General features: G+C 62.5%; 76 protein-coding genes, 3 tRNA genes, 19 pseudogenes and 1 riboswitch (2 of these 99 running past the window's edge). Of the genes and pseudogenes, 71 read left to right on the forward strand and 27 right to left on the reverse strand.

Annotation, left to right across the window (positions count from 1 at the left end; genetic code table 11):
- From LDP01_RS17295 to LDP01_RS17375, 16 genes and pseudogenes are all read left to right on the forward strand, one after another.
- Positions 1-158 (forward strand): annotated as a pseudogene (locus tag LDP01_RS17295) (SDR family oxidoreductase); it begins 752 nt to the left of the window's first position.
- 56 nt (positions 159-214) lie between these two features.
- The gene (locus tag LDP01_RS17300) at positions 215-1,168 is read left to right on the forward strand and encodes a biotin--[acetyl-CoA-carboxylase] ligase (RefSeq protein WP_224091988.1); all 954 of its coding nucleotides are present in this window, start codon (positions 215-217) and stop codon (positions 1,166-1,168) included.
- Positions 1,161-1,775: a PH domain-containing protein gene (locus LDP01_RS17305; protein WP_527249091.1), complete on the forward strand. Its 615-nt coding sequence runs from the start codon at positions 1,161-1,163 to the stop codon at positions 1,773-1,775. The genes LDP01_RS17300 and LDP01_RS17305 overlap by 8 nt, the downstream gene beginning before the upstream one ends.
- On the forward strand, positions 1,765-2,943 hold the full coding sequence (locus tag LDP01_RS17310) for an adenylate/guanylate cyclase domain-containing protein (protein ID WP_224091990.1): 1,179 nt from the start codon (positions 1,765-1,767) through the stop codon (positions 2,941-2,943). Before LDP01_RS17305 ends, LDP01_RS17310 begins: the two co-directional genes overlap by 11 nt.
- Before the next feature lie 611 nt (positions 2,944-3,554).
- Entirely contained in the window at positions 3,555-9,674 is a 6,120-nt protein-coding gene (locus tag LDP01_RS17315) for an Ig-like domain-containing protein (RefSeq protein ID WP_224091992.1), read from the forward strand.
- Positions 9,675-9,742: 68 nt separating this feature from the next.
- Entirely contained in the window at positions 9,743-10,714 is a 972-nt protein-coding gene (locus LDP01_RS17320) for an AAA family ATPase (RefSeq protein ID WP_224091994.1), read from the forward strand.
- 106 nt (positions 10,715-10,820) lie between these two features.
- A complete protein-coding gene (locus LDP01_RS17325; RefSeq protein ID WP_224091996.1) occupies positions 10,821-12,038 on the forward strand; it encodes a DUF58 domain-containing protein in 1,218 nt (405 codons plus the stop codon).
- Positions 12,035-14,540 (forward strand): annotated as a pseudogene (locus LDP01_RS17330) (transglutaminase-like domain-containing protein). The gene LDP01_RS17325 and the pseudogene LDP01_RS17330 overlap by 4 nt, the downstream one beginning before the upstream one ends.
- The gene (locus LDP01_RS17335) at positions 14,533-15,918 is read left to right on the forward strand and encodes an RDD family protein (RefSeq protein ID WP_224091998.1); all 1,386 of its coding nucleotides are present in this window, start codon (positions 14,533-14,535) and stop codon (positions 15,916-15,918) included. Before LDP01_RS17330 ends, LDP01_RS17335 begins: the two are co-directional and overlap by 8 nt.
- Positions 15,915-16,916, forward strand: coding sequence for a PP2C family protein-serine/threonine phosphatase (locus tag LDP01_RS17340; protein ID WP_224092000.1), 1,002 nt, complete (start codon positions 15,915-15,917; stop codon positions 16,914-16,916). The genes LDP01_RS17335 and LDP01_RS17340 overlap by 4 nt, the downstream gene beginning before the upstream one ends.
- A complete protein-coding gene (locus LDP01_RS17345; protein WP_224092001.1) occupies positions 16,805-18,466 on the forward strand; it encodes an FHA domain-containing protein in 1,662 nt (553 codons plus the stop codon). The genes LDP01_RS17340 and LDP01_RS17345 overlap by 112 nt, the downstream gene beginning before the upstream one ends.
- Positions 18,463-20,175 carry a serine/threonine-protein kinase gene (locus LDP01_RS17350; protein ID WP_224092003.1) on the forward strand — a complete coding sequence of 571 codons (1,713 nt, stop codon included), beginning with the start codon at positions 18,463-18,465 and terminating at the stop codon, positions 20,173-20,175. The genes LDP01_RS17345 and LDP01_RS17350 overlap by 4 nt, the downstream gene beginning before the upstream one ends.
- A gap of 48 nt (positions 20,176-20,223) precedes the next feature.
- The gene (locus LDP01_RS17355; protein ID WP_224092011.1) at positions 20,224-20,928 is read left to right on the forward strand and encodes a hypothetical protein; all 705 of its coding nucleotides are present in this window, start codon (positions 20,224-20,226) and stop codon (positions 20,926-20,928) included.
- A pseudogene (locus LDP01_RS17360) lies at positions 20,925-25,386 on the forward strand (type VII secretion EssC family protein). The gene LDP01_RS17355 and the pseudogene LDP01_RS17360 overlap by 4 nt, the downstream one beginning before the upstream one ends.
- Before the next feature lie 68 nt (positions 25,387-25,454).
- Positions 25,455-28,574, forward strand: a complete 3,120-nt coding sequence (gene ligA / locus LDP01_RS17365) for an NAD-dependent DNA ligase LigA (RefSeq protein WP_527249076.1) — start codon at positions 25,455-25,457, stop codon at positions 28,572-28,574.
- A 33-nt stretch (positions 28,575-28,607) separates the two neighbouring features.
- Positions 28,608-29,816 carry an AAA family ATPase gene (locus LDP01_RS17375; RefSeq protein ID WP_224092014.1) on the forward strand — a complete coding sequence of 403 codons (1,209 nt, stop codon included), beginning with the start codon at positions 28,608-28,610 and terminating at the stop codon, positions 29,814-29,816.
- 44 nt (positions 29,817-29,860) lie between these two features.
- On the opposite strand, the gene LDP01_RS17380 is transcribed toward LDP01_RS17375, so the two are convergent.
- Genes LDP01_RS17380 through LDP01_RS17395 form a run of 4 tightly spaced genes read right to left on the reverse strand, consistent with a single transcriptional unit; the run spans position 29,861 to position 34,048 of the window.
- Entirely contained in the window at positions 29,861-31,228 is a 1,368-nt protein-coding gene (locus LDP01_RS17380; RefSeq protein WP_224092015.1) for an LLM class flavin-dependent oxidoreductase, read from the reverse strand.
- Positions 31,229-31,278: 50 nt separating this feature from the next.
- Positions 31,279-32,022 (reverse strand): ABC transporter ATP-binding protein, encoded by a 744-nt coding sequence (locus LDP01_RS17385; protein ID WP_224092017.1) that lies wholly within the window; start codon positions 32,020-32,022, stop codon positions 31,279-31,281.
- Positions 31,998-32,927 (reverse strand): ABC transporter permease, encoded by a 930-nt coding sequence (locus tag LDP01_RS17390; RefSeq protein WP_224092019.1) that lies wholly within the window; start codon positions 32,925-32,927, stop codon positions 31,998-32,000. Before LDP01_RS17390 ends, LDP01_RS17385 begins: the two co-directional genes overlap by 25 nt.
- Before the next feature lie 2 nt (positions 32,928-32,929).
- Positions 32,930-34,048, reverse strand: a complete 1,119-nt coding sequence (locus LDP01_RS17395; RefSeq protein WP_224092021.1) for an ABC transporter substrate-binding protein — start codon at positions 34,046-34,048, stop codon at positions 32,930-32,932.
- 518 nt (positions 34,049-34,566) lie between these two features.
- On the opposite strand from LDP01_RS17395, the pseudogene LDP01_RS17400 reads away from it, so the two are divergent.
- Positions 34,567-35,080 (forward strand): annotated as a pseudogene (locus LDP01_RS17400) (GNAT family N-acetyltransferase).
- A 69-nt stretch (positions 35,081-35,149) separates the two neighbouring features.
- Positions 35,150-35,542 carry a RidA family protein gene (locus tag LDP01_RS17405; RefSeq protein ID WP_224092023.1) on the forward strand — a complete coding sequence of 131 codons (393 nt, stop codon included), beginning with the start codon at positions 35,150-35,152 and terminating at the stop codon, positions 35,540-35,542.
- A gap of 13 nt (positions 35,543-35,555) precedes the next feature.
- On the opposite strand, the gene LDP01_RS17410 is transcribed toward LDP01_RS17405, so the two are convergent.
- Positions 35,556-36,215, reverse strand: a complete 660-nt coding sequence (locus LDP01_RS17410; RefSeq protein WP_224092025.1) for a response regulator — start codon at positions 36,213-36,215, stop codon at positions 35,556-35,558.
- A complete protein-coding gene (locus LDP01_RS17415; protein ID WP_224092027.1) occupies positions 36,208-37,983 on the reverse strand; it encodes a sensor histidine kinase in 1,776 nt (591 codons plus the stop codon). Before LDP01_RS17415 ends, LDP01_RS17410 begins: the two co-directional genes overlap by 8 nt.
- Before the next feature lie 198 nt (positions 37,984-38,181).
- Here LDP01_RS17415 and LDP01_RS17420 point away from each other — a divergent pair, with 198 nt between their 5' ends.
- From LDP01_RS17420 to arr, 6 genes and pseudogenes are all read left to right on the forward strand, one after another.
- Entirely contained in the window at positions 38,182-39,636 is a 1,455-nt protein-coding gene (locus tag LDP01_RS17420) for a CitMHS family transporter (RefSeq protein WP_224092029.1), read from the forward strand.
- 156 nt (positions 39,637-39,792) lie between these two features.
- Positions 39,793-40,089 (forward strand): Asp-tRNA(Asn)/Glu-tRNA(Gln) amidotransferase subunit GatC, encoded by a 297-nt coding sequence (gatC, locus tag LDP01_RS17425; protein ID WP_017199363.1) that lies wholly within the window; start codon positions 39,793-39,795, stop codon positions 40,087-40,089.
- Between the two features lie 5 nt (positions 40,090-40,094).
- Positions 40,095-41,665 (forward strand): annotated as a pseudogene (gene gatA / locus LDP01_RS17430) (Asp-tRNA(Asn)/Glu-tRNA(Gln) amidotransferase subunit GatA).
- Positions 41,665-43,173, forward strand: a complete 1,509-nt coding sequence (gene gatB, locus LDP01_RS17435) for an Asp-tRNA(Asn)/Glu-tRNA(Gln) amidotransferase subunit GatB (RefSeq protein ID WP_224092031.1) — start codon at positions 41,665-41,667, stop codon at positions 43,171-43,173. The pseudogene gatA and the gene gatB overlap by 1 nt, the downstream one beginning before the upstream one ends.
- Before the next feature lie 95 nt (positions 43,174-43,268).
- Positions 43,269-43,829: a DUF5666 domain-containing protein gene (locus tag LDP01_RS17440; protein ID WP_224092033.1), complete on the forward strand. Its 561-nt coding sequence runs from the start codon at positions 43,269-43,271 to the stop codon at positions 43,827-43,829.
- Between the two features lie 37 nt (positions 43,830-43,866).
- On the forward strand, positions 43,867-44,277 hold the full coding sequence (gene arr / locus LDP01_RS17445) for an NAD(+)--rifampin ADP-ribosyltransferase (protein WP_224092035.1): 411 nt from the start codon (positions 43,867-43,869) through the stop codon (positions 44,275-44,277).
- A 63-nt stretch (positions 44,278-44,340) separates the two neighbouring features.
- On the opposite strand, the gene LDP01_RS17450 is transcribed toward arr, so the two are convergent.
- On the reverse strand, positions 44,341-45,354 hold the full coding sequence (locus tag LDP01_RS17450; RefSeq protein WP_224092037.1) for a formylglycine-generating enzyme family protein: 1,014 nt from the start codon (positions 45,352-45,354) through the stop codon (positions 44,341-44,343).
- Between the two features lie 212 nt (positions 45,355-45,566).
- Here LDP01_RS17450 and LDP01_RS17455 point away from each other — a divergent pair, with 212 nt between their 5' ends.
- The 6 genes from LDP01_RS17455 to LDP01_RS17480 all read left to right on the forward strand — a co-directional run bounded on the left by LDP01_RS17455 (position 45,567) and on the right by LDP01_RS17480 (position 51,589).
- Complete coding sequence (locus LDP01_RS17455; protein ID WP_224092040.1) at positions 45,567-46,592, forward strand: ABC transporter permease; 1,026 nt, start codon at positions 45,567-45,569, stop codon at positions 46,590-46,592.
- Positions 46,593-46,623: 31 nt separating this feature from the next.
- A complete protein-coding gene (locus LDP01_RS17460) occupies positions 46,624-47,547 on the forward strand; it encodes a carbohydrate ABC transporter permease (RefSeq protein WP_224092042.1) in 924 nt (307 codons plus the stop codon).
- A 69-nt stretch (positions 47,548-47,616) separates the two neighbouring features.
- Positions 47,617-49,275, forward strand: coding sequence for a type 2 periplasmic-binding domain-containing protein (locus tag LDP01_RS17465; protein WP_224092044.1), 1,659 nt, complete (start codon positions 47,617-47,619; stop codon positions 49,273-49,275).
- Positions 49,276-49,322: 47 nt separating this feature from the next.
- Positions 49,323-49,976: a LacI family DNA-binding transcriptional regulator gene (locus tag LDP01_RS17470; RefSeq protein ID WP_224092046.1), complete on the forward strand. Its 654-nt coding sequence runs from the start codon at positions 49,323-49,325 to the stop codon at positions 49,974-49,976.
- Complete coding sequence (locus tag LDP01_RS17475; protein ID WP_224093917.1) at positions 49,879-50,376, forward strand: substrate-binding domain-containing protein; 498 nt, start codon at positions 49,879-49,881, stop codon at positions 50,374-50,376. The genes LDP01_RS17470 and LDP01_RS17475 overlap by 98 nt, the downstream gene beginning before the upstream one ends.
- Before the next feature lie 28 nt (positions 50,377-50,404).
- On the forward strand, positions 50,405-51,589 hold the full coding sequence (locus tag LDP01_RS17480; protein WP_224092055.1) for a Gfo/Idh/MocA family protein: 1,185 nt from the start codon (positions 50,405-50,407) through the stop codon (positions 51,587-51,589).
- Here the strand turns inward: LDP01_RS17480 and LDP01_RS17485 are convergent.
- On the reverse strand, positions 51,586-52,515 hold the full coding sequence (locus LDP01_RS17485; RefSeq protein WP_224092057.1) for a LysR family transcriptional regulator: 930 nt from the start codon (positions 52,513-52,515) through the stop codon (positions 51,586-51,588). The genes LDP01_RS17480 and LDP01_RS17485 overlap by 4 nt on opposite strands.
- A gap of 107 nt (positions 52,516-52,622) precedes the next feature.
- Between LDP01_RS17485 and tdh the strand changes: the two genes are divergently transcribed.
- A complete protein-coding gene (gene tdh, locus LDP01_RS17490; RefSeq protein WP_224092059.1) occupies positions 52,623-53,669 on the forward strand; it encodes an L-threonine 3-dehydrogenase, zinc-binding type in 1,047 nt (348 codons plus the stop codon).
- A 47-nt stretch (positions 53,670-53,716) separates the two neighbouring features.
- Entirely contained in the window at positions 53,717-54,910 is a 1,194-nt protein-coding gene (gene kbl, locus LDP01_RS17495; RefSeq protein ID WP_224092061.1) for a glycine C-acetyltransferase, read from the forward strand.
- Between the two features lie 188 nt (positions 54,911-55,098).
- Here kbl and LDP01_RS17500 read toward each other — a convergent pair.
- Positions 55,099-56,314 (reverse strand): annotated as a pseudogene (locus LDP01_RS17500) (IS3 family transposase).
- Between the two features lie 320 nt (positions 56,315-56,634).
- On the opposite strand from LDP01_RS17500, the pseudogene LDP01_RS17510 reads away from it, so the two are divergent.
- The 13 genes and pseudogenes from LDP01_RS17510 (at position 56,635) to LDP01_RS17570 (ending at position 72,071) form a co-directional block, all read left to right on the forward strand.
- Positions 56,635-57,733, forward strand: a pseudogene (locus tag LDP01_RS17510) (NAD(P)/FAD-dependent oxidoreductase).
- A gap of 11 nt (positions 57,734-57,744) precedes the next feature.
- Positions 57,745-58,983 (forward strand): imidazolonepropionase, encoded by a 1,239-nt coding sequence (gene hutI, locus LDP01_RS17515; protein WP_224092068.1) that lies wholly within the window; start codon positions 57,745-57,747, stop codon positions 58,981-58,983.
- Positions 58,984-59,083: 100 nt separating this feature from the next.
- Entirely contained in the window at positions 59,084-60,598 is a 1,515-nt protein-coding gene (locus tag LDP01_RS17520) for a sensor histidine kinase (RefSeq protein WP_224092070.1), read from the forward strand.
- Positions 60,595-61,278 carry a response regulator gene (locus LDP01_RS17525; protein WP_224092072.1) on the forward strand — a complete coding sequence of 228 codons (684 nt, stop codon included), beginning with the start codon at positions 60,595-60,597 and terminating at the stop codon, positions 61,276-61,278. The genes LDP01_RS17520 and LDP01_RS17525 overlap by 4 nt, the downstream gene beginning before the upstream one ends.
- A 154-nt stretch (positions 61,279-61,432) precedes the next feature.
- Positions 61,433-63,409, forward strand: coding sequence for an APC family permease (locus LDP01_RS17530; protein WP_224092074.1), 1,977 nt, complete (start codon positions 61,433-61,435; stop codon positions 63,407-63,409).
- Positions 63,410-63,427: 18 nt separating this feature from the next.
- Positions 63,428-63,826 carry a hypothetical protein gene (locus LDP01_RS17535; RefSeq protein WP_224092085.1) on the forward strand — a complete coding sequence of 133 codons (399 nt, stop codon included), beginning with the start codon at positions 63,428-63,430 and terminating at the stop codon, positions 63,824-63,826.
- A gap of 117 nt (positions 63,827-63,943) precedes the next feature.
- A pseudogene (locus LDP01_RS17540) lies at positions 63,944-65,903 on the forward strand (amino acid transporter).
- A gap of 115 nt (positions 65,904-66,018) precedes the next feature.
- Positions 66,019-67,356: a TrkH family potassium uptake protein gene (locus tag LDP01_RS17545; protein ID WP_224092087.1), complete on the forward strand. Its 1,338-nt coding sequence runs from the start codon at positions 66,019-66,021 to the stop codon at positions 67,354-67,356.
- A gap of 202 nt (positions 67,357-67,558) precedes the next feature.
- Positions 67,559-68,476, forward strand: a complete 918-nt coding sequence (locus tag LDP01_RS17550) for an SIS domain-containing protein (protein ID WP_224092089.1) — start codon at positions 67,559-67,561, stop codon at positions 68,474-68,476.
- Between the two features lie 8 nt (positions 68,477-68,484).
- Positions 68,485-69,421 (forward strand): annotated as a pseudogene (locus LDP01_RS17555) (ROK family protein).
- Entirely contained in the window at positions 69,418-70,419 is a 1,002-nt protein-coding gene (locus LDP01_RS17560) for a 1-phosphofructokinase family hexose kinase (RefSeq protein WP_224092099.1), read from the forward strand. The pseudogene LDP01_RS17555 and the gene LDP01_RS17560 overlap by 4 nt, the downstream one beginning before the upstream one ends.
- Positions 70,401-71,256 (forward strand): annotated as a pseudogene (locus LDP01_RS17565) (class II fructose-bisphosphate aldolase). The gene LDP01_RS17560 and the pseudogene LDP01_RS17565 overlap by 19 nt, the downstream one beginning before the upstream one ends.
- A gap of 23 nt (positions 71,257-71,279) precedes the next feature.
- The gene (locus LDP01_RS17570) at positions 71,280-72,071 is read left to right on the forward strand and encodes a DeoR/GlpR family DNA-binding transcription regulator (protein ID WP_224092101.1); all 792 of its coding nucleotides are present in this window, start codon (positions 71,280-71,282) and stop codon (positions 72,069-72,071) included.
- A 25-nt stretch (positions 72,072-72,096) separates the two neighbouring features.
- Here the strand turns inward: LDP01_RS17570 and LDP01_RS17575 are convergent, their stop codons facing one another.
- On the reverse strand, positions 72,097-72,753 hold the full coding sequence (locus LDP01_RS17575; RefSeq protein ID WP_263433780.1) for a histidine phosphatase family protein: 657 nt from the start codon (positions 72,751-72,753) through the stop codon (positions 72,097-72,099).
- Between the two features lie 112 nt (positions 72,754-72,865).
- On the opposite strand from LDP01_RS17575, the gene LDP01_RS17580 reads away from it, so the two are divergent.
- Positions 72,866-73,705 carry a CPBP family intramembrane glutamic endopeptidase gene (locus LDP01_RS17580; RefSeq protein WP_224092105.1) on the forward strand — a complete coding sequence of 280 codons (840 nt, stop codon included), beginning with the start codon at positions 72,866-72,868 and terminating at the stop codon, positions 73,703-73,705.
- Between the two features lie 104 nt (positions 73,706-73,809).
- On the opposite strand, the gene LDP01_RS17585 is transcribed toward LDP01_RS17580, so the two are convergent.
- A complete protein-coding gene (locus LDP01_RS17585; RefSeq protein ID WP_216925364.1) occupies positions 73,810-74,448 on the reverse strand; it encodes a VOC family protein in 639 nt (212 codons plus the stop codon).
- A gap of 226 nt (positions 74,449-74,674) precedes the next feature.
- Here LDP01_RS17585 and LDP01_RS17590 point away from each other — a divergent pair.
- Both LDP01_RS17590 and metX read left to right on the forward strand, forming a co-directional pair.
- Positions 74,675-75,993, forward strand: a pseudogene (locus LDP01_RS17590) (bifunctional o-acetylhomoserine/o-acetylserine sulfhydrylase).
- A 151-nt stretch (positions 75,994-76,144) separates the two neighbouring features.
- Positions 76,145-76,259: riboswitch (SAM riboswitch) on the forward strand.
- Between the two features lie 14 nt (positions 76,260-76,273).
- On the forward strand, positions 76,274-77,395 hold the full coding sequence (metX, locus tag LDP01_RS17595; RefSeq protein WP_224092107.1) for a homoserine O-acetyltransferase MetX: 1,122 nt from the start codon (positions 76,274-76,276) through the stop codon (positions 77,393-77,395).
- Between the two features lie 6 nt (positions 77,396-77,401).
- Here the strand turns inward: metX and LDP01_RS17600 are convergent, their stop codons facing one another.
- From LDP01_RS17600 to LDP01_RS17610, 3 genes are read right to left on the reverse strand one after another with little or no spacing between them, the layout of a single operon-like run.
- A complete protein-coding gene (locus LDP01_RS17600; protein WP_224092123.1) occupies positions 77,402-77,803 on the reverse strand; it encodes a hypothetical protein in 402 nt (133 codons plus the stop codon).
- Between the two features lie 43 nt (positions 77,804-77,846).
- Positions 77,847-78,986, reverse strand: a complete 1,140-nt coding sequence (locus LDP01_RS17605) for a winged helix DNA-binding domain-containing protein (RefSeq protein ID WP_224092125.1) — start codon at positions 78,984-78,986, stop codon at positions 77,847-77,849.
- Between the two features lie 29 nt (positions 78,987-79,015).
- On the reverse strand, positions 79,016-79,861 hold the full coding sequence (locus LDP01_RS17610; RefSeq protein WP_224092127.1) for an SGNH/GDSL hydrolase family protein: 846 nt from the start codon (positions 79,859-79,861) through the stop codon (positions 79,016-79,018).
- A 68-nt stretch (positions 79,862-79,929) separates the two neighbouring features.
- Between LDP01_RS17610 and LDP01_RS17615 the strand changes: the two are divergent.
- Positions 79,930-80,581, forward strand: a pseudogene (locus tag LDP01_RS17615) (alpha/beta hydrolase).
- Between the two features lie 67 nt (positions 80,582-80,648).
- Here the strand turns inward: LDP01_RS17615 and LDP01_RS17620 are convergent.
- Complete coding sequence (locus LDP01_RS17620) at positions 80,649-80,876, reverse strand: RNA-binding S4 domain-containing protein (RefSeq protein ID WP_224092129.1); 228 nt, start codon at positions 80,874-80,876, stop codon at positions 80,649-80,651.
- A gap of 23 nt (positions 80,877-80,899) precedes the next feature.
- On the opposite strand from LDP01_RS17620, the gene LDP01_RS17625 reads away from it, so the two are divergent.
- The 10 genes and pseudogenes from LDP01_RS17625 (at position 80,900) to LDP01_RS17670 (ending at position 92,426) form a co-directional block, all read left to right on the forward strand.
- Positions 80,900-81,904 (forward strand): DMT family transporter, encoded by a 1,005-nt coding sequence (locus tag LDP01_RS17625; protein WP_224092131.1) that lies wholly within the window; start codon positions 80,900-80,902, stop codon positions 81,902-81,904.
- 137 nt (positions 81,905-82,041) lie between these two features.
- Positions 82,042-83,427, forward strand: a complete 1,386-nt coding sequence (locus LDP01_RS17630) for a glycine--tRNA ligase (RefSeq protein WP_216925355.1) — start codon at positions 82,042-82,044, stop codon at positions 83,425-83,427.
- Between the two features lie 2 nt (positions 83,428-83,429).
- Entirely contained in the window at positions 83,430-84,392 is a 963-nt protein-coding gene (locus LDP01_RS17635) for a GNAT family N-acetyltransferase (protein WP_224092133.1), read from the forward strand.
- Between the two features lie 213 nt (positions 84,393-84,605).
- Positions 84,606-85,979 (forward strand): FAD-binding oxidoreductase, encoded by a 1,374-nt coding sequence (locus LDP01_RS17640; protein WP_224092136.1) that lies wholly within the window; start codon positions 84,606-84,608, stop codon positions 85,977-85,979.
- 55 nt (positions 85,980-86,034) lie between these two features.
- Positions 86,035-87,508 (forward strand): annotated as a pseudogene (locus tag LDP01_RS17645) (YibE/F family protein).
- Between the two features lie 42 nt (positions 87,509-87,550).
- Positions 87,551-88,734: pseudogene (dusB, locus tag LDP01_RS17650) on the forward strand (tRNA dihydrouridine synthase DusB).
- A gap of 64 nt (positions 88,735-88,798) precedes the next feature.
- Positions 88,799-90,115, forward strand: coding sequence for a deoxyguanosinetriphosphate triphosphohydrolase (locus LDP01_RS17655; protein WP_224092138.1), 1,317 nt, complete (start codon positions 88,799-88,801; stop codon positions 90,113-90,115).
- A 68-nt stretch (positions 90,116-90,183) separates the two neighbouring features.
- Positions 90,184-92,079, forward strand: a complete 1,896-nt coding sequence (gene dnaG / locus LDP01_RS17660; protein WP_224092139.1) for a DNA primase — start codon at positions 90,184-90,186, stop codon at positions 92,077-92,079.
- Positions 92,080-92,165: 86 nt separating this feature from the next.
- A tRNA-Asn gene (locus tag LDP01_RS17665) sits at positions 92,166-92,238 on the forward strand.
- A 115-nt stretch (positions 92,239-92,353) separates the two neighbouring features.
- Positions 92,354-92,426 (forward strand) — tRNA-Asn (locus LDP01_RS17670).
- A 45-nt stretch (positions 92,427-92,471) separates the two neighbouring features.
- Here the strand turns inward: LDP01_RS17670 and LDP01_RS17675 are convergent.
- The 5 genes and pseudogenes from LDP01_RS17675 to LDP01_RS17695 all read right to left on the reverse strand — a co-directional run bounded on the left by LDP01_RS17675 (position 92,472) and on the right by LDP01_RS17695 (position 98,305).
- A pseudogene (locus LDP01_RS17675) lies at positions 92,472-92,880 on the reverse strand (hypothetical protein).
- Between the two features lie 42 nt (positions 92,881-92,922).
- A complete protein-coding gene (locus LDP01_RS17680) occupies positions 92,923-94,206 on the reverse strand; it encodes an alpha/beta hydrolase (protein ID WP_224092152.1) in 1,284 nt (427 codons plus the stop codon).
- Between the two features lie 25 nt (positions 94,207-94,231).
- Positions 94,232-96,730 (reverse strand): MprF family protein, encoded by a 2,499-nt coding sequence (locus tag LDP01_RS17685; RefSeq protein ID WP_224092154.1) that lies wholly within the window; start codon positions 96,728-96,730, stop codon positions 94,232-94,234.
- A 110-nt stretch (positions 96,731-96,840) separates the two neighbouring features.
- Positions 96,841-97,020, reverse strand: a complete 180-nt coding sequence (locus tag LDP01_RS17690; RefSeq protein ID WP_224092156.1) for a YMGG-like glycine zipper-containing protein — start codon at positions 97,018-97,020, stop codon at positions 96,841-96,843.
- Positions 97,021-97,075: 55 nt separating this feature from the next.
- Entirely contained in the window at positions 97,076-98,305 is a 1,230-nt protein-coding gene (locus LDP01_RS17695; RefSeq protein ID WP_224093918.1) for a multidrug effflux MFS transporter, read from the reverse strand.
- Positions 98,306-98,481: 176 nt separating this feature from the next.
- On the opposite strand from LDP01_RS17695, the gene LDP01_RS17700 reads away from it, so the two are divergent.
- From LDP01_RS17700 to LDP01_RS17720, 5 genes and pseudogenes are all read left to right on the forward strand, one after another.
- A complete protein-coding gene (locus LDP01_RS17700) occupies positions 98,482-99,330 on the forward strand; it encodes a phage holin family protein (protein ID WP_224092165.1) in 849 nt (282 codons plus the stop codon).
- 49 nt (positions 99,331-99,379) lie between these two features.
- Positions 99,380-100,004 (forward strand): annotated as a pseudogene (locus tag LDP01_RS17705) (CDP-alcohol phosphatidyltransferase family protein).
- A complete protein-coding gene (locus LDP01_RS17710) occupies positions 100,004-100,909 on the forward strand; it encodes a DMT family transporter (protein ID WP_224092167.1) in 906 nt (301 codons plus the stop codon). Before LDP01_RS17705 ends, LDP01_RS17710 begins: the two are co-directional and overlap by 1 nt.
- A 111-nt stretch (positions 100,910-101,020) precedes the next feature.
- On the forward strand, positions 101,021-102,217 hold the full coding sequence (locus LDP01_RS17715; RefSeq protein WP_224092169.1) for a glycosyltransferase: 1,197 nt from the start codon (positions 101,021-101,023) through the stop codon (positions 102,215-102,217).
- Positions 102,218-102,298: 81 nt separating this feature from the next.
- Positions 102,299-102,372 (forward strand) — tRNA-Ile (locus tag LDP01_RS17720).
- Between the two features lie 65 nt (positions 102,373-102,437).
- Here LDP01_RS17720 and LDP01_RS17725 read toward each other — a convergent pair.
- Positions 102,438-103,280, reverse strand: coding sequence for an AAA domain-containing protein (locus LDP01_RS17725; protein WP_224093919.1), 843 nt, complete (start codon positions 103,278-103,280; stop codon positions 102,438-102,440).
- 10 nt (positions 103,281-103,290) lie between these two features.
- Positions 103,291-105,207: a DEAD/DEAH box helicase gene (locus LDP01_RS17730; protein WP_224092171.1), complete on the reverse strand. Its 1,917-nt coding sequence runs from the start codon at positions 105,205-105,207 to the stop codon at positions 103,291-103,293.
- Positions 105,208-105,420: 213 nt separating this feature from the next.
- Between LDP01_RS17730 and LDP01_RS17735 the strand changes: the two genes are divergently transcribed.
- Entirely contained in the window at positions 105,421-106,611 is a 1,191-nt protein-coding gene (locus LDP01_RS17735; RefSeq protein ID WP_224092173.1) for an acyl-CoA dehydrogenase family protein, read from the forward strand.
- Here the strand turns inward: LDP01_RS17735 and LDP01_RS17740 are convergent.
- A complete protein-coding gene (locus LDP01_RS17740; RefSeq protein ID WP_224092175.1) occupies positions 106,586-107,128 on the reverse strand; it encodes a M23 family metallopeptidase in 543 nt (180 codons plus the stop codon). The two genes, LDP01_RS17735 and LDP01_RS17740, sit on opposite strands and share 26 nt — an antisense overlap.
- 422 nt (positions 107,129-107,550) lie before the next feature.
- On the opposite strand from LDP01_RS17740, the pseudogene rpsB reads away from it, so the two are divergent.
- The 6 genes and pseudogenes from rpsB to LDP01_RS17770 all read left to right on the forward strand — a co-directional run bounded on the left by rpsB (position 107,551) and on the right by LDP01_RS17770 (position 112,429).
- A pseudogene (gene rpsB / locus LDP01_RS17745) lies at positions 107,551-108,394 on the forward strand (30S ribosomal protein S2).
- A gap of 121 nt (positions 108,395-108,515) precedes the next feature.
- A complete protein-coding gene (gene tsf / locus LDP01_RS17750) occupies positions 108,516-109,352 on the forward strand; it encodes a translation elongation factor Ts (protein ID WP_224092177.1) in 837 nt (278 codons plus the stop codon).
- Between the two features lie 121 nt (positions 109,353-109,473).
- Positions 109,474-110,211: a UMP kinase gene (gene pyrH / locus LDP01_RS17755; RefSeq protein ID WP_224092194.1), complete on the forward strand. Its 738-nt coding sequence runs from the start codon at positions 109,474-109,476 to the stop codon at positions 110,209-110,211.
- 117 nt (positions 110,212-110,328) lie between these two features.
- Positions 110,329-110,887, forward strand: a pseudogene (gene frr / locus LDP01_RS17760) (ribosome recycling factor).
- A complete protein-coding gene (locus tag LDP01_RS17765) occupies positions 110,887-111,822 on the forward strand; it encodes a phosphatidate cytidylyltransferase (protein WP_224092196.1) in 936 nt (311 codons plus the stop codon). Before frr ends, LDP01_RS17765 begins: the two are co-directional and overlap by 1 nt.
- 22 nt (positions 111,823-111,844) lie before the next feature.
- Positions 111,845-112,429 carry a DivIVA domain-containing protein gene (locus LDP01_RS17770; RefSeq protein ID WP_224092198.1) on the forward strand — a complete coding sequence of 195 codons (585 nt, stop codon included), beginning with the start codon at positions 111,845-111,847 and terminating at the stop codon, positions 112,427-112,429.
- Positions 112,430-112,442: 13 nt separating this feature from the next.
- Here the strand turns inward: LDP01_RS17770 and LDP01_RS17775 are convergent, their stop codons facing one another.
- The 4 genes and pseudogenes from LDP01_RS17775 to LDP01_RS17790 all read right to left on the reverse strand — a co-directional run.
- Entirely contained in the window at positions 112,443-113,111 is a 669-nt protein-coding gene (locus tag LDP01_RS17775) for a hypothetical protein (RefSeq protein WP_224092200.1), read from the reverse strand.
- Positions 113,112-113,159: 48 nt separating this feature from the next.
- Positions 113,160-114,627: pseudogene (locus tag LDP01_RS17780) on the reverse strand (sodium/solute symporter).
- Positions 114,624-114,986, reverse strand: a complete 363-nt coding sequence (locus LDP01_RS17785; RefSeq protein WP_224092202.1) for a DUF485 domain-containing protein — start codon at positions 114,984-114,986, stop codon at positions 114,624-114,626. Before LDP01_RS17785 ends, LDP01_RS17780 begins: the two are co-directional and overlap by 4 nt.
- Positions 114,983-115,343, reverse strand: the 3' portion of a protein-coding gene (locus tag LDP01_RS17790) for a LytR/AlgR family response regulator transcription factor (RefSeq protein ID WP_224092204.1). Its footprint extends 359 nt past the window's final position; the window shows 361 of its 720 coding nt (coding positions 360-720); its start codon lies beyond the right edge, outside the window; its stop codon occupies positions 114,983-114,985. Before LDP01_RS17790 ends, LDP01_RS17785 begins: the two co-directional genes overlap by 4 nt.

The raw sequence follows: 115,343 nt of genomic DNA on the forward strand, positions 1-115,343 counted from the left end.
ACGCTGTTCTGACTGGCGCCAACCTTGCCGACGGTGTCACGGGTTCGGGGAACTTCTACACTGACGAAGAAGTCCTCAGGGCTGCTGGCGTGAAGGAGTTTGCGCCATACAGCCTCGGCGCGCCTGAAGACCGTCTGGTGCCGGACATCTTCCTCTAAGCGGATTCCCATGTTTCGGGCAGGTTCTGTGCGCCGCAACTGGATAGGATTCAGCTATGGATGCCGAACAGCCTGCCAGCAGCGAACCCCTCGTCCCCAGGCCCGGGGCGGACCGGCCCTCACTGGACCGCGAGGCGCTGGACCGTGAGGCGCTGGACCGCGAGGCATTGCTTGAGCCTGATTTCCTGTCGGCAACCGGCATTTCGCAATTGAATATTGTCGAGTCCACGGGATCCACCAATCAGGACCTCGTCCGCGCCGTAACCGTGGAGCCTAAGAAATGGGCTGATCTCGCCGTCTTGACGGCCGAACACCAGACGGCGGCACGCGGACGGCTGGACAGGCACTGGGAATCTCCGGAGCGCTCTGCCGTTTCAGTGTCAATGGTGCTGCGTCCCGTCACAGCCGAAGGCATGCCCGTGCCGACGCAGAGTTACTCGTGGCTCTCACTGCTCGCCGCCGTTGCCCTGTGCGAAGCCTTGCAGGAAACGGCTGGCGTTACGGCAGAAATCAAGTGGCCCAACGACGTCCTGGTTAATGGACGGAAGATCGCCGGAATCCTGGCCCAAATGACGCCACTGGGTGACGGGTCGGTCCCCGCAGTGATCCTGGGCGTTGGGCTCAACGTCTCGCTGTCACAGGATGAATTGCCGGTACCAACCGCTACATCCTTGGCGTTGGAGGGGGCCACGACGACGGACCGCACCGCGCTGCTGAAGAGCTACCTTTCACGCTTCAGCCGGCTTTACCGCAGCTTCTGCAATTCGGAAGGCGACCCCGCGGCAGGGTTGGCAGGCGGGCCCTCGCTGCATAAGCGCGTTGAGTCGGCAATGGTCACGTTGGGACGCGAGGTGCGCGCGCACCTTCCCGGTGATCATGAAGTGGTGGGCCATGCCTCCCGGTTGGACGAGCACGGCTCGCTCCTTGTGGTGGACCACGGCGGCCGGGAACATGTTGTGACGGCTGGTGATGTGGTCCATTTGCGGGCTACGGAAAGCGGTTATGCGTAAAGAGTTGCTTCCGGGGGAGCAGGTCATCACCATCACGCGGCAACAGGCCCGCTCGCTGTTCTTGCCAACGCTGGCCTTCATAGTGGTTCCTGCCCTGGCAGCCTACGCGTGTGCGTGGATCATCAAAGGAAATCCGCAACGCCTGGCCCCATTCATTACAGTGGAATGGACGCCTTGGCTTGTCGGCGCCTGTGTGGCCGTAGCAGGGTTCGTGCTAGTGGCCTACAGCCTCAAGCGGGTGTTGAAGTGGCGTTCAGTCAGGTTCATCCTGACAAGCCGCCGGATAATTGCCAAGTACGGAATGTTTCGTCGCGGCGACTGGCAGGTGTCGTTGATGGCGGTCCGCAGCGTGGGGGTCCACCAGAACCTGCTGCAGCGGACATTGCACTCAGGGAATATATCCTTGGATACCGGGCCCTCTGGCGAAGCGGTCTTGACAGACGTACCGGAGGTCGGAAAATTCAGGGGCTACATTCTTGACGCCATGGATGAACTGCCCAGTGCTGGAACTTTAGAGGCCAACGGTGGGATTTTTGAGGGTGAAGTCCTGCAGGACGTTGATGGGTTGCCGTGGGAATTGAGAGAAGGTGGAAGAGATGAGCGTTGAGGATCAGCAGTCCGGCGAGGACCTGGACGAGGAGTTCGACGCCGTACCCGAACCTTCAGTGGACGAGGACACGGAACCCGCGCCCGCCCAGGCGCCGGTGACCACCGGCCCGCCGACCGGCGTGATGTCCGCAGAGCGCCTGGCCATCAAAGCGCTTGAGGCGAGGCTGCTTGGGGGCGAACGCAAGCTCCGCCGTCGTGAAGTTGCCGCAGGTGCCGGTGTCTCCATTCTTTCCGCACGGAAGTTGTGGAGGGCTTTGGGCTTCCCCAATTTCGGCGACGACGACGTTGCATTTACTGAGCGTGACCAAGCAGCATTGTCCACCATCCTTGACCTTGTCCGTGCCGGGATCCTCACCGAGGAAGCGGCGATATCCGTCACCCGATCGATCGGCCAGATGACGGACCGCATGGTGGTGTGGCAGATCGAAGCACTGGTTGAGGACATGGTCCAGGAGCAGGGAATTCCGGATGCCGTGGCCCGCAAACAGCTTGTGGGTCAGCTGCCGGCGCTGGTGGATTCCCTGGAAGAGATCCTGGTCTACTCGTACCGCCGCCAACTCAATGCCGGCGTTCAGCGGCTTGCCGTCCGTGCCGAGGCGGGCTTGCAAGCGAGCGAAGAAGGACGCGAAGGGGACGAAGACGATTCCCCCTTGCCTTTGGCCCGTGCCGTAGGGTTCGCCGACCTCGTCTCCTACACAAGCCTCTCGCGGCGCATGAACGAGAAAACCCTCGCCCAAATGGTCCAGCGCTTCGAGAACAAATGCGCCGAGATCATTTCCGTGGGCGGTGGGCGCCTGGTGAAGACCGTGGGCGACGAAGTTCTCTACATTGCCGAGACCCCGGCGGCTGGCGCGGAAATCTCCCTCGCCTTGGCGCAGGCCTTCACGGAAGACGAGATCCTGCCCCAGGCGCGCGTGTCCATGGTGTGGGGTCGCATCCTGTCCCGACTCGGCGACATCTATGGCCCAACCGTGAACCTTGCTGCGCGGCTGACCACCCTTGCCCAGCCGGGGACGGTCCTGGTTGATGCGATGACCGCTGCCGCACTCGGGCAGGACGAACGCTTCGTGCTGGTCCCGCAAAAGTCCGAGAACGTCCGTGGTTTCGGTGAGATCCACCCCGTGATGCTCGCACGTGGCCGCGGCAAGGGCTTGGTGCTGGACTAAACCCTCTCCCACATCCTGCGGGTTCTTGGTGATCGTTCTCTCACGTTGTGCGGGTTTTTGGTGATCGTTCTCTCACGTTGTGCGGGTTTTTGGTGATCGTTCTCTCACGTAGTGCGCTGATCGTGGGATTGTGGCCGCACGATGAGGCCCGACGTCGGCACTTGCCGTGGGTGCCCGGCGTCGAGCTACTGCTGCGCGGCCTTCCCCGAAGAGGACACGATGTGAGCGAGCATCGGGCAGAAGAGGACACGATGTGAGCGAGCATCGGGCAGAAGAGGACACGATGTGAGCGAGCATCGGGCAGAAGCGGGTGGGATGTGAGCGAGCATCGGGTGGATTTCACAATTCGATGGAATAACCTAGAATTCTGAAGAGCGGTCGAGGGGAGTTCTCCCCATCGCCGCGTCCCCGGGGAAGGCCATAGGCTGTCAAAGCCAATGGAGAGTCCAATCTCGGGTTCCCTTGGCTCCTCGTTCGGTGCGTGGGATAGTCTTAGGGACTGAAAATTCCGCCGCCGTATGGGGGTACTGCGGAATGCAAGGCTGCCGGCACATGCCGGTTGGTCTGGACGCCGCCTGGGGGCGGCTGTACAACAAGGGAATTTTGGGGCTGTGACATCTTTCTTCGGCAAGCTGGGGCTGAAAAAGCGTCGAAACAGGAAACTCGTATCTGCAACTGCCGTGACTGCGGCCGGTGCCTTGCTGGTAGCGGGCGCAGTCCTCTATCCGGGGTTCAAGACGGCCGAGGTCGATCTGAACGATGGCGGCGTGTGGGTTGTGAGCAAGACCAAGAACGCCGTGGGACGGTTGAATTATCCCTCCCGGGTTCTTGATGGAGCTGTGACACCGGCCACCACCACCTTCGATGTCCTGCAGCATGACGGCAATGTTTTTGTGGACGATGAGTCCGGCTCCACCATCAACCAGGTCTCTGCGGCGAACCTGAAGCTGGGCGGCGACAAACAACTGCCCTCGTCCTCGCAAGTCAGCTACGGTTCCAGCGTCCTCTCAGTCACGGACCCCGCCCGTGGAAAAGTGTGGGCGCTTTCGCCATCCACCGTGAACGGCTTCGACGAAGAATCCACCGAACCCGTCCTCACCGGCTCGCAGAACATGGTGTCGGCCGTCGGACAGGACAACCGCATTTACACGGCGGACCCGGGCAAGGGCGAAATCACCATCACCACCGTGGACGCCAACGGCGAACGGACTGCCTCGGAAGTAACCAAGGTGGACGAGCTCAAGGGCGCCGGTGACCTGCAGATTGCTGTTGTGGGCGACAAACCAGTGGTGCTCGATGCCGCGTCCGGAAACCTCTTCCTTCCCGGTGGCCGCAAGCTCCAGCTACAGGACGCCCGGGAAGCCAAGCTCCAGCAGAGCAGCGAAGACAGCGGCTACGTGGCCATCGCTACGCGCAAAGCCCTCCTGAAGCAGCCTCTGGACGGGTCCACGGCAGCCACCGTCAATGTGGACGGTGAGGGAGTTCCCGCCGCGCCAGTGCAGGTCAGCAAATGTGTGCACGCAGCGTGGGCAGGGGCCAACAAATATGTCCGCGATTGCGATAACGACGCAGACGATAAGAAAAACGACGTACCCAAGGCCAGTGCCTCGCCCAGCTATGTCTTCCGCGTGAACCGGGACCTCGTGGTCCTCAACGACATCAACTCCGGCAGTGTGTGGCTGGTCAACCAGAACATGCAGCTCGTGAACAACTGGGACGATGTTGTCCCGCCAAAGAACCAATCCGATGACCAGGACCAGGAATCCGCGGACAACAACACCATCAACGTCCTCCCGGACCGTACCAAGCCGAACCGTCCGCCCGAGACCAAACCCGATGAGTTCGGCGTACGTCCCGGCCGTACTTCCGTCCTGGGCGTCCTGGACAACGATTCGGATCCCGACGGCGATGTCCTGACCGCCTCGGTTGGCGCCAACGGCCCCAAGTCGGGTGCGCTGGAGAGCATTTACGGCGGCTCAGCGTTCCAGATCAAGGTCCCTCCCACCGCGAAGCCTGGCACGGAGGTATTCGACTACAACGCCTCGGATGGCCGGGGTTTGTCAGCCGGCGGGAAGGTGACGTTGCACGTCGTCGCTCCGGAAGAGAACAAGCCTCCACTGTTCAAACGTGCCGAGCCCACCACGATGCTCGTGGAGCAAGGCAAATCCGTTAGCCAAAACATCCTTACGGACTGGATGGACCCCGACGGCGATGACCTCGTCCTGCTGGACGCCAAGGCTGACAATGACCAGGACCAGGTCAAGGTCCGCCGGGATGGGTTGCTCACGTACCAGGATTCCGGCGCGGCGCCCGGAAAAAAGAACGTCACCATCACCGTCTGGGATGGCCGCGCCACCATCACAGGCCGGGTGGTGGTGAACGTGCAGCCGCCGGGAGCCCTGGCGCCGGTGGTAAACGCGGACCACGTCACAGCGGTGGTCGGCCAGGACCTGGTCATTTCCCCGTTGAAGAACGACGTCGACCCCAACGGTGGCGCCTTGCGCGTGGCCCATGTTGAGGCTGCAGGCCCGGCAGAGCTGGGCCCCGTCACCGACGGCGGAACCTTTACGTTCCGCAGCAACACCCCCGGCCCCGTGTATTTGAGTTACATCGCCAGCAACGGACCACAAAGCAGCCAGGGCTTGATCCGCGTGGATGTGGAGTCCGGGAAGGACGCCGGGGCCCCGGTTGCCGTCCACGACGTCGCCCTGCTGCCTGTGGGTGGAAGCGTGTTGGTTGATCCGCTGGCCAACGACTCCGATCCTTCCGGCGGGGTCCTCGTCCTCCAGTCGGTTACGGTTCCCGACGGCTCCTCGGCATCGGTCAGTGTGATCGACCATAGCGTCCTTCGCATCACCGACGTCCTCGGGGCCAAGGAACCTTTTGTGTTCAGCTACACCATGTCCAACGGCCGCGCCTCGGCCACCGGAACGGTGGGTGTGGTCCCAGTGCCGGCCCCCGCCGTCGTCGAGGCTCCCCAGCCGAAACCCGACGAGGTGAACGTACGCGTCAACGACGTCGTCACCATTCCTGTCCTGGACAACGACACACATCCGCAGGGCGAAAAGCTCTCTGTTGATCCTGTGTTGGCCCAGCCCGTTGCCGAAGAAGACGGCAAGGCGTTCGTTTCCGAAGACACGCTCCGCTTCATCGCTGGTCCTGTCCCCAAGACGGTGCGCGCCATCTACAACGCCGTGGATCCGCAGGGGCAGAAAAGCGCCGCTGCAGTGACCATCCATATCCTCCCGTTGGAAGGCGCCCAGAATTCGCGGCCACAGCCCAAAAACCTAACGGCGCGCGTAGTGGCGGGCGGCAGCGTCCGCATTCCGGTTCCGTTGGATGGCATAGACCCCGACGGCGACTCGGTCCAGCTCACCGGCATCGACAGCACACCCAGCATGGGAACCGCGACGGCGGGAAGCAACTTCATCGATTTCGTCGGCGCAGGCGACGGCGCAGGTACCGATACGTTCCGATACAAGGTGATTGACCGCCAGGGAGCCGTCAACACGGGAACTGTCACTGTCGGGGTTGCGCCGCGCGGTGAAGACAACCAGAAGCCGGCTCCGGTGGATGACGAAGTCAAGGTCCGTCCGGGGCGGCAGATTGCCGTGGATGCTACTGCCAACGACACTGATCCGGATGGTGACCTGATCCGGATCGTGGCCGATGGTATTGAAGCTGACGCCGGTTTGGATGCCCATGTGAGCAAGACCAGTGGGCGCATCCTTATTACGGCGCCTGCTGCCGAAGGGACGGTCAACGTCCGCTATTCTGTGGCCGACGACCGCGACGCCGTGGGCCAGGCCAGCATCCGGGTGATCGTCAAGAACGATATCCCCCTGCAGGCCCCGATTGCCCGCGATGACCGCGTGACATCGGCCCAGACTCTCGGGAAGACAGCCGTGGACGTCCCCGTCCTGAAGAATGACGAAGACCCTGATGGTGTGGGGGAGAACCTCAAAATAAGTACCGGATTGGAGACGGCCCGGCCTGGGTCTGAGGGCAACGTCATCGTTGACCTCACGGAGCAGCCGCAACTGGTTCCCTACACGGTGGAGGACGTGGACGGACAGAAGTCCACGGCCATCATCTGGGTGCCGGGCATCGGCCAGCAGGTTCCCACCTTGGCCAAGGATGAGGTGGTGGAGTTGGTATCGGGCCAGTCCGTCACCGTAAATTTGGCCGACTGGGTCAAGGTCCGTGATGGACGTTCCCCCCGGCTGACGCAGGCAGACCGCATCAAGCTGATCGGCGCCGATGGCAGCGACCCCATTGCCAACGGTGGTACTGCGATCAAGTACACGGCAGGCGCAGAATACGTGGGCCCTGGATCCATCAGCTTTGAAGTCACGGATGGAACCGGCCCTGACGATCCCAACGGCTTGAAGTCCACGCTCAGCATCCGTACCAAGGTGCTCCCGGACCCCAACAAGAACAATCCGCCCACGCTGCTTGGCAGCCAGGTTGAGGTTCCCAAGGGGGACTCGGCGAGCCTGGACCTGGAGAAGCTGACCTCGGATCCTGATGCCGACGACGTCCAGAACATGAGCTACGAACTGGTGGGCGCGGCACCCGGCGGTTTCCGGGTGAACTTGGATGGCAAGAAGCTCAGGGTTTCAGCGGATGATTCCGTCCGTATCGGACAGGGTGGCACCGTTCAGGTAAAGGCCAAGGACCGCCGTGGACTGGAAGCGCTGGCAACGTACAAGCTTTCGCTCTCAGCATCCAACCGGCCCAAACCTGTTGCCAACGACGACGTGGAACCGGACGCCCAGTCCGGCAAGCCTGTCACGGTGAACGTGCTGGCGAACGATTCGAACCCGTTCCCCGAGACGCCCCTGAAGATCGTCTCGGTTGTCACGGAGACCGGCCAAGGCACGGCTGATGCCGGCGGCGACAGCGTGACCGTCACGCCCGCTCCGGGCTTTACGGGGACGATGGTTGTTGCGTACACGGTGGAGGATAAGACGGGAGAGACGTCGCGTTACGCCACCGCCCGCATCCGGCTCACGGTGAAGGACAAGCCGGCTGCTCCCACGACTCCGCTTTCGCAGAGTGTCGGCGACCAGACAGCCTTGCTGACCTGGAATGCCCCTGCCGACCGTGGTTCGCCCATCACCAAATACACGGTGTACGGCGAAGGTGGCTTCAAACAGGACTGCCCTGCCAACACCTGCACCCTGACGGGCCTGACCAACAACGTGAAGTACCACTTCGCAGTGACGGCCACCAACGCCATCAATGAGTCCGATCGCTCGCCAGTGTCCGCGGAGGTTCGACCCGACGTCAAACCGGACACCCCCGTGGCGCCCACACTCAAGTTCGGGGACAAGCAGTTGTCCGTAGCCTGGGTCCCGCCTGCCAGCAAGGGCTCGCCCATCAAGTCATACGATCTTGAGATCTCCCCGGCTCCTGCGGGCCAGAATCCCCAGATCCAGAACCTCACCGGCGCAACCTATGTCTGGAAAGGCCTGACGAACGGCGTTGCTTACAAGGTCCGTGTCCTGGCCAGGAACGACGCCAAAGAACCCTCGGAGTGGAGTCCCTACTCCGCCGCGGAAACTCCGGCAGGCGTGCCTGCAACGCCGGCCGCACCATCTGTTTCCGGCGCAGGATCGGTGGGCACCCAGAGCCAGTTGAAGGTCAGTTGGGCAGCTCCGAACAACAACGGTGACCCTGTGTCTGCCTACACGCTAACCACCTACCGGGGTGGCGCCGTCGTGGGTTCCCAATCCGTAGCCGCCACATCGCAGAATGTCACCGTGGCAAACGCGGAAGCTGACTACACCTTTACGGTTTCGGCAACCAACAAGGCCGGCGTCAGCGGTGTCAGCCAGCAGTCGGCGGCGATTCGTGCTGCGGGCAAACCCGGCACGGTGGGAAGCGGTTCGGTCACTGCAACCGGCACCAGTGGACAGCTACGGGTGACGTTTACCCCGCTGACCGCCGCGGAACGCAATGGTTCGCAGGACAACGAAATCACCTACCGCTGGCAGACCGCCTACGGTTCGGGCCCGATTGGCCGCGGCGGCGGAGACATCGGCGGCCAGCCAAACGGCGACAACGTGGTGGTCAACATCATTGCCACTTCAGTGAAGAACGGCATGTCCGGTGATGCCAAGGCAATCGGAACGGGGAACCCCTATGGGCCTCCGAACGCGCCGAATGTCAATGGTGGAAAGTCCGCCAAGGGTGATGGCCAGGTGCACTGGACGTGGAACAACCCATCAATGAACGGCCGGCCTTTGGATCACTACGAGGTCAGCCTGGACGGTGGCGGCTGGACGGGCGTAGGCAAGGCAAACAGCTATGACGCCGCGGGCGGCGGCTGGAACAACACACGCAACCTGAAGGTCAGGGCAGTGACTGTCGTGGCCGGTCCTGCAGGCAGTGCCAACTCAACGAGTGGGGACGATCCGACGCCGCCAGTCACTACGGTTCGTGTCAAGCGTGCGGACAACAACAGCTGCCCCGGCAAGCCGGGCGTCCCGGACCGGTACAGCAATGTCAATGGCGACGCCCGTTGCGGCAGCAGCGATGCCAACTGGGTTTCGTACTCTGACGGCTGGATCACCTCTGCGTGCTGGATGAACATCTACGGCTCCAGCGAAACATCCAACCCTGAGTCCTATTACAAGTGGTACCGCATGGAAAACGGACCCCACCCCGGTTGGTACGTCAAGCTGGCCACCATTGATGTCAATGGCCCGGACGTCGGCCGCTGCTGACGCGCGGCACTCCCACCACGCTCTTCCCAACACCCAAACGCCCCGCCCATAAGGAACAGGATCAATCGATGACCATGACAAACGAGCAGGCCGCGTGGTTTGCAGAAACGTTCGAGAAGCTCGTTGCCAACGTGGGCCAGGCCGTTCTGGGCAAGGACCATGTGATCCGCCTCACCTTTACGGCGATGCTGGCTGAAGGCCACGTCCTGTTCGAAGATGCCCCTGGTACTGGCAAGACCTCGCTTGCCCGTGCCTTGGCCGCGACAGTCCAGGGTTCCCACAACCGCATCCAGTTCACTCCCGACCTCCTGCCTTCGGACGTCACGGGTGTGACCATCTATGACCAGAAGACCCAGAAATTCGAGTTCCACAAGGGCCCGGTCTTCAACAACATTGTCCTGGCCGATGAGATCAACCGTGCCTCGCCGAAGACCCAGTCGGCGTTGCTGGAGGTCATGGAAGAATCCCGCGTCACCGTGGATGGCACCACGTACGAGGCAGGCCGTCCGTTCATGGTCCTGGCTACGCAGAACCCGATTGAACAGGCCGGCACGTACCGCCTGCCCGAAGCGCAGCTGGACCGGTTCCTGATCAAGACGTCCATAGGCTACCCGGACCACGCTTCCACCGTGAGGCTCCTGGGAGGGGCCAACTTGAAGGACCGTTCCAAGGACCTCACTCCCATCATCACCACCCAGGCCGTGGCTGACATGGCGGACCTCGCCGCCACCACCCATGTGGACACTGCAGTGCTGGAATACATTTCTCGGCTCTGCGAAGAGACACGCAACGCTTCCGAGACCCGCCTTGGCGTCTCCGTCCGTGGTGCTTTGGCCATGGTTCGCGCGGCGAAGGTTTGGGCCGCCGGGCAGGGACGCAACTTTGTTCTTCCAGACGACATCAAGGAACTTGCCCCCGTGGTCTGGACACACCGTTTGGTGATGGATCCCGAGGCTGAATTCTCCGGTGCGACGCCGGAAGTGGTCCTCGCGCGTGTCCTGGCCGAGGTCGCGGCCCCGCAGCAACGCGCGAGCGCATAGGGCTGTGCGGACGCTTAGCAAAGTAGCCGGTGCCTGGCAGCGCAAACCAGGCATCCAGAAGACTGGCAAACTCCATCCCTCGGCCGTATGGGCTGAAGCTGTGGGAATGGCAGGCGAGTTTGTCGCACCGGCATGGACCAAGGTGCGGGACCTGTGGCTTCGCTTCGCCTGGCCTGTCCTTTCCGTGGTGAGTGTGCTCGGCTGGGTAGTCCTTGCTGCGGCCATTGGACTATGGATCGCCGGGCAGTCCTGGGGTTGGCAGGAGGCGAAGTCTGCCGCGATGGTTGCTTTCCTGCTGTTTGTGTTGGCCGTGGGCTTCATCGTGGGCCGCTCGGCTTATGGCGTGGTCCTGGATCTGGCCCGGACCCGTGTGGCGGTGGGGGACGACGCAGTGGGCAGCATCGCAGTGTCCAACGTTTCGGCCAGGCCGCTGTTGCCTGCCGCATTGGAGTTGCCGGTGGGCGCCGCGACGGCTGTCTTCCATTTGCCCCGCATGAAGCCGGCCCAGGTACATGAGGACCTTTTCACCATTCCGACGGCGCGGCGTGCTGTGATTGTTGTCGGTCCCGTACGCTCCGTGCGTGCAGATCCGCTCCATCTGCTGCGGCGGCGCGTGCTCTGGACTGAGCCGGTGGACCTTTTCGTCCACCCGCGCACCGTACCGTTGGGAGGCTCGGCTGCCGGCTTCATCCGCGACCTTGAAGGCATGCCCACCACGGAACTATCCAGTGCCGATGTGTCCTTCCACGCACTGCGCGACTACGTTCCCGGGGACGACCGCCGTCACATTCACTGGAAGACCACGGCCCGCACCAACAAACTCATGGTCCGGCAGTTCGAGGAAACCCGCCGTGCGCACCTGGCTATTTCCCTGTCCATCAATACGGATGAATACGACTCCGATGGCGAGTTCGAGATGGCGATTTCCGTCGCCGCGTCAATCGGCCGCCAGGCTATCAAAGAGCAGCGTGAGCTGGACGTCCTGACCCAAAAGGGACCGCTCCGCTGTGAAACGGGCCGCAACCTGCTGGACGACATGACCAGGATTGTGGGGACATCCCTGCGGAAGACCGCCGTCGACCTCGCCCGGAACCTCTCGGACACGGTTCCCAACGCATCGGTGGTGTTCCTCGTGGTAGGGAGCCACGTCACGGCTACCCAGCTCCGCACCGCGGCCGCGTCCGTTCCGCCGGGCGTTCGCAGCCTGGCCGTCCGCGTCCAACCCGGAGCGGCGCCGTCGAGGGCCAATATTGCAGACCTGACGGTCCTCACCGTTGGCGACCTCGATGACCTGGCAATCGTGCTGAGAAAGGCGGCAGCATGAGCACCGCACCAAATCTTCGCGCACGCCGCAGGGAAACCAACCGCAGGGACACCAACCGCGGCGCCGGGCGCGCCAGCGCTGGCTCGATATTTGCCGACGCCCGGCCCCTTTGGCATTTTGCGGTGGACTGCAGCGCCCTGGTGGTCCTGCTGTTCCTGGGTGTGCTTGGCTTCAGCCTGAGCTTCGGTGGCGATCCGCATTACATCATCGCCGGGCTGGGCGGCATTTTCCTGGGACTCGGCATAGCGATCCTGAACGCGCACCTTCGCTTGGGACTGCTGATCACCACCGCACTGGGATTCGGTGCCTACATGCTGTTCGGTTCTGCCTTGGCAGTGCCCGACCCAGCCGTCTTCGGGTTCCTGCCGAGCCTGGAATCGCTGCGGACTTTGCTGCTGGGGATCGTCTTTGCATGGAAGGATATGCTGACCGTCGGCGTGCCCGTGGGCACGGCCAACGGCATGCTCATTGTGCCCTTCCTCAGTTCCATGATCACTGCGCTGGCTGCGGGTTTGTTGACGTGGCGCCTGAAGAGTCCATATTGGCCGCTGTTGCCGGTACTGGTCCTTTTCGTTACCGGCGTCGCCTTCAGCACCAGCGCGGGGTTCCTAAATGTGGAGCGCGGCGTTTCCTTGACCATTGTCTCGATCGCCTGGGCGGCGTTCCGACGCGACGCACTCCGGCAGAGCAGCACCAAGACCGTTTCGGCCAACAGGGCGCAGTTCGACGCCGGTGCGGCCCGCCGCGGGAAGCTCCGGCGCCTGGGGACTGCTGCTGCCGTGGTGGTCGCGGCAGTCGGGATCACTGCAGTCGCTTCGCCGCTGGTGACAGCCAGCGACGACCGGAAGGTACTGCGCAACACGATCGTTCCGCCGTTCGATCCCCGCGACTACATCACGCCCCTTGCAAGCTTCCGGAATTTCGTGAAGGACGAGAAAGACCACACGCTGTTCACAGTGAAGGGCCTACCCAAGGATGCACGCGTACGACTCGCGGCGCTGGATGCCTTTAACGGCCTGAACTACACCATGGATCCCAACAGTTCCGGCAACTTCAGCAAGGTGGGTGATGCCCGTTCGCTTAACACGCTGGCCGATACGGGAAGCCCGGTAGCCGGCACCAATTACACGCTGGAAATCAACATCGAGGATTACCAGGGATATTTTGTCCCGGGAGGCCGCCACACCACGGGCATGAGCTTCCTGCAGAGCTCCGGTGCGGCGTCGGGACTGTACTTCAATGCCGGCACCGATACGGCAGTGACCACCAAGGGCCTGGCAAAAGGCGACAACTACACAGTCCAGGTTTCTGATCCGGGAACCCTTGAACATGGCCAGCTGACGCAGTACGACTTCGCCAAGCTCACGTTGCCCGAAGCCCAGGAAGTACCGCCGATCGTCGCCTCGCAGGCGAACGAGCTCTCGGCTGACGCTCCCACGGCCATCGACCGTGTACGGCAGATAGAGGCCCATTTCCAGAAGAGCGGGGCGTTCAGCAACGGCCCTGGTTGCTGACGGCCAGTTGCCCAGTTTGCCTGGCCACAGTGCAGCACGCGTTCGCAGCCTGCTCTCCGCCAAGCAAATGCTGGGTGATGACGAACAGTACGCCGTCGCGATGTCACTCATGCTGCGTCACCTCGGCATCCCTTCGCGCGTTGTCATGGGGTTCTATCCGGATCCCAAGAGCCCGGAAAACGGTGCAGGGGACGTCAAGATCATGGGTAAGGACGTGCACGCGTGGGTGGAAGTGGCCTTCGACCGCGTCGGCTGGGTGTCCTTCGATCCGACTCCGCCCAAGGACAACGTGCCCATCCCGCCGGATCCTGAGAACAAGTCCAAGCCCAAGCCGCAGGTGCTGCAGCCGCCGCCCCCGCCGCAGGAGCCTGCGGACCTCCCGCCGGACTCCACCCCGGATGCCTTGGATGCCGATGAGAAGAAAAACAACCCCTGGCTGTTCTGGGGGCCGCTGCTTGCCGCGATCGGCGTGGCGATGATTCCGCTGGGAATTCTCGCAGTGCCGCTGTTGCTGATACTTCTGCTGAAATCACGACGCCGGAAGGCACGTTTTCGTGATGGCCACCCCGCCCAGCGGGTCGGCGGTGGGTGGAACGAGGTGTTGAGCCTTGCTACTGACATGGGCGCCTCGATTGACCCTAAGTCCACGCGGCGGGAATCGTCTGCCGTCATTGCGGATGCATTCCCGGTGACCGGAACCACCACCACAATGTTGGCGCACAGGGCTGACGCCGCAGTTTTCGGGGCAGGGCAACCCAGCGAGGAGGAAGTCAAGGAGTATTGGGAGATCGTGGATTCCTCGCTTCAGGACATCACAGGAAGCGTTGGTTTCTGGAAGCGGCAGCAGGCCCGGTTCTCGCCGAGGTCTTTGCTTTCCGATGGCCGGGCCGCACTGCGCCGGCGCGAACAGACACCCAGGGTCTCCAGGAAGGGTGCCATCTTCACCAACCGCACCCTGTTCAAGAAGAAGGGCAGCGTTGATGAGTAGTGAAGCTGAGCTGTGCCCGGCCTGCAAACACCCGGTGCGTCCCGGCGCAGCCTTTTGTACTCATTGCGGATCGCCGCTGACCAATCGTGGAGCCCGGAAGGAACGCAACGTCAACCGTGCCCAGGCTGCCGCCCTTGACTTCGCCACCCGGCAAGGCCTGCCCGATCCCGGTAGTATCTCGGTAGTGCCGGCGTCCACAGCACCGATGCAGCCGGGACGTGAAGCTGCTGTAAACGTACATCCGGGGCCAGGGGGAGGGACCACAATGACTGCACAGCTCGAGCTGGTACCGGCATCCGTCGGAAAACGCCTCGGCGCGGCAGTGCTGGACTGGTTGGGACCTGTTGCCGTCCTGACAACCGCGTTCGCACTGGGCATTGCCGGTATCACCCAAACCCGGCGGAACGGCTTTATCGTCTATGACACCGCTCTGCTGGTCCTCTTGGGGAGCATCGGCCTCGGTGTCACCGTCCTGTACATGTTTGTGCTGCTGGGAATCGAAGCCAGGTCTGGAAACACCATTGGTAATCAACTGATGGGAATCCGCAGCTCCGATGCCGACGGCTACGCGCCCGGCGCCGGCGTCGTTTTTGTCCGTGGCATTCTCACGGGCGGGCTCCTCCTGCTGGCGGCAATCCTCGGCGCGGTGCTGTTGGGCGTTGGGTTGCTTGGATTGGTCCTGTGGATCGCCCTCCCTCTTATGGTCCTGGGTGTGGTCTGGGCCGTCCTGGTGGTTGTTTCCAGTGCTTGGGACAGGAACGGCAAGCTGCGTGGATGGCATGACAAAGCCGCGAAGTCCTTGGTGTTCGACGTCCACGCGGGCCGCAACCCGGTTGCCACTGGAGGTATCCAGGGGCCCTACAGCTTCGCGCCCGTGGAGCTACCGCCCGTGCAGCCGGTGGTGTCACCGGTCCCGTCAATGTCGGCTGCCCAGCCCGTGTCCGCACCGCGGCAGGTATCCAATCCGCGGCCAGCTCCTGTTGCCCCCGCACACCCTGACGATGACGTCGAGAAGACGCAGATGCGGCCCGGAACTGCCCGGGCGGAAGCCGTGCTCCGGATCCGTGTTGACGACGGCCAGGACGTCGAACTGGGTGGAACCGTCCTGGTTGGCCGCAACCCAGCACCCCAGCCCGGGGAAGCTGCCGAGCAGTTGTTGAGTGTTTCGGACCCCGGAAGGTCCATCTCCAAGACCCACTTGCATCTCCGGGTTGATGGCGATGGCGTGTGGGTTACGGACCGCAACTCAACCAATGGAAGCGCTGTCACTACGCCCGACGGCCTCCAGACCCGGCTTCATCCGGGGGAAGCAGTTTTCGTCAGACCAGGTTCCACCGTTCACTTCGGGGACCGTTCCTTCCACCTAGGACAAGCATGAACTCACAGCCGGCCAGCCCCGCCGACCCGGATGCCAACGCCGCTGGATCCGCCTTTCAACTCAGCTACGGATACGGGACGGACCGTGGACTGCGTCGCGAACTGAACGAGGACTCGTTCATTGCATCGGATCCGGTCTTCGCGGTGGCCGATGGCATGGGGGGCCATGAGGCAGGCGAAATCGCCAGTGGCGTGTGTGTGCGGACCCTTGGCAGTTCCCCTGTCCTGGCGGCAGGGGTCCGTTCGGCTTCGGCAGCGGACCTGCAGGAGTGCCTGTTAAAGGCCGATGCCAGCATCCGCGAAGCCACGGGAGGGCGCGCGGGCACCACACTCTCCGGCGTCGTGGTGGTGGAACAAATGGGCGTGCCCTATTGGCTGGTCATGAACATTGGGGATTCCCGGACGTATCGCCTTAGCCAGGGTGATTTCGCCCAGGTCAGCGTGGACCATTCAGAAGTCCAGGAACTGGTGGACTCCGGTGACATCACGGCGGAGCAAGCGGCCGTTCATCCGCGCAGGCATGTGGTCACGCGCGCTTTGGGCACTGGCGACGAGACCGAGGCGGACTTCTGGTTGCTGCCCATTCAGGAGGGGGACCGGATCATGGTCTGCTCCGATGGGCTGAACGGCGAACTGGGGGATGACCATCTGTTCCGCATCCTCAGCACCGTGGCCCATCCGCAGGACGCGGTGGATGCCTTGATCCAGGCTGCATTGCGCAGCGGTGGGCGGGACAACGTCACGGTCATTGTGGTGGACGCCAAGAACGTCCTTAACGATGCCGGCATCGCCACCACGGCGCCGCGCCCGGAGACCGAATCCGAGGTGGAGGAGGACACCCTGCCCAGGGCCCTGGGTGACAGGAACGGACCAGGAGGAGGGCGTAGATGGAAAGCAGTAACAAGCCACCCCACGCCCGATACCAGCGTGGTGACTGGTTCGGCGTCATCCGTCAGGGCACTGTGGTGCTGCTCGGCCCCGATACCCCGCCTGCCCTGATCGATTCGGTGTGGGACCTTCTCGCGTCCGCGCCCGAAGCCCATGAGGTCCTCCACGAAGTGACCGAGGCTTTCGGGGTTTCCCTCAGCCGTATTCCGCCCTTTGGCATCATCGATTCCAAGGACGCCCTGCGCGTGTTCCTTCGCGGCGACCTTGAACTCGTTGTGAAGATGTCCGCCGGGGAAGAGGTGCTATCTGGACGGGACGTGACTACCTGGACGGAACGCCGGCTCACCGCGGCTGATTCCTACGTCCTGCGGATAGGCGCGGGAACCCGTTCCTCCTCCGTTCCGGCAGACCTTGGTATCCCGGCAAGACCTGGTGAAACCTCGACGCCGGACGGCAGCCTGCCGCTGGGGGAGGGTGTGGTCCTCCTGGCCTCCCTCGAGGTGGTACTCCAAGCCGGCGCTGTGAATGTTCCGGCGCCCGCTGCGGTTTCCGATGAAACCATGATTGGCTACGACGATGCGGACCTGGGCCTCACCATCGCGCCCGGAATTTCCGAAGGTCATGTGCATACCGAAAGCGCTGAAGAATCCTTGGGCGTGCCCGTCCACACCAGCACCACGGATCCCATAGTTCCTGCGCTGGAGACCACCACCAACTATGACCACCTGTGGGACAAGACGGTGATGCGCAACATCGAAGACGCTGCGGTGCGCGCGGACGAGGAATCCGAGGATCACGATGCTCCGGCGGCCCATGCCCCTGCGCCACAAAATTCGGTATCAGAAACAGCGCCGTCGGCAACACCCACGGCAGTGCCTGCACTGATCGAGTCCGTTCCCTGGCTGCGCAGCCCCGGCGAGGTGCCTGCCTCTGGGGGACGGGCCGAATCGATTGCTCCGCCGCAAGCCCCTCCCGCTTCAGCGCCTCAGGTTCCGGCGGAATGGGAGTCGACGCCGGTGGGTTTGGCGTCGATGCCCGCGCCTGGACCCAGCATGCCAACGAATGGTCCGTTCATGGATGGTGTCCCCGCGGATGACGATGCTGACCATGACGGGCAGACGATCATGAAGAGCAGCATCGCCAGCCCTGACGCCCAGGGTCCTGGGCCCGGGGTTGCACCGAAGGATGCCCGGGCCGGCAACGGTCCCAGCGTTTTAGCGCGGGTGTGCTCCCAAGGTCATGCCAACCCGCCGACCTACGCTCAATGTGCCACGTGTGGTTTCGCGCTGTCCGGTGATTCGCTTCAGGTCCCGCGACCCCGCCTGGGCAGAATGCGCTTATCCACTGGTGAGCTGATCGACCTGGACCAGTCACTCGTCATTGGCAGGCAGCCGTCAGTGTCCCGCGTGCAAGGCGGCACCATGCCGCGGCTGGTGCAGGTGGAGAGCCCCGGAGGGGACATTTCCCGCTCACACGTCGAGGTTCGGTTGGAGGGTTGGCACGTCATGCTGTGCGACCTCAAAGCGACGAACGGAACCGTGCTCATTCGAGAAGGCCAAGCACCCCGCAGACTCGCCCAAAACGAGATGGCCATCCTTTTGGACGGCGACATAGCTGAGTTGGGCGACGACATTTCATTGCGTTTCGAGGAGATTCTTTGAGTTCCAAGAGGCCCCCCGCGCCGCCTCCACCCATTCCCGGTTTCAAGTACATCAGCCTGCTGGGCTCCGGTGGTTTCTCCGACGTATACCTGTACGAGCAGGACAGGCCGCGCCGTAAAGTAGCAGTCAAAGTGCTGCTGTCCGACTTGAAGACCGAAGGGGCACGCCGCCGTTTCGAGTCCGAAGCGAACCTGATGGCACAGTTGTCCTCGCACCCGTACATCGTGACGATTTTCGAGGCGGAAATCACGGAGAGCGGCCATTCCTATTTGGCGATGGAATACTGCTCCCGGCCCAGCCTCGATGTCCGCTACCGCCGTCAGCGCTTCAGCGTCGATGAGGTCCTGGCCGTCGGCATCCAGGTGGCATCCGCCGTCGAGACCGCCCACAGGGCCGGCATCGTGCATCGCGATATTAAGCCCGCCAACATCCTGGTCACCGATTACAACCGTCCCGCCCTCACCGACTTCGGCATTTCCGGGACCATTGGGGCCGATACCGAGGACGACGCCGGAATGTCCATCCCGTGGTCACCGCCGGAGCAATTCCGGGGCGGGGCAGTTGACGGCGTTCCGGTGGACATTTGGGCCCTCGGTGCCACCCTGTACACGCTCCTTGCTGGCCGTTCACCGTTTGTTCTTCCCGGCCAGGACAACTCGCAGCGGGAACTGATCTCCCGCATCACCAACTCGCCCCTGCCCAGGCTCGGCCGTGCCGATGTTCCGGAGTCGCTGGAACTCGTCCTGTCTACATCCATGGCGAAGTCACCGGAATCCCGCTACTCGTCGGCCCACGCTTTTGCCTTGGCGTTGCAGCGGATCCAGACCGAGCTGAATTTGTCCGTGACTCCCTTCGAGGTGCTCGAGGAACCGGGTCACGGAGACGAGCAACACCCGGACGACAACTTCGAGGAAACGCGCGTCCGCAGTATCGCTTCAATCGATCCGGACGCTTCGGGAACCGCTACTACTGGTTCGGCACCCACGTTCCCGGCACGGACCTTCCCGTCCACTGTGCCCGGCGCCACCCAGACTCCTCCCCAGCCAGGCCAGGCTCCTGCCCGGCCAGCCCAAGCTCCTGCCCAGCAAGCCCCAGCGCAATTCCAAGCGCCGGTTTGGGACTACCGGCAGGTTGGGCAACCGGACGTGGCGGAGTCGACGGTACTCCGAGGCTGGCAGCCTTCACGTCCACAGGACGACGTGGGCGCAACAGTCCGGCGTTCCCAGGCGCCTGCAGGGGCATCGCCGGCGTCCCAAGCCGCTGCTCCCGGCGCGGATCATGGCAAGCGCAATCTGTGGCTGGCGGCGACGGGTGCCACGGTTTTGGTGGTCGCTATTGTGGTGGGCGTGGTCCTGGGTGCCCAGGCGCAGCCGAAGGTTGCGCCCACGGAGACGGCGAGTAAGCCGGCGGTCGACGCCTTGGGCGATGGTGGGGTTCCGGACGTGGAAGGCTTGGTCGGCAAACGCAGGCCGGGCAAACCCGACTTCGCAGATTTCGAGTGGAAGAACCCGCAGCCCAAGGAGGGCGACACTTACAAATGGCGCTACAAGACGGTTGTCCTCAGCGAAAGTGAATACAGCAACTCCGAACTGGAACCACGTGCACTGGCCTATGGTACGGAGTCGCCGCTCTGTATTCAGGTGATCATTGTCCGTGTTGACGGCAGTGCCTCGTCCGGGGGCGAGGGTTCTGTCGCCTGCGTGGACTAGAAGCGGCCGCATGACACACATTTACAGCCGACTGAGGAGGCACAGATCATGGGGGATCTAGCAATAGATTTCTGTGGCGAATGGTACGAACCATCCGACGAAGACGTCTTTGACATCGGCAGGGAAGGCGACCTGGAGGTTGACGACAACCCGTACCTGCACCGGCGTTTTTTGCAGATTGCACGGTATGACGGCATGTGGTGGCTCAGCAACGTAGGCAGCATGCTCTCTGCTACGGTCGCGGACGGATCGGGCGGCATGCAGGCCTGGCTGGCTCCCGGTGCCCGGATTCCACTCGTTTTCAGCCACACCAACGTCATCTTCACTGCGGGGCCCACCACGTACGAGTTCGCCGTGCATTTGAAGACGCCGTCCTTCCGGCATGAAGCCAGGGACGAGGACCAAGCGGGGGACACCACTATCGGGCCTGTGGTCTTTACCGACTCGCAGAAAGCCCTGATCGTCGCCCTCGCCGAGCCCATGCTGCGCCGCGATGGCACCGGCTTCAGCGCTATTCCGTCGTCGGCGGAGGCGGCCAAGAGGCTTGGTTGGGCCCTGACCCGCTTCAATCGCAAGCTGGACAACGTCTGCGACAAGTTGGACCGCGTGGGCGTCGTGGGCCTGCGTGGTGGCGCCGGCAAACTCGCCACCAACCGCCGCGCCCGCCTGGTGGAGCACGCCGTGACCTCGCACCTGGTAACAGCCGCGGACCTGTACCTTCTGGAATCCATGTCTGGAGTAGACGAAGCATGAAGTTCCGCTTGACCCTGCGGCGAGACCCCGCGGAAGCGAAGGACCTCGCCGTTACGGTGGATGGTCGCGCCACCGTGGCGGACATCGCCACTGAACTTTGGGTTGCCGACCCCGCGCGCAAGGGCACCGAACCGCCGTCGAACCTGTCCATCAGCGTGGACGAAGCGTTCGTGGGCGGCGGGCTTTCCGGCCATGTCCTCAGGCCCTCGGACAACCTGCTCGAGTCCGGACTGCGGCCTGGCTCCAAGGTTTCGCTCGCGCAGGTGGGCGAGCAGTTCGCGTCGAACGGCAACGGTGGTACCAACGGCCAAAACCGGGGACCAGCCGCGGCGACGTTGCGCGTCATGTCAGGGCCCGACGTCGGACGCGAATTTTCGCTGCCTTTCGGCACCAGCTACATCGGCCGGGACAGGGACGCCGACATCCGTCTCTCGGATCCGCTGACGTCCAAGCGCCACGCACGCATCACAGTTGGCGAGACCGTGGAGATCGTGGACACGAACTCGGCCAACGGACTCCTCATGGAAGGTTTGCCGGTCACACGGGCAACGCTTGAATCCTCCGATACGGTGACCTTGGGCGATACCACCGTTGGGGTTGTGTCACTGTCGCGGAACCATGGCGGCGGCCCATCATCGCCGCTGGTGGACTTCAACCGCTCGCCTCGTGTGCTGCCGAGGTTTGAGTCTCCCAAACGTGTGCCGCCGGCCGGGCCGAAACGGCCTGAACACCAACCATTCCCGTACATCATGTTGATCGCACCGCTTCTGATGGGCGGCGTCCTCTTCGCCTTCACCCAGAACCTGCTCTCGGTGCTTTTCATGGCCATGATGCCGCTGTTCATCGTTGGCCACTATGTGGACCACAAGATGCAGGGCAAACGCCAGGCGAAGGAAGGCCATAAGCAGTTCCAGGCTTCCATGCTTGCGTTCCGGGAGGACATTGACCGGCAACAGAACATTGAACGGGCCGTGCGGCTCCAGGAAGCACCATCGGTCAGCGATACCGTGGATGCGATCTACAAACTCGGCCCCCTCCTGTGGACCAACCGTCCTGAGCATCAGCATTTCCTTGGTGTCCGGTTCGGACTCGGATCTTCGCCGTCGCGGATTCAGTTCGAAGAACCCGGCGCCAACGAAACCGAACCCCGGTACATGAGGGAAATCCAGGAATGCCTGCAGCAGGTCCGTGTCATTGATGGCGTGCCGATCGTGTCCCAGCTGCGCACTTCGGGTTCGTTCGGCGTGGCAGGGGACCGCAACGTGGTGGACGATGTCGCCCGGGGCATGGTGCTTCAGTTGGTGGGCCTCCACTCGCCTGCGGAGGTGGTGCTGACTGCATTGACCTCGGCCCGCTCGCGTGAGCGCTGGGACTGGTTGCAGTGGCTCCCGCACGTTGGTTCCGGTCACAGCCCGCTCTCCGGCGACCATCTGGCCGCCGGCCCTGCTGCTGGTGCCTCGCTGCTCTCGCGCCTGGAGGACCTGGTGGAGCAGCGCGAGGCCCAGGCCAATGAGCCTGGTCCGCAGCCACGCCCCGCGCTCAAGGACGAGCATGAAGAGATTCCCGGTCCCGTGGTACCTGCTGTCCTGGTGGTCGTTGAGGACGATGCACCTGTGGACCGGGGACGGCTGACGCGGCTGGTGGAACGCGGCCCGGACTTCGGGGTGCACGTCATGTGGGTGGCAGCGAATGTGCAGTCCTTGCCTGCCGCTTGCCGGGACTTCCTCTCCGTCGACGGCGATCACGGCACCACTACCGGCCAGGTACGGCTTGGCCGCCACACCTACCCCGTGAGCTGCGAAAGCCTCGACGCCGGTCTCGCCACGCAGCTGGCGCGCATGATGTCGCCGTTGGTGGATGTCGGAAATCCGCTCGAGGACGATTCGGACCTCCCGCGTGCCGTTTCCTATGCCACTTTGATCGGCAAGGAACTCATGGACAACCCGCAGGCCGTTGCCGAACGCTGGCAGGAGAACAATTCAGTCCATGCCACGGCGGTGCCCAACCGCAAGGACAACGGAAGCCTGCGTGCCTTGGTGGGCTCCAAGGGCGTTGAACCGTTCTACCTGGACCTTAAGAACGAAGGACCCCACGCGCTCGTGGGCGGAACCACCGGCGCAGGTAAATCGGAGTTCCTTCAGTCGTGGGTGATGGGAATGGCAGCGGCCTACAGCCCGGACCGCGTCAGCTTCCTGTTCGTGGACTACAAGGGTGGTGCGGCCTTTGCGGACTGCCTGCACCTGCCCCACACCGTGGGGCTCGTCACCGACCTGTCTCCGCACCTGGTACGCAGGGCCCTGACCTCGTTGCGGGCCGAACTTCACTATCGGGAACGCCTGCTGAACCGTAAAAAGGCCAAGGACCTGCTGGCACTGCAGCGTGAAGCAGACCCCGAGGCGCCGCCGTACCTCATCATCATCGTGGACGAATTCGCGGCGCTTGCCACCGAAGTCCCCGAGTTCGTTGACGGCGTGGTGGACGTTGCTGCCCGTGGACGTTCGCTGGGTTTGCACCTGATCCTCGCCACCCAGCGCCCCGCGGGTGTCATCAAGGACAACCTGCGTGCAAACACGAACCTCCGGGTCGCGTTGCGGATGGCTGATGAAGTGGATGCCGTGGACATTCTTGGCGTCCCCACGGCGGCATACTTCGACCCGTCCATTCCAGGGCCGTGGTGCTGCGAAAACCGGCCCGGGCCGCATCCAGGGGTTCCAGACCGGATACGCGGGTGGCTGGACCACCGAGAAGCCGCAGCGCCCCCGGATCGACATCGTGGAGATGGCCTTCGGATCCGGTCCCTCCTGGGAGCCGCCGCCTGCCACAGCTGTGGAGGAAGAACCTGCGGGCCCCAACGACATCGCCAGAATGACAGGCAACATTATCCGGGCCGCGGACTTCCTGGCGATTGAGCCACCACGCAAGCCGTGGTTGAACGAACTCGCCATGACCTACGACTTCTCCAAATTGCCAAACCCGCGCACGGACGAGCGGCTCTTGCTAGGCGTGGCCGATGACCCCGCACACCAGGACCAGCCCACCGTGTTCTATGAACCGGACAAGGACGGCAACATGGCCGTCTACGGTACGGGTGGTTCGGGCAAGTCGGCGGCGCTGCGCGGAATCGCGATCGCCGCCGCCGTCACACCTCGTGGTGGGCCCGTCCACGTGTATGGCATCGACTGTGGTTCTTCAGGTTTGAAGATGCTGGAGGGACTCCCGCACGTGGGGGAGGTCATCAGCGGGGACGATGTGGAGCGGGTTGGCCGCCTTCTGCGGTGGCTCAAGGAGGTTGCCGATGACCGCGCCGCCCGGTTCGCCGAGGTCCGGGCCTCCACCATTGTTGAATACCGGCAGCTCGCAAACCGTCCGGACGAAAAGCGTATCTTCATCCTGGTGGACGGCATGTCCGCCTTCCGTGAAGGCTATGAGTACAGCAACCTGTCCGCGCTGTGGGACATCTTCCTCCAGCTGGCAACGGATGGACGTCCCCTGGGTATCCACCTGGTAGTGAGCGGTGACCGAACCAACTCTGTGCCGGCGTCGCTCCTTGCCTCGATCCAAAAACGCCTGGTCCTGCGTCTTAGCTCCGAAGACGACTACATGACGCTCGATGTGCCCAAGGACGTCCTCAACTCAGCCTCGCCCCCCGGCCGCGGTTTGCTCGATGGCCTGGAAGTCCAACTGGCCGTGCTGGGTGGCAACTCGAACCTGGCGCTGCAGGCCCGCGAAGTGTCCAAACTCAGCCAGGCCATGGTGCGCCAGGGCCTGGAGCAGGCGCCAAAGATACAGCGGCTTCCGGAACTCGTGGATTTGGATATCCTGCCTTCGGGTGCCCCGGACAATCCTGTTATTGGCGTGGACGATGAGACCTTGGGTTCGGCCACCATCGCTGCAAAGGGTTCGCTCCTGCTCGCGGGGCCGCCGGGTGCCGGACGCACAGTTGCGTTGGTCACGTTGGCGTACGCCCTGCGGCGGTCCAACCCGCGGACGGACCTTATCTACATCGGCTCCCGCCGCTCCGCGGTTGCCTCCCTGAACATCTGGAGCAGGTCCCTGGTGGGGCCTGACGAGGTCTCGGACGTGGTGGATGATCTCATCGACAAAGCCACGGACAACCCGGGCACCATGGCCATCTTCATCGAAGGCCTGACGGAGTTCACGGACACGTTGGCGGAATCGGGCGTGGGACGGTTGGTCACGGCTGCCATCAAGGCCGATCAATGGGTTGTTGGCGAATCCGAAACGTCCACGTGGTCCCAGGCATGGTCCTTGGCCCAGCCCTTCAAATCGGGCAGGCGTGGACTGTTGCTCAACCCTGGGGATGTGGAAGGGGATACCCTCCTTAACACCTCGCTGGGCCGGATCAGCAAGGACTTCATCCCTGGCCGCGGGTACATCGTGGGACGTGGAAAGGTACGCAAGCTGCAGGTCGCCATGCCGCCGGAGAACCGTAGCTAGGAACTGGCTGGTACGGGCCCCCGCTCCGCCAGGACAATAATGTCCGCGGCTTGCGGCAAGATAGACCTGTGAGCACACCAGAGAATCCAGATCCGGTCGACACCACAACCCAGGATGCCGCTGCGGCCATCGTCGCAGAAGAGGGAGCACCTCCGTCGGAGAGCCTGCGGGATGAGTATGAGCAACTTGCGGACCTCGTTCGCAAGTACCGGTATGCCTATTACCAAGAGGACGCGCCCACGGTTTCCGACGCCGAGTTCGATGAACTCTACCGTCGCCTGGAAGAAATCGAAGCGCTGCATCCGGAACTCGTTTCCAATGACTCGCCTACGCAGGAAGTCGGCGGCGAAGTCTCTGCCGCCTTTACTGCCGTCGCGCACCTACAGCGGATGTACAGCCTGGACGACGTCTTTTCCCTCGAGGAGCTCGAAGCCTGGGTACGTAAGGCTGAAGCTTCCGTGGCCAAGCTCGGGGACAGCGTCCCGCCCATTGCCTGGCTGACTGAACTGAAAATCGATGGACTCGCCGTCAACCTGCTGTACAGGGACGGAAAATTGGTGCGCGCTGCCACCCGGGGTGACGGCACAACAGGTGAGGACATCACTCATAACGTGCTCACCATCAAGGAGATCCCGCGTCAACTCAGCGGCTCGGGTTATCCTTCGGAAGTTGAAATCCGTGGGGAAGTATTCATTCCTTCCAAGGCGTTCGTTGAGTTCAACGAAGCCTTGGTTGCGGCAGGCAAGGCCCCCCTCGCCAATCCACGCAATGCGGCTGCGGGCTCGCTCCGCCAGAAGGACCCGGCAGAAACAGCAAAGCGTCCACTGAGCATGTTCGTTCACGGCATCGGTGCCCGGGAGGGCCTGAATGCCATGAGCCAATCCGAAACCTATAAGTTGCTGGCTGACTGGGGACTGCCTGTCAGCCCCTATTTCAAGGTTCTGGATTCCTTTGAAGGCGTCCTGAAATTCATCGCCCATTATGGCGAGCACCGGCACGACCTCCTTCATGAAATCGATGGCATCGTGGTCAAAATTGATGACTTCGCCACACAACGCGCCCTCGGCTACACTTCCCGCGTCCCCAGATGGGCAGCCGCTTACAAATACCCGCCGGAGGAAGTCCACACCAAGCTTTTGGACATCCTCGTCAACGTGGGCCGCACGGGGCGCGTCACGCCGTTTGGAATGATGGAGCCGGTGAAGGTCGCGGGTTCCACCGTGGGAATGGCCACTCTGCACAACCAGGACGTGGTCAAGGCCAAAGGCGTCATGATCGGCGACATCGTGATTCTCCGCAAGGCCGGTGACGTGATCCCCGAGATCGTTGGACCCGTGCTGGCGCTGCGAGACCAACAGGACCCGCCCGTGCGCGAATTCGTGATGCCCACCGAGTGCCCGTCCTGCGGTACGCCATTGGCACCGGCAAAAGAAAGCGACGTGGACATCCGTTGCCCCAATGCCAAGTCCTGCCCGTCGCAGCTGCGTGAGCGTGTTTTCCATCTGGCTGGCCGCGGTGCGTTCGATATCGAGGCCCTGGGCTGGGAAGCAGCGATCGCCTTGACGCAGCCGGCAGAGCCGGAGACTCCTCCGTTGACCAGCGAAGCCGTGCTGTTCACTTTGAAGCCTGAGGATCTGGCGAATGTCATGATCCGCCGGGAGAAGAGGTCCAAGGGTGTAGGCACGGGCCAGTATGAGCTTGTTCCGTACTTCTACTCAAGGGGAACGGCCAAGTCGCCTTCAAAGCCAACGGCAACCACGGAAAAACTCTTTGCCGAGCTGGAGAAAGCGAAGAAGCAGCCTCTGTGGCGTGTCCTCGTGGCATTGTCCATTCGCCATGTGGGACCCACAGCCTCCCGTGCCCTTGCGACGGCCTTCGGCAGCATGGACGCGATCCGCAACGCCACTGAAGAGCAGCTTGCGCATGTTGACGGCGTCGGACCTACCATCGCGGCGGCCCTGAAGGAATGGTTCGCCGTGGACTGGCATAACGAGATCGTGGACAGCTGGGCAGCTGCCGGCGTGCGGATGGAAGACGAACGCGATACCAGCGTGCCGCGAACCCTTGAGGGCCTCACCATCGTGGTTACGGGGACCCTGCCAAACTTCAGCCGGGACGAAGCCAAAGAAGCCATCATCATTCGAGGCGGGAAGGCCTCCGGCTCGGTGTCCAAGAACACGAGCTACCTCGTGGCTGGTGAAAGTGCCGGGACCAAGCTGGATAAAGCCGAGCAGCTCGGTGTTCCGATTTTGGATGAGGACGGCTTCCGCGAGTTGTTGGAGAAGGGCCCGGGGAACACCGAGGCCGACGCTGACGCTGCAGCCGAGGGCCGATGCTGCAGAGACAGTGAAAGCAGAAGCAGAATGACCGACGCCATCGAGCTGCTCGCCGTAGCGAAACGCGCTGCTGCTGCGGGCGCGGCTGTCCTGTCCCGGAGAGCTTCCGCGGGCACAGGCGGCGTGGGATTGGGAATATCCAACAAAGGCGATGCCGGCGATTGGGTGACCGAGTTCGACGTCGCAGCAGAGAACGCAGTCCGCGAGGCTATCCTTGCGGCCCGGCCGAACGACGCCATCACGGGGGAGGAGCACGGCACCACCCGGCCCCAGCGAGCCTCGGGTTACCGCTGGTCCATTGATCCGCTTGATGGCACTACCAACTTCATCCGCAACATCGTCTATTACGCCACGTCGGTGGCCGTGGCGGATGCCGACGGCGTCTGGCTGGCGGGAGTAGTTCATGCGCCGGCCCTGGGTCGGGTCTACTCGGCCGCCCGGGGCGGGGGCGCCTGGTTGGAAGTCGCGGGGGAGACTACCCGTTTGGCGGGCCCCGTTCCCGGACGCACCGGCCTCATCCTTGCCACGGGATTCAGTTACGATCCCGATACCCGTGCCAATCAGGCAGAAGGCCTCGCCGAACTGATGAACGGCTTCGCGGATGTTCGGAGGCTGGGGTCCGCGGCGTTGGATCTGTGCCTGGTGGCAGATGGCACCTACGACGCCTTTGGGGAGCGCGGATTGAACGAGCATGATTTCTCTGCCGGCGCCCTGATCGCCGAAGAAGCGGGCTGTTGGGTGCGAAGGCCACGGCTCGCGAGCCCACTCGACGGCGGTCCAACACTTGAGGATCGCCTGGCCGCGTGGACGTGCGCAGGGGCCTTGGAGCTGTCCGGCAAATTTCCCCTGTGACCTTCCTGTACCCATGACCAGCATCCCCTCGCCATGATCAAGACCCTCGCCATCGCCAACTACCGCTCCATCCGCGATCTCGCGATTGAGCTGCATGGCCTGGACGTGGTGACAGGGGCCAACGGCAGTGGCAAATCCTCCCTGTACCGTGCGCTGCGCCTGCTGGCCGAATGCGCCGGTGGCGACTCCGGAAACGTGGTGGGATCGTTGGCCAGGGATGGCGGGCTGGCATCGACGCTGTGGGCCGGTCCTGAATCAATCAGCGAGGCAATGCGGCGGGGCGAAGTTCCGGTCCAAGGTACCGTCCGCCGGGATTCCGTCAACCTGAAACTGGGGTATTCGGGTGACGACTTCGGTTACCTTGTGGACTTGGGCATGCCCGTGTCCAGTGGCGCCGGGTTTGACCAGGAAACAGGCAGGCCCCGCCCTTCGGCCTTTAGCCTGGATCCCGAGGTCAAGCGCGAGCAGATCTTTTCCGGACCGGTAGCAAGGCCAGGTTGCCTGTTGGTGGATCGCAAAGGAAGCCTTGCGAAGCTCCGTGGGCCTGACGGCGAATGGACTGAACTCTCGCGCCGACTGGATACTTTCCAGAGCATGCTGACGGAAGTTTCGGACCAGGACCAGGCTCCTGAAGTACTGCGGGTCCGGGACTCCGTGCGTTCCTGGCGGTTCTACGATCACTTCCGGACAGATGCAGAAGCCCCAGCCCGGCAAGCGCAACTCGGCACCCGCACTCCCGTGCTGCACCACAGCGGGAAGGACCTGGCGGCGGCGCTGCAGACCCTGCGTGAAGTGGGATTTGAACGGCAGCTGGACGCAGCGATCGATCACGCCTTTCCGGGAAGCCGCCTCGAAATAGCCGTAAGCGACGGCCGCTTCAGCGTTGAGTTGCGGCAGCCTGGGATGCTGCGGCCCATGAAAGCGGCCGAACTCTCGGATGGTACGTTACGCTTCCTGCTCCTGACCGCCGCGTTGCTCACTCCGCGGCCTCCGGAATTGATGGTTCTCAACGAACCCGAGACGAGCCTCCACATCGACCTGATGCCGGCACTGGCTGGACTCATCATCCAAGCCAGTGCCAACAGCCAGATCATCGTGGTGACACACTCCGAAGCGCTGCTCAGGGCGCTCCGGGAAAGCGGAGCGGCCCATGAGCACGAGCTTTACAAGGATCTGGGCGAGACCAGGATCAAGGGACTCGGATCGCTGGAAGGCCCGTTGTGGAGTTGGCCCAAACGCTGACCTCGAACCACAGCGCCAGGCACGCGGCCGGGGCCAGCCAGTCATCAGAAGGCCGAACCGATGGATGTGAGCTGCTGCGCCGCGGAGCCGGAGAAGCGGTTCCCAGGGCGTGCCAGCCCGTAGTGTCCGCGCAGCGTCGACGCCGTGTATTCGGTGCGGAACAGGCCACGCTGCTGAAGGATCGGCACTACCTGGTCCACGAAGACCTCCAGCCCGGACGGCAGGACGGGCGGCATGATGTTGAAGCCATCGGCGGCGCCTGCCTGGAACCCGTCCTGGATGGCATCGGCCACTTGCTCCGGCGTCCCTGAGAAGGTGCGGTGCCCGCGTCCGCCGCCCAAACGGCCGATCAGTTGCCGGACCGTAAGCTGTTCACGGCGGGCAAGCTCCACGATCAGCGTGTACCGGCTCTTGGCTCCCTCAATCTCGTCCTCGGAGGGGAGGTCCGCAGGCAATTGCTGGTCCAGCGGAAGGTCCGCGGGGGCCACCCGCAGGGTCCTTGCCAGCTGTTCGCGGGCGTATTCAGGCTTGATCAGCTCGTCGAGTTCACGCTCAAGCTTCAGCGCTTCTGCCTCCGTGGAACCAATGACCGGGACGATGCCGGGCAGGATCTTGATGCCCTCGGGATCGCGCCCCACGGCCAGGGTGCGGGCCTTCAAATCGGCGTAGAAAGCCTGCGCATCCTCCACTGTCTGGTGGGCTGTGAACACGGCCTCGGCGTACTGGGCGGCGAGCTTCTTACCGTCTTCGGAGGACCCCGCCTGCACGATCAGCGGGTGGCCCTGCGGGGAACGGGGGACGTTCAGGGGACCACGTACGCGGAAATGCTTGCCTTCGTGCTCGATGGTGCGGATCTTGGTGTCATCACCCCAGACTCCCTCAGCCTTGTCGGCCAGCACGGCGTCGTCTTCCCAGCTGTCCCACAGCTTCTGGGCTACTTCGATGAATTCGGCCGCCCGCTCGTAACGGACGGCATGCGCAGGCTGGTCATCGACGCCGAAGTTTCGCGCAGCGTCCGGCCCCGCCGTCGTGACGACGTTCCAACCGGCGCGACCACCGCTGACCCAGTCCACCGACGCGAAGCGCCGTGCCAGGTTGAAGGGGTCGTTGTAGGTGGTGGAGGCTGTGGCGATCAGGCCGATGTTCCGGGTTGCCGCCGCGATGGCGGTCAGCAGCACCGTGGGTTCCAGCTTGCCGGCAGGGCGACGGCCCACCTCGCCGAAGAGGACGGGGGAGTCCGCGAAGAAGATGGAGTCGAGTTTTCCGCGTTCCGCCGTGCGGGCCAGATGCTGGTAGTGCTCCACCTTGGTGGAGGCGAAAGGATCACTTTCCGGCAGGCGCCAGGAGGCCTCATGGTGGCCAGTGCTCATCAGGAAGGCGTTGAGGTGGAGTTGGCGTTGTGGGGCGGGCATGGGTTTCTCCTTGATTCTGGTGAGGGGTTATTTCTGGTGTGGGTTGGGTTTCAGGCACCAACGTGGACGCCGAGGGCAGCGAGCAGCTCGCCCCTCAGCGATGAATGCCCGACGCCGGTTCCGGCCTGGCGCTCGAGGGCCACACGGCCGTCTTGAAGGACGATCACGCGGTCGGCCAAGGTGATGGCCTCGTCGACGTCGTGGGTGACGAGCAGGACGGCGGGGCGATGCGCGGCAACCAGTTCCTTCAAGAGCGCGTGCATCTTCAGGCGGGTCAGGGCGTCGAGGGCACCGAAGGGTTCATCGGCAAGAAGCAGCCGGGGCTCCCGCACCAGCGACCTCGCCAAGGCAACGCGCTGTTGCTCACCTCCGGACAGCTCGTGCGGCCAGGCTTTTTCGCGGCCGGCGAGTCCCACCTCGGCGAGTGCACGGCGTCCGCGGGCATCGGCGTCGTCATCCCTGAGGCCCAACGTGACGTTGCCCAGGACGGTGTCCCAGGGAAGGAGCCTCGAGTCCTGGAACACCACTGACACCTGGTCCGGGACCTTGACGATCCCACTCCCGCGGACGTCGCGGTCCAGGCCGGCAAGGGCACGGAGCAGCGTGCTCTTACCGCAGCCGCTGGGGCCGAGCAGGGCGACGAATTCGCCCGGAGCGATGTCCAGGTCCACGCCGTTGAGCACGCCCTTGGGACCGAAGCTTCGGATGAGGTTGCGCACGGAGACCTCGTGGGAAGGTGCCGTGCGCGGCCCGACTCCCTGCGAGGCACTCAGCCCGCCAACGTGCGTTGCCATGACAATGCCTTTCGTTCCAGGAGCCGGACGGCTGCGTCGGAAAGCAGGCCCAGGACGCCGTAGACGGCAAGGCCCAGGACGATGATGTTGGTTTGGCCGTACGTGCGGGCGAGCTCCATCATGTAGCCGATGCCGCTGGTGGAATTGATCTGCTCCACCACCACCAAGGACACCCAAGCGCCAGTGACGGCGAAGCGGAGCCCCAGGAAGAATCCGGGCAGCGCCCCGGGGAGCACCACGCGGCGGATGAACCCGGACCGGGTTAGCCCAACTGTCTGTGCCAACTCGACATATCGCAGGTCGATTCCGCGCAGTCCGGCGTGCGTTTGCAGGTAGATCGGCACGAACACCCCCAACGTGATGGTGAGGACCTTCATGGTTTCATCGATGCCGAACCAAAGGATCAGCAAGGGGATCAGGGCCAGGCCGGGGATGGCGCGCTTGATTTGCACAGGACCATCGATCAAGGCCTCACCCACCCGGCTCAGTCCAGCCAGGAGAGCCAGGACGGCTCCCACCACAATCCCGAACAACAGCCCGAAGCCTGCACGCTGGGCAGAGATTGCAAGGTTCTCCTGGAGTCGGCCGTCCGCGATCAGCTCGCCCGCCGTAGACACCACGGTCCACGGCTCGGACAGGATCCGGGGATCCAGGAGGCCTGTAGCGGACGAAACCACCCAGAGCAGGATCAGGGCGGCGGGGCCCACCAAACCGGCCAGGCGGCGTCTTGGTCCAGGACCCAGGCGGCGGCTGCCGGGCCTGACATCGGGGCGGCCTGTCAATGCCGGGTCGAGGTGAGGTTCGACGACGGCGCCCGGTTGGGTGCCGACGTCGCGCGTCTGCGGGGGAGCCGTGCGGGCTCGCGCGGTAGCGGCATTCGCGTGCTGGGCAGCAGTTGTTGTCATGGCTAGGCGCCCCCTGTCGCAGCGTAGGCCGTGCCGGCTATAGCTTCGAAGCGCAGGTCGTACAGCTTTGCAGCGTCCAATTTGGGCTTCTTCTGCTCGCGTGCCAGCAGGTCGATGGTTTGCTGGTGGCGGGCAATGGCCTCCGTCCACGAGGCAGGGAGATCGCGCTCGCCGGCGGCATCGATCAGGTACTGGCCGTCCTCGCGGGAGAGCCCCTGGTTCTTGACGTAGTAGCCCTCAAGCCATTCCCTGGGGTGGTCTTGGATCCACCGCTGTGCCTGTCCCCAGAGCTTCACATACTCCGCAAGTGCGGCAGCCTTGGCCGGATCCTCCAAGACCTTTGCCGGCGCGTACAGATGACCGGGATCGTCGCGGAGGCCGTGCCGGAGAGTGGTTCCGCCGTCCGCGCCGTACTTGGCCAGGTATCGCTTGATTTGGACGCCTCCCAGTGGGGCAGCATCAACCTGCTTGCTGGACAGGGCGGTGGAATACGTGTCCCCGGTGCTGGGCAGTTCCACGAGCTTGACGTCTTTTTGTTCCAAGCCTGCCTTTTCCAGAATGCGCAGGACGAGCGCGCCCTGCGCCTGGCCGGGACTGTAGGCGATCTTCTTGCCACGAAGGCCCTGGAGTTCCGTAATCCCGGCGCCCGGGGCCACACCCAATTCATAAAGTGGGTGGTTCACGGCGTCTTTGCGAAAAACGCCCGCAATGATCCGGACATCCAGGCCGGTCCACGTGGCATGGATGGGAGGTATGTCGGCCACGGAACCGACATCCAGCGCGTTGGCCCGGAACGCTTCGGTGGTGGCCGGGCCGCCGGATATGTTGGCAAACTTCACCGGGAAGCTGAGCTTCTTGTCCAGGCCGGAGAGTTCCAAGGCGACCTGTACCGTGGGGTCGCCCACCACCAGCGTGGTCCCTTCCGGGACGGAGGTGGCCAGCGGTGCCGTGACCTGCGCGGCCTGTGTGGCGTCGCCACCAGCCGTGGCCGAACCGCCGCAGGCAGTCAATAGGCCGAGGGCGGGGAGGGCGATGAAGGCGCCGAGGACTTGGCGGCGGTTGGGTGCAGTGCGTTGATGATTTGTGTTGATCCGTGTTCGAACGCGGGGGGACGCGGACATGTAAAGCCTTTCAGGTGCGGGTGGGTCGCCGCAGCCCGGAGCCAAGGGCTCAAACGGGCGGCGGTGGTGCGGATCGCTTATTTCTGAAGGCAGGACGGACAGCAGGTGCGAGCCTGCGTCGCGCTGAAATGGGCCTGGGGCATCGTTCCTCCTGTTCTGTATTTCTTAGGGATCGGTATTTCCTGGTGATCGGTATTCCCCAGTGATCTCCAATCCGCAGCTTGTTTAGCGCGGTGAAGGGCAATGTGCGGTTGCCGTGTGGCAACTCAAGCACGGTCCCCGCACCCTTCGCCAGCTCTTCGACACGTGCCCGCAACAGCGGGAAACCGGGCTTCACGGCACGCCACAGGACGCAATCCAGGGCCATGGAAAGCAACACAAAAGGGTGCCCAAGGACTGGCAAGGGGACAACGTGACGCAACAATCCGCCGTCGGAAATTCTGCGGCTGACTGATAGTTCGGTCACGGAAAGGGCTGTTTGGCGTATTGTGCGGTGACCGCGCCACTACCATTGATAAGTGCATTCGTCGATTACTGTCCGCCCAGCCCTGCCCGAAGACTATGACGACGTTGCCCGCATCACGCAGGATTCATACGTCACCGCGGGGTACTACGGCAGCGCGGACCACCCGTACCTGCAGCAACTCCAGGACGTGGCAGCGCGCGCGGAGCACGCCGAAATCTTCGTCGCGGAACGCAATGGCCAGGTGATCGGTTCCGTCACGGCAGCACCGGCCGGTGGCGGATTCTCTGACATCGGTCTGGAAGACGAACTGGAACTGCGCACCCTGGTGGTAGATCCCGCTGTACAGCGTTCCGGTGCCGGACGGGCTTTGGTGCAGGGCCGTCGTCGAGCAAGCCAAAGCGATGGACGGCATCGGTGCTGTCTCCCTCACTACGGGAGCCACGTGGGAGAGCGCCAATGCCCTCTACGCCCGGACCGGTTTTGCCCGCGCTCCGCACCGCGACTGGTTCGTGCCCGGCACCGACATAAAGCTGTTCGTTTACAGGCTGGACCTCCCGCAGCCCTAAAGTTTCCTTTCGTAAACCCCGCCGGGTTTGTACAACCGGAACGGGCACAGCGATCAGGAAAGGCGCGGCATGCGCAAGACATATGGCACGGGTTCCGTCTGGGAACAGACCCTGGGGTACTCCCGCGCGGTCCAGGTGGACAACACACTCTTCATTTCTGCTACGGCGGCTTCCGGCGTCGTTGATGGGCAGGATGCAATCGTCGGCGATGACTTCTACTCGCAGACCAAATACATCCTTGAGAAGCTCGGAGCGGTCCTGGAAGAAGCGGGGTTCTCCTACGAGGACGTCGTTCAGTCCAAGCTGTACCTGACGGACATCAGCAAGTGGGAAGACGCCGGCCGCGCCCACGGCGAGGTTTTCGGCGAGATTCGTCCCACCCTGGCACTGGTGCACGTGCTGCCCTTCCTGGATTCCAGGATGCTGGTGGAAATCGAGCTCGTCGCGCAGAAGTCCGCGTAAGGCGCCGCTTGGGTTAGCCCGGGATGCCGTAGCGGTGTTCCGGGCGGCCCGTGCTTCCGTAGCGTAATTGGATTTCGACGGCGCCATCGTCGGCAAGCGAGGACAGGTACCTCTGCGCCGTCGCCCGGGAAACGCCCACCCGGTCTGCGACTTCAGCGGCTGAGTACTGTTCGCCGGGAAGCAGCGATTCCAGGACTGCCGCTTCGGTTGCCGAGCGTGGTTTTTGAGCGGGCGTCACGTCACCTGGGATCAGTGCCCGTTTGGCACGTTCAATCGTGGTCTGGTCAACGCCCGTTTGCTGTCCAAGGATCCGGCGATACCGTGCATAGGACCTCAGCTGCTGGGACAAGGATTCCGCGGTGAAGGGCTTTAGCAGGTACCCCAGGGCGCCGCGCCGCATGGCAACCCTGATGGACGGGGCATCAGAGGCCGCTGTCAGCATGATGGCATCGATGTCCAGCTGGCCCAGCAAATCAAGACCTGAACCGTCCGGCAGGTACACGTCCAGCAACACCAGGTCAGGACGCAGGCTGTGGATCGCCTGCAAAGCCTGCGACGCGGAACCGGCCGGAGCGAGCGCCATGAATCCGGCTACTGAGTCCACGTAAGCCGCGTGCAGCCTGGCAACGTGGAAGTCATCGTCCACAATGAGCACCCTCAAATCCTCAGCCACTGCTGTCCTCCTGCATTGTCCTGTCAGCTTCCCTTCCAGCCCCCGTGCCGGTTGGGGCTTCAGCGCCGACGTCGGCCGATCGTCCCATCACGCCAGGAATTGTGGCCATGAAGACAGCTCCAGGGCCGCCTTTCCTGCCGGCCTCCAGGACGCGGACGTCCCCACCCCTGCGCCGGGCCAACTGCCGAACCAAAGCCAAGCCCAAACCTTGTCCGGCCCCCTGACGCACCGGTTGTTCCGACGTCGTGAATCCTTCAGCGAAGACTTCCTCAGGTTCCAGGTTTCCCAAACCGTCTCCGGAATCGCCCACGACGATATGCAGGGTTCCGTTGTCCTGGCCGGCATCGTCAAGCAACTCAACTTCCACCCAACGCTCCGAAGCGGAACCGGCGACGGCGGCACTCACGGCGTTGTCGATCAGGTTGCCGAGCACTGTGGTGACGTCCTGCGGATCGGCCACGTGTCCCCGGACCAACGTTTCCGGTCCGATCCTCAGCGCCACTCCGCGTTCGGAGGCCTCCACGCTCTTGGCGCCGACAAAAGCCTGCAAATACGTGTCCTGAAGGAGTTCCGCCTGCTCCACAGGGAACTTGAGGGGGCCGGTGGCGGAGATCCTTGCCAGGTATTCCTTGGCCTGCTCGTGTTGGCCGATGCTCATGAAGCCGGCAATGGTGTGGAGTTGGTTGGCGAATTCGTGGCGCTGGGCACGCAGGGCGGTGGACATGGTTCCCACGGCGTCCAGCTGGCGGGTCAATTGCTGCAGTTCGGTGCGGTCGCGGAGCATGACCACCCAGCCGAGGTCTTCCTTGCGGTGCCAGGCTTTTCGGGCGCTGGCCACCAGGACCCGTCCACCGGCTACCAGTTCCACGGCTTCGGCGTCACGGGCTGCCGGCTGGGTGAGCTGCTTGAGTTGAGCGGGAACGTTGGCTGTAGCCCAGTCCTGGCCGGTGGCGTCGGGCAGGTCCAGGAGCCTGGCGGCAGCGGCGTTGAACACGGAGATGCGTCCATCGGCCGCGATGCCGATCACGCCCTCGTCCACGCCCTGGAGTACTGCCACTTGATCGTGGACCAGGGTGCTGATCTCCTCTGGTTCCAAGCCCAACGTGAGGCGCTGCAAGCGGCGCCGGAGCAGGAATGAAGCCAGGACGCCAGCCAGGAGTGCGCCGCCGGCGGTCAGGGCAATGGGCACAATGTCCTGTGCCAGGCTCTTGCTGAGGGACTCCATGGAGTAGCCCACACTGACTTCGCCCACGATTGATCCAGCCGTGCCTGCGCCCTCAGTACCTGTGCCCTCAGTACCTTGGCCGTCAGCCGAGGGTGCGTACACCGGCACCTTGGCGCCCGCTGATGGACCCAGAGTGCCCGTGTTGCGGGTGGTGATTTCCCGGCCTGCCAACGCTACTGAGGGGTCTGTGCTGACGCGTTCACCGAGCCGCGCAATGTCCGGGTGGGCCAACCGGAGTCCGGTTTCGTCCGTGATGACTACGAAGAGGGCCCCGGTGCGGACCCGGGCCGCTTCCGCTGCTGCCTGCAAGGGGCCGGCCGCCAGAACGCTGGCTGGCGGGGTTCCTTCTTCTTTGCTGATGGCCTGGACGTCTTCCCTGATGTCGGGATCCGCCGCAACTGTGCGGGCGAGGGTGAGTGCCTGGTTTTCGGCTTCGTCGCCGATCCGTTCGTAAACCAGCCAAGCGTGGACGGCACCGCTCAGCAGCACTACAAGCAGAACTACCCCCAGTTGGAGGAGGAGCGTCTGGGTGGAGAAACGCATACTGACCCTGCTAAAGCGCGGCACCGTTACTCCTTTCCTCCAGCTCCATTGAAGCACTGAGCACAATGCGCAAAACGCTCGCAATGATCAGTATTCCCGACAATTCCCGGAAACCCCAGCCCGTGACGGGCGCCACTATAACGTCTGTAGTGCGCATCACATCGAAGTGGTGCCCTTCACAGTAGTAAGGAGCCGGCCGTGCTGGTTTTGCTTGGATTCGCAATGATTGCGGTATTCATGGTCCTGATCATGACCAAAAAATTGACGCCCGTCTTGGCGCTGATCATCGTCCCCACCATGTTCGGTCTCTTCGCGGGGGCCGGCTTGGGCATCGGTCCCATGGTCATGGACTCGATGAAGTCCATGACCTCCACGGCCGCGCTCCTCATGTTCGCCATCATCTACTTCGGCCTGATGATCGACGTCGGGCTCTTCGACCCCCTGGTCAAGTTCATCCTGCGCAAGCTTGGCAACGACCCCGCCAAGGTAGTCCTCGGTACGGCGATCCTCGCTGCGGCAGTCTCCCTGGACGGCGACGGCTCAACCACCTTCATCCTCACCACCGCCGCCATGCTGCCGGTCTACCTGCGCCTGAAGATGAGCCCCGTGGTCCTCACCTGCGTGGCCGGCCTCGCGAACGGCACCATGAACATCCTGCCGTGGGGTGGGCCCACAGCCCGCGCCGCTACAGCACTGAAGCTGGACGTCAACGACGTCTTCGTCCCCATGGTCCCGTCCCTCATCGTTGGCCTCATCGTCGTGCTCGTCTTCTCCTGGCTGCTTGGTCTGCAGGAACGTAACCGCCTCCGCACCACCGCCCCCGAAATCTGGGGCGACGTCGCCGATCCTTCCGACGCGTTCGACGGCGGCAAGGGCCGCGGCGGCTTTGGCCGCGCCGGCTCAACCACAACCGCGCCCAAGCCGGTAACCGGCGGAGGCGCCGGCGTCGCAGTTCTTGAACGTACTGAAGAGCTGGTGGACGATCAGGACACCGCCATGGCTGATACCGCGCTGGATCCCAACCGCACCACGCTGCGTCCCAAACTGTTCTGGTTCAACCTTGGACTCACGGTCGCCGTCATGGTCACTTTGGTAGCGAACATCGTCCCGCTCCCGTTCGTCTTCATGGTGGGCTCGGCCATCGCACTGCTGGTCAACTTCCCCAAGGTCAAGGACCAGGGTGCCCAGCTGATCGCACACGCGCCGTCGATCGTCGCCGTCGTCAGCATGGTCATGGCCGCTGCAGTCCTCACCGGTGTCCTCAACGGCACCGGCATGGTCAAGGCAATGTCCGAATGGCTCGTCCAGATCATCCCTGCGGACATGGGTCCCTTCATGGCAGTCATCACCGGCGTGCTGAGCATCCCCATGACCTTCTTCATGAGCAACGACGCCTTCTACTTCGGCGTACTTCCGGTCCTCAGTGAAACCGCAGCCCACTATGGTGTCGGAGCAGCGGACATGGCCCGCGCTTCCATCACCGGCCAGCCCTTCCACCTCCAGAGCCCGCTGGTCCCCGCCATCCTGCTCTTGGTGTCGCTGGCCAAGGTAGACCTGGGCGACCACCACAAGAAGGTCCTCTGGCGCACGGCAGTCATCTCGATCGTCATGCTGGCTGTCGGAGTCCTGACCGGAGCAATCGGCATCGGCTAAACAACCCCATCAAGCAACGCGGAGTCACTTACGGCCCATCCAGGCACCTTGGATGGGCCGTAAGTGACCCCGCGTTGTTGTGCTTCGGCGTACGGCGGCTCACCCAAGCCAAGTAGACTGGTTCGGAAAACCATTTGAACTTTGCAGGGGAGATCCATGGCTGCGATCAACCGTGACGACGTCGCGCATCTTGCGCGTCTCGCTCACATTGAAATGAGTGCCGAAGAGCTGGACAGGATGGCGGTCGAGCTTGCCGTCATCGTGGATTCGGTGAAGTCCGTCAGCGAAGCCGCCGGGGAAGATGTCCCGGCCACGTCCCACCCGATTCCGCTGACCAACGTGTTCCGCGAGGACGTCGTGGGCCACACGTTTACGGCTGAGCAGGCGTTGTCCGGCGCTCCGGATGCTTACGAGAACCGTTTCAAGGTCCCGGCAATCCTGGATGAGGACTAATTACCATGACTGAGCTGAAGAACGAACTCATTCGCCACTCCGCTGCCGATCTTGCTGCGAAGCTTGCCGCCCGCGAGGTTTCCGCTGTTGAAGTGACGCAGGCGCACCTTGACCGTATTGCTGACGTGGACGGCCAGATTAACGCGTTCCTGCATGTTAATACCGAGGAAGCCCTGGCTGTTGCGGCCGAGGTTGACGCTGCGCGCGCCGCTGGTGGCGCCGCTGCCGGGGAGCTTCATGCCCTGGCCGGTGTGCCGATCGCTGTGAAGGACTTGATCGTGACGATTGGCCAGCCGACGACGGCTGGTTCGAAGATCCTTGAGGGCTGGCACAGCCCGTACGACGCCACGGTGATCAAGAAGCTCCGTGCTGCGAAGATGCCGATTCTTGGCAAGACCAACCTTGACGAGTTCGCCATGGGTTCCTCCACGGAGCATTCGGCGTACGGGCCCACCCGGAACCCGTGGGACCTGGACCGCATTCCTGGTGGTTCGGGCGGTGGCTCGGCTGCCGCCGTCGCCGCTTTTGAAGCGCCGCTGGCGCTGGGCACTGACACCGGTGGATCCATCCGCCAGCCCGGTGCTGTCACCGGAACCGTCGGCGTCAAGCCGACATATGGTGCAGTTTCCCGTTACGGCGCGATTGCCATGGCGTCCTCGCTGGACCAGATTGGCCCGGTGTCCCGCACGGTGCTGGACGCGGCTCTGTTGCAGGAAGTTATCGGCGGCCATGATCCGTTCGATTCCACGTCCCTGACCGATCCGTTCGACAACCTGGCTGCTGCTGCCCGCGTAGGCAATGTTGCCGGCATGAAGATCGGCATCATCAAGGAACTGCACGGCGAGGGCTACCAGGGGCCGGCGTCGAGAACCGCTTCAACGAGTCCCTTCAGCTGCTCAAGGATGCCGGCGCGGAAATCGTTGAGGTTTCCTGCCCCAACCTGAAGTACGCCCTGGGCGCTTACTACCTCATCATGCCGTCCGAGGCGTCCAGCAACCTGGCCAAGTTCGACGGCGTTCGGTATGGCTTGCGTGCCCTGCCCAAGGACGGCCCCCTGACGATCGAGCGCGTCATGGGTGCAACCCGTGCCGCTGGCTTTGGTGATGAGGTCAAGCGCCGCATCATCCTGGGCACCTATGCCCTGAGCGCTGGTTATTACGACGCCTACTACGGTTCGGCGCAGAAGGTCCGCACGCTCATTCAGCGCGACTTCGACGCCGCGTTCTCGAAGGCGGATGTCCTCATTTCGCCTACGGCTCCCACCACAGCGTTCAAACTGGGGGAGAAGGCGAACGATCCCCTGGCCATGTACCTGAACGATGTCGCCACCATTCCGGCCAATATGGCTGGGATCCCGGGCTTGTCGCTGCCCGGCGGCCTGGCTGACGAGGACGGTCTGCCCGTCGGCGTACAGCTGCTGGCCCCTGCCCGCCAGGACGCCCGCCTGTACCGTGTGGGTGCTGTGCTTGAGTCCATTCTGGAAGAAAAGTGGGGCGGCCCGCTTCTTGCCCAGGCTCCCGAATTGAAGACACCCGCTCTCGGGGCCGCTTCCAACTCCGCCGGAGGTTCAAACTAATGTCCGTCGACGCAACCCTGAGCTTCGAAGAGGCCATGGAGAAGTACGATCCTGTTCTGGGTTTCGAGGTCCATGTGGAGCTCAACACCAAGACCAAGATGTTCTCCTCCGCCCCGAACGTCTTCGGCGATGAGCCGAACACCAACGTCAACGAGGTGGATCTCGGCATGCCCGGCGTCCTCCCTGTGGTGAACAAGACCGCTGTGGAGTCCTCCATCAAGATCGGCCTTGCCCTGAACTGCAAGATCGCCGAGTACTGCCGTTTCGCCCGGAAGAACTACTTCTACCCGGACACCCCGAAGAACTTCCAGACCTCGCAGTACGACGAGCCGATCGCGTACGACGGCTACCTCGACATCGAGCTCGAAGACGGCACCGTCTTCCGCGTCGAGATCGAGCGTGCCCACATGGAAGAGGACGCCGGAAAGCTCACCCACATGGGTGGCTCCGCAGGTCGCATCCAGGGCGCCGACTACTCGCTGGTGGACTACAACCGCTCGGGTGTGCCGCTCGTTGAGATCGTCACCAAGCCCATCCAGGGTGCGGGAAGCCGTGCCCCTGAACTGGCCAAGGCCTACGTTGCCGCGGTCCGCGAAATCGTGAAGAACCTTGGTGTTTCGGACGCCAGGATGGAACGCGGCAACGTCCGCTGCGACGCCAACGTTTCCCTGCGCCCGCACGGCCAGGAACGCTTCGGCATCCGTTCGGAGACGAAGAACGTAAACTCGCTGCGCGCCGTCGAGCACGCCGTTCGTTACGAGATCCAGCGCCACGCTGCCGTCCTGGACTCCGGCCAGCCGGTGATCCAGGAGACGCGCCACTGGCACGAGGACACGCGTTCGACGACGTCGGGCCGCGCCAAGTCCGACGCCGACGACTACCGCTACTTCCCTGAGCCGGACCTGGTTCCCGTCGTCGCCTCCCGTGAGTGGGTGGAGGAGCTTCGCGCCACCCTTCCGGAGCCGCCGGCCGAGCGCCGCAAGCGGCTCAAGGAAGAATGGGGCTACTCGGATCTGGAGTTCCGCGATGTGGTCAACGCCGGAGTCATGGACTCGATCGAGGAAACTATCGCGGCCGGTGCCAGCGCAGATGTTGCCCGGAAGTGGTGGATGGGTGAGATCGTTGGCCGCGCCAAGGTTGCCGACGTCGATCCTTCCGCTCTCGGTGTCACGCCGCAGGTCATCGTTGAGCTGAACAAGCTGGTCGAGGACGGCAAGATCAACAACAAGATGGCCACCCAGGTCCTGGACGGCGTACTTGCAGGCGAGGGTACACCCGCCGAGATCGTTGAAAAGCGCGGCCTTGCGGTGGTTTCCGACGACGGTCCCCTTCTGGAAGCCATCGATGCCGCACTGGCAGCACAGCCTGACGTCGCGGAGAAGATCCGTGGTGGCAAGGTCCAGGCCATCGGTGCGATCGTGGGCGGTGTCATGAAGGCCACTCGTGGCCAGGCCGACGCCGGCCGTGTACGCGAACTGATCCTGGAAAAGCTCGGCGTACAGGCCTAAGTACCCAAGTAGCTGGCAGTTGTCGTTGTTTTGAAGGCTCAGAACAACCGCAACTGCCAGCTACTTTTTTGTCCGGCCAGGAGCAGAATGGATGCATGGCCACCATTACACCGGGCCTTCGCAAGGCCTTTATCGCCAGCGGCATTGCCGTCGCCCTGACCGGCGGCGCGGCAGCCGCAGTGTGGGCAGGCACCCAACCCAGCCCATCGCCGTCGAGCGCTACCGCATCACCAAGTCCCACCACGACTGACGGCGCCAAGCGCCCTGAAGGGCGAGCCCATGGGATCCATGGCGAGCACGTTGTGAAAGAGCCGGACGGCACATTCCGCACTGTGGTCACACAGACAGGCAAGATCGAGTCCGTGAACAGCACCTCGATCACGGTGAAGAGCGATGATGGCTTCACGCAGAGCTACGCGATCACTTCAGATACGCGCATCTCACGGATGCCCACTAAACTTTCGGAGCTCCGGAACGGCAAGGGCAAGCCTACGCTGCCTTCAGCTGCCGCATCGGACCTTAAAGCCGGAGACACCGTCAGGATAGCCGGGTCCAAAGACGGCGACACCGTGACGGCGCAGCGCATTGTAGCCGGTGAGCTTCCGGCAGCCCTCAAAGGCCACGGCCCCAAGGGGCGCGGACATCAGGGACTATGACCAGTCGCCCCTCGCGTTCTGCGTTTAGGGTGTAACTGTGAATCAACCGCTGGACGAGGGTCCGTTCTTTCATGGCACGAAGGCCGACCTTCGGGAAGGTGATCTCCTGAGCGCTGGCTTCAGGTCGAATTACCGTCCCGAGGTCGTGATGAACCACATCTACTTCACAGCTCTGCGGGATGGCGCGGGACTGGCTGCCGAACTCGCGGCCGGGGACACGGAGCCGCGCGTTTACGTCGTCGAGCCGACCGGCGCATTCGAGGACGATCCCAACGTGACCGACAAGAAATTCCCAGGCAATCCCACCCGGTCATACCGCAGCGCGGCCCCGCTCAGGGTCCTCGGCGAAGTCACCGATTGGACGCGACTGGAGCCCGGGGCGCTGCGGGCGTGGAAAGAACGCCTGGCAGCAATTCTGGCTGACGAGCGCGGCGAAATCATCAACTGACTGAGATCTCTGCCGGATCCAGGGACCCTCGCCGGACCGGGGACCCTCGCCGGACCGGGGGCTTTAGAGCGCTACGGTCCTGAATCCGAGGTTGGCGCTGGCGGAGTCAGGCGTGTTGGAACTCCGTGCGGCCAGCCGGTAACGGTTGCAGTAGGAGTCGTGGCATAGGTATGAGCCGCCGCGCATGACCCTTCCGCGGCCAATTGTTGGGCCCTGCGGGTCCTTTACGGTTCCGGCGCTCAGGCACGTCTTGTAGTACTTGGGCAGGAACCAATCGTTGCACCATTCCCAGACGTTGCCGCTGGTCTGGTAGAGCCCATAGCCGTTGGGGGCGAAGGACCTGGCCGGCGCTGTAGTGAGGTAGCCGTCCTCGACGTCGTTACGCACGGGGAACTCGCCCTGCCAGATGTTGCAGTTGTGCCGGGCGCTGCCTTCGACGCTGTCATTGTGAAGTTCGTTGCCCCATGGATAGCGCTGCCCGGCCGCGCCGCCCCGGGCTGCATACTCCCATTCCGCTTCGGTGGGCAGTCGTCGGCCAGCCCATGCGCAGTAGGCCAAGGCGTCGTTGAAGGACACGTGCGTCACAGGATGGTCAGGGATGTCCTTCCAGTGCGAGAGGGGTCCGGCCGGGTGGGCCCAGTCGGCGCCACGGACATTGAGCCACCAAGGGACGTTGTTGACTCTGTTCAGGATGTCGTGCGGCTCGGCCTTGACTGCAAGATGGAACACGGCAGAGGTCCCGAACTCTTCAGACTCCGTGCGGTGCCCTGTGGCATCCACGAACGCCGCAAACTCCGTGTTTGTGACCGCGGTGGCGCTGATGGTGAATTCGGATACGGACACCTCGTGGACTGGAGTCTCGCCGTCTCCGTCGTACCCTTCACCGAAAGGATCGCCCATGGCGAAGGTCCCGGACGGGATCTGGACGTCGCCATGACCCGCTGCCGCGGCGTCGTGGCCCGAACGTACGACGCCGGTCGTCGGGTTCCGGTGTCCGCCCGCCGCGCGTAGTGGGAGCGTCAGTCCGGGTGTGGTGTGTTCCCGGGCGCCGGCGCCCGGGCTGCAGCAATCTGCCATGTCAGCCTTCCCTCTGCGGTTCTCCATCAATCTTAGTGGGGTGGGCCACACCGCCAAGAATGATCAAAACTGATTTCTATCCTTAGTTTCAATCATGATCTTGCAAACATGTTGGTCGTCGTTTATCGTTTGTTAAACGGTTAACGGGAGTGTTTTGAATCACACTCTTCAATCAACACTGATAACCCTTGCCCCAGCACTGAGGAGACAGCATGAACTCGACGACGCAACAAGCTCCGGCTTTGCCGGAAGCGCGCCGCGTCCCGGAGCCATTGCCGGGAAAATCCGGCACGGGGAGGCGCAAGGGCAACAGGGCACCTCAACAAAGCTTCCGTTCAAGGCTGAGGCGCGACAAGCAGATGCTCCTGATGATGCTCCCGGGCATCGCTTTCCTGCTGCTGTTCTTCTACATCCCCATCCTGGGCAACGTCATCGCGTTCCAGGACTACCAGCCCTACCTCGGCATCGGGGACAGCCTCTTTGTTGGCTGGCAGAACTTCGTGGACCTGTTCGGCAATCCCGACTTCATCCATGCCTTCTGGAACACGCTCTACCTGGCGGCCTGGCAGTTGGTTTTCCTTTTCCCGGTGCCGTTGGTGCTTGCACTGATTGTTGACTCCCTGATCAGCACGCGGATCCGCAGGATTTTCCAGAGCATTGCCTACCTGCCCCACTTCCTGTCCTGGGTCCTGGTGATCGCATTCTTCCAGCAGATGTTGGGCGGTGCGGGCTTCGTCAATAACCTGCTCCGCGATATGGGCATGGATCCGATTCCGTTCATGACCAATCCAGAAACCTTCCCCCTGATGGTGGTTGTCCAGATGATCTGGAAGGACGCCGGCTGGGCCATGATCATTTTCCTCGCCGCCCTGGCAAGCATCGATGCCTCCTTGTATGAAGCAGCGGCCGCTGACGGCGCGGGACGTTGGCGCCGGATGTGGCACATCACCCTGCCTGGGCTAAGGCCGGTGATCGTGCTCCTCCTGATCCTGCGCATTGGCGACATTCTCTCTGTCGGTTTTGAGCAGTTCATCCTCCAACGCGATGCCGTGGGTGCCGGGGCGGCGGAAGTGCTGGACACCTTTACCTACTACACGGGCGTGGTCGGTGGCGGCTGGAGTTCAGGTGCCGCAGCGGGCCTGGCGAAGGGTGTGGTCAGTGCCCTGCTGATCTACGGCGCCAACAAACTTGCCCACCGCTTCGGCGAAGACGGAATTTTTGCAAAGCAAGCACGCTGAGCCCACGCGGCTGCTGCACAAGGAGAACCCTATGGCAACAACATTTTTCACGAGGAAACCGCGGGAATTGACCTACAGCCCTAAACGACCCGTCTGGAAGGAACGCCCTTCTCCTCTGTACCAAACGGTAAAGGCCGTGGTCCTCGTCCTTTTCAGCCTTTCCATCCTGACCCCTATCCTCCTGGTGGTGTCCACGTCCCTGGCGGACACCGAACAACTCGTACAGGCCGGTGGATTCGTGCTCTGGCCGGAACGTCCCACCTTGGAGGCTTACGCCACGATCTTCAAAGGCCCCATGGTCCTGCAATCCCTGGGGGTGAGCATGCTCATCACCGCCGTGGGCACCATCCTGGCGCTGTTCGTCACCATCACCATGGCATACGCCACCAGCCGGTCAGTCCTCTTCGGCCGCCCCGTGGTGCTTGCGGTGTTGTTCACGCTGTTGTTCGCGCCGGGCCTCATCCCGTCCTTCCTCATGATTCGACAGCTGGGGCTGCTGGATTCCCTGTGGTCGCTGATCCTCCCGGGCATATTTGGCGCCTTCAACTTCGTGGTGATGCGCTCGTTCTTCATGAACATCCCGGGCGAATTGATCGAAAGCGCCAGGATCGATGGCGCCAACGACTGGCAGATCCTCTGGCGGATCGTCATGCCACTGTCCAAGGCCGTCATCGCCGTCGTCGGCTTGTTCTATGCCGTTGGATTCTGGAACTCGTTCTTCAACGCACTGCTCTACATCAATGACCACAGTAAATGGCCCATCCAGTTGCTGCTCCGCAACTTCGTAGTACAGGGCAGCGGGGCGGCAGACCAGCTCGGAATTACCACCACACCGCCTCCGCAATCCATCCAGATGGCCGTAGTAGTGGTGGCCCTGGTTCCCATCCTGATGGTTTACCCGTTCCTTCAAAAGCACTTCGCCAAGGGCGTCATCACCGGCGCCGTGAAGGGTTAGCCGTTCCCGCGGCACGCCTGCAACAAGCACAGCATCAACTACCAGCAAACAACCAGAAAGGCTTATGCCATGACGAGCACTACCTCACAGGCTGGATTCAGCCGCCGCGGTTTCCTTGGCCTCGCGGGCCTGGCCGTGACCGCCGTCGGCTTGTCCGCCTGCGGTGGTGGCGGAGCCGCAGGCACTGGAGGCGCCGCAGCCTCCGCTTCGGTCAAGCTGCCCACCTACAAGGAATTCACCGGCGTGACTCCAGACCTTGCCGGCAACGCCAAAGGCCTGCAAGCCGGATACTTCAAGCTGCCCACCGCCGTGCAGTCCGTGAAGGCTCCGCCGCTTAAGGGCAAGGTGACCGGTCTGACGGAAACCTTCGACACCATGAGTCCCGGTCTGAAGGACAACCCCTTCTGGCAACGGCTCAACTCCAAGCTCGGCGGCGATCTGGAACTGCAGATTGCCGAGGACATCGGAGACGGCTATCCGGCCAAGTTTGCCACCGTCCTGGCCAGCAATGAGCTGCCGGACATGATGTGGGTGCCACCGAACCAGGGAATTCCCAACGTTGGCCCCATGCTCGAGGCGAAGTTCCAGGACCTGACGCCCTACCTCTCCGGTGACGCAGTGCTTGAGTACCCCAACCTGGCGGCGCTCAAGCCCGATTCCTGGAAGACCGCCGTCGTGAACGGCAAGATTTGGGGAGCGCCCATCCCGAGCACCCCGTTCGGCCAGGTTTACCTGGGCAACCACGACGTATGGGCGCAAGTAGGTGGTTTTGAGGCCGCGAGCGCGGACGAGTTCCTGGACAAGGCAAAGGAACTGACGCGTCCAGGCGATCAGAAGTATGCCCTTGAGCCGGCCTATATCAATGCCTTGCACATGGTTACCGAGTGGTTTGGCGCTCCGAACAGCTGGGCCGTCAACAAGGACCGTACGCTCACGCATTTGTACGAAACGGACGAGTACATGGCCGGCGTTGAATTCACGGCCAGGATGTTCGCAGCCGGTGTTTTCTACCCGGATTCCAAGGCCACGGACATTCGCTCCCGGGTTGCCAATGGCAGTGTTGCGGCACAGGTGGTGGTGGGTCCCCATGACCTCCGTAGCTACCGGGCACTGAACAAGACCGCAAAGTTCGACATCCTTATTCCGTTCAGCGCCGACGGGAAGGTCAAGCCAACCTACGACATGGGCTATGGGACGGTGGGTTTCACGCCGTTCAAGAAGGCCGGGGAAGGCAAGATCCGTGAACTCCTTGCCCTCATCAATTACCTGTCGGCACCGTTCGGCACGGTGGAGTACATGCAGAAGAACTTCGGCGAGCTCGGCCAGGACTACACACTGGACGGCTCGGGCAACCCTGTGCGTACGGAGACTGGAACCACCAATGCCCCCGGTCTGGTTTCAGCATTGAACATCATGTCCAGCCCGGAGAACGTCATTTTCAATCCGGGATTCGACGACGACACCCGCTATGTCAGCCAGCAGGAAGAAAAATTGCTGGAGCTCGCATGGCGCAACCCCACCAATGGTTCCTACTCGGATACGAACGCCAAGGTGGGGGCGAAGATCACCAAACAGCTCCGCGACAAGGTGGTGGACATCATCACCGGACGGGCCAGGATCGATGAACTCAAGGATGCGGTCAAGCGCTGGAAGAGCGAAGGTGGTGACAAGATGCGCGACGAATACCAGGCCGCGTTGGATCCCGCTGCTCCCGTATTCAGGAGTTAGCCTCAAAAAACAAGACGGCATCAGAAACGAACAAGCAGGGGGAACTCATGGCAAAAGCGGGTAACACAGGTGTCCGGCCCACCATCCGTATGGTGGCCGAACTCGCGGGCGTTTCCACGGCCACGGTTTCCTATGTGTTGTCGGGTCGCCGCGGTGATGCGGGACCCGGAGTTTCGGACCCGACGGCGGAGAAGGTCAAGGCTGTTGCGGAGCGCCTGGGCTACCGCCCCAACCAGGCTGCCCGGGCTATCCGGACAGGGCGGACGAACACCGTCATCCTGTCATTGACGATGCTCTCCGATCCTTGGTCGTTATCCGTCATCGAGGCCGTGCAAAAGGCGGCAGCTCCCTTGGGAATCACACCGATGATCCTCGGCGACGCCGACTGGGTGAAGGTCCTTGGCACTCATAACGCCGATGCCGTCTTCGTGGATGCAGTCCGTCCCGACCAGCGGGATGCCTTGCGGAAGCTCGCGGAGCACGGGACCACGCTGGTGGTTTTCGACGAAGGGCTTGAACCCGATGGCTTTGACGTCATCAGGTCCATTGCGGGGCCCGGGTTGCCGCATGGCCGTGGAGCACCTCCTCCACGGCCATCGAAGGATCGCCTGCCTCACCCCGGCCACGGCCGCCGGCGCCCCTGGCGGCACCCGCTACCGGGCCTACGCAGATGCCTTGGCGGAAGTGGGCATCCCGGATAACGAGGATTACGTGGGCCTCTTCGATGGCACATCTGCCGGTGCGTATGCTGCGACAACGCGGCTGCTCAGCCTGCCGGACCGGCCTACCGCCATCTACGCCACCACGGACTTCGCCGCCGTCGCAGCCATCAATGCGGCTCAACGGATCGGGCTCGCCGTTGGCGTGGACGTGGACATCATCGGTGTGGGCAACACGGTGGAGGGGGAGCGCATGTCGCCGTCGCTCAGCACGGTGGGCCCCGTGGATTTCTTCGGCAAGCTTGCCAGGCTTCTTTTGCAGAGGGCAACGTCACCCGCTGCGCCTGACGCCAGGCGTGAGCCTGCGGTCCTGGACTTCCCATGGCACCTGTTCGTGCGCGAATCGGCACCCCACCGCAGCTCCGCAACCAGACTTTATTAGACGAACCAGCAGAAGGAAATTGCACCTCATGGAAAAGGATTTGAAGGTCGGCATCGTGGGTTTCGGTCTGCGCTCCGGGTTGTGGAGACACGCCCACAAGCCGGGCAAGGGCTCTGAAGTCACCATCGTCTGCGACGTGAGCGAGAGGGGACGGGCGGATGCCGCGGCGGCCATTCCCCCGGCCCGCATCACCAGCGACCTCGAAGAAGTGCTCGCCAGCGACCTGGACGCCGTCCTGGTGTTAACGCCCGATAACCAGCATGCCGCCGTCGCGGTCCGTACGCTTAAGGCCGGCATTGCGACCTTCTGCGAAAAGCCGCTGGATATCACTTTGGAGTCAGCGGACCTGATCCTGAAGACGGCGTATGAGACCGGAACGCGCCTCTACGTTGGGCACAACATGCGGCACATGCCGGTTGTAGTACAGATGCGCCACATCATACAGGAGGGCAGGATCGGTGAGGTCAAGGCCGTCTGGTGCCGGCACTTTGTTGGCGATGGTGGGGACTACTACTTCAAGGACTGGCATGCCCAGCGCGCCAATGTCACCTCGTTGCTCCTCCAAAAGGGCGCGCACGATATCGACGTGATCCACTGGCTTGCCGGCGGGTACACCAAGCGGGTCTCCGCCGTCGGCGATCTTGCGGTCTATGGCAACGTCAGCAGGCGCAGCAACAACTCCGGAAAGCGCATGGGCGAATGGTTCTCCGTGGAAAACTGGCCCCCCACGGAGCAGAAGGATCTGGCGGAGGTGATCGACGTCGAGGACATTTCCATGATGAACATGGTCCTGGACAACGGGGGGCTGGCCTCCTACCAGCAGTGCCACTTCACACCCGATTACTGGCGCAATTACACGATCATCGGCACCAAAGGCAGAATCGAGAACTTTGGCGACGGGCCAGGGCAGACCATCAACGTCTGGACCAGCCGGACTTCCGGCTACGCTCCACCGGACGAGGTGCACACGATCCAGGACGGTGACGGAGGCCATGGGGGCGCAGACCCGCGCCTGATTGAGGAATTCCTGCGCTTCGCCTCCCAGGGCGGCCCCACACAAACCAGCCCGGTGGCCGCACGGCAAGCAGTGGCGGCTGGCATCCTCGCCACCGAATCGCTGCGCGGCGACGGCTGCGCGCGGGAAGTCCCTGCCCTGCCTGCCGGGCTCGTGGCATACTTCGACGCCGGCCAACCCGCCCTGGTCCGCGACTAGCCAGCGGGGCTGGATAGCTCGATAAGTTCGGTCATGACGGTTTGAAGTGACTCGCAAACCGTCATGACCGATTTCCGTTTCAGCGTTTCCGGGCGTGCGAGAATGTCGATCTTGCGCACCGAGTTCACGCCGGAAAGGGGCCTCAGCACAACACCGGCATCCAGGACGCGCCGTGCCGTGAACCTTGGCAGGAGTCCGATTGCACCACCAGCCGCAACAAGCGCGGCAACAGTTGAGTAGTCGTTGATGCGGTGCAGCACTTCGGCGGGCCGTCCACTCACGGCAACGACGGCGGCGAGCACGTCCGCGGGGGAGTAGCCGTCGCGGCTGGTCACCCAGGTTTCACCCACGACGTCGGACGGCTTCAGTTCGCGCCGGGACGCCAGCGGGTGGTCCGCGGGCAGGGCGACGTCCAGGGGCTCGTCCGCCAGCGGGATCACGGCCACTTTGTCTTCGGGCCACGGTGGGCTGTTGTCCATCCTGTGTGCCAGGACGAGGTCGTAGCGTGCAACCAGCCCCGGGAAATCCTCCTGCGCCACATCCTCATCCGAGAGTCGAAGCCTTGGCGACCTTCCGCCGTCGGACGCCAAAAGCGCTGCCAACGGCGCAAACAGCGCCTGTCCCGCGCTGTGGAAGGCGCTGACGCTCACAGGCGCGTCGGGAGCGTCGTGATAGGCGCCGATCGCTGCCCGCGCATCCGCCATGGCGTTCACGACGGCGGCCCCGGCCTCGGCGAGGACCTTTCCGGCGTCGGTCAGCACCAGGGCGCGGCCTTCCTTGCGCGTCAGTGGAACGTCCACCGATTTCTGCAGGAGTGCGAGCTGTTGCGAAACGGCCGATGGGGTGACCATAAGAGTCTCAGCCACAGCTTTTACACTCCCGAGGTCACCGAGTTCACGGAGCATCTGCAACTGATGTATTTCCATTAGTAAATCCTAAATCGTTGATTGAGAAGAATCTAGTTGTGCTAAATCGTTGGCGGCGCTCTAATGGAGTCAGCAGCAGCGAAGCAGCCCCAGCAGTGAGGAATCCCATGAAGGCTCTCTACAAATCCGGACCACACGCAGGGTTCGAACTCGTTGACCGCCCCGAGCCCGAAACGGGACCCAGCGACGTCAAGATCCGTGTCATGACCACGGGCATCTGCGGTACCGACCTCCACATCCAGAGCTGGGATGCCTGGGCTCAAAGCATCATCGAAACGCCGCTCATCGCGGGCCACGAGTTCTACGGTGAAGTGGTGGAAGTCGGCGAGGACGTCCGTGACGTCAAAGTAGGGGACCGCGTCTCCGGCGAAGGCCACGTCGTCTGCGGAATCTGCCGCAACTGCCGTGCAGGGCGCCGCCAGATGTGCATCCACACCGTCTCCGTTGGAGTGCAACGCGATGGTGCTTTCGCCGAATATGTGGTCATTCCGGAGACCAACGTCTGGGTCCACCACGACGAATCCGTCACGCCGGAACTCGGCGCCATCTTTGACCCCTTCGGCAATGCCGTCCACACCGCGCTTAGCTTCCCCTTGGTGGGCGAAGACGTCCTCATTACCGGTGCGGGACCCATCGGGCTGATGGCCATCGCCGTCGCCCGCCACGCAGGCGCCCGCAAGATCGCCATCACTGACGTATCCGCTCCGCGCTTGGAACTGGCCCGTCAAATGGGTGTTGACCTCGCCGTCGACGTTTCCAGGATGCGCGTCCGCGATGCACAGCGGGAGCTGGGTATGCGCGAAGGATTCGATATCGGCCTGGAAATGTCCGGACACCCCACCGCCCTGCCTGAGATGATCGACAACATGAACCACGGCGGGCGGATCGCCATGCTGGGACTTCCCAGCCAGTCCATCGACATCGACTGGGGCAAGGTGGTCACCCACATGCTCACGCTCAAGGGCATATACGGCCGCGAGATGTTCGAGACCTGGTACGCGATGAGCGCCATGCTTTCTTCCAACCCCGTGTTGCACCGGAACATCTCCGCAGTCGTCACCGACAAGCTGTCTGCGGCGGACTGGGAAAAGGGCTTCGAGATCGCCCGCGCCGGCACCGGCGGCAAAGTGGTCCTCGACTGGACCGAACTGTAACCCCGCTGCCGCCACCGAACCCTTCCCGACGTATTCAGGAGCACCCCATGTACTCAGCCATCAAAGACCAACTCCAGGGCGAACTCGACGAGATCCGCAGCGCAGGCCTCTTCAAGACCGAACGCCACATCGATTCCCCGCAGGCCAGCCACATCGCCGCAGGCCAACTCGGCCAGCCAGCCAACACCGTGCTGAACTTCTGCGCCAACAACTACCTTGGCCTTGCCGACCACCCTGACATCATCGCCGCAGCCAAGTCCGCGATGGACGAGCGCGGCTTTGGCATGGCCTCTGTGCGCTTCATTTGCGGCACCCAGGATCTTCACCTGGAACTCGAGGCGCGTGTCTCGGCGTTTTTGGGCACCGAGGACACGATTCTGTTCTCCAGCTGCTTCGATGCCAACGGCGGCGTGTTTGAGTCACTCTTCGGCCCTGAAGACGCGATCATCTCGGACTCCCTCAACCACGCATCCATCATCGACGGCATTCGGCTGAGCAAGGCCAAGCGCTTCCGCTATGCCAACCAGGACATGGCTGACCTTGAGGCCAAGCTCGTTGAGGCCGAGGGGTCCCGTCGGAAGATCATCGTCACCGATGGTGTGTTCTCCATGGACGGCTACCTCGCGCCGCTTGAAGCCATCTGTGACCTCGCCGAAAAGCACGATGCCCTTGTCATGGTGGACGATTCCCATGCCGTCGGGTTTATGGGCCCCACGGGTGCCGGCACTCCCGAACACGCTGGTGTTTCGGATCGCGTGGACATTTTCACGGGTACCTTCGGCAAGGCCCTCGGTGGCGCCTCCGGCGGTTATGTTTCCGGACGTGGCGAGATCGTAGCGATGCTGCGCCAGAAGGCGCGCCCCTACCTGTTCTCCAACTCCCTGGCACCCGCCATCGTGGCCGCCACCATCAAGGCGATCGAGCTCGTGCAGGAATCCGGTGAACTCCGCACCCGCCTGTTCGAAAACGCTGCCCTCTTCCGCCGCCGCATGAGCGAGGAAGGCTTCGAGCTGCTCGACGGCGAACACGCCATCATTCCCGTCATGTTCGGGGATGCCGTCGTGGCCGCAAAGGTGGCCGACGAGATGCTCGGTCACGGTGTGTTCGTCACCGCCTTCAGCTACCCGGTGGTGCCGAAGGGAGCGGCCCGCATCCGCGTCCAGCTTTCCGCCGCACACAGCGCGGACGACGTCGAAGCTTGCGTTCAGGCGTTCGTGAAGAGTCGCGCAGCGGTTGCGTAAGCTGCCCTGCCCCCGATGTTCTCTCACATCCTGCCCCTTTTGACCGGATCTTCTCTCACATCCTGCCCCTTTTGACCGGATCCGCTCTCACATCCTGCCCCTTTTGACCGGATCCGCTCTCACATCCTGCGGGCTCCCGGCGGATGTTGCGCTCGTCAAGTTTTTGAGACAGTTCTCGTTGTTGTTGGTTAGGCGGCCAGGGGTCCCTGAACGGTGGTTTGGTAAGCGGTGTGGGCTGTTACGGGTGGTGCGCCGCCGGCCCGGCGGTTGGGTCGGCGGCGGTTGTACCAGCCCTCGATGTAGTCCATCACGGCGGTCCGGGCGGCGAGCCTGGAACCGAAGCGGTGGTGGTGGTAGAACTCGGTTTTGAGGTGGGAGAAGAAGTTCTCGGCGACCGCGTTGTCCCAGCACACCCCTACCTTGCCCATGGACTGAGTGACCGCGTTCGTGCCGCACCATTGCTGGAATTCCTCAGAGGTGTACTGGGCGCCGCGGTCGGAGTGGAAGACCACAGAATCCTCGGCGAAGCGCCCGTGGTTCCGGGCCATCTGCAGGGCCGCGGTGCACAGGCTCGCACGCATGTGTCCGGCCATGGACCAGCCAATGACCATGCCGGAGAACAGATCGATGACGGTGGCCAGGTAGAGCCAGCCTTCGCCGGTGCGCAGGTAGGTGATATCGCCGACCAGACGGGTCCCGGGCACGGTGGAGGTGAAGTCGCGTTTGCCGTCGGTGTCGAGCATGTGGTTCTCGATGTGGGCGGTCTTGGCCTGCGGGTCCTGGACCGTGGTCTGTTTCCAGGCCCGAGTTCGGATGGCACGCAGACCGGTCTCGCGCATGATGGCTCCGACGGTTGGGGCGGAGACCTTGGTCCCGGCCGCGTTCAGCAACAAGGCCAACTGGTCCCGTCCGGCACGGCCTTCCTCCTTCGTATAGAGGTCGGTGACCGCGGTGACCAGATCCTCATGCCGCACGGCACGTGGTGAGGGCCCGGCGGGGTTGCGCCACCGATAGAACGAGGCCCGTGAGACCTTCAATGCCCGGCACAGCCACACCACTGAATGGTTGGCCTTCTCCGCTTCGATGAACTCGTAGAAATCCTCTACTTTTGCTTCGCGGCAAAGAAGGCGCTGACTTTTCCCAGGAACTCGACCTCGGCCTTCAACCTGGCGTTCTCGGCCAAGGCCTTTTGGTGTTCTTCCCAGGCAACCGGGGCCCCCTGTCCTCGGACGGGACAGGGGCATTTGGTTGACGTTCCCGATGTCGGTGAAGCCAGTTCCCCAGCGTGCTTTCCTTCACCCCGATCTCCTCGGCGACCTGCTTCACCGAACGGTTCGTGGACAGCACCAGCCGCACCGCTTCCTCACGGAAAGCGGCATCATATTTTCTTCTGGGCGTGGTCATCTGAAACGAATCTCCCATCAAGCTGTCTCAGAAAACCATACGGCCGCATGTTCTCTCACTTTCTTGAGGCAAGGGAGAGAGCATCGGGCCGTTGGGGGGTGGATGGGAGAGAGCATCGGGCCGGTGTGGGGTGGATGTGAGAGAAGATCGGGCCGTTTGGGGGGTGGATGTGAGAGAACATCGGGCCGTTTGGGGGGTGGATGTGAGAGAACATCGGGCCGTTTGGGGGGTGGATGTGAGAGAAGATCGGGCCGTTTGGGGGTTGGATGTGAGAGCGCATCGATCTGGGCACCCGTCATGCCTTCTGACAGGATGGAGCCATGGCTTCGAATTATGACGTGGTAATCGTTGGCGGCGGCATTGCGGGGCTTTCCCTGGCGTCCGCGCTTGCAGGGAAGTGCACGGTTGCACTGGTGGAGGCGGAGCAGTCGTTGGCCTTCCATACTTCTTCGAGGTCGGCCCGCCAGTTGATCCCAAGCTACGGTCCGCCCGTGGTGCAGGAGTTGACTGTCCGGACCTTGGAAATGATGAGGGCGCGCGACGCCGAACTTCCTGAGCCCGTCCTTACCCCGCGCGGCTTCATGCTGGTGGGCGATGAGGAAACTGTCCAGGCAGAGGCCAGCGGCAACATGCACACAATCACCCACGCAGAAGCCATGCAGCTCTGCCCGGTCCTGAAACCGGACTCGTTCACGGCGGCAGGATTGGACAATGGCTCGTTTGGTTGCGATGCACCCGCCTTGTTGGAAGATCACCGGACGAGGGCCGAGGGCCGCCGGGGCCGACATCATCACCGGTGCGCGCGTTCACTCGGCCCAGCGGCTCGGAAGCGGCTGGCAGGTGGGTGCCGGAACGGAAGGTTTCCAGTCCGCCGTCGTGGTTAACGCCGCAGGTGCGTGGGCGGATGAGTTGGCCGTTATCAGCGGCGTGGAGAAGTTGGGACTGCAGCCGTATCGGAGGACTGCGGCGATTGTTAACGTCGAGCAATCGTTGACGCGGCAAACGCCAATGGTGGCTGCGGCCGATCACTCGTTCTACTTCCGCGCCGAGGGTGACCAGGTGCTCATCTCTCCGTCGGAAACCGTGCCCAGCGGGGCCGAAGACGCCAAACCCTATGCCGGCGATGTGGACAAACTCATCAGCAGGCTCAACTCAGTGACGTCCTTGGGCATCCGTTCAGTGGACCGGGCGTGGACGGGGTTGCGCACGGAAGCTGCGGACGGAATCCCCGTGGTTGGTTTCGACGCCGAAGCGAAGGGCTTCTTCTGGCTGGCAGGGCAGGGCGGCTATGGATTCCAGACGTCCTCGGCCATCGCTGAACTTGCCGCAGACCTCATCCTGGGAAACGTAGAGGCCGACAGTCCGGAATCCCGGACAGCTGAGCAGCTTGCGGCCGTCCGCTGGTCCATCCGGCGCTGAACAATAGGGACATGAGCGGAATCAGCAGTCCAGGACAAAACAGCACTCTCATCACCAACATCGGCGAGCTGATGACCCAGGACCTGGAGCATCGTGTCCTCAAGGACGCCGCGATCGTGTTCGAAGGCGAGCGCATTGCCTGGATCGGGCCCAGCAAGGATGCTCCCGTGGCCGATACAAAGATCGACGCCGAAGGCCGCGCCGTCCTGCCCGGCTGGGTCGACTCGCACTCCCACCTCGTTTTCGCCGGTGACCGCACAGCCGAGTTTGAGGCCCGGATGGCCGGGCAGAGCTATAGCGCCGGCGGGATTGCCGTCACCACGGGTGCCACGCGCAGCGTCAGCGACGAAGACCTCGCCCGCCTGGTGCAGGAGCGGGTGGAGGAAGCCGTCTCGCAGGGAACTACTTACCTTGAGAGCAAGACCGGCTACGGCTTGGACGTGGAGAACGAGGCCCGGAGTGCACGCATCGCCGCGGCCCTGGTAGACGAGGTCACCTATCTCGGCGCGCACCTGGTGCCGGCCGGGTCCGATCCGGAGGAGTACACGGACCTGGTCTGCGGTGAAATGCTCGACGCCGTCCGGCCGCACGTGCGCTGGGCGGACGTGTTCTGCGAGCGCGGTGCCTTCACGGAGGAGCAGTCGCGCCGGGTCCTGACGGCTGCCCGGGATGCCGGGTTGGGACTGCGCGTGCATGGCAACCAGCTGGGCGAGGGGCCAGGTGTGGCGTTGGCCGTGGAGTTCGCGGCCGCCAGCGTGGACCACGTGAACTATCTTTCGGACAAGGACGTTGACGCGCTCGCGGGAACCTGGGCGGGTTGGGACCCGGCCACGGGCAGTGGAGTCCGTGGAACCGTCGCAACGTGCTTGCCTGCCTGTGACTTGTCCACGCGACAGCCGCTCGCGCCAGGCCGGGAACTGATTGATGCGGGCGTCCAGATCGCCCTGGCCGCCAACTGCAACCCTGGCACCTCCTACACGAGTTCCATTGCCTTCTGTGTGACCACGGCGGTCCTGCAGATGCACCTCAGCGTCCATGAAGCGGTCCGGGCGGCGACGTACGGCGGCGCGCTGGCGTTGGGTCGGGAGTCAGGGAACGACGTCGACGGCGAACGGGCGGTGGGTTCGCTCGCCGTCGGTCATCGCGCGGACCTTCACATGCTGAAGGCGCCGTCGGCAACGCACTTGGCGTACCGGCCAGGGATTCCCTTGACGCATTCTGTGTGGCGGGCGGGCGTTCGCGCCGTCTAAGGCAGGTTGTAAGCAAGGTAGGGCGGCGTTCCGGTGGGGACGTCGCCCTTTCTGCTTCAGCATTCAGCCAGAACGCTGGCACAGCTGACAGACTGTGGACATGGCAACGGGAATTGTTCGGATACGTTCAGGAGGGCTGGGCCGGGCCAGGACCACGGCGGGGTTTGTTTTGGCGGTACTCATCCCCGTTCTGGCCACGGCGGTGATGTCCTTTGCCCCGGATCTGAACTTTGCCACCCATGTACTGGTGCATTTGACCGGAGTGATGGCGGTGGCGTTCATCGGTGGTCTCTGGCCTGCCGTGCTGGCCGCGATTCTGGACTCGTTGTTGCTGAATTATTTCGAGACCGAACCGGTCGGAACTTTCAGAATCAATGACCCGCAGATTCTGTTTGCCTTGTTCGTGTTTTTGGGGGCGGGGATTGCTGTGTCCTTGGTCGTAGGCCTCTCGGCCAAGCGGGCCCAGGAGGCTATTCATGCCCGTGCCGAGGCAGGGACACTGTTGGAGTTGGCGAGGGACGCCCTGATCGAGAACGACACCATTGCGGCATTTCTGGATAAGGTCCGGGAGACCTTCCAGGTCCGCTCGGTGGGCTTGTTTACCAGGACCCCCGGAACAGGCGAGGGCTGGGAACTCCAGGCCCAGTCGGGTGAACCGCAGCCAAAGCCTCCGGGCTCGGCTGAATCAGGCGGCGGTGCTTGCGAGATGGCAGATACCGGGACGGCCCTTGTGGTTTCCGGCAGGACCCTCACCGCCGGAGAGCGGCGGCTGCTGGCGGCACACGCGACCCACCTGCTTTTACTCCGGCAACGTCATGCACTCCAGCTCCGGCTGAAGGCGACCACGAAAATGGCTGAGGGCAACAGCATACGGACGTCCATTCTGAATGCCGTCAGCCACGACTTGCGGACGCCATTGGCCGGAATCAAGCTGGCCGTGACCGCCTTGCAGCGCCAGAAGGGACGGCTTGCCGAAGACGTACAGGACGAGATGCTCCATACCATCGACTCCTATGCGGACCGTCTTGACTCCTTGGTGGGCAATCTGTTGGACATGTCGCGGATCTCCAGCGGATCCACCGCCCCGCTCACATCTTCGGTGACCTGGCGTGATGCCATCGAAGATGCGCTGCGGGGTCTGCCGGCAGGAGCGATCCGGATCGATCTGGCTCCTGACACGCCAGCCATTGATGCCGACCTCGGCATGCTGGAACGCGTCATTGCCAATATCGTCGAGAATGCCCTGAAATACGCGGCGGGCTCGGATATCGCCATCGTGGGACCTGCCAATGGACCAGCCAATAGGCCAGGGGTTGCCACGATTGAAGGACGCCCCTGTGGAGAACTGAGGATTGTGGACCACGGCCAGGGGGTGGCCGCCGCGGATGTGATCGCGATGTTTGAGCCGTTCCAGCGGCTGGACGACGCGCCGGCGGGCCTGGGAATAGGACTCGGACTGGCCGTTGCGAAAGGATTTACCGAAGCGATGGGCGGCCAACTAAGGGCGGAACCGACACCAGGAGGGGGACTGACCGTTGTCATCCGCCTTCCTCTTTCCACCGGGGACGGAAACCCACATCACGCACCCGGCACCCCGGAACGAAGGGAGCCATGAGGACTGTACTCGTCGTAGACGACGAACCCCAACTGCTGCGCGCTTTGCAGGTAAATCTGCGTGCTGAGGGATATCAAGTGCTGACGGCACTGGACGGCACCGCTGCTCTGCAGCAGGCCACGGCCAACCACCCGGACCTCATCGTTCTGGATCTTGGACTTCCGGACATTAATGGCGTTGACGTCATCACTGCGATCCGCCGTTCCAGCAGTACCCCGATCATTGTCCTGTCTGCCCGGCAAGGGTCCGTGGACAAAGTCCGCGCTTTGGATGCCGGCGCGGATGACTACGTCACGAAACCGTTTGGCCTGGATGAGCTACTGGCACGGTTGCGCGTCGCCGAACGCCGTCTGGGCACGTCCGACGGCGGCGAACAAGTTGTGATTGTCGACGTCGGGGACTTCGCAGTGGACCTCGAAAAGAAGAAAGTGACACGCGATGGCTCACCAGTACGGCTGACCCCGCGGGAATGGGCCATCCTGCAACTGCTGGTCTGCAACCCGGGACGGCTCATCACCCAGCAGCAGATGCTTGCCAGGATCTGGGGGCCGGGTTACGACGGAGAAACGCATTACCTCCGCGTCTATATGGGACAGCTGCGACGCAAACTTGAAGCCGACCCTGCCCGTCCCAGGCATCTGCTCACCGAGGCCGGAATGGGTTACCGCTTCGAGCCATAACCGGCAGCGACGGGCAAGTCTTCAAGGGACAGCCGGGGCGTTCCGGAGGGGTGTAAATGATTCGTAAATAGAAATGCCTTTCCCGTTTCAATGCCTTCTGTCGGTGTTAGCTTCGGCTGTGACCGCGGTGCATTGACCGCGCGGAAGGGAAACCATGACCACGTTGAGCAGGCCCCCGGCTGACCCGTCGGCGCCCAAGCCGGGCGGCAAAGCCGCGCTGAAAAACTGGTTGTTGTTCGGGCTCCAGGACAGCAAAGGCACGCACCAGGGTCCCGGCGGACTAACTGCGGCCAATGAGAAGAAGCATCCGTGGTGGCAGGTCATGTGCCTGACCGGCGTCGATTACTTCTCCACCTTGGGTTACCAGCCGGCAATCGCGGCGCTGGCCGCCGGTGTGATCTCACCATTGGCTACCATGGTGCTCATCGTCGTCACCCTGTTCGGCGCCCTGCCCGTCTACCGCCGCGTGGCCCGGGAAAGTCATCGCGGCGAAGGCTCCATTGCCATGCTTGAACGCCTCCTGCCACGCTGGGGCGGCAAGCTCTTCGTCCTCATCCTGCTCGGATTCGCCGCCACCGACTTCATGATCACCATGACCCTCTCCGCCGCAGACGCAAGTGCACACCTGATTCAGAACCCTGTGGCCCCAGGTTGGTTGCAGGGCCAGAACATCCTCGTCACGCTCTTCCTTCTGGCTCTGCTGGCTGCCGTCTTCCTCCGCGGTTTCAAGGAAGCCATCGGAGTGGCCGTCGTCCTCGTCGTCCTTTACCTGGGCCTGAATGCCGTGGTCGTGGCCGTAACCCTCGCCCAGGTGTTCACGCACCCGGTCGCCATGGGCGGCTGGTGGAACGCGCTCTGGACCTCGCACGGGGACCCGGTCATGGTGGTGGGAATCGCCCTGCTCGTCTTTCCCAAACTTGCCCTCGGCCTGTCAGGCTTCGAAACAGGCGTCGCCGTCATGCCCCAGGTCCGCGGAGACGACACCGACACAGAGGAAAACCCCGAAGGCCGCATCCGCGGAACCCGCAAAATGCTCACCACCGCAGCTGTCATCATGAGCGGATTCCTGGTCACCACCAGTTTCATCACCGTCGTACTGATCCCGGAACAGGAATTCCAACCCGGCGGACAAGCCAACGGCCGCGCCCTGGCCTTCCTCGCCCACGAGTACCTCGGCGTGGGATTCGGCAGCATCTATGACATCAGCACCATCGCGATCCTATGGTTCGCCGGAGCCTCCGCCATGGCCGGACTGCTGAACCTCGTCCCGCGATACCTGCCCCGATACGGCATGGCCCCAGGCTGGGCCAAAGCCGTCCGCCCCCTGGTGCTCGTCTTCACCCTCGTCGGTTTCCTCATTACCTTCCTCTTTGAAGCCGACGTCGATGCCCAGGGCGGCGCCTACGCCACCGGCGTGCTTGTGCTCATGACCTCGGCAGCTGTTGCCGTCACGCTCTCTGCACGCCGGCGCAGGCAGCGAAAACGCACCATGGGCTTTGGCATCATCTCCCTGGTGTTCACATACACCACGATCGCCAATATCTTCGAACGGCCCGAGGGCATCAGGATCGCCGGAGTCTTCATTCTGGGCATCATCGTGATTTCCCTGCTCTCGCGCATCCGCCGCTCCTTCGAACTCCACGCCACACGCGTCCATCTGGACCGCCAGGCCCTGGAATTCATGTCCGACACCCTCGAAGGCCCCATCGCAATCATCGCCCACGAACCGCTGCGGCTCACCGCCGAAGCGTACCGGGACAAGCTCACTTCAGCGATCGAGGTCAGCCACCTGCCGCTGGAACAGCAAGCCATCTTCCTCGAAGTGATCGTCGACGATTCATCTGACTTCGAAACGGAACTACAAGTACACGGCGTGACGCGGCACGGGTACCGGATCCTGGAGGTCCACGGCCCCGTGGTACCTAACACGATCGCGTCCGTCCTGCTCCATATCCGGGACGTCACCGGGCTCATGCCACATATCTACTTCCGGTGGACCGAAGGAAATCCTTTCACCAATCTCCTGCGCTTCCTGTTCCTGGGCGAGGGCGAAATCGCTCCCGTCACAAGGGAAGTGCTGCGTGAGGCAGTGCCCGATGTCACCCAACGCCCGTGGGTCCACGTCGGCTGACCAAGGAGGTGTTCCCGCATGGGCCCGCATCAAGGCGATACCGACGGCGGAGTGAGGTTCGCTGCACCGCCGGACTCAGTGGAGGGTTACGGAGGACGCGGTGTAGACGGCGCAGCGTATCGCCCTCCGGGGGGCTACCTCTTCAGGGACAATGCCGGCGATACCTGGTGGATCATTTTCCAGGTATCCTCTGACCCGGCTTCTCACGGACCCAACGTTCGTGGAGACGTCCTCGGCTGCAGCGAATCCTACGAGGAGCTTGTTCACGTACGGGTGCTGGCCGCCGACGTGCTCCGTGTGGACGCTGATGCCGCCTTCCGCCAAAAGTTACCCTCCAGCTATGAGGAGGCTGCAAATGTTGCCGCGGGCATCCCGCGTGCTGGAACACAATTCCGGCGTGAAGGGGGCGGGGCGTAAAGGAACCGTAAAGGATCCCCGATTTTCCTGTTTCCACGTTTTCTCCGGTGCTACGCTCCCCGGGATCACGTCGGCAGACAGGAAGACGAGGCAGTGACAACATCGGCCCGGAAGGACATTCCGGACAGCATCCCAAACCCTGAACGCAAACGGCAATCAGGAAATCCGCTGGTGCGATGGTTGTTGGAACACCGTGTCCATCAGCCCGTCGGTCCTGAATCCGTTGAGGACCATGCCACCCAACAAAGCTGGTGGAAGGTCATGTGCCTGACGGGTGTCGACTACTTCTCAACGTTGTCCTACCTACCCGGCATAGCAGCCCTGGCAGCGGGTGCGCTTTCGCCGCTGGCGACCCTGTTAATCGTTGCTCTGACATTGCTGGGCATGCTGCCGATGTACCGAAGGGTGGCAAAGGAAAGTCCCCACGGACAGGGATCCGTGGCCATGCTGGAGAACCTGCTGCCTTTCTGGCGCGGCAAGATTTTCGTACTCGTCCTTCTCGGCTTTGTTGCGACATCGTGGATCATCACCATCACACTGTCCGCGGCCGACGCAACAGTACACCTTCTGGAGAACCCGTTCGTTCCGCCTTTCCTTGAAGGCCAAGCAGTCGCCGTGACGGTGGTTCTCCTGCTGATCCTGGGCGGGGTGTTCCTGATGGGCTTCAGCGAGGGCCGTGGCCGTGGCGATCCCGCTCGTAGCCGTGTTTTTGGGACTGAACGCCATCATCATCGGCGTTGGGATCGTGGACATCGCAGCTTCTCCGGCTCTGTTGTCCTCCTGGTCCGAAGCACTGACTGCCGCGTCCGGTGGAGGCTTGGGTGGGCTGGTCCTGCCTGCCCTTGTCGCCTTCCCACTCCTCGTACTGGGCCTTTCAGGATTCGAGACCGGCGTCAGCATGATGCCACTGGTCTCGGCGAATACGACACCCGGGGAACGGCTCGCCGTCCGTATCAGGAACACCCGCAAACTCCTTACGACCGCTGCTGTCATCATGAGCGTCTATCTGATCGGCAGCAGCTTCGTCACGACCGTTCTGATACCCGCAGAAGCTTTCCGGGAAGGCGGGGCAGCAAATGGCCGTGCCTTGGCCTACCTGGCACACCAAAGGCTCGGTGAAGGATTCGGATCGGTATACGACATCAGCAGTATCCTCATCCTCTGGTTTGCCGGGGCATCGGCCATGGCGGGACTGGTCAACATCGTCCCGCGCTATCTTCCGTCCTATGGCATGGCGCCGGATTGGACCCGGGCAGTGCGCCCCGTCGTCCTCGTCTACACAGCCGTAAGCATCCTGATCACCATCGGCTTCAAAGCAGACGTGAACGCCCAGGCAGGAGCTTATGCCACGGGGATCCTCGCCATGATGGTTTCCGGATCGGCTGCTGTGACGATCTCCGCCCTTCGCCGAAAACGACGGCGGGCCGCCAGCGGCTTCGTAGTCCTGACTCTCATTTTGCTTTACGCCCTGATAGCGAACGTCATTGAGAAACCTGACGGACTCACCATCTCCGGCTTCTTCATCCTGGGCATCATCGTGGTGTCCCTCGTTTCCAGGGTCAGCCGGACGACCGAGTTGCGGGTGGATCGAATCCAATTCGACGAGAATGCGCGTCGTTTCATCGCAGATTCCCTCGACTATGACGGCCGGCTCAACCTCATTGCCAATCGCCCTCAAGCACGGGACGCTGCCGAATACGCGGCCAAGGAAACCGACCAGCGCGAATTGAACCCGGTACCTGGCTCCGCCGACGTCATCTTCCTCGAAATCGACGTTAGTGACCCGTCCAGCTTCAGCGATACCCTCACCGTTACCGGCGTCGAAGTTGCCGGTCACCGCGTCCTGCGCGCCCAAAGCCCCGCCGCGCCGAACGCGATCGCTGCGATCCTCCTGGCTCTCCGCAACGCCACAGGCGTTCGTCCCCACGCCTATTTCGAATGGTCCGAAGGCAACCCCCTGGCACACCTGATGCGCTACCTGCTGCTGGGCCGCGGCGACACCGCTCCTGTGGTCCGGGAAATCATCCGCGAAAACGAACCCGACCCCGACCTTCGGCCAGGCATCCATGTCGGCTAACCCCAAGCCGTCGGCTAAACCAAAGCCGACCCGGACCCCTGGACCACCGCGAGCCGGGAATGGCAACGCACGCCTGCGGTGGAAGCACCGGGACCCACAGACGCGGCGTGAAAACGTGTTTGGGCGTGCCCTTTCGCACCCAGTCCGCTCAGTACCCCTCGCCTTCCTGGCGGTCATCCTCCTCGGCGCAGCCCTGCTGATGCTGCCCGTTTCCCGCAACGGCACTGATCCAGCCTCGCTCATGACGGCCCTGTTCACCGCCGTGTCCGCGACGTGTGTCACGGGCCTGATTACCGTTGACACGGCAACCTATTGGACCCCTTTCGGGCATGTCGTGATTCTGGCATTGATCCAGGTTGGCGGGTTCGGCATTATGACCCTCGCGACCCTGCTGGCCCTGCTCGTGCGCAAAAGCATCGGCTTGCGCGGCCAGCTTGTTGTGCAGTCGGAAACGCACACCCTCAACCTCGGGGATGTCCGCTCGGTGCTGTTCCGGGTTGCCCGTATCATGGTCGTTTTTGAGGCGGTAACGGCTGCAGTCCTGGCTGTCCGGTTCTGGTTCGCCTACGACTCCAACCCAGCTGTTGCGCTATGGCATGGCGTCTTCCACGCAGTGTCTGCCTTCAACAACGCCGGGTTCGCGCTCTACAGCGACAACCTGATCAGTTTCCGCGAAGACCCTTACATCCTGGTCCCCATCTGCCTGGCCATCATTTCAGGTGGTCTCGGCTTCCCCGTCCTCATCCATTTGCTCAACGGCGGGGGACTGCGGGTCCGTAACTGGACGGTTCATTTGCGCCTTACAGTCTTCGGTACGATCTTCTTGCTCATTGCCGGCTTCGTTTTGTTCGCCGCGTTCGAATGGAACCGGGCCGAAACGCTGGGGCCGCTGGCCCTCCCGGGGAAGATCGTCGGTTCCTTCGCAGGAAGTGTCTTCCCGCGCACCGCGGGATTCAACAGCATCGACTACGGGGTGGCCTCACCGGAGACGCTGATGGTCAGCGACATTCTGATGTTCATCGGAGGGGGAAGCGCTGGAACTGCGGGTGGAATCAAGATCACCACTTTCCTCCTCCTGGCGTTCGCCATCTGGAATGAAGTCCGGGGCCGGGGCGATGTGACCATAGCCCACCGGTCCATTAGCCCTGCCTCGGTTCGGCAGGCCCTTTCGGTAGCCCTGCTCGGCATTGGTGCGGTCATTACCGGAACCATGCTGCTGCTCATGTTTACCGACTACAGCCTGGAGAAGGTCCTGTTCGAGTCCATCTCGGCGTTCGCCACGGTTGGCATGAGCACAGGAATCACGTACAACCTTCCTCCATCGGCTGAGTGGGTACTCATGGTTCTGATGTTTACGGGCCGTATCGGGACCGTCACGGTCGCTTCCGCACTGGCCCTGTCCTCACGCCCCCGCCTGTTCAACCTGCCCGAAGAACGGCCCATCATCGGCTAATACGGACAGGCCGGGCCTTCCCTGCTCCGCTTCACTGTTTCATTCACTGATTCCGCTCGCCGGACCGCACGAGCGTTCTGACTACTGGCGCGCCCAATTGCCTGATCCACTCCAGTAGATGATCCTTGTGAGATCGAAATTGATCGTTTAGTGTTTCTATAGATCATAAAACGTCACTGGATGAGCAGGAGCGAAACACACGATGAGCGAGAACACACTGGGCGCCTTCATGGAAGAAGAGCTGGTATCACAGCCCGATGTCTGGCAGCGGGCTATCGACCAGGCCGGTGCTGAGAAGTTGCTTCCCGCCGACGGTCAGCGGATCGCCGTCATCGGCTGTGGCACCTCCTGGTTCATGGCCCAGAGCTATGCTGCCGCCCGTGAATCCGCGGGCAAAGGCGTGACGGATGCCTTTGCGGCGTCGGAGGCTTTCCTGAACAGCAACAGTGCGGATCGCCAGTACGACGCCGTTGTGGCCATTACGCGGTCCGGCACCACCACTGAGGTGCTGGAGATCCTGACGGGGCTGAAGGGCATCGTCCCCACTGTCGCCATCATTGGCGATACGGCGTCTCCAATCGTTCACCTGGCCGATACCGTGATTGGACTCCCGTACGCAGATGAGCGATCGGTGGTGCAGACCCGCTTCGCAACCTCGGCACTGGTGTACTTGCTCGCCAGCCTTGGCATTGACCTGAAGCAAGCTATCGAAGACGCAAGGGACGCAGTGACAGGTCCCGTGCCGCAGGAACTCCTGGATGCTGAGCAATTCACCTTCCTCGGTACCGGATGGACGGTTGGCCTGGCCCACGAGGCAGGACTTAAGATGCGCGAAGCCGTGCAGGGCTGGACCGAGTCCTACCCGGCCATGGAATACCGCCATGGTCCCATCTCCATCGCTGCGCCAGGACGCGTGACCTGGCTGTTTGGCGCACAGCCTGAAGGCCTTGACAAGGACATGGCCGCTACCGGCGCCCTTTACATCCACACGGACAAGCACCCGCTGGCTGAACTGGCCCGCGTCCACAAGGTGACCCTGGAACGTGCGCGCGTCCGTGGGCTGAACCCGGACCTGCCCCGTAACCTGACGCGCTCCGTCATTCTCGACCCCTCCGCCTAGGCCCCGTCATGGTTCTTGGGCAGGCAGAATCAGCGGTCCTGGCCTTCGACGTTGGCGGTACAGACGTCAAGGCCGGACTCGTGGATGCCTTCGGAAACGTCCTGGGCATGCGCCGGGTACCCACGCCCCTTGATCCAGCGCACCCAGGGGAAGCGGTGCTGGACAGGCTCGCAGGGCTCGCTGAGGAGCTCGCATCCGAGTTTCCGCACATCCCGGCCAAAGCAGCGGGCGTCATCGTCCCTGGCATCGTGGATTCCGTAGGAGGAATCGGGATCTACTCCGCGAACCTCGGGTGGCGTAACTTCCCGTTCACTGCTGAGGCCGAGAAGAGGCTGGGGCTTCCCGTGGCGTTCGATCACGATGTCCGCTCCGCCGCTGCTGTGGAACACGCCTTTGGCGGATCCAAAGAGTTCAACGACGTCGTGGTCATGGTGGTGGGCACAGGAATCGCCGCGGCAGTCTTCTCCGGTGGTGTGGCCGTCACAGCCGGTGGTTTCGCCGGCGAACTCGGCCACGCCCAGGTACCGGACCCCGACGCCGGAACTGAAGCAACAGGGGCCACCATCCTTGAGGCCGTGGGTTCGGCAGGCGCCATCGCCAAACGGTACAGCAGGAAGTCGGGGAATGCCGTGGACGGTGCCCGCGACGTCCTGCTCCGGTCCCAAAAGGGAGATGCCGTGGCTGCCCGTGTGTGGGCAGATGCCGTGGACGCCCTGGCCTTCACGATCTGCCAGTGCGTGAACATCATCGGCACAGAAGCGGTAGTGATCGGGGGAGGGCCTGGCCGAAGCAGGCGAGGACCTTCTCGAACCGCTCCGTGCCCGGGTTGACCAAATCCTGGACTTCCAACGACGCCCACGCCTCATCCAGGCCCAGCTTGGCCAGGACGCCGGACTCCTTGGAGCGGCATTGAACGCACGGGCGCTCCTGGATGGTGCGCGATGACCGCTCCGGACGCGGCCCGCAACGGCACGTCCCCAAATGCCGCAACCCGGATTGTCACTGTGACCCCCAATCCGGCCATCGACATGACCTACACAGTCCACGGAATCACCGAAGGCGCCAGCCACAGGGTTCCCACACCCATCAGCCGTGCCGGGGGCAAAGGGCTCAACGTTGCCAGGGTCGTTCACCAAGTAGGCCATCCCGTGCTGGCCATCGCTCCTACCGGAGGAGCCGCGGGCCAGACCCTGGCCGCTGAACTTTGGACGAGCGGGGTGCCGCATACGCTGGTGTCTGTCGCCGCCGAGACACGCCGCAGCATCGCGCTCGTGGACACCCTCGCCGGCGAAACCTCCATTTTCAACGAGGAGGGCCAGGCACTCCTGCCGGACGATTGGCGCTCGCTGACCGCCGCCGTCGTGAAAGCCCTGCGCGGCGATGACGGAGAAGGTCCGGCCGCTGTGCTGGTGGGGTCCGGCAGCCTGCCACCGGATGCGCCTGCCGATTTCTACCCGTCCCTGGTGAAGCTGGCACACGACGCCGGCATCCCGGCCATCATTGACACCTCGGGACCCGGAATCATCACCGCAGCCCAGGCGGGTGCCGATGTCCTGAAACCCAATCACCACGAGCTCGCGGAAGCCACGGGGGAGTTGAGCGTGGAAGCCGCCGCGCTCTCGCTGATTGCCATGGGCGCCCGGACGGTCCTTGTCAGCGCCGGTGCGGAGGGAATGCTCGCCTTCGACCACGCATCACCCGGCGGGTACTGGAGTGCCCGCCTCCCCGGGCCCCTAAGCGGCAACCCCACAGGGGCGGGCGACGCCGGTGTGGCGGCCGCCGCCGTCGCCCTCGCCGAAGGCATTACGGAACCCCGCGAGATTCTGCTCCGGGCGACAGCCTGGTCCGCCGCGGCAGTGCTCATGCCTGCAGCAGGCGAGATGTCGCCCAGGTACCAGGAACTTGAAGGACAACTCATCGTGACATGGAAGGAGACCCGGTGACCCTTGTCAGCACGCGGGAATTGATGGACAAGGCCGCGGCCAACGGAACGGGCCAAGGCGCGTTCAACGTCATCCATGTGGAAACGGCGGAGGGACTGGTGGCGGGTGCCGAGACAGCGGGAGTTCCACTGATCCTGCAGATTTCGGAGAACTGCGCCAAATACCACGGCGGACTGGAACCGATCGCGGTGGCGGCTTTGGCGATCGCCCGCGAAGCATCAGTGCCCGTCGCCGTTCACCTGGACCATGCCGAATCCGAGGACCTCGCCATCGCGGCCGTGGACCTGGGCTTTGGCTCCGTGATGTTCGACGGCGCGCACTTGCCCTACGAATGGAACGTCGAAGTCACACAACGGGTAGCCCGCTACGCCCACGAGCGGGGAGTTTACGTGGAGGCCGAACTCGGCAAAGTGGGAGGCAAGGACGGCGCCCATGCACCTGGTGTCCGGACCGACCCCGCGGAGGCGCAGGCGTTTGTTGAAGCAACGGGTGTAGATGCGCTCGCCGTCGCCGTTGGCTCCTCCCACGCCATGACCGAACGCAGCGCCGCATTGGACCTGCACCTAATCACGCGGCTGAAGTCTGCTGTCGGAAAACCACTGGTCCTGCACGGCTCTTCAGGCGTCACAGACGACATGCTCGTAGCCGCAATCGGCGCAGGTATGACTAAGATCAACGTATCCACACATTTGAACGGGTTCTTCACCCGTGCCGTCCGTGAGTACCTCGATGCCAACCCTGCAGTGGTGGATTCCCGGAAGTACATCAAGGCCGGGCCGGGACGCACTGGCGCTGGAATCCGCACGTATGCTCACGCTGTTCGCCAAAGCGAAATAGCCAGACCCCGCGAAAGGCTCGTCATGACCCGCACCGATCGGCTGACCGCCATCCTTGACCTCCTGGCCGAATCCGGCCATGTGGAAGTCGAGGACATCGTGACGCGGCTTGGCGTGTCACCGGCCACGGCACGCCGGGACCTGGACAGCCTTGCGAAACAACGCCTGCTGAGCCGTACCCGCGGTGGCGCCACCACCGGATCCGTAGCGTACGATCTCCCGGGCCGCTATAACCGTGACGACCACGCCCTGGCCAAGCAGGAGATCGCCCAGGCGGCATCGGCCCTGATCCGCCCCGGAGCCGTGATCGGCTTGAGCGGGGGAACCACCAACACGGCGCTGGCGCAGCTGTTGTCCACCCGTGAGGACCTCAACGCACCGTCCAACAGGCCAACCCTCACGGTGGTGACCAACGCGATCAACATTGCCTCGCAGCTCGCCGTTCGTCCGAACATCAAGATCATGGTTACCGGGGGCATCCTGAATCCGCGCTCCTACGAGCTCGTGGGGCCATACACCGACGTGATCATGCAGAAGGTTGCCCTGGACATTGCGTTCATCGGGGTCAACGGTGTTGACCCGGACCTCGGCCCCACGATCACCGATGAAGGCGAAGCAATGGTGAACACCGTCATGGCGCGCCGGGCCACCGAATCCTACGTGGTGGCTGACTCCTCGAAAGTAGGCCGCCGCTCCTTTGCGGCCATGGCCGGGTATGACTTCCGGCACCTCATCACGGACGCCGGGATCAGCGCTGAAGATAAGGCCGCGTTTGAAGCCAAGGGCACGGAAGTTATCGTCGCACCTGCCAACTAACCGGTCCTGCAACCAACCGTTCCCGCTAGAAACGCATTCTCGGCGCGTGAAGCACTGAATCGTCAACATCCCTTGGCACCCACTGGCTGAACGGTTTGTCCAGGCTGTACTGTCCGTCGTCGGTCCTTACCAACGTTCGGAGTTCGGCATTGTCCGGGTTGTTCAGCGATTCGAAATACTCAACAGTCCAGTGGAACCAGCGCATGCAGAACAGCCTCATGGTCAGTCCGTGGGTGACCATGAGGGTATTTGGGGCATACGTCGGCTTTTCCCAATGGCGGTAAAGGGTCTCCATGAATGAGGACACGCGGTCGTAGACGTCCGAGCCTGACTCGCCTTCACGGAACCTGTAGAAGAAGTGGCCGTAAAGGTTGCGCAACTCTTTCTGGTCCTCGATTTCCCCGGCAATCTGAAAATTGGCCCAGTCCTGCTCACGCAGCCTCGGTTCTTCGATGACGCGCTCGATCAGCGGTCCCAGGTCCAACGCCTCAAGAGTCTGGTATGCCCGCAAATAGGGGGACACATAAACGCAGACCTGCTCGCCGTCGAGCTTCTGCCGGAGGGCCTCACCAGCTATCCTCGCCTGTTCAATTCCACGTTTGGTCAGCGGAATGCGGTAGTCCGGCACACGGTTGTAGATTGACGTGTCGGCATTGGCGGCGGACTGGCCGTGCCGGATCATGAAGATTCTCCCTGGGGCACTCATCCCACCAAGCATAGGGTCTGCCTACGGATGGAGCGGGAACGTGCACAGTTCACGGCAAAGTGGCAGGAACTGCAGGCAAGATAGGTACATGCTCCTTGCTTCCCGCCGCCGCCTGCGCGCCGAAGTACTCATCGTACTGGGCCTGTCTTTGGGCCAATCAGCTGTGTATTCCGTGGTGCAGCTCCTGGACAAGATGACGCGGGCGCCGCTGTCCGAGGCAACCTCCACTCTTAACAGGTCCCAAAGCACCCGCGAGTACTTCGACCTCACGTATCAACTACTGGACATTGTCTTCGCTTTGGTGCCGGTGGTCCTAGTGTTCTATTTCCTGTCATCGCATGCCCAGGGTGGGCGGGAAGGCGCAAGTGGCCTTGCCCGGCTGGGGTTCAACTTCGCACGCCCCGGCAAGGACCTTTTACACGGATTGGGACTCGCAGCAGTCATTGGCATCCCGTCACTTGGCTTGTACGCGGCCGGCCGTGCCCTGGGAATCACCACCGCCATTGTGCCCAGCGGCCTGGAGGCTTACTGGTGGACAGTGCCTGTGTTGATTCTCTCCGCGATTCGCCACGCGATCGTTGAGGAAGTGATCGTCGTGGGATACCTCATGGACCGTTTCGGAAAATTCGGTTGGAGCACGCCGCTGGCCATTGTCGTGAGCGCGGCCCTTCGCGGCAGCTACCACTTGTATCAAGGCTTCGGGCCGTTCATCGGCAACTTCGCCATGGGCTTGGTCTTCGCCTGGATCTATACCAAGACGAAGCGGGTGATGCCTTTGGTCATTGCGCATGCGCTGCTGGACATCGTCGCGTTCGTTGGCTTCAGCCTCTTCGGCAAGGCGATAGGGCCTGGGCTAGACAGCCTTGAAGGCAGGGGACCCTTAACCAGGGCACCGTTAAAGAGAAATTCGGCCGCCATCGGTGGGTGACGTCGTTGGCACCCGCTGATGGCGGCCGAAGCTTGACCGGACACACTGGACCTGTGACCCAACATGCTGGACTGGAGGGGACCAGGCCCCAGGGAAGGTGTGCGTCAGATAGTGACGGCGCCGGATGCGGTTTCGAAAGTGACGGACATGATGCCAGGCGTACCGTGCGGGGCCATCCACTGGACAGCGACGTCCTCAAGCGGCTTCTCTACGGGCTCGCCCAGCCATTCGGTAACGCGTTCCGCCGAGCCTGCAATGGTGAGGCTGGACATCTTGACGTCACTCTCATAGACCTTGGACGGGTGCAGTGAGGGATCGCCCTCCCACTTGAGCAGGTAAGGCACCTGGGGATCGGCGATCAAGCCGAGAATGCCGATCTGCTGCCATACGAGTTCGCGGCCATCCGGGAACTTGCGGTTGCCCGGAACTGCGGACCGGCCGAGGCGTTCCTCGAAGGGGGCGAGGTCGTCAACGGCGACGCACCAGCCCATCCAACCGCCGCCAGCCGCCGAGCGTGCGCGGACTGCCTGGCCAAAGGGTGCCTTGTCGGAAGCAGGGTGGTCCAGGACCTCTACGACTTCCAGGTATTTGTTATCCGCCAAGGGAATGATCATGTTCCGGGTACCGAAGCGCGGGTGCACTCCGCCCCGGACTGCGTCCACTCCCAGAGCTGCGGAAATTCGTTCGGTGGTGGCCAAAAGGCCATCTCGTTCACAAGCGTAAGAGACGTGATCCATGCGCATGGCTTCATCTTGGCACTTTGTGATCGGGGTCTCAGCTAAGGGAAGCCTTACTAACATGGGATGTTATTGTGCGCCGTCGGAACGCTTCACGCCGGGTCGCGTAAAGACTGAAAAATACTGCCTTCGTCACAAAGCTGTCCAAGTACCCGGGCGCTTCCTAGACTGGCCCCAGCCCACGCCTACAGCGATCAACGGCAAACCCGCGCGCCACGAAGAGGAGAACCCAATGTCCCAAGGATGGTCTTTCGAAACCCGCCAGATCCACGCAGGGCAGGAGCCTGACTCTGCCACGGGAGCGCGGTCGCTTCCGATCTACCAGACCACGTCCTTCGTTTTCCCGAGCGCAGAGAGCGCAGCCAACCGCTTTGCACTGGCCGAGCTCGCCCCGATCTACACGCGTATCGGCAACCCAACACAAGATGCCGTGGAGCAGCGGATCGCCAGCCTCGAAGGCGGGCTGGGCGCGTTGCTCCTTAGCTCAGGGCAGGCCGCGGAAACCTTCGCTATCCTGAACATTGCCGAGGCCGGAGACCATGTCGTCGCGAGCCCCAGCCTCTACGGTGGCACTTACAACCTGCTGGCGCACACTCTGAAGAAGTTCGGCATCTCCGTGACGTTCGTGCAGGATCCGGACAACCTGGACCAGTGGCGGGACGCCGTGCAGCCCAACACCAAGCTGTTCTTCGGCGAGGTTGTGTCCAATCCGCGCCAGGACGTGCTGGACATCGAGGGTGTTTCACGCGCCGCGCACGAGGCTGGCGTGCCGCTCATCGTGGATAACACGCTCTCAACCCCCTACCTCATCCGTCCCATCGAGTGGGGTGCGGACATCGTGGTGCACTCGGCTACCAAGTATCTGGGCGGCCACGGCGCGGCGATCGCCGGCGTGATCGTGGACTCCGGAAACTTTGATTTCGGCAAGGACCCGGAGCGCTTCCCCGGATTCAATACTCCGGACCCCAGCTACAACGGACTCGTTTACGCCCGGGACCTTGGCAAGGATGGCGCGCTCGGAGCCAACCTCTCCTACATTCTCAAGGCGCGCGTGCAGTTGCTGCGCGATCTGGGTTCGGCGGTTTCCCCGTTCAACGCCTTCCTCATCGCCCAGGGGCCCTGGAAACCCTGAGCCTGCGCGTCGAGCGTCACGTCTCGAACGCCACCAAAGTGGCTGAATGGCTGGAAGCCCATGACGACGTCGAATCGGTTGCCTTTGCGGGCCTGCCGTCCAGCCCTTGGTACGACCGCGGCCGTAAGTACGGGCCAAGGGGTACCGGTGCAGTGGTGGCATTCAACATCAAGGGTGGCGTCGAGGCCGGCAAGCGATTCGTGGACGGCCTGGAGTTGCACTCCCATGTTGCCAACATCGGTGACGTCCGCTCGCTGGTTATCCACCCGGCGTCGACTACCCACAGCCAGCTCACGGTCGAACAGCAGCTGGTTGCGGGCGTGAATCCAGGCCTTGTCCGCCTCTCCGTGGGAATAGAGCACGTGGACGACATTATTGCTGATCTTGAGGCCGGTTTCCGGGCTGCCAAAGGCGCTTAATCGCGCTGCTGGGGGAGCGGCCGCCCGCCGTCGAAAATTCGCCGGGCGGCCCTTCGCGGTGCGTGTTCCTGAACGAAGCGGCGCCAAACCGTCACACAGCTGTCACATTCTTCGCCAAGACAGCGGTATTTTTCCTAGACTCTACGTATTAGGTCATGAGTGCCAGCGACAGCCCCGGCTTGCTGGCCGGCAACCCTCCTCCGCGGTGGGGTGCCCCGGGTGAAGACCTGGCCTGTCGCACGCAAGGCGGCAGGCAAGCGCGAGGTTAGGTGTCAAAGGAATGACCATTACTGCTACAGCACCCCCCAAACCGGGCAAAGAAGACGGGACGGTCAAGTACGCCGGCGTAGGTTCACTGGAACTTGAAGCCGGCGGTTTTCTCCCGGATGTTGTGCTTGCCTACGAAACCTGGGGGCAGTTGAATGCGGATGCGTCCAACGCAGTCCTGGTTCAGCACGCACTGACGGGCAGCACGCATGTGGCCCGCGGTGCTACTGATGAGGAAGGCTGGTGGGAGCAACTCGTTGGTCCCGGCGCGACGATCGACACCAACCGGTTCTTCGTTATCTCCATCAACATTGTCGGCGGCTGTTACGGCAGCACGGGCCCATCGTCAGAGGCGCCGGACGGACGGCCCTGGGGATCCCGCTTCCCACTGATCACCTTGCGCGACAGCACGGTGGCTGAAGCCCGGCTCGCGGATGCCTTGGGGATCAAGGCATGGCACGCAGTCCTTGGCGGTTCCATGGGTGGGGCGCGGGCACTTGAGTGGGCGGTCACCTTCCCTGAGCGTGTTCAGCGGTGCGCGGTTATTTCTGTGGGCGCCTACAGCACAGCCGAGCAAATTGCTTTCGCCCAGTCGCAGACGCTCGCCATCCGCCAGGACCCGAACTTCAACAACGGCGATTACTACGGTGGACCAACTCCTGAGGCAGGCCTTGCCCTGGCCCGACGGATAGCGCACATCACGTACCGGTCAGCGCTGGAGCTTGATGTCCGCTTCGGCCGGGAAGCCCAGCACCAGGAGACGCCCCTGGCCGCTGCGGTCCTGGGGGAGCGTGGCCGCTACCAAGTGGAAAGCTACCTCGACCACCAAGGCACCAAGCTGGTGCGCCGGTTCGATGCGAACAGTTACATCGCCATCACCGAGGCGCTGATGTCCCACGACATCAGACGGGGCCGGGGCACCTTGAAGGAAGCCTTGGCTGCCGCCACTGCTGAATTCTTTGTGGCAGCCGTCGATTCCGACCGCCTCTATTTTCCGGCCCAGTCAGTGGAACTGGCGCAAAACCTGCCAGGCAATGTGCCCGTCCACGTGATCGAGGCCCCCATCGGCCACGATGGCTTCCTGACCGAAATCGGCCAACTATCGAAGCAGCTTCGCGAGGCCTTCTTCGCCTAAGCCGGCTCAGCCGTTCATGATGTCGCCGCGCTGCTTCATGTAATCCTCCATGGCAATTTCGCCGTTGCTGAACTTGAGGTCCAGTTCGGCCAGCTTGCGCGCGCGGAAGCCTTGCTGCTCAGAGCCGCGGTGGCTCGGAAACGTAGGTGAAGAAGCGTTCGACGCCGGTCCTGGCGGCGGTGGGGCATCGGCAGGGCGGATGGTGGTGGGCTGCGTGGGATAGCCCGGATAATTCGGCTGCGGGTAACCCGGTCCCGGAAGATTCTGCGGGGGATAGCCGGGGCCCGGATAATTCGGGCCCGGGAAATTGCGGTCCTGGAGCCGCCGCGCCCGGGACTTGTTGTACATGCGTATCCCCATGGGAATCAGCCACGAGCAGACGATGATCCAGAAGATCAGATTGTTCACGGTGCAGGCCTCCTAGGTCTTAACCCAGCTTAGTCCCGCAGTTTCACACCAGCTTTGTCTCCATGCCCAGGAACCTCCCGTAGCGTTCCACTTCTGCCTCCAAAGCTTGTTGTTCGGCTGTTGTGAGTGGCCTGTTCATTCTGATGTCGAGTTCGCAGATCCCACCCGAGAAGCTGTGGCGCCACCATCCGGTCAACCTGCCATCGAGCAACACCACGTGAATTGGAGCATCGCCCTCGGGGAAATAGGGCGCCCTGCCGCCGAGGTAGTGCCTCGATTGTGAATAGCCCATCACGTACTCGTCGTAGCACTGGATGAGATCGACACGGGGAAGTCCTGGCCCATCGTCACCTGGTGGGGGAGTCGCTGCAAGTGCCTCCACATCTTCTGCTGGCAAGTAGAAGTCCAAGCCGTCGACCGCCACGGTTGCCAAGGCGCCCGGAACGGACTCTTCAGCTACCTGCAAGCCAAGCCGTACATCCTTGATGGTCAGTCCGGACCACGCGGCACAGTCCTTGATGGTGGCAGGTCCCCGGCTGCTGAAGTACCGCAGGGCCAGCTGGCCCAAGGCCCATTCGCGGTCGCCGTCCTCCATCAGGGACGTATTGCCGTCGGGCACACGTTCCTCGAACAAGGCGTATGTCTGTTTCAGTGCACCCCCTGCAGAACGGACCGGGCTGCCGCTCACCAGGATTTTGCTGATCTCGGCGTGCATGAGGTGGTAAACGAAGCCAAGGCCTTTGCCGGGGAGCCCCGCCTTTTCCAGTATTCCGGCTAGTTCTTCGCGTGTTTTGTGGGCTCCACCGGCCACCGCTTCGGCAAGGATGTGCCCACTGCGGGCGGCTGCGTGCTCATCAACTCCCGCCTGCCGGTACATGCCCTTGTTGCCTTGATGAAGGCGATCTGCAGACAAACCCATCAACCAGCCGAGGTCGTCACGGTGCACAAAATGCCACGTCGGCCGCAGGATATGCGTCCGGAGGATCCTGCCGTCAGCCACCGCCTGCTCCACCTCATCGGCAGTGCTCCCGACCGCCCTTTGGGCGAGGCTCCACCTGGCATACGGAAATTCCTGCGACTGCACCGCCAGGAGGTTGCGCAGAACATCATCAACGTTTTCGCCGTAGGGAGCCCGCAGCTGCTGACGGCGCAGGCGCAGGGGGACAACATTGTTAGGCTGCATCGAATCCTCCCGGCCGCAGTCCCATCAGCTCAGCCGCGCGGCAGCATGGTGCCGTTGGGGCCGAAGACCGGTCCCGGCGTCGGGCGTTTGGGGGTAATGCCGTCACCGGAGGATCGATGCCGCAACCTGCGGATAACCCACGGAACAAAGTACTCGCGGGCCCACACCAGATCCGAGGATCGGGCCTCGCGCCAGGTGCGGACCGGCAGGGGCTTGGGCACCAGGGGCTCAAGGGTGTGCTGGACGTTCAGCGCTTCAAGGACCATCATCGCGATGGTGTGGTGTCCCAGAGGTGAGAAGTGCAGGCGGTCTTCGTCCCACATCCGCGGATCGGCCAACTGCCTCAGGGACCACATGTCCGCGATGATGGCGTCGTGCCGTGCAGCTACAGTCCTCAGGTTTTCGTTGTAGATGGCCACCTTGCCACGGATGCGGCCCAACACCGAGGACGCGGTGTCCGGTCCGTTGAACAACACCACAGTCGCCCCACCGGAGGCCAGTTCCTGAACAGCAGCATCCAGCTTCTCCGCCAAGAGGTCCGGGTCGCCACCGGGCCGGATGAGGTCATTGCCGCCCGCTGAAATCGAGACAAGGTCCGGCTGAAGTTCCAGGCAAGGACCAATTTGTTCATCCACGATCTGCTGCAGCAGCCGCCCACGGATAGCAAGGTTGGCATAAGCGAAATCCTCATGACCGCGGCCCAGTTCCTCCGCTACACGGTCAGCCCATCCCCGGAAGCCGCCGGGGTTCCGGGGCTCGGGATCGCCGATGCCTTCCGTGAACGAATCCCCCAGTGCCACGTAACGGCTCCAAGGGTGTGTTTGAACCGGTTCGCCCGGCTTCACCAATGAATTGACGTCACTCACGCTTTCCATCCTGCCTTGAATCTGCGAACCTACGCCACCGTAGGTTGTTACTCATCAGTAACTGCAAGAATAGACCCATGACTGAAGCCGTTGCATTCCCCGCGCCCGTTGTCCTGTGGTCCCATGACGAAGCTGAACGGGAGGGCAAGCCGCTTCTGGTGCTGCTGCACGGCTATGGCTCCAATGAGGACGATCTCTTCAGCCTCGCGGGCCCTGCTTCCCGAAGGGTTTGTGGTGGCTTCCCTGCGCGCGCCGATGCCCATGGGCCCCGGCTTCACCTGGTTCCCGCTCACTGCGTCAATCGACTATTCCCTGGAAGCAGTAAAGCTTGCCGCCGAGTATGCCCTTGAATGGTTGGATACGGTCAAAGCCAATCATTCTTCAGTGACGCTGCTCGGCTTCTCCATGGGCATGGCCATGGCGACCACCATGCTCCGGTACCGTCCCGCGGACTTCGCTGCCGTCGTCGGGCTTTCGGGTTTCGTGGTGGACGCCGGCGATGACCCCGCCTTCCGCGATGCCGAACTGGACGGCACCTTGCCGATGTTCTGGGGCCGCGACCAGCAGGACCCCGTCATTACTCCGGACAAGATCGAATACACCATGGGGTGGGTGCGCAAGCACGTGGACCTCACCAAGGTGCTCTACACAGGCATGTGGCATGGCATTAATCAGCAGGAAATCGGCCACGTAGGCGAATTCCTGACGCACAAAGTCCTCGCATCTTAACGCAACGCGGGGTCACTTACGGCCCATAAATGGCCTCACCATGGGCCTTAAGTGACCCCGCGTTGCTTCAGGCGGAGATAATCCTTACGGTCTGGCCGTTGACGGTGACGGTGTCGCCGGCGTGCAGCTGGCGGCCCCGGCGTTCGTCGATCTCGTCGTTGACCTTCACCAAGCCATTCTTAATGAGCTCGGTGGCCTCCACGCCGTCCTCCACCAGGTTGGCCAGCTTCAGCAGCTGACCGAGGCGGATCATGTCGTCGCGGATGGGGACCTCTTCGATTTCCGGGTTGCTCATAAAGCAATGATGCCTGACGTAGTGTGGTGTCAGTGCCGCAGTCTTCCCGTCGTTCCACCCTTCCGCTCGCCGTTGGCCTCCCTGTTGCAGTAGCAACTGGGCTGGTCATTCCGCTTCAAGGAAGGATCAACGGGGCTCTCGGGGCCCGGCTGGACGATGGCATCGCCGCAGCCGTGGTGAGCTTCACCACAGGCCTCGTCCTCATTGCGGCCATTTCCCTCGCCACACCCAAAGGCAGGGCAGGCCTTCGGCGCATCGTCCCGGCGGTCCGCAGCCGTAGCTTTCCCCGCTTCTACGTCATGGCCGGTGGGATCGGTGCACTCTTCGTCATCGCGCAAACATTCACTGTGGGCCTGCTGGGGGTTGCGCTGTTCACTGTGGCGGTGGTCACCGGGCAGACCCTGAGCGGCCTCCTTGTGGACCGAATGGGAATAGGTCCCGGCGGCAAACGGTCCATTACCGGAGTGCGGATCCTGGGCAGTGTGCTGACGGTAGCCGCCGTTGCCTGGGCAGTTTCCCCTCGGTTCGGGGGCAATACCGACATCGCCTCCCTGGTGTTGCCCGTACTGTTGCCACTGGCTGCAGGGTTTCTCATGAGTTTCCAGCAAGCCATGAACGGAACCGCCACTGTTCACTACGGGACGCCTGTCGCCGCCACGCTGGTCAACTTCATCGCCGGTGCCGTCATCCTCTGGATTGCCTGGCTTATCAAGCTTTCCGTGGCAGGCGCGGGCAACCCGCTTCCGGGTGAATGGTGGTTCTACCTGGGCGGCCCCATGGGCTGCCTTTTCATTGGGCTTGCGGCGTTCCTGGTCCGAAGCCTTGGCGTGCTGGTCACCGGTCTGGGCATGATCGCCGGGCAGTTGGTGGGTTCTTTAGTGCTCGACGTCGTGATCCCCAGTCCCGGTGCGGTGGTCGCCTTGCCCACGGTGTTGGGTACGGTATTGACGCTCGCGGCGATCGTCGTGGCCACGCTGCCCTGGCCCAGGGGAGCATTCGCACGAAAGGTCCCGGGCAAAGGCCGGTAGGCTAGGACACGCAGCTTTTCTGCACAGTTATTATCCGCACCAATTCCCCAGCCCACCCCGCCGGACAACCTCGTTCGGAATCCGGGGCAACCACCGCGGACCGCACCCAGCGGCCCTGTAGAACAAATGGAGTACCCATGGCAGCAAAATCCGTCCTTGACCAGGTCATTTCCCTCTCCAAGCGGAGGGGCTTTGTCTTCCAGGCCGGTGAAATCTATGGTGGTTCCCGTTCGGCGTGGGATTACGGACCCCTGGGTGCGGAACTGAAGGAAAACATCAAGCGCCAGTGGTGGCAGAGCATGGTCCGCGGCCGCGAAGACGTCGTAGGCCTGGACTCCTCGGTCATCCTGCCCCGCCAGGTCTGGGAAGCCTCCGGCCACGTCGAGGTGTTCTCGGACCCCCTGGTGGAATGCCTCTCGTGCCACAAGCGCTACCGTGCCGACCACCTTGAGGAAGAGTACGAGGAAAAGAAGGGCCGCCCCGCCGAGAACGGCTTGAAGGACATTGCCTGTGCCAACTGTGGCACCCGCGGCCAATGGACGGAGCCGCAGGAATTTTCCGGCCTCCTGAAGACCTTCCTTGGCCCGGTGGCCAACGATGAGGGCATGCACTACCTGCGTCCGGAAACGGCCCAGGGCATCTTCGTGAACTTCAACAATGTCCTCACCACGTCCCGGAAGAAGCCACCGTTCGGCATTGGCCAGATCGGCAAGTCCTTCCGCAACGAGATCACGCCGGGCAACTTCATCTTCCGTACCCGCGAGTTCGAACAGATGGAGATGGAATTCTTCGTCGAGCCCGGCACGGATGAGGAATGGCACCAGTACTGGATGAAGGAGCGCATGTCCTGGTACACCAGCCTGGGCATCCGTGAAGAAAACCTCCGCTTCTTTGAGCACCCGCTTGAGAAGCTGAGCCACTACTCCAAGGGCACCACGGACATCGAGTACCGCTTCGGTTTCCAAGGCTCCGAGTGGGGCGAGCTCGAGGGTATCGCGAACCGCACGGACTTCGACCTCTCCACGCACGCCAAGGCTTCCGGGACGGACCTGAGCTACTTCAACCAGGCCACCAATGAGCGCTACACCCCATACGTGATCGAGCCGGCTGCCGGGTTGACCCGTTCCTTCATGGCGTTCCTGATTGACGCCTACACCGAAGACGAGGCACCCAACGCCAAGGGCGGCGTCGACGTCCGTACGGTCCTGAAGCTGGACCCGCGGCTTGCCCCGGTCAAGGCCGCTGTCCTGCCCCTGAGCCGCAACGAGGACCTGTCCCCGAAGGCAAAGGCGCTGGGCACCCAGCTGCGCAAGAACTGGAACATCGACTTCGACGACGCCGGCGCCATCGGCCGCCGTTACCGTCGCCAGGACGAGATCGGTACTCCGTTCTGCATCACCGTGGACTTCGATACCCTCGAAGACCAGGCCGTGACCATCCGTGAGCGCGACACCATGAGCCAGGAACGCGTGTCCCTGGACAAGGTTGAGGCTTACCTGGCAGCACGACTGATCGGCGCCTAACCGTGGCCTTGGAATACCGCGAGTGGAAGGAAGGCGACGACCTCGCCCTCCTGGAAATCTGGGGCGGCCCGGAGACCCTCCCTGCAGAACAGTTCCGTGCTGCTTTGGCGCCTTCGAGCAACCAGCCTTGGCGCCGCTGCATCGTTGCCGAAGACGTCGTTGACGGCGTTCGCATCCCCGTTGCGGCCGGCGTGGTTCACGAAGCGTCCCTGCACCCGGAACGTCTCTGGGCTTACATCGAGGTTGCCAAGGACCATCGCCGGAACGGCGTCGGTGCCACCCTGCTGACCATGCTGCGCCGCGAAGCCGGGAACTCGCCGTCGGGCGTTTCCAGGCTCCGCAGCAAAGTTGAACCGGGCACCCCGGGGGCCGCTTTCGCCGAGGCCGCAGGCCTGGGACCCATCCAGCGTTCCCAGTTGGTAGTAGTGGAGCCTGAGCCGCTGAAGCTCCCGCGGTTCGGCGACGGTTCCGAGGAAGCTGCCTCGGAGCGCGTGGAGGACCTCGCCACCGGATCCGTGGAACTCAGCGAAGTGGTGGGCCGCTACTACTCAGCTGTCCATCACTGGGACAGCCCCGGCGAGCTCAGCATTGCTACGGTGCAGCGGCTCTTCCTGCACGATCTCACCGGAGCGCACGGAGCCATTGTGCTTCGTGCTCCGAAGGCAAGCGCCTTTGGCGGGGGAGTGCCGGCCAGCCGAAAAGGCAAGATCCAGGCCTTCGCCATCAGCTACGCCCAGGGGAACTCCGAGGAGCCCTCGGATGTCTTCCTGGGTCACGATCCCAAGCTGTCCGCCGACGACGCCGAAGCTGCCGTACGGGATCTTCTGGCGCTTATTGCGTACCAGCACCCCGTGCTGTTGGAAGTGGACGAATCCATGACGGCGCTGCGCAGCGTTCTGGCACCTTTGCTGGAGTCGGGCAAGGCCCACGTTCGTGGCGCTGACACACTGATCGTGAGCGACTGACCACGTACTTGCATGTCCGGATCCCGCCCTGCCCATCGCCGATGGGCAGGGCGGGATCCTCGCTTTAAGCTCAGCCCGCATTCGTGGTGGAAAAGCCTTGACGCGGCCATGGCGCAGGAGTAGGAAGGCGACGTAAGCCACGCGCCGGCACACTCGGAGGGAAGCGGCGTCTGTGGAACAGCTCCGGTCTCCTCTGAATCGGCGGTAACAACAATGAACGGAACGGCCTTGGACGGGCTGCGGGATCAGCTGCGCGGACAGCTCATCACTCCCGAAGACCCTGAATATGATTCGGCACGGGCAGTCTTTAACGCCATGGTCGACAAACGTCCGGCGGGCATCGTCCGGGTGGCCCAGGTGGCGGATGTGATTGCGGGGGTGAACTTCGCACGGGAGAATTCCATGCCCCTGGCCATTCGGGGCGGCGGACACAGTGCTCCTGGATTTGGAACAGCGGATGACGCCCTGGTGCTGGACTTCGTCAACCGAACAGGAGTGCGGGTTGATCCGGAGACCGCAACTGCGCGGGCCGAAGGCGGAACCACGTGGGCTGATTTCAACCACGCAACGCACGCGTTCGGGCTGGCGACTACCGGTGGGATCGTCGGATCCACGGGAGTTGCGGGACTGACCCTGGGCGGCGGAATAGGCTACCTTGCCCGAAAGTACGGTCTCTCCTGCGACAACCTCGTTTCAGCCGATGTGGTCACGGCTGATGGAAAGTTCCTGGTGGCCAGCGAGGACCAGAACGAGGACCTGTTCTGGGCGCTCCGGGGCGGTGGCGGCAACTTCGGCGTCGTGACCTCCTTCGAGTTCAAACTCCATCCTGTTGATATGGTCCATGCCGGAGTCATCCTCTACGGCGCAGAACATACTGACACAGTCGCCCGGTTCTACCGCGATTACATCGCGAACGCGCCCGAAGAGTTCGGCGCTTTCCTGGGATTCCATCAGGGCCCGCCAGTCCCGTTCCTACCCGAAGAGTGGCACGGCAAGCCCGTCTGTGTGGTGGTCGGGATGTGGACGGGGGACTTGGGAGAAGGCGAAGCGCGGTGGCAGCCCTTCTTGGACGCAGCCCCTGTTGCGGGCTCACTGGTAGCTCCCATGCCGTACCCAGCCCTGAACGTTGCCTTCGACGCGCTCAACCAGAAAGGAATGCAGGGCTACTGGAAGGCGAACTTCCTCCCCGAGCTCAACGACGGCGCTATCCAAGCCCATGCCGAACATGGTGCGACGGTCACCAGCGTCAATACGGCTGTCCACATCTACCCCATCGACGGCGCCGTCTCACGCGTTGGCGTCCATGACACAGCCTTTGCGCACCGTGACATGAAGTTTGCGCCCGTCATTGCCGCCCAATGGATGGAACCCACGGATAACGAAGCCAACATCGCCTGGGCGCGAGGGTATGCGGCGGCCCTTGCACCGCACTCGGCGCTGGGCGGGTACATCAACTTCATGGACGCTGAAGACCAGAACCGGGTCACTGACAATTACGGCCCCAATTGGGATCGTCTGGTGCAGGTCAAGAGCAAGTACGATCCCGGCAACCTTTTCCACGTGAACCAGAACATCAAGCCCGCCTGAGGGAAGGGTTTGCGTTTGACCCGGCTAGGCTTGAAACCATGAGGTTTTGCAGCTGATGGGTCACGGGCACTCCCACGGTCACGGTCATTCTGAAAGTTCCGAGCCAACTCCGCAGGCGATTGCCTCCCGGAAGCGCGCCAACTGGCTCCTGGCTGCGGTGCTGGTTCCACTTGGAGTGCTCACTGTCATTGCCATGATGGTCATGTGGCCCTCGGGCAGCCGGGAGGGAATCTCCTTCGCGAGTCCCTACCAGGCTGCCCCGGGGGTGACTTTCGATACCGGAAAGATCCAGAGCGTGGTGCAGGAAAGCTGCACACAAACCGGCCAAACCGGTGCAGGCCAAACCGATCCAGGCCAGTCCGGCGGATCCGACTGCACTTTCGCCTTCACGCAGCCGGACAAGGGCGGGGAAGCCGTCAAGGTGGTGATCAACCCCGACGTCGCTAAATCCCATGGCGTGAATGTGGGGGACTCGATCCGCTATCTGAACCTTTCCGGTGTCCAGGGCGCGGCGCAGGCCAACGGCTCGCCGTCGTACGTTTTTGTGGATTTCGTGCGGAGCCTGCCGATTGCCCTGCTGGCTGTGCTCTATGCGGTGGTGGTGATCGCTGTGGCGCGCTGGCGTGGCTTCCGGGCACTCCTTGGCCTGGTTGGCGCTTATGCCGTGCTGGTCAGCTTTATCCTGCCGGGGCTTGTGGAGGGGAAGCCGCCACTCATGCTGGCTTTGGTGGGTTCAACGGTGATCATGATCGGGGTCCTGTACTTCGCCCATGGTTTCTCGGCGAGGACGTCCACGGCCCTGCTCGGAACCATCTTCGGGTTGGGCATTACGGCGCTGTTGGCGGCGTGGGCCACGGATGCTGCCAACCTTGCAGGCGTCGGTGACCATGACGCTGCAACGCTGATAAATATGTCGGACAAGATTTCAATCTCCGGCATCATCTTGTGCGGCCTGATCATCTCAGGGCCTCGGCGTCCTCAACGACGTCACCATTACCCAGTCATCTGCCGTGTGGGAACTTTACGAACTGGCCCCGAACACCAGTGCCCGGAAGCTGTTCTCCTCGGCCATGCGGATTGGCCGGGACCACATCGCCTCGACCGTTTACACGATTGCCTTCGCGTACGCTGGTGCCGCCCTTCCGATCCTGATCATCGTGATGCTTTACGACCGCCCACTTGCCGAGGCCCTGACCAGTGCGGAGTTGTCCGAGGAAGTCATCCGGACATTGGTCGGCTCCATCGGACTGGTGCTCGCCATCCCGGTTACCACGCTGATAGCTGTCCTGGTGGTCAAGGCCACAGGCGTGAAGGGTGCCGTCCCTGCGCCCGCACTGTCCGTGAATCCGGAGGACGTGGACGATACCGGTACGCTCGCTGCTGCGGCCGCCGTCGTGGGTTCCGGCAGGGCCGAAACGCTCGACGGCGGCCGGTCTTCCCGCGCGGCCGGCAAGCCTGCCCGCCCGGGGAGCCGCCGTGCCCAGCGTGAGGCGGAGCGCCGGGGCGACGGGGAAAAACCGATTCCGTAGGGCGCAAAGGGTCGATTTGCCCTGATTTGCAACAATGGATGGGTGACTGTAGTAGCAACGCCCCCTGCCCCAAAGCTTGAGCTTCCGCCTTTGCAGCTCGGTGGGATCACCGTGGACACTCCCGTGATCCTTGCCCCCATGGCGGGCATCACCAACTCGGCCTTCCGCAGGCTCTGCCGTGAATACGGTGGTGGCCTGTACGTGGCCGAGATGGTTACCTCGCGTGCGCTGGTGGAACGGACCCCGGAATCGTTGCGCATCATCTCCCACGATGAGGACGAGAAAGTGCGTTCCGTGCAGCTCTATGGTGTTGACCCCGTAACGGTCGGTGCGGCTGTCCGCATGCTCGTCGAGGAAGACCGGGCTGACCACATTGACCTCAACTTCGGCTGCCCGGTGCCCAAGGTCACCCGCCGCGGTGGTGGTTCCGCGCTGCCATGGAAGATCGATCTGTTCACGTCGATCGTGCAGACGGCGGTGAAGGAAGCCTCCAAGGGTGGCATCCCGCTCACCATCAAGATGCGCAAGGGCATTGACGAGGACCACCTGACGTACCTCGACGCCGGACGCATCGCCCGCGATGCGGGAGTGGCCGCCGTCGCCCTTCACGGCCGCACCGCCGCCCAGTTCTATTCCGGCCAGGCTGACTGGTCGGCCATCGCCCGCCTTCGTGAGGCGCTGCCTGACATTCCGGTGCTGGGAAACGGTGACATCTGGTCCGCAGAGGACGCTGTCCGTATGGTCCGGGAAACGGGTGTGGACGGCGTGGTGGTAGGCCGTGGTTGCCAAGGACGCCCGTGGCTGTTCGGTGACCTGCAGGCGGCGTTCGAAGGCAGCGATCAGCGGCACCGTCCGGGGCTGCGGGAGGTCGCCGAAGGCGTCTACCGTCACGCAGAGCTCATGGTGGAGACCTTCGGCAACGATGAGTACAAGGCACTGCGGGAAATCCGTAAGCACATGGCCTGGTACTTCAAGGGTTACGTAGTTGGCGGGGAGCTTCGCGCCAAGCTGGCCACCGTTCCCACCCTTGAGGTCCTGCGCGGACTCCTTGATGAACTGGACATGGATTTGCCGTATCCGGGCGTCGATTCCGAGGGGCCCCGCGCGGCCGTGCCGGATCACCGAAGAAGCCTGCGCTGCCCAAGGATTGGCTCATGAGCCGTCAGCTGAACGCGGAACAGAGTGCCGAAATCTCCGCAGCAGAGCTGGACGTGTCAGGAGGCTAGCTTCACACGTGTAAGACTGGCTCAAGAGGCACCACACAACGGCGCTTGAAGGAGGCAGATACCCATGGGAACCGAAGCGATGCTTGGACGCACCGGAACGCCGCACGACTACGTGCAGGCAATTCCGGGCTACACCGAAGCGGATTCTGCGCGGTGGGTGGAAGAGCCGCGAAAGACCAACTACCGCTCCGACTTTGAACGCGACAGGGCACGGGTCCTGCATTCCTCGGCCCTGCGGCGGCTCGGCGCGAAAACGCAGGTTGTTGCTCCGGACACGGACGATTTCGTTCGCACCAGGCTGACGCACAGCCTGGAGGTTGCCCAGGTAGGCCGCGAACTTGGCCGTTCACTGGGCTGCGACCCGGACGTTGTGGATACCGCATGCCTGAGCCATGACCTTGGCCATCCACCCTTCGGCCACAATGGTGAGTCAGCACTGAACGAAGTAGCACATACTATTGGCGGCTTCGAAGGCAACGCGCAGACGCTGAGGTTGTTGACGCGCCTGGAACCGAAAGTCCTTGCCGAGGACGGCAGGCCCGCCGGGCTCAACCTGACCCGCGCCAGCCTGGATGCTGCGTCCAAGTACCCGTGGTCCGCCGTCGACGCCCCCGTCATCCATGGCCACCGCACCAGCAAGTTTGGCGCGTATGAGGACGATCTTCCCGTGTTCGAATGGCTGCGTGAGGGCGCTCCGGGTAACCGCTCCTGCATTGAGGCCCAGGTGATGGACCTCGCGGACGATATTTCCTACTCGGTCCACGACGTTGAGGACGCAATCGTCGCAGGCCACTTCCAACTGAAGTGGATGGAGAATCCGGACCACCGTGCCCGCGTTGTGGGCTACACCAAGCAGTGGTACCTCCCACACAATGATCCTGCTGACATCGATGCTGCCCTTGCCCGGCTGGAAGCCACCAAAGTGTGGGTCCGCGAGGCTGACGGGAGCCGGAAATCCATGGCCGCCCTGAAGGACATGACCAGCCAGCTCATCGGCCGGTTCTGCCAAAGCGCCATGGAAACCACCAGGGACCATTTCGGCCCTGCCAACCTGACCCGCTATGGCGCCGAGCTGATGGTCCCGGAGGACACCGTGACCGAAATCGCGGTCCTGAAGGGCCTGGCCACCACGTTCGTCATTTCCACGGACCACCGCCAGCCCGTCTACGAACGCCAGCGTGAAGTCCTGCACGCGCTCGTGGGCGTTCTGAATGCCACGGGCGACCGCCACCTCGAGCCGATGTTCGCTGCTGACTGGCGTGACGCTGCCGATGACGGGGCCCGGCTGCGGGTAGTGATTGACCAGGTGGCGTCATTGACGGATGGTTCCGCGCTGGCCATGTACGAGCGCCTGGTGGGGAGCCTGCCGTCGCTCTGGTAGCACTATCAGCCTGTTGCTCCGCCAGCCTTCAGCCAGGGCCGTCAAGGCGGAGCGGCTAGGATGGTCACGTGGCTGGCTTGATCAAACGTGAAGATATCGACGAAGTACGCCAGCGCACGGATATCAAGGAAGTCGTTGACGGTTACGTCACCCTGAAGAGTGCTGGCCTGGGCAGTTTCAAGGGCCTGTGCCCCTTCCACGATGAACGCTCACCATCCTTCACTGTGCGCCCCCAAGTGGGCAGATATCACTGCTTCGGTTGCGGCGAAGACGGGGATGCCATCTCCTTCGTCCAGAAAATGGACCACAGCTCCTTCCACGAGGCAGTGGAAAAGCTGGCCGCCAGAATTGGCTACGAGCTTCGGTACGAGGACGGTGGCAGTGGTCCGAGCCGCGAAGAAGTGGGCAAGCGCCAGCGTCTCCTGGATGCCCATAAGATCGCCGATGAGTTCTTCCGTGCCCAACTGCTGACCCCCGGAGCGGCCGAGGGCCGCAACTTCCTCGCTGGCAGGGGCTTTGACCGTGCGGCAGCAGAGCACTTCGGCGTGGGCTATGCGCCCCAGGGCTGGGACTCGCTCCTTAAGCACCTGCGTGGCCGCGGGTTTACCGATGCTGAACTCAAACTTACGGGCATGTTTTCTGAAGGAAACCGGGGCATCTATGATCGCTTCCGTGGCAGGCTCATTTGGCCCATCCGGGACATCGCCGGCGACACCATCGGGTTCGGCGCCCGGAAGCTCTACGAGGACGATCAGGGTCCAAAGTACCTGAACACGCCTGAAACCACCCTCTACAAAAAGTCCCAGGTCCTCTACGGGATCGACATCGCCAAACGCAACATCGCCAAGGACCGGCAGCTGGTGGTGGTTGAGGGGTACACCGACGTCATGGCCTGCCACCTTGCAGGAGTCACGACGGCGGTCGCCACCTGCGGCACGGCGTTCGGCACCGAACACATCAAGATCGCCCGGCGCCTGCTTTCGGACGACGGCACCGGGGGAGAGGTTGTCTTTACCTTCGACGGAGACGCCGCCGGCCAGAAGGCGGCCCTCCGCGCCTTCGAGGAAGACCAACGGTTCGTCGCGCAAACGTACGTTGCGGTGGAACCCACTGGCGCTGATCCGTGTGATCTTCGTCAGCTCAAGGGCGACGCCGCAGTACGTGAACTCATCGATAGCAGGAAGCCGCTCTTCGAGTTCGCGATCCGTGCCTCGCTCCGCAGGCACAACCTGGACACGGTAGAAGGCCGGGTCGCAGCGCTGCGGGAAGCGGCGCCCGTTGTGGCACAAATCCGCGACTCCGGCATCCGCCCCGCCTACATACGCGAACTCGCTGGCTGGTTGGGGATGCCGATTGAGGAAGTCACCCGCTACGTTGGGGCGGCAGCCAAGCGCGCGGCATCCGGCGCGAGTCCGTCCGGTGCTGCGGAACAACCCACGACGACGGCAGCATCGTCGAACGGTCAGGCGTCGAACGGTCAGGTCTTCAATCGTCCCGACCCGCGGGACCCCGTGGCAGGGATGGAGCGCCAAGCGCTGGAAGTCGTCCTCCAAGAGCCCTCAGTCCTGGGCGACGGGGCATGGGAGCGCTTTGAGGCGTCCCATTTTGCTACTCCTGCATACGCGGCGGTGCATGCAGCTGTGCGTGCCACAGGATTGGCCCACGCGGCTGATCCGGTGGCATGGGTGGAGCGCATCCGGCAGGAAGTCCCGGAGCCTCTTCGGCCCTTGGTTTCGGAGTTGGCTGTAACTCCCTTGCCGGCCAGTACCCCGGAGGCCATGCAACGGTATTGCCGGGACATTTTGGCGAGGCTTTTCGAACTGCAGATCACCCGCATTAAAGCGGACAAGATGGGCCAGCTGCAGCGCCTTGACGCAGCTGCATTTCCCGAGGAATTCCAGCGGCTGAACCGCGAACTGATGGTGTTGGAAATGCAGCGTCGAGCCCTGCGTTCAGACTCCTGAGGGTCCCTGCCGAGGGCCGTCGGAAGCGGTCTGGAGGCTCGATTTCGTTTTCCGGCGGGGCCCTGTTAAGCTAGTAACCGCTTCATTCCTCCGTAGCTCAATTGGCAGAGCATTCGACTGTTAATCGAAGGGTTACTGGTTCAAGTCCAGTCGGAGGAGCGCACAATACCCCCGTTCCGGAGTTTCGGAACGGGGGTATTTTTATACCCCCAGGGGGTATCTTCGTCCGATTCGCATTCGCCTAAAACCTTTGCTAAAGTCATAACCGCTTCATTCCTCCGTAGCTCAATTGGCAGAGCATTCGACTGTTAATCGAAGGGTTACTGGTTCAAGTCCAGTCGGAGGAGCGCAAGGACCCCGCACCGGTTTCGTACTGGTGCGGGGTCCACTTTTTACACGAAATCCATCTCCACCTGGAGGAACCGTGCGGCTTCGGCCACGGCTGCCAGGAAGGCTTCCTGTTCGGTAGGGGGTGTCCGCGGTTCGCGCGGATGCCACTCATGGGGAGCGGAGTAGACGCGGGTGAAACCTCCGCCCGGGGGCGCATAGAAGATTCCAAACCGCTGGACCGGCCACTCGGGTGAGGTCTCGGGGGCAACCAGCAACGCGGCGTCGGCTTCGGGGTTGTACCACTGGGCGATTGGCCGGCGCCTGTCATCCGTGAAAAGGGCCTGCCGCATAGAGGGCAGCAGACTGGGGACTGGTCACGGAGCACAGCCGGTCCCACCACAGCGGCAGGATGCGTTCATCCCGACGCTGCCAAGGTGCCGGAAGCGGCTGCAGCTCTTGCCAATGTGGCACATCTCAACTTTATCGCCGGGGACGGGCCGGCAACAGGGCTGCCTAGGGGGACAAGCCGAGTCTCGGATACAGCACCTCAAAGCCCTTTGTCAGGCCGGCGTTCAATGCGATGCCTACATGCCCGCCGTTTGGCACCTCGTAATAGGTAACCGTCATTCCGGAAGCTTTTGCAGCTGCCGAGACAGCCTTCGCAGCTGCAACATAGGTCACATCATCCGAGCCGACGGTGAAAACGGCAGTGGTGTCTGGACATTGCTTGCCCTTCATGATGTTGATGGGCTTCTGGGCGTCATAGGCTGCCTGGTTGCCGCCAAAGATCTCTGCCAGGTTGCCTGCAGGGTCCTCCGCCCCGGGAAACTCCTCGCCGGAGATATCCACCACATTGCCCCACATCTTCGGGTATTTGAGCGCAAAGGAGATGGCGCACTGCCCGCCGTTGGAGTATCCGGCGATGGTCCAATGATCGCGGTCCGGGAGGATGTTCAGGTTCGCCTTGGCCCAGTTCACCACGTCAACGTTGATGTACTTCTCCACGTTTCCGTACTTGGCCGTATCCAGGCATAGAGTGTCGTCCTGATCCGGTCCGATCTGGTCGGCCACGATCGCGATGGGCGCCAAGCCATTGTTCTTCGCAGCAAATTCGTCCAACGCGGCCGAAACGTACTGGGGGTCAGGCAGGCCCGGCTGGCCCATCATGAGGACAAACAAGGGCAAACGGGGTGGGTTCTCCGTCAGGGCAGCAGGCGGCAGGTAGATCCCGGCAGGGCGGGCATTGAAACCCGAGGCGGTGGGTGGAATGACCTGCGTTCCCACTTCGCCTTTTGCTGGCATGTTGGTTGGCGGTTTCCAGTTCTGCCACAGGGGCCCGGAAGGGACAGGAGCATCCGGGTCCGGCTTGCTCAGTTGGATGGCTTCCTCAGTGGAAATCCCCAGCGCTGACCCCAGGGTCCTGTTGAGCCCGAACTCCATGTTGACGCCCAGCGCAGTGACCAGGAGGAACACGGGAATCGATATCGCCGCCACGGCCTTCCGCCACCGGGGACTGTGGCGAAAACTAACCGCGGCCAGGCCAAGTGCAGCGAAGCCTGTGATCACCCAGAACCACACCCGGGGTGTCAGGCCCACGTGGAAGACGTCCAGGACATCCTCCACGATCCAGACCGTCAACCAACCCAGCGCTGCTGTCACCACAATGCCAACGACCGCTGTGACGACCCAGTGCGAAGACGGCCTGAGGAACAGCAACAGGAAAAGCCCGACGCCGATAATCACCGCTATCGTCATGACCACAGGGCCGCTGATCTCGATTTCCAGGAGGCCCTTCATGACTGCCGCGTCCGTCCGGCGGCAGTCATGCGGCGGGTTCCCGGGCAACCATTTGGCGTAGCAAACCGGCGCTCTGTGCGGGGGACAACCCCGGCAAATACGCCGACCCAACGGCAAGGCCTATGGACGGCAGGGCCAGCGGATCCCGGTAATACATGTACAGAGTGCGGTGCTCGGGCTGGAACCGCGATTTGAAAGCTGCCAGGGACTTGAAGCCGTACATGGGCTCCAGTGCATTGCCCAGCATTGCCAGGACCCGGTCCAAGGCACTGTGGTCACCGTCGTCCGTCGCTGCCCCCGTGTTGGCCAGCGGGGAGCCTGACAGCGAGATGCGCGGAACGTCGTCCTTGAAGTGCGTAACAGCGGAGGCGATCAGGAATTCCATGACCCCTTTGAAACCAGTGGTTCGGCGGCGCATGAAGTCCAAGGTCCAACCCGACACCACGCCGTCGGTAAAGACCGGCAGCCAGCTTGTGACCCCATGGACCAGGCCGTCGTCGTCCACCGCGACGCAACACATGACTTCGGGATCCTTCAGTTCATCGAGTCCGCCCAGCGTGAACCCCATCTCGGGGAGGGCCTTGTCCGCCACCCACTCTTCGGAGATTTCGGCAAGTTGTGCCCGGATCCCCGGAGGCATCTCCGCGTAGTGGTACCAGTGGTCCTTGATGGACAGCTTCTCCGCCCTGTTCAGCGCGGTCCGGACGTTCTGCCATTCCTTGCCTTTGAACGTCATGGCCTGGACGTTCAGCAGGGTTTCTTCCGCCACCTCCAGTTTGCGGAAGCCGCGGGGGAGGAGAGCTTCGTCAAGCTCCGCCGTGGCCGAGTAGAAGCACGGTGTGAGGCCCAGTGCTGCGCAATGTGCCAGAAAGCCTGTGGCAGCCTCGGTGTGGTGTTGGCGGGCTCCGAACGGACCCGCCACCGTCAGTGCCACCCCGTTGTGCACCTGGTAGGCGAGGCCAGCCCTCCTGTCCGGTGTGAACCAGTACTGGTTGTTGTCCCACAGGGCCATCCAGGACAAGGTGCCCCCGCCGTCATGAAGCAGTTCACGGGTGTGTCCCAGATCCGCAGCAGGGTCTTTCGCCAGCGCCCGGAACCGCTGGAAATTGTTCAGGACCATCAAAAGGATGCACAGCCAGATGACGTCCCCGCCCAGTCCGTAAAGAACTGTGCTCAGCAGTCCCTGGGGCAGTTCAACGACGAACGGAACGGGGAAGGGGACCAGGATATGGGTCAATTGGCCTGCGAGGTCCCATAGGGATGAGCGGCTGGGGTTGCCCTCCAGGAACCAGAAGACCACATAGAGGGCCGCCGCCACAGCAGCCATGATGAGGGTTGTCCTGCCCAGGACGCGATATCCGGCGTCGCTGGATTCCACCTGGAATTTGTGGCGGTTGACCACCAGCAGGACCGCGATGATCAGCGGCGCCAGGATAGCCGGAACGGCATACAGCAGGAGGTAGCCGATGTCGTCATTGCCGAGAGTCACTTCCGGATCCGTCACGTACTGCAGGATTGCCACGCTCGTCACGAACGCCAGATACAGCTGGATGACCAGGGTCAGCCTGTACGCAAGGCGGCGACCACGGCGCAGCCCCTCAGCACAGACAAGCAGCAACAGCACCGGGATCACTGTGAGGATGGTGGCACCGAAACTCTGCACGCCCACAACACTTTGCAGCGTGACGCAGCTCTTGTCGTTGTCGCATGCTTCGTTGACTTTGTCCACGCTGGGACTTGCCTGCAGCATCACCTCGGAAACCACAGAAAGCGGGCCGACCTCCAACGTGCCCGTTAGCTGCGTCAGCAAGGGACCCAAGGCGAACACACCCACCACAGTGCCCACAAGGAACCGGGTCTCACGAAGACTCGAAGAATGAAGGGAGCCCGCACGCCGCCGCAGCACCAGGGCTTGGACGGCCCAACCGGCCAGAATGCCGATGACAGCGCCGGCAAGGGCCTGGAGTGTTTGTGCGACGCCTACAAACAACGCGAACATGAGCGTGGCGGCCAGCAACCATGTCCGGAGGCGACGACGCCACAGCGCCTCCAGCGCCGCCGTCGAACATCCCAACGCAGCGGCGGCACCACCGTAAGCGCCCACAACGTACTCGCCACCCAGGAAACTCAGCCATTGGTCGCTGTTGTCCGTTCCAAAAGCAACCAGCCCCATCAGCACCAGGGCGCTCAGAGCGGAACCAAAGATGAATGCTGCCAGCGCCAGCCATGGCCCCATGGTGCGCTCGGCGATACCCACGCCCACCAGGATCAGAACCGTGCATGCCAGATAGTCCAGCAAGGATGAGGCAAAGAAAGATGATGTGAAGATGGACCATCCCGGTCCCGGATCCAGCGCCAAACCCAGCCCGACTTGTTCCAGGAGTGACTCGTTGGGACCGGCGACAAGGCTGCCCGTAACTGCGCCGACAACCCAAAGGAACAGCACGAGTCCCAGGGTCAGGGGCAGCCGCCGTATGGCCGCCAGGCCGTAAACAGTGCCCCTGTATCCATCAGCCGCACTCATGTGATGTCCCCTTCACCGGCGAAGCAGGGGAAACCCCCGGCTGGCCACCATTCTGCCCTGCCAGGCGCCCTAAGGGGAGGGCTTATACGGGCCGATAGACCCGGTTACGGTCAGTCCCTGTTCCAGGGGCCCGGGTTCACCCGGTACAGCAGGGCCGCTCCAATGACGGCGCCAAGTATCGCCCCGAACAGTGCACTCCCGGCCATACGGCCCAACAGCGCCCCGACGACGGCGCCAAGCACGGCCCCGAGGAAAAGGCCCCTACCGTTGCGGTGCGGTTTCTTGGTCATGGTCACTGCCTTTGGTCGGGTCAAGGTGAAATGCCGAATTAGTGGATTGAGATACCTAATGAATTGACGGGACCGTCCGCGGCCGGACCACCAGCCACAGTGCGGCAATGGCTCCGGTGATGCAAACAGCCTGGACCGCGCCCATGGGTACCGCTGAATCGACACCGAGCCAGCCGACAACAGGGGGAACGATGCCCGCCATCATGAATTGCGCTGCCCCCAGGAGCGACGCCGCCGTCCCCGCCTGGGCTCCATGGTTCGCCAGGGACAGGACCTGGACGCAGGGGAACAGGAAGCCTGTGGCGCAAATGTAGAACCACAGCGGAATCAGGATGCCCCACAGACCCACGTGGAGGAGATCGAGCACGATAATCAGGGCCGCCATAAGCAGCATGAATACCGTGGCTCCGGCCACGATCCACTGTGGCGCGACGCGTCGGATCAACCTCGAACTGATCTGTACGCCCGCCACGATGCCCAGCGAATTGACCCCGAAGAGGAGGCCGTATTCCTGGGGAGAGAATTCATAGACGTTCTGGAACAGGAAGGTGGAGGCGGAGAGGTAAGCAAACAAACCACCGAAGTTCAGGCTGCCAACCATCAACATGCCCACGAATATCCGGTCCGTCAGCACCGTTTTGTACCGCTGCCGCACCGTGACTGTGGATTTCCCGCGCCTTTCCGCAGGGAGGGTTTCGCGAATAAAGAAGATCGCGGCCACAATCACCAACGTGCCATAGCAGGCCAGGAAGTAGAAGATGCCGGGCCACGGGAACACCAGCAGCAATTGGGAACCGATGATGGGGGCCAGGATCGGAGCCAGCCCGTTGACCAAAGACATCCGGGAGAACATGCGGACCATCGAATAGCCATGGAACAGGTCCCGGACCATGGCCATGGCGACAACGCCGCCGCCCGCGGCGCCGATACCCATGAGCACACGGAAAAGGGACAGGAACCCGATGTCCGTAGCCAATGCAGCGCCCAATGACGATCCAATATGCAGGGCAGTGGCGAGGATCAAGGGCAGGCGACGGCCAAACTTGTCGCTGAAGGGACCAACCACCAACTGTCCAAGGCCAAACCCAACCGTGGTGCCGGTCAGCGTCAGTTGGATCGCCGTGGCTGATACGCCAAAACTCTCCTCCAGCGCAGGGAACGCAGGAAGGTAGAGATCCACCGTGAAGGGCCCCAGAGCGGTCAGGGCACCGAGAAGGACAATGTAGACAAGCTTTTCGCGTCGGCTCAGGGAATCGCCCGGAGCAATTGGATTGGTCACGATCATCAATCCTATGGCCGTCACATCATATTTATGCAGCTGCGTCAGGCGCGCCGCGGTGTCATCGGCGAAAGTTGAGCCGGAAACTGAATGATAGTTTTGAGGACAGGTGCCCGCGGCGATCTTTTTCCGGCCGCGTTCGCCCGACACGATGCCCAGAGGAAGCAGTTAGGCGGAACCCAATGAGTGGACGTCACACCGGCCGGACCAGCACGAGACCAGCCATCCGTACTTTGCCGAAGACCCTCAAGCTCGTTGCCCGTTTGGCTCCCAGGCAACTCAACGATGAGATCGCCCTTGCCAAGGTCGAACTCAAGCGAAAGGCCACCCAGGTTGGGGTGGCCGGCGCGTTCTTTGGGGTAGCCCTTGTCTTCATGTCGCTCCTGGTGATCGCCTTGGTGGTGGCCGCGATTCTCGGTTTGGCTACCATCATGCCGGGCTGGCTTGCGGCGTTGATCGTTGCAGCGGTCTTTCTCGTGATCGTCGCGCTCGGAGCGTTGATCGGTGTCTCCAAGTTCAAGAAGGCCATGCCTCTGATCCCTGAAGACACCATCCGTGGACTCAAGCACGATCTTGGAATTGCGAAGGAGGGCTCGGCCTTCGACGAATCGATCCTCGATCCCAATTCGCCCGCTGCCAAGGCGGAGAAGGCTGCCAAGGAAGCTGCCGCCGAAAAGGCGAAGGCAGAAAAGGCTGCAAAGGAAGCTGCCAAGGAAGCGGACGCAGCCAAGGCGCCCACGGAGGCAGAACTCCGCCTGCGCCTGAACAAACGGCGCGAACACCTTACCGGCGTGCGCGATGAGCTTGGCGAGCAGTTGGACGTCAAGAAGCAGAGCCAGGCTTTGCTTGGGGCAGCCACCGTGAAACTCCAGGAGGGAAAGGACTTTGCTTCGGCCAAGTTCGCTGACCTTGGGGAGGCCGTCCCCGAGGACCTCGCCGGGCGCCTTGCGTCCCGGTGGAAGGACCTCGTGGCTTTCGCCGCCGCGGCTGCAGTCTTCGTGGTTGCCCTGCGGAAGCTGCTGAAGAAGTAGCAGCCTGACGCGGTACCGCACACACTGGAGGAGAGGAAAGGGGGACACCATGAGGTTCATCGGTGCTGGTTCGCATCCGGACCGTCCCCAGGTGGACCACGACCTCGTCTTTACCGTTCCCAATGTGCTCACCGTACTGCGCTTCATGGGCGTCCCGCTCTTTGTGTGGTTGGTCCTGTGGCAGAAGGAATATGGCTTCGCTGTGCTCGTGCTGGTCATCGTGGGCAGCACGGACTGGGTGGATGGCTATATCGCCCGCCGCTATGACCAAACCTCCAAGTTGGGCAGGATCCTGGACCCCCTGGCGGACCGGGCCGCGCTCATAGCCGTTGCCGTCACTTTGGCGATCGCCGGCGTCGTGCAGTGGTGGTACCTGGCCGCGCTGGTGGTGCCTGACGCCATTCTGGCCATTGCCTCGCTGATTTACTTCCGCAGCCATCCAGACCTTCCCGTCAGCATCATCGGCAAGATCCGCACCGGGCTGCTGCTGGTGGGCACGCCGTTGCTGGTACTTTCCAAATTGCCGATTCCCTACACCGACGCCTACTTCGCGGCCGCTTGGGTCTTCCTTGGCCTCGGCCCTGCTGGGCCACTGGATTGCGGCCTACAACTACTACTGGGCCATCCTGCGCAAAGGCAAAGAACTGCGGGCCAACGACGGCGGACACGGCTGATGGTGTGGCTGGCGGTTTTCCTTGCCGTACTTGGCGCCTTTTTCCTTGCCATCGGTGCACAACGCCAGGGAAGCGCAGTAAAAGCCGATACCGGCGGGCTTGCCCTGAGTTCCAACGGGTTCCTGCGGCTTCTGCGAAACCCACGATGGATGCTTGGGCTCTTGCTGTTGTGCCTAGGCATGGTGATGAATGCAATCGCCCTTGTATCGGCACCCCTTACGGTGGTGCAGCCGATTGGTGCGATCGCACTGGTTATTACCACCGTGGTCAATGCCAAGGACCAGGGCCTGAGTATCAACCGCGCCACCGTGGTTGCCATTACCGCCTGCGTCACCGGATCGGCCTTGTTCGTACTCCTGGCAGTTAATGTCACGCAGGAAAACCACCATGTTAACGCTGAAGACGAACTGACAATCGTGCTGCTCCTGGCCCTGGCCGTGGGCCTTTTCGGCACTCTTGCGGTGCTGTTCAAACACCGCATGAGCGCCTTCATATACATCTTGGGAGCGGGTGTACTGTTTGGCTTCGTGGCCGTCCTGACCCGGATCATCGGCAAGCACCTCCTGGACCCCAATGGCCTGTTCCTGCTCAATGTGCAGTGGTACACCCTCATTGCCATCGCCGCCGCCGGCGGCCTTGGTTCCTGGTTCGTCCAGAGCGCGTATTCAGGTGGCCCTCCGGATCTGGTTATTGCCGGACTGACCGTGGTGGACCCCATGGTGGGCATCGCCATCGGCATCGTTATCCTTGGTGAGCTTCGTCCCGATGTCCATGCCGTGATGGCAATCAGCATGGCCGCCGCAGCTTCCCTTGCTATCGTGGGAGTTATTGCCTTGAGCCGGCACCATCCGGAAGTCACCAAGCGTAAGAAGGACGCGAAGGCGGCTGCAAGCCGGAAGGCCTAGGCAAAGTTTGATCCTTGCGCCACCGCTTCCCAGCGGTCCGGCAACCCGGCGACACCGCAGCATTGACCCGTTCAAGGCTGTTCCGCACCGTGACCATCAGGAGTTCTCCACGTGACCATTCCCGACACCAACAAACCCCTTACCATCCTGATCGCGGCGGACACTTACCCGCCGCACGTAAACGGTGCTGCGCAGTTCGGCTACCGCCTGGCCAAGGGAATGACGGCGCGCGGACACAACGTGCACGTGTTGGCTTGCCGACCGGACACGGGCAAGAGCTACACCGAGTTCCGTGACGAGGCAACCGTCCACCGCCTGCGCTCCCATGGGGTGTTCACCCACGAATACTTCCGCATCTGCTTCCCCTGGGAAATCAAGAAGGAAATCAGTCTCCTGTTCGACAAAGTCCAACCGGACGTGGTGCACATCCAAAGCCACTACATGATTGGCGAACACGTACTCTACGAGGCCGTGAAGCGTGGCATCAGGATTATTGCCACAAACCACTTCATGCCTGAAAACCTGAACCCGTTCCTTCCGTTCCCGCAGTGGTTCAAGGACATCGTGGGGCGCATCTCCTGGAAGGACATGGGCAAGGTGATGGGCCAGGCGGACGTCGTCACGACACCCACACCCCTTGCCGCCAAGGCCATGCACCAGCACGCGTTCCTCCGTAAAGTCCTGCCCCTGTCCAACGGCATTGATTCCGCAGCGTACGAGCTTCAGCCTGGCGAGACGATCGAGCCCCATGCCAACCCCACTGTCCTTTTCGCCGGACGGCTTGCGGAAGAGAAGCACGTCAATGTGCTGATCGACGCCATTGCCAAGACCCCGCGCGAACTCAACGTCCACCTCGAGGTCGTGGGTGGCGGCGAAGTCCGCCCGGCCTTGGAGGCACAGGTGGCCAGGCTTGGCTTGGGGGATCGGGTGAAGTTCCTTGGACTGGCAAGCGATGAAGAGCTGCGCGAGGCCTACATCAAGGCCGATATTTTCTGCATGCCCGGCACTGCGGAACTTCAGTCGTTGGTGACGCTCGAAGCCATGTCCGCCTCCACGCCCGTGCTGTTGGCAAATGCCATGGCACTGCCGCACCTGGTCCGCGACGGCGAAAACGGATACTTGTTCACGCCCAACGACAGCACGGAGCTCGCCGCGAAGATCACCAAGCTGGTGGAGCTTCCTGAAGACCAACTTAAAGCCATGGGCAAGGTCAGCCGCGAGATGGTGGAGCCGCACAGCATCAACGGCACCCTTCAGACATTCGAGGACCTCTACCGCGGTGCTTCCTACGAGGACATGGTGGTGTGACAAAAGCACTCTCAAGTAGCTATTAGTATTGCTAGAGTGCATTTGCCCCAACTGTTGCTTTTTAGCGGCCTGGGGCGTCACGGGGCTATAGCTCAGCTGGTTAGAGCGCGGGACTCATAATCCTAAGGTCCTCGGTTCAAGTCCGAGTAGCCCTACCTTTGCACGGGAGCCGTGGCTGGCGTTTCATACGTCTGCCACGGCTCTTTTGCGCTTCGGCTGTTCATCCCACTGCCGCTGATAATTCCGAGCGAATGCGGGCTTCCTCCCCGCTTCCCGTCGTAGGCAAACGCAGGAGACGAATCCCATGGGCATGGCAGATGGCATCTTTGAGTTCATCCCGGACGTGTTGAGCGGAATTGTCTTCGTGGAATGCGAAACCGTCAACTTCAATGGCCAGGACCGGCAGGTTGGTGACGCGGTTATAGACCACGAAGTCCAGGCTCGCCCGGTTCTGGACAAAAGAAGCCTGTTGGGATGTGAGCATCGCAGGATCGCGAAGCAAATTCTTCAGCAGGACCTGTGGGGCCACAGCCAAGTCGGAGAACTCCTCTTCCTCGAGGACCTCCGACAAGACAGTCCAGACAATATTCTCCGAAGCGAACGTGGAGCCGTTTCGGAGTCGGCCGGCCAAGGGTCGTAGCAACGCTGAATACTCTCGGTACAGGAGGTCGAAGACGGACAGGACGCTGCTGTCGAAAACACCATCCTCCGGATTTCGGTAACGAATAAACTGCACGAGGTCTCGAAGGTGCCGGCTTTTTGGCAGCATCTCATTGTTCGTTACAAGTATGAACCGCTTCACTGCCCGGGAGACGGCGACATTGACGAGGTGCGGGTCATCGACGAAGCTGACGCCCTGGTGTCCGCTGCTTGTCTCGTCCAGGACTGTGCTCATGATGATCACGTCCTTCTGCCGTCCTTGGAACTTGTGGACTGTGTCGGCGTGGATGCTACTGAGCAGGGCTTTAGCTACTTTGTCCACTTGCCGTCGATACGGGGTCACCATTCCGATCTGGTCATTGCTGATACCTGAGCAGTATCGCCCGAGGACCTCCTTGGCAATGACGTCCGCCTCACGCTGGTTGGTCCGACCCCCCTCTGCTGTGCTGGCGCATGTGGTTACCCTCCACCGTCCGGACTACCACCAACGGCTGACCGCCCGGCCCGCTGGACGTGTAGGGGACCAGCCTCCCGCCGTAGAACTTCCTGTTGCAAAAGTCGATGATCGCCGGATCGCAGCGGTAATGCTCCCGAAGCATAGTGCGGGGAAGGTCATCGCCGAACTGCTCGATGATTGAGGACAGAATGTTGTGCTTCCTGTAGTCCACGCTGGTGGACGGGGCTCGCATGGAGTTCCTTGAAGCCTTCTCATCGGCGATGTGCTGAAGTTGCTGAAGGTCCCCGACCACGATGACGTTCCGGGCGCGGGAGAGTGCCAGTCCAGCGGCGAGCAGATCGACTTGGGAGGCCTCGTCAATGATCAGATAATCGAGGAGCTGGCCGGTGGGAACATTTCGTCGCAGGGAGTGGCACGTGCTCAGAATTACCGGATAGTCAGCGGTGAAGCCTGCAAAGTTTGACTTGTAGGTGGCCTCTGAATGGATCCGCCTGCGGGTTCGGCTGTAGCGGCGGTGGAGAGATGCTTCAAGGGTCTGTCTGGAAGCCCGCCGGTGGTCTTCCTCAAGACGCCCGTAGTCCTTGTTTGCCAGCAGCCGCTCCGCTTGATCGATACGCTGTTCAAGCTCCCGTATCTTGCTGTCGTAATAGGCTCGCTGAAGCCGCACCACGACATCGGTGTCGTGGGGATCGATTCGTCCGAGTGGTCCATATCGGAGGCGAAGTCCAAGACGCTGGAAAAGTTTACGGAGTGGCCCCGATCCGACGGGCGTGATTGCGGTCCCGGCCAGGAATTCCAGGATCCGACCGGATGGGCCACGCAGTAGCGGGACGCCTTCCAGGGCGGGCACCTCACGGGCGTCTGCCCGCAGAAGGAAATGACGCCTCTCGAGTTGGTACGCGTCCAGCTCCTGCTTCAATATGGCCAGCTGTCTTGCGGTCCCTTGCAGGGTCTGCAATTGACTGTCGAGTTCGGCCACATACTCTGACGGCGGCGCCTCGCCGGATGGCCTGCCGACCAATTGATCGACCCTGGCGTTCCTGGATTCCTGCTTGGCGAAGAATTCGGTACTTTTCTCTTTCCGGCCGAGGTCCGCCACGAGGTATCCGTAGCCTTCCTCGGCGAGTTTGTCCCGGACATTTTCCACGGCGGCGTTGTTGAAGGAGACGATTCCAACCGTCTGCCCCGGAACTGTCACGATGTTGGCCACAAGGTTCAGTATCGTTTGGGTCTTTCCCGTACCGGGTGGGCCGTCGATCGCCGATATTCGATGGCCGAGTCCTCTCAGGAGAGCCTCTCGTTGGCTGATGTTTGACGAGAAAGGCAGTATCGGGTGCTGTTGAACCAATTCCGGGGAAACCAGGGGCTGGCGCTGGAGCAGCACATCCAGCGCGCTTCCTTTGGGGACGCTCCTAAAGTTCTCGTACTGCCCGCGCAGCGGATCGTCTGCGCTCAGCTTCGATGCAACATCCCGCCAATAATCAAGCACGACCTGGGCTTGTATTTCTTCCTCGGATGGCCGGGAGATTGCTATCTCACTGTCACCACAAGCTTGAAAGCAGGGCCCTGGGCCGCCCATATGAAAAACGCGCCACCATGGCCCCTGAGGGGAATCGAAACGGAGGACCTCTGTGACAGCTTGGAGAACCTTGCCACGCACGATGACGGTGTCGTGGGGGCTGAGGAATATGGGTGCGGGATTTCGAAGAATAATGACGTTGTCCGCCGAGTATTTGTATGTCTTCCCGGAACTGAAGGTTACATACGTGAACGCACCCGCGGTGCGGTACTCCACCAGTTCCGCGGTCTTGTCATCAAAGCCGTTCCGGCTACGATTGCGGACCAAAATGGCTTCGCTCCGTGGATTGATCATCTGCACTTCCCCCAAATTTGTGTGCGGCGTTGCACTAGCGACGTTACAGAAGTGTCCCGTGCGATCAGATGATTTGGAATCGGGAGAGGTGACTCCGGCATTGCGGTAAACCATGAAGCTGCGGTATGTTACTCATCAGTAACTTACTACTCGCCGGTAACTTCCGGGGCCGTGACGTGGTGGCAGGTGACCACCACCCTTGAAGGAGCGCACATGTCCAACGCTGCATTTGACGCCAACAACCTCCCCTATGCTGATGGTGACTTTTACGCCTTTGAGCAATTGCTGACGGGCAAGGAGCAGGATCGTCTGGCCGAGGTCCGTCAGTTCCTGACACGCGAGGTCAAGCCCATCGCCGTGGACTGCTGGAACCGCGCCGAATTCCCCATGGACCTCATTCCCAAGCTCGCCGAACTCGATCTGGTCAGCCCGGTGCGCCGGCAGGGGTACTCCAATCTGTTTGCGGGCATCCTCCACGCTGAAGTGACCCGTGCCGATGCATCGATCGCGACGTTCATGGGAGTGCATGATGGGCTATTCACGGGCTCTATCGAGGCCCTGGCTTCCCAGGAGCAGAAGGATGCCTGGCTTCCGGACATTTACTCCCTGAAGAAGATCGGCGCTTTCGGCCTGACTGAGCCTCTGGGTGGTTCAGATGTGGCTGGCGGTACCCGGACCACGGCGCGGCGCGAGGGGGACCACTGGATCCTCGACGGGGCCAAACGCTGGATCGGCAACGCCACGTTCTCCGATTGGGTAGTCATCTACGCCAAGGATGTGGAAGACAACCAGGTCAAGGCATTCCTCGTGGACACCTCGCTTCCCGGATACTCGGCACGCAAGATCGAGAACAAGATCTCCCTGCGTACTGTTCAGAACGCGGACATCGTCCTGGACAACGTGGTGGTTCCGGACTTCTTCAAGTTGGCCAATGCCAACAGCTTCCGCGATACCAACAAAGTCCTCAAGGTCACCCGCCTTGCCGTCGCCTGGCAAGCCGTGGGGCTTCAGCTCGCTGCCTTCGATGTGGCCCGAGCCTATGCAGTGGAGCGCCAGCAATTTGGCAGGCCCTTGGCAGCCTTCCAGCTGGTGCAGAACCAGTTGGTACAGATCCTGGGCAATGCGGTGGCGTCAATGGGCATGATGGTGCGGTTGGCGCAGCTCGAGGATGCGGGGGTTGCAAAGGACGAGCAGTCAGCATTGGCGAAGGCATTCACTACCGCACGCATGCGCGAAAGTGTTGCCCTTGGCCGCGGCATCCTGGGCGGCAACGGCATCGTCACGGATTATGAAATGGCCAAGATATTCTCCGACGCCGAGGCCATCTACTCCTATGAAGGCACCCATGAGATCAACACCCTGGTGACCGGACGCGCCATCACCGGCGTGTCCGCGATCGTCTAGGTGGTCCTTTGTCGGTGAGGACCTGGTCCAAGGGCAGCAGGATGGAAGGCCGCAGGTCTTCCACGAATCCCAAAGGGTTCACGTAGTCCTCGCCGCGGCGGACGCCCCAATGAAGGCAGGGGGTTCCGCTGCAGTGCCCCAGCGCCAGGGAGCCAATGGACTGGCCCTTGCGAACGTGATCTCCAGGCTTCAGGTCACTCGTCATGGGTTCAAAGCTGCTCCGGAGTCCGTCGCCATGATCGATCGTGAGGACCGGACGGTCAACCACGACGCCGGCAAAGGTCACCACGCCGTCGGCAGGCGAGGCGACCAAAGCGCCGTCGAGCGCTGGCCCCAGGTCAACCCCGCGGTGCCCGCTGAGCCACGGTTTGTCTGGCGGATCGAACGTCCGAACGACTCCGGGTTTGGGGGAGAGGGGCCAGCTCCACCGCTCGCCTATGGGTGCGGATGCGCCGGGGCCTCCAACCACAGTCGCGGCGAGGACGAGCAGGGAAATGGAAAGCTTCAAAATGGCCATGTAGCAAGGCTTTCCGCTCGCGCCCTGCCGTGCCATCCCTGGACTGTCCTATGTGGACAATGTCCCCGACAACATCCGGGTTCGGGAGGTCAAACGAGTGGTGCCGCTGTAGTACACTTGGTGGAGCAGTTTGCTGTGCCCTCAAGCTAATTCAGGAACATGTCTCATTCAGATATGTGAGGGTCCAGAGCTGACTACGCGTATCCAGCCCTCCACCAGCGAAGCCGCTTGGCTTTAGGCTGCGGAGGATTGTGCCTCTTGCGGTCCGGTTGAGCCTTTGCGGCTCCATTCCGGATGAGAAGCGCAATGGATGCCAGGAGCCGCGCCCGTCCGGGCAAAGGCTAAACAACCGTCAACTATTGGCAGGGTAAGAGCAGCCCCATGGGCTCTCTCATGAATGACCTGCCGGAAGGAGCGTCGGCATGCCCGTCGTAACTATGCGCCAGCTGCTTGACAGCGGCGTCCACTTTGGACACCAGACCCGTCGTTGGAACCCGAAGATGAAGCGCTTCATCTTCACGGAGCGCAACGGCATCTACATCATCGACCTCCAGCAGTCGCTGTCCTACATCGACCGCGCCTACGAGTTCGTCAAGGCTACTGTCGCCCACGGCGGCACCGTCCTGTTCGTCGGCACCAAGAAGCAGGCTCAGGAAGCAATTGCCGAGCAGGCTACCCGCGTTGGCCAGCCGTACGTCAACCAGCGTTGGTTGGGCGGTATGCTCACCAACTTCCAGACCGTCGCCAAGCGTATCCAGCGCATGAAGGAACTCGAAGAGATCAACTTCGAGGACGTCGCCGGCTCCGGTTACACCAAGAAGGAGCTCCTGCTCCTCAAGCGCGAACTCACCAAGCTTGAGTCCAACCTCGGTGGTATCCGCAACCTGACCAAGGGCCCCGTCTGTTCTGTGGGTTGTTGACACCAAGAAGGAACACCTTGCTGTCGACGAAGCCAAGAAGCTGAACATCCCGGTTGTTGCCATCCTGGACACCAACTGCGATCCCGACGAAGTTGACTTCCCGATCCCGGGCAACGACGACGCCATCCGCTCCGTCAACCTGCTCACCCGCGTTGTTGCCGACGCCGTTGCTGAGGGCCTCATCGCCCGCAACCAGCGCGCCACCGGCACCACCGAGGCTCCGGAAGAGCCGCTGGCCGAGTGGGAGCGCGAGCTCCTCGAAGGCAGCAAGACTGAAGAAGCTCCGGCCGCCGAGGCTGCCGAGGCTCCTGAAGCTGCAGCCGGCGAAGCCGAAGCAGCCAATTAAATCTGGACCTTCCCTGAGGCCGGAAACGGCATCGGGGGCATCTGACAGGATGGCGGCCCACATGGTGGGCTGCCGTCCTGTCAGTCCGTAAACACACAACTTTCTAGACAGAGGGGTTCACATGGCGAACTACACTGCTGCTGACATCAAGGCCCTGCGCGAGCGCACCGGCGCCGGCATGATGGACGTCAAGAAGGCTCTTGACGAGGCCAACGGTGACGCCGAGAAGGCCATCGAGATCATCCGCATCAAGGGCCTCAAGGGTGCTACCAAGCGCGAAGGCCGCTCCACCGCAGAGGGCCTGGTTGCTGCCAAGGTTACCGACGGCGTGGGCGTAATGATCGAGGTCAACTGCGAGACCGACTTCGTCGCCAAGGCTGACAAGTTCATCCAGCTGGCTGACAAGGTCCTCAACGTTGCAGTCGAGTCCGGCGCTGCCGACCTCGAAACCCTGCTCGCCACCGAGGTCGACGGCAAGCCGCTGTCCGAGATCGTCATCGAAGAGGGCGCTGTCCTCGGCGAAAAGGTTGTTGTCCGCCGTATTTCCCGCGTTGAGGGCACCACGGTTGACGCTTACCTGCACAAGACCTCCAAGGACCTTCCTGCACAGGTCGGCGTCCTGTTCGCTGTTGACGGCGAAGGCGAAGCCGCTGCCACCGCAGCACACGACATCGCCGTCCACGTGGCAGCCATGGCTCCGAACTACCTGACCCGCGAAGACGTCCCGGCCGAACTGGTCGAGTCCGAGCGCCGCATTGCTGAAGAGACCGCCAAGGCTGAAGGCAAGCCGGAAGCTGCACTCGCCAAGATCGTCGAAGGCCGCGTGACGGGCTTCTACAAGGGTGAGGTCCTGGTTGACCAGGCATTCGCCAAGGATTCCAAGAAGACCGTTGCACAGGTCCTCGAAGAAGCCGGCGTCAAGGCAACCGCAGTATCCCGTTTCCGCGTCGGAAACTAGTAATTCATGAAAAGGGGTGGTCACTTCGGTGGCCGCCCCTTTTTCATGCACCCGTCCGGGTAGTATCTGCGCGGACCCACAGCACGATAATCTAGCCAGAGTCCACCAACGGGAAGGCACCATGGAAACCGTCAATACTGCAATCCAGCCCGAGAAGACCCGCCGCCGTGTACTTCTGAAACTTTCCGGCGAGGTCATCGGCGGAGGCAAGCTCGGCGTCGATCCTGAAACCGTCCGCGCTATTGCCAAGCAGATCGCTGCTGCCGTCGCTGACGTTGAAGTAGCCATTGTGGTTGGCGGTGGAAACTTCTTCCGCGGAGCCGAACTCTCCCAGAGCGGCATGGACCGGTCCCGTGCGGACTACATGGGCATGCTTGGCACGGTCATGAACTGCCTGGCGCTGCAGGACTTCCTGGAGCAAGCAGGCGTGGAAACCCGTGTCCAAAGCGCCATCACCATGGGCCAGGTGGCAGAGGCGTACATTCCGCGCAGGGCCATCCGCCACATGGAAAAGGGCCGCGTGGTCATCTTCGGTGCAGGAGCCGGCCTGCCGTACTTCTCCACGGACACGGTAGCTGCGCAGCGCGCCCTCGAAGTCCACGCCGACGTCGTACTGATGGCCAAGAGTGGTGTGGATGGCGTCTACACGGCAGATCCCAAGAAGGATTCATCCGCCGAAAAGCTTGATGTCCTCAGCTATGACGACGCCCTGCGCCGGGACATCCGTGTCATGGACCAGACAGCGATGACCATGTGCAAAGACAACAACCTGTCCATGGTGGTCTTTGGCATGGAGGGCGAGGGCAACGTTACCCGCGCCATCCTGGGTGAAACGCTGGGAACCCTGGTTACTCCCTAGCAGCGGCTAGGATATTTCTAGGACCGTCCGCCCCTCGTGGCGGATCTTTACTGTGCATTCCTGTAACGTGCATTGCCGCCCGCAGTTGGGCAGCGACTATTTTCTGAGGAGAAACCCGTGATCGAAGAGACCTTGCTCGAAGCCGGCGAGAAGATGGACAAGGCGGTTGAGGTTGCCAAGGAAGATTTCGCCTCGATCCGTACGGGCCCGGGCAAACCCAGGGCTCTACAACAAGGTGATCGTGGAGTACTACGGCACTCCCACTCCGCTGCAGCAGCTCGCATCCTTCGCAGTTCCGGACGCACGGACCATCCTCATCACGCCGTACGACAAGACGGCTCTGCGTGACATCGAGAAAGCCTTGAGCGATTCCGAAGTTGGCGCCAACCCCTCCAACGACGGCAACATCATCCGTGTCACCATCCCGGAGCTCACCAAGGAGCGCCGCAAGGAGTACGTCAAGATCGTCAAGGGCAAGGGTGAAGACGCCAAGGTCTCCATCCGCAGCATCCGCCGCAAGGCCAAGGACGCAATTGACAAGTTCGTCAAGGATGGCGACGCCGGCGAGGACGAAGGTTCGCGCGGCGAGAAGGAACTCGACGCCATCACCAAGCAGCACGTCGACAGCATCGACGAACTGCTCAAGCGCAAGGAAGCCGAGCTGCTCGAGGTCTAATGAACCAGGCAGAGCCGGCACCCGCTGGGAGGGTCCCGACACGCGATACGAGCAAACGCGTCAGGCGTTTGCGAGGTAACCCGACGCCGAAGGCAGGCCGCAATCTTCCGGCCGCCATCGGCGTCGGGCTAGCCATGCTTTTCGCCGTTCTTGGGGGATTGCTTTTCCTTCCGCTTGGCTTCGTCCTGCTCACCACGTCGTTTGCGGTGCTGGGCGTTTGGGAAGTCTTCAGGGCCCTTGAGGCCCAGGGAACCAGGATGCCGATCATCCCTGTGATGATCGGAACGCTGGTGATGCCGGTTTCCGCCTACTTCGGCGGTTTGGAAGGCTTGCTGTTCACCATGACCGCAAGCTGCGTCGCGGTTCTGCTGTGGCGCTCCATCGAGAGTGCTGCAGGCGCTCCCCGAAGCGTTTTCGCGGGTGTCTTCACTCTCGCCTGGATACCGTTCCTGATCAGCTTCGCGGCGCTCCCACTGCATGCAAGCGGTGGCGCGACTCCAGTCGGCCTATGGCCGGACGGGATTCCAGAGGGAGCCTGGCAGATTGCCACCATGCTGCTTCTGGTCGTTTCGAACGACACGTTCGGTTACATCGTTGGCGCTTCCTTCGGGAGGCACCCCATGGCACCGAAGATCAGTCCCAAAAAGTCGTGGGAAGGATTTGCGGGTTCTGTCGCGGGCGCCATGATCATTGGCGTTCTCGCGTGTGTCCTCATTTTGGACAAACCGTGGTGGGTTGGCCTGGTGCTGGCTACCGGCATGGTTGCTGCTTCGACGGCGGGAGACCTCGCCGAGTCCATGGTCAAGCGCGAACTGGGCGTGAAGGACATGAGCAGCATCCTCCCTGGCCACGGCGGCGTCATGGACCGTTTGGACTCGATCGTCTTCGCGGCTCCTGTAGCCTATGTTCTGTTCGCGCTGCTGAGCGGCGTCTGACAACCCCGATGAAGGAAAATTAGTGGTTTTGGATATTCGTCGCCAGATTCCCGCAACGTTCGATCGCGTTGAGCGCAGCAAGTACGGCTACAACGCCAAGCAAGTGGATGCGTTCCTTAGCCGCGCCAGGACTTCTTTCGAGAACCCTGTGGGTGCCGCCGATCAAGTGTCCAGCGCGGACGTGCGCGATGTAGCTTTTGACCCGGTCAAGGGTGGTTATGACGCCAACAGCGTCGATGCTGCCTTGGACCGGCTTGAGGACGCCTTCGCACGCCGGGAACGCGACGACCTCATCAGCCAGCAGGGCGAGGAAGCCTGGCTGCGCCAGATCGGTAAACTTTCCGGCATCCTTCGCGGACGGCTGCACCGGCCCGACGGCGAACGGTTCCGCCGCCCGGCCAAGAAGAAAGTCCGCAGCTACAACGTCCAGGATGTGGACGCACTCTGCGCCGAACTTATCGGTTACCTGGAACACGACCAGCCCCTCAGCGTGGACACCGTTCGTCGTGCAGTCTTCCGTGCGGCCAAGGGTGACGAAGGCTATGAGGAAGCCCAGGTGGATGCATTCCTGGACCGCGTGGTTGAACTGATGGCGGCCATCGACTAAGAAGTCCGCAAAACTACCGTGGCGTTGGAGAGATGGGTGGGTTGTTCTTCCACGCATCGAGGTAGCGGCGCCTTCCACGGGCCAGCGCTGTAACGAAGAATGCCAGTGCTGCCACTACGGCGACGCTCACCGCCACAACGGCCGGCAGTCCTGCAACCAACAGCGCCGAGCCCACCAACAAGGCGATCAGGGCTGCGTTTACGGTCGCCATGAACACCATGCTGCTGCCGGCAACCTGACTGAAGTCCTTCCTGCCGCCGAAGAAGTAGTATGTACGTTTCGAACCTTCCTCGTCATCGTGGGATCCAGCCATAAGGTACCTGGCAATGCCGGGGTCCAGATCCACATATGCGGCGCGCAACCGGTTCATGGCGATGACGTACATCAGATCCTCCATACCGACGCTCATGACGCGTATGTGGGTGAGGAGCCCCACCATAAGGTCAATGGTGAGAATGGTCAGCGCGAATGCCCTGAAGGCGTCGGAGAATTGCGTAGCCTGACCCACCAGTGCCACACTCAGCAGGCTGGCCGAGGTGAAGGTCAGGAACATGCTGATACGCGTGAGGACCTCACCTTGCGTGGTGCTCCTTGAAGCAAGAAGGCTCCAGTGTTCGGTGGCCAGCAACTGGGCCCGGATGCTAAGGGAAGCCGGGCTGGCGGCATCCGGTTCTTCGGACATGGCGTCATTGTCCACCTTGCCCAATGCATGGACAACAGGTGCTGGCCGTTACCGTTCGGTAGCCACTGGCCGTTCTGGAACGTGCAGGCGGGACATCACGCGGTTCACGGAAGCCGGCACGCGGTTCTTTGTCCAGACCGAGACCGCCAGCGTCACTGCGAAAGCGGCAGGGACCGTCCATGCAGCCGGTTGGGCCAGCCAGGCAGGAGCGTTGCCCTGACCCATGACAGTGCCGATCACCATGGCCCCGCCGCACAGCAGCGCGCCGGTCACCATCCCTGCAATTGCCCCGGCATCAGTCAGCCCGCGCCACCAGATTCCCAGCAGCAATACGGGACAAATGGTGGACGCAGTAAAGGCAAAGACGAGCCCAACACTCCCCGCCAGGGCCAGGGTGTCTGTCATGAAGGCAAAACCCAAAGGCACGACGGCGGCAAGCAGCGCTGCGAGGCGGAATCCCCGGACGCTTCCTCCGAAGAGGTCCTGGCTGATGACGCCCGAGAGCGAAACCACCAGCCCGGACGTGGTGGAGAGGAACGCGGCGAAGGCGCCGGCGACCACGAGCGCTGAGAGGAGTTCACCTGCTGTTCCTCCCACGAGCTTGCCGGGCAACAGCAGGACCAACGCATCGGCTTGTCCGGACTGTGCAAGTTCCGGGGCGAAGATTCTGCCCACCGCACCGGAAAGCGTGGGGAAGAGGTAAAACACGGAGAGCAGCCCCAGCACGATCAGTGTGGTGCGGCGTGCAGACTGTCCATCGGGATTTGTGTAGAAGCGCACCAGGACGTGCGGCAGGCCCCAGTGTCCCGAAAAGCAATGCCACCATGAGCGAAATGTTCTGATAGGCGCTGGCCGCTGGTTGGCCGGTGGGATTGACCGGGAGCTGGGCTTGCTGCGGGGTGCCGTTTCCAGCCAGGACCAGGAGCACGAAGATTACAGGAACAGCCAACGCAGTCAGTTTGAGCCAGTACTGGAAAGCCTGAACGAACGTAATGGAACGCATCCCACCAGCCACCACCGTCAGGCACACCACCAGCACCACCGCCGTCGAACCTACCCACGATGGCAGTCCCGTGGTGATGCGGATGGTGAGCGCAGCGCCATGAAGCTGGGGCACGATGTACAGCCAGCCGACGGCCACTACGACAAGGCTTGTGACGCGTCGAACCACTCTGGAATCCAGCCGCGCCTCGGTGAAGTCGGGGATGGTGTACGCGCCGGAGCGCCGCAGGGGAGCGGCAACGAAAAGCAACAGCATGAGGTAGCCCGCGGTGTAACCAACAGGGAACCACAAGGCATCGGTTCCGGACAGCAGGATCAGTCCCGCGACTCCCAGGAAACTCGCGGCCGAGAGGTATTCGCCGCCAATCGCTGAGGCGTTCCACCACGGCGGGACTGTCCGCGAGGCAACGTAGAAGTCACCCGTGGTGCGTGAGATGCGCAGTCCGTAGAAGCCGATGACCGCCGTCGTGATCGAAACTGCCAGAAAGGCGACCAAGCCAACAGCAGGGTTCACTTGTCCTCCACAAGGTCCTTATAGCGCGCTTCATTGCGTGCGGCCGCACGGTTGTAGAGCCAGGCGCTGAGGCCGATCACAGGGTAGATCCCCACCCCCAGCAACAGCCAGTCGAGCGGAATGCCCAGGATCCTTGTCTCAGCAACCCCTGGTCCGAAGACCAGGAACACCGCGAACGAAGCAAGGATCAGCAGGAAGCCGCAGGCCACCACCAGGGCAAGCCGTAACTGCGAGCGGATAAGGGAACGGACGAAAACACGTCCCACGTCCGAATCCTCGGCGACTTCGCCACCGTAGGGGAAGCGCAGGGGAGCCGGTTTCGCTGATTGGCGTGGTGCTGTGACCCGAACGCGCGTCATCCTTGTGGCCGGATGCGCGTGGATTGCAGCTTGTCCCGCACCGATGGCAGGTGGCGCCGGCTGATGGGCAGTTCCGCACCGGCAACTCTTACGCTGGGGGAAGTGGCAGAGAGCTTCAGATGACCCACATGGTTGAGCGCAATCAGGTAGCTGCGGTGGATCCGGATGAAACCGGCTTCCGCCCACTTCTGTTCCAGATCGCTGAGGGGGACACGGATCAGGTAGCTGGCTTCGGCCGTGTGCAGCCTGGCGTAGTCGCCCTGTGCCTGCACATAGCTGACATCATCGCGACGGATCATGCGGGTGGTGCTTCCCAGGTCCACCGTGATCATTTCGGGAGCAGCAGCCCCGTCCTTG

The organism is Arthrobacter sp. StoSoilB13, from assembly GCF_019977255.1.
Taxonomy (GTDB): domain Bacteria; phylum Actinomycetota; class Actinomycetes; order Actinomycetales; family Micrococcaceae; genus Arthrobacter.

What these genes read in the sequence shown, in the direction of transcription:
- LDP01_RS17630 (WP_216925355.1), top strand. Translation starts at nt 82,042, where the DNA reads ATGGCAGCAAAATCCGTCCTTGACCAGGTCATTTCCCTCTCCAAGCGG.
- LDP01_RS17335 (WP_224091998.1), top strand. Translation starts at nt 14,533, where the DNA reads ATGAGTAGTGAAGCTGAGCTGTGCCCGGCCTGCAAACACCCGGTGCGT.
- LDP01_RS17785 (WP_224092202.1), bottom strand. Translation starts at nt 114,986, where the DNA reads ATGACGCGCGTTCGGGTCACAGCACCACGCCAATCAGCGAAACCGGCT.
- LDP01_RS17390 (WP_224092019.1), bottom strand. Translation starts at nt 32,927, where the DNA reads ATGACAACAACTGCTGCCCAGCACGCGAATGCCGCTACCGCGCGAGCC.
- LDP01_RS17730 (WP_224092171.1), bottom strand. Translation starts at nt 105,207, where the DNA reads ATGATCAATCCACGGAGCGAAGCCATTTTGGTCCGCAATCGTAGCCGG.
- LDP01_RS17525 (WP_224092072.1), top strand. Translation starts at nt 60,595, where the DNA reads ATGAGGACTGTACTCGTCGTAGACGACGAACCCCAACTGCTGCGCGCT.
- LDP01_RS17395 (WP_224092021.1), bottom strand. Translation starts at nt 34,048, where the DNA reads ATGTCCGCGTCCCCCCGCGTTCGAACACGGATCAACACAAATCATCAA.
- LDP01_RS17710 (WP_224092167.1), top strand. Translation starts at nt 100,004, where the DNA reads ATGGTGTGGCTGGCGGTTTTCCTTGCCGTACTTGGCGCCTTTTTCCTT.
- metX (WP_224092107.1), top strand. Translation starts at nt 76,274, where the DNA reads ATGACCATTACTGCTACAGCACCCCCCAAACCGGGCAAAGAAGACGGG.
- LDP01_RS17305 (WP_527249091.1), top strand. Translation starts at nt 1,161, where the DNA reads ATGCGTAAAGAGTTGCTTCCGGGGGAGCAGGTCATCACCATCACGCGG.
- LDP01_RS17535 (WP_224092085.1), top strand. Translation starts at nt 63,428, where the DNA reads ATGGGCCCGCATCAAGGCGATACCGACGGCGGAGTGAGGTTCGCTGCA.
- LDP01_RS17415 (WP_224092027.1), bottom strand. Translation starts at nt 37,983, where the DNA reads ATGCGTTTCTCCACCCAGACGCTCCTCCTCCAACTGGGGGTAGTTCTG.
- LDP01_RS17580 (WP_224092105.1), top strand. Translation starts at nt 72,866, where the DNA reads ATGCTCCTTGCTTCCCGCCGCCGCCTGCGCGCCGAAGTACTCATCGTA.
- LDP01_RS17340 (WP_224092000.1), top strand. Translation starts at nt 15,915, where the DNA reads ATGAACTCACAGCCGGCCAGCCCCGCCGACCCGGATGCCAACGCCGCT.
- gatC (WP_017199363.1), top strand. Translation starts at nt 39,793, where the DNA reads ATGGCTGCGATCAACCGTGACGACGTCGCGCATCTTGCGCGTCTCGCT.
- LDP01_RS17740 (WP_224092175.1), bottom strand. Translation starts at nt 107,128, where the DNA reads ATGGCCATTTTGAAGCTTTCCATTTCCCTGCTCGTCCTCGCCGCGACT.
- LDP01_RS17560 (WP_224092099.1), top strand. Translation starts at nt 69,418, where the DNA reads ATGACCGCTCCGGACGCGGCCCGCAACGGCACGTCCCCAAATGCCGCA.
- LDP01_RS17380 (WP_224092015.1), bottom strand. Translation starts at nt 31,228, where the DNA reads ATGCCCGCCCCACAACGCCAACTCCACCTCAACGCCTTCCTGATGAGC.
- LDP01_RS17685 (WP_224092154.1), bottom strand. Translation starts at nt 96,730, where the DNA reads ATGAGTGCGGCTGATGGATACAGGGGCACTGTTTACGGCCTGGCGGCC.
- LDP01_RS17690 (WP_224092156.1), bottom strand. Translation starts at nt 97,020, where the DNA reads ATGACCAAGAAACCGCACCGCAACGGTAGGGGCCTTTTCCTCGGGGCC.
- LDP01_RS17620 (WP_224092129.1), bottom strand. Translation starts at nt 80,876, where the DNA reads ATGAGCAACCCGGAAATCGAAGAGGTCCCCATCCGCGACGACATGATC.
- LDP01_RS17320 (WP_224091994.1), top strand. Translation starts at nt 9,743, where the DNA reads ATGACCATGACAAACGAGCAGGCCGCGTGGTTTGCAGAAACGTTCGAG.
- LDP01_RS17585 (WP_216925364.1), bottom strand. Translation starts at nt 74,448, where the DNA reads ATGCGCATGGATCACGTCTCTTACGCTTGTGAACGAGATGGCCTTTTG.
- LDP01_RS17575 (WP_263433780.1), bottom strand. Translation starts at nt 72,753, where the DNA reads ATGATCCGGCACGGCCAGTCCGCCGCCAATGCCGACACGTCAATCTAC.
- LDP01_RS17470 (WP_224092046.1), top strand. Translation starts at nt 49,323, where the DNA reads ATGGCAAAAGCGGGTAACACAGGTGTCCGGCCCACCATCCGTATGGTG.
- LDP01_RS17765 (WP_224092196.1), top strand. Translation starts at nt 110,887, where the DNA reads ATGAACCAGGCAGAGCCGGCACCCGCTGGGAGGGTCCCGACACGCGAT.
- LDP01_RS17520 (WP_224092070.1), top strand. Translation starts at nt 59,084, where the DNA reads ATGGCAACGGGAATTGTTCGGATACGTTCAGGAGGGCTGGGCCGGGCC.
- LDP01_RS17485 (WP_224092057.1), bottom strand. Translation starts at nt 52,515, where the DNA reads ATGGAAATACATCAGTTGCAGATGCTCCGTGAACTCGGTGACCTCGGG.
- LDP01_RS17610 (WP_224092127.1), bottom strand. Translation starts at nt 79,861, where the DNA reads ATGGAAAGCGTGAGTGACGTCAATTCATTGGTGAAGCCGGGCGAACCG.
- LDP01_RS17345 (WP_224092001.1), top strand. Translation starts at nt 16,805, where the DNA reads ATGGAAAGCAGTAACAAGCCACCCCACGCCCGATACCAGCGTGGTGAC.
- LDP01_RS17735 (WP_224092173.1), top strand. Translation starts at nt 105,421, where the DNA reads ATGTCCAACGCTGCATTTGACGCCAACAACCTCCCCTATGCTGATGGT.
- LDP01_RS17375 (WP_224092014.1), top strand. Translation starts at nt 28,608, where the DNA reads ATGATCAAGACCCTCGCCATCGCCAACTACCGCTCCATCCGCGATCTC.
- pyrH (WP_224092194.1), top strand. Translation starts at nt 109,474, where the DNA reads ATGGAAACCGTCAATACTGCAATCCAGCCCGAGAAGACCCGCCGCCGT.
- LDP01_RS17550 (WP_224092089.1), top strand. Translation starts at nt 67,559, where the DNA reads ATGAGCGAGAACACACTGGGCGCCTTCATGGAAGAAGAGCTGGTATCA.
- LDP01_RS17640 (WP_224092136.1), top strand. Translation starts at nt 84,606, where the DNA reads ATGAACGGAACGGCCTTGGACGGGCTGCGGGATCAGCTGCGCGGACAG.
- LDP01_RS17455 (WP_224092040.1), top strand. Translation starts at nt 45,567, where the DNA reads ATGAACTCGACGACGCAACAAGCTCCGGCTTTGCCGGAAGCGCGCCGC.
- LDP01_RS17530 (WP_224092074.1), top strand. Translation starts at nt 61,433, where the DNA reads ATGACCACGTTGAGCAGGCCCCCGGCTGACCCGTCGGCGCCCAAGCCG.
- LDP01_RS17480 (WP_224092055.1), top strand. Translation starts at nt 50,405, where the DNA reads ATGGAAAAGGATTTGAAGGTCGGCATCGTGGGTTTCGGTCTGCGCTCC.
- LDP01_RS17440 (WP_224092033.1), top strand. Translation starts at nt 43,269, where the DNA reads ATGGCCACCATTACACCGGGCCTTCGCAAGGCCTTTATCGCCAGCGGC.
- LDP01_RS17775 (WP_224092200.1), bottom strand. Translation starts at nt 113,111, where the DNA reads ATGTCCGAAGAACCGGATGCCGCCAGCCCGGCTTCCCTTAGCATCCGG.
- kbl (WP_224092061.1), top strand. Translation starts at nt 53,717, where the DNA reads ATGTACTCAGCCATCAAAGACCAACTCCAGGGCGAACTCGACGAGATC.
- LDP01_RS17465 (WP_224092044.1), top strand. Translation starts at nt 47,617, where the DNA reads ATGACGAGCACTACCTCACAGGCTGGATTCAGCCGCCGCGGTTTCCTT.
- LDP01_RS17570 (WP_224092101.1), top strand. Translation starts at nt 71,280, where the DNA reads ATGACCCGCACCGATCGGCTGACCGCCATCCTTGACCTCCTGGCCGAA.
- LDP01_RS17680 (WP_224092152.1), bottom strand. Translation starts at nt 94,206, where the DNA reads ATGAAGGGCCTCCTGGAAATCGAGATCAGCGGCCCTGTGGTCATGACG.
- gatB (WP_224092031.1), top strand. Translation starts at nt 41,665, where the DNA reads ATGTCCGTCGACGCAACCCTGAGCTTCGAAGAGGCCATGGAGAAGTAC.
- tdh (WP_224092059.1), top strand. Translation starts at nt 52,623, where the DNA reads ATGAAGGCTCTCTACAAATCCGGACCACACGCAGGGTTCGAACTCGTT.
- LDP01_RS17355 (WP_224092011.1), top strand. Translation starts at nt 20,224, where the DNA reads ATGGGGGATCTAGCAATAGATTTCTGTGGCGAATGGTACGAACCATCC.
- LDP01_RS17405 (WP_224092023.1), top strand. Translation starts at nt 35,150, where the DNA reads ATGCGCAAGACATATGGCACGGGTTCCGTCTGGGAACAGACCCTGGGG.
- LDP01_RS17450 (WP_224092037.1), bottom strand. Translation starts at nt 45,354, where the DNA reads ATGGCAGATTGCTGCAGCCCGGGCGCCGGCGCCCGGGAACACACCACA.
- LDP01_RS17460 (WP_224092042.1), top strand. Translation starts at nt 46,624, where the DNA reads ATGGCAACAACATTTTTCACGAGGAAACCGCGGGAATTGACCTACAGC.
- tsf (WP_224092177.1), top strand. Translation starts at nt 108,516, where the DNA reads ATGGCGAACTACACTGCTGCTGACATCAAGGCCCTGCGCGAGCGCACC.
- LDP01_RS17655 (WP_224092138.1), top strand. Translation starts at nt 88,799, where the DNA reads ATGGGAACCGAAGCGATGCTTGGACGCACCGGAACGCCGCACGACTAC.
- hutI (WP_224092068.1), top strand. Translation starts at nt 57,745, where the DNA reads ATGAGCGGAATCAGCAGTCCAGGACAAAACAGCACTCTCATCACCAAC.
- LDP01_RS17385 (WP_224092017.1), bottom strand. Translation starts at nt 32,022, where the DNA reads ATGGCAACGCACGTTGGCGGGCTGAGTGCCTCGCAGGGAGTCGGGCCG.
- LDP01_RS17605 (WP_224092125.1), bottom strand. Translation starts at nt 78,986, where the DNA reads ATGCAGCCTAACAATGTTGTCCCCCTGCGCCTGCGCCGTCAGCAGCTG.
- LDP01_RS17310 (WP_224091990.1), top strand. Translation starts at nt 1,765, where the DNA reads ATGAGCGTTGAGGATCAGCAGTCCGGCGAGGACCTGGACGAGGAGTTC.
- LDP01_RS17300 (WP_224091988.1), top strand. Translation starts at nt 215, where the DNA reads ATGGATGCCGAACAGCCTGCCAGCAGCGAACCCCTCGTCCCCAGGCCC.
- LDP01_RS17695 (WP_224093918.1), bottom strand. Translation starts at nt 98,305, where the DNA reads ATGATCGTGACCAATCCAATTGCTCCGGGCGATTCCCTGAGCCGACGC.
- LDP01_RS17700 (WP_224092165.1), top strand. Translation starts at nt 98,482, where the DNA reads ATGAGTGGACGTCACACCGGCCGGACCAGCACGAGACCAGCCATCCGT.
- LDP01_RS17325 (WP_224091996.1), top strand. Translation starts at nt 10,821, where the DNA reads ATGGCAGGCGAGTTTGTCGCACCGGCATGGACCAAGGTGCGGGACCTG.